The organism is Streptomyces ziwulingensis, assembly GCF_039542605.1.
Taxonomy (GTDB): Bacteria; Actinomycetota; Actinomycetes; order Streptomycetales; family Streptomycetaceae; genus Streptomyces; species Streptomyces ziwulingensis.
This window is the reverse complement of the sequence record NZ_BAABIG010000017.1, coordinates 57,672-173,014: the sequence shown is the minus strand read 5'-3', so window position 1 is coordinate 173,014 and position 115,343 is coordinate 57,672. Positions and strand designations below refer to the sequence as shown.

81 protein-coding genes and 7 pseudogenes (2 of these 88 cut by a window edge) are annotated in these 115,343 nt (G+C 74.1%); 38 read left to right on the top strand and 50 right to left on the bottom strand.

Annotation, left to right across the window (positions count from 1 at the left end):
• Positions 1-760 carry the 5' portion of a DNA-binding protein NsdB gene (locus tag ABEB00_RS08405; protein WP_345618405.1) on the bottom strand. 725 nt of this gene lie to the left of the window's left edge, so 760 of the gene's 1,485 nt are visible here — the first part of the coding sequence; it begins with the start codon at positions 758-760; its stop codon lies beyond the left edge, outside the window.
• Between the two features lie 268 nt (positions 761-1,028).
• On the opposite strand from ABEB00_RS08405, the gene ABEB00_RS08400 reads away from it, so the two are divergent.
• A complete protein-coding gene (locus ABEB00_RS08400; RefSeq protein WP_345618404.1) occupies positions 1,029-2,171 on the top strand; it encodes an aminoglycoside phosphotransferase family protein in 1,143 nt (380 codons plus the stop codon).
• Positions 2,172-2,412: 241 nt separating this feature from the next.
• Complete coding sequence (locus tag ABEB00_RS08395; protein ID WP_425586458.1) at positions 2,413-4,479, top strand: N-acetylmuramoyl-L-alanine amidase; 2,067 nt, start codon at positions 2,413-2,415, stop codon at positions 4,477-4,479.
• Here the strand turns inward: ABEB00_RS08395 and ABEB00_RS08390 are convergent.
• Both ABEB00_RS08390 and ABEB00_RS08385 read right to left on the bottom strand, forming a co-directional pair.
• A complete protein-coding gene (locus ABEB00_RS08390; RefSeq protein ID WP_345618403.1) occupies positions 4,418-4,915 on the bottom strand; it encodes a hypothetical protein in 498 nt (165 codons plus the stop codon). The two genes, ABEB00_RS08395 and ABEB00_RS08390, sit on opposite strands and share 62 nt — an antisense overlap.
• 165 nt (positions 4,916-5,080) lie before the next feature.
• Positions 5,081-5,323: a DUF397 domain-containing protein gene (locus tag ABEB00_RS08385; protein WP_345618402.1), complete on the bottom strand. Its 243-nt coding sequence runs from the start codon at positions 5,321-5,323 to the stop codon at positions 5,081-5,083.
• A gap of 234 nt (positions 5,324-5,557) precedes the next feature.
• Here ABEB00_RS08385 and ABEB00_RS08380 point away from each other — a divergent pair, with 234 nt between their 5' ends.
• Positions 5,558-7,342 carry a serine hydrolase domain-containing protein gene (locus ABEB00_RS08380; RefSeq protein ID WP_345618401.1) on the top strand — a complete coding sequence of 595 codons (1,785 nt, stop codon included), beginning with the start codon at positions 5,558-5,560 and terminating at the stop codon, positions 7,340-7,342.
• 25 nt (positions 7,343-7,367) lie between these two features.
• Here the strand turns inward: ABEB00_RS08380 and ABEB00_RS08375 are convergent, their stop codons facing one another.
• The 3 genes from ABEB00_RS08375 to ABEB00_RS08365 form a co-directional block, all read right to left on the bottom strand.
• Positions 7,368-8,942: a phytoene desaturase family protein gene (locus ABEB00_RS08375; RefSeq protein WP_345618400.1), complete on the bottom strand. Its 1,575-nt coding sequence runs from the start codon at positions 8,940-8,942 to the stop codon at positions 7,368-7,370.
• A gap of 63 nt (positions 8,943-9,005) precedes the next feature.
• Positions 9,006-9,941, bottom strand: coding sequence for an oxygenase MpaB family protein (locus ABEB00_RS08370; protein WP_345618399.1), 936 nt, complete (start codon positions 9,939-9,941; stop codon positions 9,006-9,008).
• A 72-nt stretch (positions 9,942-10,013) separates the two neighbouring features.
• On the bottom strand, positions 10,014-10,388 hold the full coding sequence (locus ABEB00_RS08365) for a four-helix bundle copper-binding protein (RefSeq protein ID WP_345618397.1): 375 nt from the start codon (positions 10,386-10,388) through the stop codon (positions 10,014-10,016).
• 186 nt (positions 10,389-10,574) lie between these two features.
• Between ABEB00_RS08365 and ABEB00_RS08360 the strand changes: the two genes are divergently transcribed.
• Both ABEB00_RS08360 and ABEB00_RS36050 read left to right on the top strand, forming a co-directional pair.
• Complete coding sequence (locus tag ABEB00_RS08360; protein ID WP_345618396.1) at positions 10,575-10,931, top strand: DUF6479 family protein; 357 nt, start codon at positions 10,575-10,577, stop codon at positions 10,929-10,931.
• Positions 10,932-11,218: 287 nt separating this feature from the next.
• Complete coding sequence (locus ABEB00_RS36050) at positions 11,219-11,767, top strand: EF-hand domain-containing protein (RefSeq protein ID WP_425586457.1); 549 nt, start codon at positions 11,219-11,221, stop codon at positions 11,765-11,767.
• A 78-nt stretch (positions 11,768-11,845) separates the two neighbouring features.
• On the opposite strand, the gene ABEB00_RS08340 is transcribed toward ABEB00_RS36050, so the two are convergent.
• Complete coding sequence (locus ABEB00_RS08340) at positions 11,846-12,616, bottom strand: IclR family transcriptional regulator (RefSeq protein WP_345618395.1); 771 nt, start codon at positions 12,614-12,616, stop codon at positions 11,846-11,848.
• A 224-nt stretch (positions 12,617-12,840) separates the two neighbouring features.
• Here ABEB00_RS08340 and ABEB00_RS08335 point away from each other — a divergent pair, with 224 nt between their 5' ends.
• From ABEB00_RS08335 to ABEB00_RS08320, 4 genes are all read left to right on the top strand, one after another.
• Positions 12,841-13,842 (top strand): 4-hydroxy-3-methylbut-2-enyl diphosphate reductase, encoded by a 1,002-nt coding sequence (locus tag ABEB00_RS08335; RefSeq protein ID WP_345618394.1) that lies wholly within the window; start codon positions 12,841-12,843, stop codon positions 13,840-13,842.
• A gap of 20 nt (positions 13,843-13,862) precedes the next feature.
• On the top strand, positions 13,863-15,677 hold the full coding sequence (locus tag ABEB00_RS08330; protein ID WP_345618392.1) for a 1-deoxy-D-xylulose-5-phosphate synthase: 1,815 nt from the start codon (positions 13,863-13,865) through the stop codon (positions 15,675-15,677).
• Positions 15,674-16,825, top strand: coding sequence for a flavodoxin-dependent (E)-4-hydroxy-3-methylbut-2-enyl-diphosphate synthase (gene ispG / locus ABEB00_RS08325; RefSeq protein WP_345618390.1), 1,152 nt, complete (start codon positions 15,674-15,676; stop codon positions 16,823-16,825). The genes ABEB00_RS08330 and ispG overlap by 4 nt, the downstream gene beginning before the upstream one ends.
• A gap of 310 nt (positions 16,826-17,135) precedes the next feature.
• Positions 17,136-17,792 carry a helix-turn-helix transcriptional regulator gene (locus tag ABEB00_RS08320; protein ID WP_345618389.1) on the top strand — a complete coding sequence of 219 codons (657 nt, stop codon included), beginning with the start codon at positions 17,136-17,138 and terminating at the stop codon, positions 17,790-17,792.
• Here ABEB00_RS08320 and ABEB00_RS08315 read toward each other — a convergent pair.
• From ABEB00_RS08315 to ABEB00_RS08265, 11 genes are all read right to left on the bottom strand, one after another.
• A complete protein-coding gene (locus ABEB00_RS08315; RefSeq protein ID WP_345618388.1) occupies positions 17,785-18,558 on the bottom strand; it encodes a transmembrane-type terpene cyclase in 774 nt (257 codons plus the stop codon). The genes ABEB00_RS08320 and ABEB00_RS08315 overlap by 8 nt on opposite strands.
• 92 nt (positions 18,559-18,650) lie before the next feature.
• Positions 18,651-19,844: an acyl-CoA dehydrogenase family protein gene (locus tag ABEB00_RS08310; RefSeq protein WP_345618387.1), complete on the bottom strand. Its 1,194-nt coding sequence runs from the start codon at positions 19,842-19,844 to the stop codon at positions 18,651-18,653.
• Positions 19,845-19,846: 2 nt separating this feature from the next.
• Positions 19,847-20,236 (bottom strand): limonene-1,2-epoxide hydrolase family protein, encoded by a 390-nt coding sequence (locus ABEB00_RS08305; RefSeq protein WP_345618385.1) that lies wholly within the window; start codon positions 20,234-20,236, stop codon positions 19,847-19,849.
• Positions 20,237-20,238: 2 nt separating this feature from the next.
• Positions 20,239-22,029: an FAD-dependent monooxygenase gene (locus ABEB00_RS08300; protein ID WP_345618383.1), complete on the bottom strand. Its 1,791-nt coding sequence runs from the start codon at positions 22,027-22,029 to the stop codon at positions 20,239-20,241.
• Between the two features lie 42 nt (positions 22,030-22,071).
• A complete protein-coding gene (locus ABEB00_RS08295) occupies positions 22,072-22,287 on the bottom strand; it encodes a ferredoxin (RefSeq protein WP_345618382.1) in 216 nt (71 codons plus the stop codon).
• A 23-nt stretch (positions 22,288-22,310) separates the two neighbouring features.
• Positions 22,311-23,507, bottom strand: a complete 1,197-nt coding sequence (locus ABEB00_RS08290) for a cytochrome P450 (protein WP_345618381.1) — start codon at positions 23,505-23,507, stop codon at positions 22,311-22,313.
• Between the two features lie 35 nt (positions 23,508-23,542).
• The gene (locus ABEB00_RS08285) at positions 23,543-24,997 is read right to left on the bottom strand and encodes an MFS transporter (protein WP_345618380.1); all 1,455 of its coding nucleotides are present in this window, start codon (positions 24,995-24,997) and stop codon (positions 23,543-23,545) included.
• A complete protein-coding gene (locus tag ABEB00_RS08280; RefSeq protein WP_345618379.1) occupies positions 24,998-26,023 on the bottom strand; it encodes a polyprenyl synthetase family protein in 1,026 nt (341 codons plus the stop codon). It lies immediately after the preceding gene.
• 127 nt (positions 26,024-26,150) lie between these two features.
• On the bottom strand, positions 26,151-28,223 hold the full coding sequence (locus tag ABEB00_RS08275; protein ID WP_345618378.1) for a tryptophan 2,3-dioxygenase family protein: 2,073 nt from the start codon (positions 28,221-28,223) through the stop codon (positions 26,151-26,153).
• Between the two features lie 28 nt (positions 28,224-28,251).
• Positions 28,252-29,241 carry a polyprenyl synthetase family protein gene (locus ABEB00_RS08270; RefSeq protein WP_345618377.1) on the bottom strand — a complete coding sequence of 330 codons (990 nt, stop codon included), beginning with the start codon at positions 29,239-29,241 and terminating at the stop codon, positions 28,252-28,254.
• 114 nt (positions 29,242-29,355) lie between these two features.
• Entirely contained in the window at positions 29,356-32,079 is a 2,724-nt protein-coding gene (locus tag ABEB00_RS08265) for a LuxR C-terminal-related transcriptional regulator (protein WP_345618376.1), read from the bottom strand.
• A 172-nt stretch (positions 32,080-32,251) separates the two neighbouring features.
• Here ABEB00_RS08265 and ABEB00_RS08260 point away from each other — a divergent pair, with 172 nt between their 5' ends.
• Positions 32,252-35,023 (top strand): AAA family ATPase, encoded by a 2,772-nt coding sequence (locus ABEB00_RS08260; protein WP_345618374.1) that lies wholly within the window; start codon positions 32,252-32,254, stop codon positions 35,021-35,023.
• Here ABEB00_RS08260 and ABEB00_RS08255 read toward each other — a convergent pair.
• From ABEB00_RS08255 to ABEB00_RS08230, 6 genes are all read right to left on the bottom strand, one after another.
• Entirely contained in the window at positions 34,953-35,594 is a 642-nt protein-coding gene (locus ABEB00_RS08255) for a pyridoxamine 5'-phosphate oxidase family protein (RefSeq protein ID WP_345618373.1), read from the bottom strand. The genes ABEB00_RS08260 and ABEB00_RS08255 overlap by 71 nt on opposite strands.
• A 62-nt stretch (positions 35,595-35,656) precedes the next feature.
• Complete coding sequence (locus tag ABEB00_RS08250; protein WP_345618372.1) at positions 35,657-36,547, bottom strand: NAD(P)-dependent oxidoreductase; 891 nt, start codon at positions 36,545-36,547, stop codon at positions 35,657-35,659.
• A 1-nt stretch (position 36,548) separates the two neighbouring features.
• Positions 36,549-37,547, bottom strand: coding sequence for a diiron oxygenase (locus ABEB00_RS08245; protein ID WP_345618371.1), 999 nt, complete (start codon positions 37,545-37,547; stop codon positions 36,549-36,551).
• Positions 37,544-38,824, bottom strand: a complete 1,281-nt coding sequence (ectB, locus tag ABEB00_RS08240; RefSeq protein WP_345618370.1) for a diaminobutyrate--2-oxoglutarate transaminase — start codon at positions 38,822-38,824, stop codon at positions 37,544-37,546. The genes ABEB00_RS08245 and ectB overlap by 4 nt, the downstream gene beginning before the upstream one ends.
• On the bottom strand, positions 38,821-39,789 hold the full coding sequence (locus ABEB00_RS08235) for a 3-methyl-2-oxobutanoate hydroxymethyltransferase (RefSeq protein WP_345618369.1): 969 nt from the start codon (positions 39,787-39,789) through the stop codon (positions 38,821-38,823). Before ABEB00_RS08235 ends, ectB begins: the two co-directional genes overlap by 4 nt.
• A complete protein-coding gene (locus ABEB00_RS08230) occupies positions 39,786-40,949 on the bottom strand; it encodes a pyridoxal phosphate-dependent aminotransferase (protein ID WP_345618368.1) in 1,164 nt (387 codons plus the stop codon). The genes ABEB00_RS08235 and ABEB00_RS08230 overlap by 4 nt, the downstream gene beginning before the upstream one ends.
• Positions 40,950-41,474: 525 nt before the next feature.
• Here ABEB00_RS08230 and ABEB00_RS08225 point away from each other — a divergent pair.
• From ABEB00_RS08225 to ABEB00_RS08205, 5 genes and pseudogenes are all read left to right on the top strand, one after another.
• Complete coding sequence (locus tag ABEB00_RS08225) at positions 41,475-42,509, top strand: ketopantoate reductase family protein (RefSeq protein WP_345618367.1); 1,035 nt, start codon at positions 41,475-41,477, stop codon at positions 42,507-42,509.
• A 162-nt stretch (positions 42,510-42,671) separates the two neighbouring features.
• Positions 42,672-42,773: pseudogene (locus ABEB00_RS08220) on the top strand (dihydrofolate reductase family protein); the annotation flags it as partial.
• 207 nt (positions 42,774-42,980) lie between these two features.
• On the top strand, positions 42,981-43,973 hold the full coding sequence (gene dhaK / locus ABEB00_RS08215; protein ID WP_345618366.1) for a dihydroxyacetone kinase subunit DhaK: 993 nt from the start codon (positions 42,981-42,983) through the stop codon (positions 43,971-43,973).
• 49 nt (positions 43,974-44,022) lie between these two features.
• Positions 44,023-44,622 (top strand): dihydroxyacetone kinase subunit DhaL, encoded by a 600-nt coding sequence (gene dhaL / locus ABEB00_RS08210; protein ID WP_345618365.1) that lies wholly within the window; start codon positions 44,023-44,025, stop codon positions 44,620-44,622.
• Positions 44,615-45,025 carry a PTS-dependent dihydroxyacetone kinase phosphotransferase subunit DhaM gene (locus ABEB00_RS08205; RefSeq protein ID WP_345618364.1) on the top strand — a complete coding sequence of 137 codons (411 nt, stop codon included), beginning with the start codon at positions 44,615-44,617 and terminating at the stop codon, positions 45,023-45,025. The genes dhaL and ABEB00_RS08205 overlap by 8 nt, the downstream gene beginning before the upstream one ends.
• Positions 45,026-45,222: 197 nt before the next feature.
• On the opposite strand, the gene ABEB00_RS08200 is transcribed toward ABEB00_RS08205, so the two are convergent.
• Positions 45,223-45,867 carry a TetR/AcrR family transcriptional regulator gene (locus ABEB00_RS08200; RefSeq protein ID WP_345618362.1) on the bottom strand — a complete coding sequence of 215 codons (645 nt, stop codon included), beginning with the start codon at positions 45,865-45,867 and terminating at the stop codon, positions 45,223-45,225.
• Positions 45,868-46,015: 148 nt separating this feature from the next.
• Between ABEB00_RS08200 and ABEB00_RS08195 the strand changes: the two genes are divergently transcribed.
• The gene (locus tag ABEB00_RS08195; RefSeq protein ID WP_345618361.1) at positions 46,016-46,768 is read left to right on the top strand and encodes an SDR family NAD(P)-dependent oxidoreductase; all 753 of its coding nucleotides are present in this window, start codon (positions 46,016-46,018) and stop codon (positions 46,766-46,768) included.
• Between the two features lie 7 nt (positions 46,769-46,775).
• On the opposite strand, the gene ABEB00_RS08190 is transcribed toward ABEB00_RS08195, so the two are convergent.
• Positions 46,776-47,582, bottom strand: coding sequence for a glycoside hydrolase family 75 protein (locus ABEB00_RS08190; protein WP_345618512.1), 807 nt, complete (start codon positions 47,580-47,582; stop codon positions 46,776-46,778).
• Between the two features lie 386 nt (positions 47,583-47,968).
• Here ABEB00_RS08190 and ABEB00_RS08185 point away from each other — a divergent pair, with 386 nt between their 5' ends.
• The 3 genes from ABEB00_RS08185 to ABEB00_RS08175 all read left to right on the top strand — a co-directional run bounded on the left by ABEB00_RS08185 (position 47,969) and on the right by ABEB00_RS08175 (position 51,578).
• Positions 47,969-48,952 carry a fibronectin type III domain-containing protein gene (locus ABEB00_RS08185; RefSeq protein WP_345618360.1) on the top strand — a complete coding sequence of 328 codons (984 nt, stop codon included), beginning with the start codon at positions 47,969-47,971 and terminating at the stop codon, positions 48,950-48,952.
• 37 nt (positions 48,953-48,989) lie between these two features.
• Positions 48,990-49,250, top strand: a complete 261-nt coding sequence (locus tag ABEB00_RS08180; protein WP_345618358.1) for a hypothetical protein — start codon at positions 48,990-48,992, stop codon at positions 49,248-49,250.
• Positions 49,251-49,718: 468 nt separating this feature from the next.
• The gene (locus tag ABEB00_RS08175) at positions 49,719-51,578 is read left to right on the top strand and encodes a DUF2207 domain-containing protein (RefSeq protein ID WP_345618357.1); all 1,860 of its coding nucleotides are present in this window, start codon (positions 49,719-49,721) and stop codon (positions 51,576-51,578) included.
• A gap of 109 nt (positions 51,579-51,687) precedes the next feature.
• On the opposite strand, the pseudogene ABEB00_RS08170 reads toward ABEB00_RS08175, so the two are convergent.
• Positions 51,688-51,895 (bottom strand): annotated as a pseudogene (locus ABEB00_RS08170) (transposase); the annotation flags it as partial.
• 342 nt (positions 51,896-52,237) lie between these two features.
• On the opposite strand from ABEB00_RS08170, the gene ABEB00_RS08165 reads away from it, so the two are divergent.
• The gene (locus ABEB00_RS08165) at positions 52,238-52,735 is read left to right on the top strand and encodes a hypothetical protein (protein WP_345618355.1); all 498 of its coding nucleotides are present in this window, start codon (positions 52,238-52,240) and stop codon (positions 52,733-52,735) included.
• A 254-nt stretch (positions 52,736-52,989) separates the two neighbouring features.
• On the opposite strand, the gene ABEB00_RS08160 is transcribed toward ABEB00_RS08165, so the two are convergent.
• On the bottom strand, positions 52,990-53,172 hold the full coding sequence (locus ABEB00_RS08160) for a hypothetical protein (RefSeq protein WP_345618354.1): 183 nt from the start codon (positions 53,170-53,172) through the stop codon (positions 52,990-52,992).
• A gap of 345 nt (positions 53,173-53,517) precedes the next feature.
• Here ABEB00_RS08160 and ABEB00_RS08155 point away from each other — a divergent pair, with 345 nt between their 5' ends.
• Positions 53,518-53,985 (top strand): alpha/beta hydrolase fold domain-containing protein, encoded by a 468-nt coding sequence (locus ABEB00_RS08155; protein ID WP_345618511.1) that lies wholly within the window; start codon positions 53,518-53,520, stop codon positions 53,983-53,985.
• A gap of 96 nt (positions 53,986-54,081) precedes the next feature.
• Positions 54,082-54,906, top strand: coding sequence for an alpha/beta fold hydrolase (locus tag ABEB00_RS08150; RefSeq protein WP_345618353.1), 825 nt, complete (start codon positions 54,082-54,084; stop codon positions 54,904-54,906).
• Positions 54,907-54,941: 35 nt separating this feature from the next.
• Here ABEB00_RS08150 and ABEB00_RS08145 read toward each other — a convergent pair.
• Positions 54,942-55,078: pseudogene (locus ABEB00_RS08145) on the bottom strand (IS5/IS1182 family transposase); the annotation flags it as partial.
• Between the two features lie 229 nt (positions 55,079-55,307).
• On the opposite strand from ABEB00_RS08145, the pseudogene ABEB00_RS36045 reads away from it, so the two are divergent.
• The 4 genes and pseudogenes from ABEB00_RS36045 to ABEB00_RS08125 form a co-directional block, all read left to right on the top strand.
• A pseudogene (locus tag ABEB00_RS36045) lies at positions 55,308-55,610 on the top strand (hypothetical protein); the annotation flags it as partial.
• Positions 55,570-55,857 carry a hypothetical protein gene (locus tag ABEB00_RS08135; protein ID WP_345618352.1) on the top strand — a complete coding sequence of 96 codons (288 nt, stop codon included), beginning with the start codon at positions 55,570-55,572 and terminating at the stop codon, positions 55,855-55,857. The pseudogene ABEB00_RS36045 and the gene ABEB00_RS08135, both read left to right, overlap by 41 nt.
• Before the next feature lie 94 nt (positions 55,858-55,951).
• Positions 55,952-56,686, top strand: coding sequence for a D-Ala-D-Ala carboxypeptidase family metallohydrolase (locus ABEB00_RS08130; protein WP_345618350.1), 735 nt, complete (start codon positions 55,952-55,954; stop codon positions 56,684-56,686).
• 436 nt (positions 56,687-57,122) lie between these two features.
• Entirely contained in the window at positions 57,123-57,677 is a 555-nt protein-coding gene (locus ABEB00_RS08125; RefSeq protein ID WP_345618349.1) for a hypothetical protein, read from the top strand.
• Positions 57,678-57,700: 23 nt separating this feature from the next.
• Here the strand turns inward: ABEB00_RS08125 and ABEB00_RS08120 are convergent, their stop codons facing one another.
• The 4 genes from ABEB00_RS08120 to ABEB00_RS08105 all read right to left on the bottom strand — a co-directional run bounded on the left by ABEB00_RS08120 (position 57,701) and on the right by ABEB00_RS08105 (position 61,894).
• A complete protein-coding gene (locus tag ABEB00_RS08120) occupies positions 57,701-58,261 on the bottom strand; it encodes a PadR family transcriptional regulator (RefSeq protein WP_345618347.1) in 561 nt (186 codons plus the stop codon).
• 28 nt (positions 58,262-58,289) lie between these two features.
• Entirely contained in the window at positions 58,290-60,305 is a 2,016-nt protein-coding gene (locus ABEB00_RS08115) for an FAD-dependent oxidoreductase (protein ID WP_345618345.1), read from the bottom strand.
• A 134-nt stretch (positions 60,306-60,439) separates the two neighbouring features.
• Positions 60,440-60,811: a hypothetical protein gene (locus ABEB00_RS08110; RefSeq protein ID WP_345618343.1), complete on the bottom strand. Its 372-nt coding sequence runs from the start codon at positions 60,809-60,811 to the stop codon at positions 60,440-60,442.
• Between the two features lie 198 nt (positions 60,812-61,009).
• Positions 61,010-61,894: a hypothetical protein gene (locus ABEB00_RS08105; RefSeq protein WP_345618510.1), complete on the bottom strand. Its 885-nt coding sequence runs from the start codon at positions 61,892-61,894 to the stop codon at positions 61,010-61,012.
• 390 nt (positions 61,895-62,284) lie between these two features.
• On the opposite strand from ABEB00_RS08105, the gene ABEB00_RS08100 reads away from it, so the two are divergent.
• Complete coding sequence (locus ABEB00_RS08100; RefSeq protein WP_345618342.1) at positions 62,285-64,360, top strand: SpoIIE family protein phosphatase; 2,076 nt, start codon at positions 62,285-62,287, stop codon at positions 64,358-64,360.
• 12 nt (positions 64,361-64,372) lie between these two features.
• On the opposite strand, the gene ABEB00_RS08095 is transcribed toward ABEB00_RS08100, so the two are convergent.
• Complete coding sequence (locus ABEB00_RS08095) at positions 64,373-65,197, bottom strand: putative protein N(5)-glutamine methyltransferase (protein WP_345618340.1); 825 nt, start codon at positions 65,195-65,197, stop codon at positions 64,373-64,375.
• 302 nt (positions 65,198-65,499) lie between these two features.
• Between ABEB00_RS08095 and ABEB00_RS08090 the strand changes: the two are divergent.
• From ABEB00_RS08090 to ABEB00_RS08075, 4 genes and pseudogenes are all read left to right on the top strand, one after another.
• A pseudogene (locus ABEB00_RS08090) lies at positions 65,500-65,721 on the top strand (MarR family transcriptional regulator); the annotation flags it as partial.
• Between the two features lie 107 nt (positions 65,722-65,828).
• Positions 65,829-66,434, top strand: a complete 606-nt coding sequence (locus ABEB00_RS08085; protein ID WP_345618509.1) for a sulfite oxidase-like oxidoreductase — start codon at positions 65,829-65,831, stop codon at positions 66,432-66,434.
• A 37-nt stretch (positions 66,435-66,471) separates the two neighbouring features.
• On the top strand, positions 66,472-67,224 hold the full coding sequence (locus ABEB00_RS08080) for a ferredoxin reductase (RefSeq protein ID WP_345618508.1): 753 nt from the start codon (positions 66,472-66,474) through the stop codon (positions 67,222-67,224).
• 559 nt (positions 67,225-67,783) lie between these two features.
• On the top strand, positions 67,784-68,752 hold the full coding sequence (locus tag ABEB00_RS08075; RefSeq protein WP_345618339.1) for an acetylxylan esterase: 969 nt from the start codon (positions 67,784-67,786) through the stop codon (positions 68,750-68,752).
• Here the strand turns inward: ABEB00_RS08075 and ABEB00_RS08070 are convergent.
• Positions 68,736-69,506, bottom strand: a complete 771-nt coding sequence (locus ABEB00_RS08070; RefSeq protein WP_345618338.1) for a class I SAM-dependent methyltransferase — start codon at positions 69,504-69,506, stop codon at positions 68,736-68,738. The genes ABEB00_RS08075 and ABEB00_RS08070 overlap by 17 nt on opposite strands.
• 480 nt (positions 69,507-69,986) lie before the next feature.
• Between ABEB00_RS08070 and rho the strand changes: the two genes are divergently transcribed.
• Complete coding sequence (gene rho / locus ABEB00_RS08065) at positions 69,987-71,126, top strand: transcription termination factor Rho (protein WP_345618337.1); 1,140 nt, start codon at positions 69,987-69,989, stop codon at positions 71,124-71,126.
• A gap of 143 nt (positions 71,127-71,269) precedes the next feature.
• Positions 71,270-72,154, top strand: a pseudogene (locus ABEB00_RS08060) (D-alanyl-D-alanine carboxypeptidase family protein); the annotation flags it as partial.
• A 35-nt stretch (positions 72,155-72,189) separates the two neighbouring features.
• On the opposite strand, the gene ABEB00_RS08055 reads toward ABEB00_RS08060, so the two are convergent.
• Positions 72,190-73,557, bottom strand: coding sequence for a glycosyltransferase 87 family protein (locus tag ABEB00_RS08055; protein ID WP_345618336.1), 1,368 nt, complete (start codon positions 73,555-73,557; stop codon positions 72,190-72,192).
• Positions 73,554-74,948 (bottom strand): polyprenol phosphomannose-dependent alpha 1,6 mannosyltransferase MptB, encoded by a 1,395-nt coding sequence (gene mptB / locus ABEB00_RS08050; RefSeq protein ID WP_345618507.1) that lies wholly within the window; start codon positions 74,946-74,948, stop codon positions 73,554-73,556. The genes ABEB00_RS08055 and mptB overlap by 4 nt, the downstream gene beginning before the upstream one ends.
• Before the next feature lie 224 nt (positions 74,949-75,172).
• Between mptB and ABEB00_RS08045 the strand changes: the two genes are divergently transcribed.
• Positions 75,173-76,246 (top strand): fatty acid desaturase family protein, encoded by a 1,074-nt coding sequence (locus tag ABEB00_RS08045; RefSeq protein WP_345618335.1) that lies wholly within the window; start codon positions 75,173-75,175, stop codon positions 76,244-76,246.
• Between the two features lie 101 nt (positions 76,247-76,347).
• Here the strand turns inward: ABEB00_RS08045 and crcB are convergent, their stop codons facing one another.
• The 3 genes from crcB to ABEB00_RS08030 all read right to left on the bottom strand — a co-directional run bounded on the left by crcB (position 76,348) and on the right by ABEB00_RS08030 (position 77,686).
• Positions 76,348-76,722, bottom strand: a complete 375-nt coding sequence (gene crcB / locus ABEB00_RS08040; protein WP_345618334.1) for a fluoride efflux transporter CrcB — start codon at positions 76,720-76,722, stop codon at positions 76,348-76,350.
• Positions 76,719-77,177, bottom strand: a complete 459-nt coding sequence (locus tag ABEB00_RS08035) for a fluoride efflux transporter FluC (protein ID WP_345618333.1) — start codon at positions 77,175-77,177, stop codon at positions 76,719-76,721. Before ABEB00_RS08035 ends, crcB begins: the two co-directional genes overlap by 4 nt.
• Positions 77,178-77,395: 218 nt before the next feature.
• On the bottom strand, positions 77,396-77,686 hold the full coding sequence (locus ABEB00_RS08030; protein WP_345618332.1) for an ArsR family transcriptional regulator: 291 nt from the start codon (positions 77,684-77,686) through the stop codon (positions 77,396-77,398).
• 171 nt (positions 77,687-77,857) lie between these two features.
• Between ABEB00_RS08030 and ABEB00_RS08025 the strand changes: the two genes are divergently transcribed.
• Positions 77,858-78,262: a MarR family winged helix-turn-helix transcriptional regulator gene (locus tag ABEB00_RS08025; RefSeq protein ID WP_345618330.1), complete on the top strand. Its 405-nt coding sequence runs from the start codon at positions 77,858-77,860 to the stop codon at positions 78,260-78,262.
• A gap of 7 nt (positions 78,263-78,269) precedes the next feature.
• On the opposite strand, the gene ABEB00_RS08020 is transcribed toward ABEB00_RS08025, so the two are convergent.
• Positions 78,270-78,671: an SseB family protein gene (locus tag ABEB00_RS08020; protein WP_345618329.1), complete on the bottom strand. Its 402-nt coding sequence runs from the start codon at positions 78,669-78,671 to the stop codon at positions 78,270-78,272.
• A 246-nt stretch (positions 78,672-78,917) separates the two neighbouring features.
• Between ABEB00_RS08020 and ABEB00_RS08015 the strand changes: the two genes are divergently transcribed.
• From ABEB00_RS08015 to ABEB00_RS08005, 3 genes are all read left to right on the top strand, one after another.
• Positions 78,918-80,681, top strand: coding sequence for a glycoside hydrolase family 35 protein (locus tag ABEB00_RS08015; protein WP_345618328.1), 1,764 nt, complete (start codon positions 78,918-78,920; stop codon positions 80,679-80,681).
• 211 nt (positions 80,682-80,892) lie between these two features.
• Entirely contained in the window at positions 80,893-81,963 is a 1,071-nt protein-coding gene (locus tag ABEB00_RS08010; RefSeq protein ID WP_345618327.1) for a LacI family DNA-binding transcriptional regulator, read from the top strand.
• A gap of 228 nt (positions 81,964-82,191) precedes the next feature.
• Positions 82,192-83,637, top strand: coding sequence for a glyceraldehyde-3-phosphate dehydrogenase (locus ABEB00_RS08005; RefSeq protein ID WP_345618326.1), 1,446 nt, complete (start codon positions 82,192-82,194; stop codon positions 83,635-83,637).
• 52 nt (positions 83,638-83,689) lie between these two features.
• Here ABEB00_RS08005 and ABEB00_RS08000 read toward each other — a convergent pair whose 3' ends face one another.
• The 9 genes and pseudogenes from ABEB00_RS08000 to ABEB00_RS07960 form a co-directional block, all read right to left on the bottom strand.
• The gene (locus ABEB00_RS08000) at positions 83,690-87,466 is read right to left on the bottom strand and encodes a S8 family serine peptidase (protein WP_345618325.1); all 3,777 of its coding nucleotides are present in this window, start codon (positions 87,464-87,466) and stop codon (positions 83,690-83,692) included.
• A 308-nt stretch (positions 87,467-87,774) separates the two neighbouring features.
• The gene (locus tag ABEB00_RS07995; RefSeq protein ID WP_345618324.1) at positions 87,775-88,149 is read right to left on the bottom strand and encodes a hypothetical protein; all 375 of its coding nucleotides are present in this window, start codon (positions 88,147-88,149) and stop codon (positions 87,775-87,777) included.
• Between the two features lie 204 nt (positions 88,150-88,353).
• A complete protein-coding gene (locus tag ABEB00_RS07990) occupies positions 88,354-90,030 on the bottom strand; it encodes a cellulase family glycosylhydrolase (RefSeq protein ID WP_425586456.1) in 1,677 nt (558 codons plus the stop codon).
• A 132-nt stretch (positions 90,031-90,162) separates the two neighbouring features.
• On the bottom strand, positions 90,163-90,720 hold the full coding sequence (locus ABEB00_RS07985) for a GNAT family N-acetyltransferase (RefSeq protein ID WP_345618505.1): 558 nt from the start codon (positions 90,718-90,720) through the stop codon (positions 90,163-90,165).
• Positions 90,721-90,777: 57 nt separating this feature from the next.
• Positions 90,778-91,569, bottom strand: a pseudogene (locus tag ABEB00_RS07980) (DMT family transporter); the annotation flags it as partial.
• Between the two features lie 165 nt (positions 91,570-91,734).
• Positions 91,735-92,247, bottom strand: a complete 513-nt coding sequence (locus tag ABEB00_RS07975; RefSeq protein WP_345618321.1) for a GNAT family N-acetyltransferase — start codon at positions 92,245-92,247, stop codon at positions 91,735-91,737.
• A gap of 139 nt (positions 92,248-92,386) precedes the next feature.
• On the bottom strand, positions 92,387-92,590 hold the full coding sequence (locus ABEB00_RS07970; RefSeq protein ID WP_345618320.1) for an MbtH family protein: 204 nt from the start codon (positions 92,588-92,590) through the stop codon (positions 92,387-92,389).
• 113 nt (positions 92,591-92,703) lie between these two features.
• Positions 92,704-112,629 carry a non-ribosomal peptide synthase/polyketide synthase gene (locus tag ABEB00_RS07965; RefSeq protein WP_345618319.1) on the bottom strand — a complete coding sequence of 6,642 codons (19,926 nt, stop codon included), beginning with the start codon at positions 112,627-112,629 and terminating at the stop codon, positions 92,704-92,706.
• Positions 112,630-112,642: 13 nt separating this feature from the next.
• Positions 112,643-115,343: the final stretch of a non-ribosomal peptide synthetase gene (locus tag ABEB00_RS07960; protein ID WP_345618318.1), read on the bottom strand. The gene runs 16,016 nt beyond the window's last position; the window shows 2,701 of its 18,717 coding nt (coding positions 16,017-18,717); its start codon lies beyond the right edge, outside the window; the stop codon is at positions 112,643-112,645.

Genomic DNA, 115,343 nt, shown 5'->3' with positions numbered 1-115,343 from the left:
CGATGTCGTGCGACATCCAGCCCGCGAGAACGGCGAGGTTGGCGGCGACGCCCCACAGGCGCCGCTGAGGATGAGGAGGATGGCGGTAGGCGAGCATCCCGCCCACCTCGTTGAGCTGGCCGACCACCGCCTTGCGCTGGAGCCCGCCGCCGCGGGCGGCGTCCCAGACCCGGAACACCTTGACCGACTGCTCCAGTCCGTCGAGTTCCTGCGATCCGACCGGGGCGGCCTCGTAACGGTCGTGTCCGGCGGGATCGGCGGTGTGCAGGGGACGGTCGAGGTCGGGTGCGTCGGCAGCCAGGGCCGGGTCGGTGTGCAGCCAGTCGTGCATGGCGTTGCTGAGGGCTGATCCCGCGGCGAGCGCGGCGCCCGCGCCCACCAAGCCGCGTCGGTTGAGCATGAGGTCCATTCCCGTGAATTCGGTGAGGACCGCGGCGGTCCGGTCGGGCGCCCACGGCACTTTGCCGGGATGTTCCTCGCTCCCGGCACCCTGCCGGCGCCCGTCGCGCACCAGACCGAGGTCCTCCATGGTCACGACACGGCCGAGACGCTCGGTGAACAGAGCCGCCAGCACCCGCGGCACCGGATCGCGCGGGATCTCTCCCCGGTCGATCCACCGCCGCACCCGCGAGGTGTCGGTCGCCAACTGGAGGTGGCCCATGGCCGCCGCCTGCCGGTTGACCCTTCTCGCCAGCTCGCCCTTGGACCAGCCGGCCAGGCCGAACAGGTCCGCAAGGCGGGTGTTGGGTTGTCCGCTCACGTCAAGCCCCCAGGTTCTCGGCTGAGTTGACAGTAGCTCCGGCCGAGTTGCCCGGCGACTATTCGCCAGGGTTCGCCAGGGTGCGCCAGATGGTCTGCCACGGCCGAGCGGGTGTCAGGTAGGAATGCGCCACCCCGACCCGGTCGCCCCCGGGGACCACTCCCCAGGGTGCCTCCGGCGGCGGCCGGTCGGACGGCGCCACCGCCTCACGGGATCCGTCCCGGGCGGGCACAGGCACAGCAGGCACACGAAGGGATCTGTCTCGCCCATGTACGCAGCATCGTCCTCCGTGTCCGCCCCTCTCCGGTCGCCGCACACCCGCACCGCGGGCAGCGGCCCCTACCTCGCCCCCGCGCGACCCGCGGCCCCCGCGCTCGGGGCCGGCAGGGCGCGGCGGCCGGCCGGGCCGGGCACCCAGCCGCTCAGCGGAAGAATCGACCTGTCCGGCCCCCAGGGCACCCAGTTGCGTACGGCGATCGCCTCCGTGCACCGGATCTGCCCGGAGTTCTCGCCGGTGCAGGTACTGCGCCGCAGCGGACGGTCCGTACTGCTGGTCGGCACCACCGGGCGCAGTACGGCGGTGGCCAAGTGCCTCCTGGACCACTCCCCCGCCTGGGCCGAGCGCAGCAGGCACGAGATAATCGCCTACCGCTCGTTCGTCCGGCACCGCCCGCCCGTGCGGGTGCCGAGGCTGATCGCGGCCGATCCGGACCACTGCACGCTCGTGATCGAGCGGATGCCGGGGCGGGTGGCGGCCGTGCAGCGCCACCCCTCGGAGAGCCCGTCGCGCGCGGACATCAGGGCGGCACTCGGCGCGATCTGCCGGCTGAACTCCTGGCGGCCGCCCGCGGGCACCTTCGACACCCCGCTGGACTACGCGGCCCGCGTCTCCCGCTACCACGAGCTGGGTCTGCTCACCGACCGGGACCTCGGTGACCTGCAGAAACTGCTGCACGGTATCGCCCACACGGCCGGCCGGCAGGGCCTGGGACAGTTCTGCCACGGCGACGCCCTGCTGTCGAACATCCTGATGTCGCCGACCGGACCCGTACTGGTGGACTGGGAGCACGCGGGCTGGTACCTGCCGGGTTACGACCTGGCGACCCTGTGGTCGGTGCTCGGCAACGACGTCCCGGCCCGCCGCCAGATCAGCCAGATCGCCCAGTCGGGGGGCCCCGCCTCGCGGGATGCGTTCCTGGTGAATCTGATGCTCGTACTGACCCGGGAGATCCGCGCCTACGAGACGTTCGTGCAGCGTTCGATGCACGACACGGCCCCGGCGGCGGCGCCGGGAGCGGCCCCTCCCGGCGCCGCGCCGTCCGGCGAGGAACAGCGGCTGCTGCTACGACGGCTGCACGACGACTGCCAGATGGCCCGCCGGGCCGTACGCGCGGCGGTCGGTACGCGCTGACGTCGCTCTTCTCCGGCCTCGGTTCGCGCCGAGGAGGACGGAAGGTCCGCGGCGTGCCCGGCCGGGCACGCCGCGGACCTTCCGCGCGCGCGTCTCTCCTCGCTGACGGCTGACGCTCCTCGCTGACGTGGGACATCACCTTTACGTAGGCATGATTGACGGATCGTCGGACCGGCGGGTACCCATGACGGACGCCCGGCCCGCACGCCCCGCCCACGCACCAGCGTCACAGGAGGCTGTCTTGCGAGGATCCACCACCGGTCCCACGCCCCTGCGAGGGGGCGTCCGGCAGGGCGTCCCCGGGAGCGGACGGCCACGCACCGCGGCCGGCGCCGTGGCCGCGGCGGCGCTGCTGCTGCCGCTGCTGGGCGCCGCGCCGTCCACCGCCCGTCCGTCCGAGGCCGCACCCGCGCCGGACCGCCTCCAGACGGCGTTCGCCGCCGCCGCGACCGAGTACCGGGTGCCGCGGAGCGTGCTGCTGGGCGTCTCCTACCTGCAGTCCCGCTGGGACGCGCACGGCGGCGCGCCGAGCGTGACCGGCGGGTACGGGCCGATGCACCTGACCGACGCGCGCACCGCCCTGGCCCGGGCCGCCTCCTCGCACCACGCGGGCACCGAGGACCCGCGCGGCGACGGCTCCCGGCCCGCGCCGCGTCCGGAGCCGGCCCCGGTGGACACCGCCGCGCTGCCGGACCGGCTGTCCACCCTGGGGCGGGCGGCGGAGCTGACCGGGCTGAGCGCCGACGCGCTGCGCACCGATCCGGCCGCCAACGTGGCCGGCGGCGCCGCGCTCCTCGCCGACGCCCAGCGGGGCCTGGGCGCGCCGCTGAGCGGCGACCCCGCCGACTGGTACGGGGCGGTGGCCCGGTTCTCCGGCGCGGACGACACCGCGACGGCCGCGGCGTACGCCGACGACGTGTACGCGGTGATCAGGAGCGGCGAGCGGCGCACCACGGACGCCGGGCAGCGGGTCGCGCTCGCCGCCCGGCCCGGAGTGGTTCCCGAGACCGCGCGGCTGGCCGCAGCGGGGCTGCGGGCCGGGTCGGCGGCCGGTACCGAGTGTCCGCGCACGGTGTCCTGCGAGTGGATACCGGCGCCCTACGAGGAGTTCGGGGAGGGTGACTACGGCAACCACGACCTGGGCGACCGGCCCGCCTCGCAGCGCATCCGGTACATCGTCGTGCACGACACCGAGGGCACCTGGGACGGCGTCCTGAACCTGGTGCGGGACCCCGCCTACGTCTCCTGGAACTACACGCTGCGCTCCACCGACGGCCACATAGCCCAGCATGTGAAGGCCGAGGACGTGGCCTGGCACGCGGGCAACTGGTACGTGAACGCGGGCTCGGTCGGCCTGGAGCACGAGGGCTTCCTCGCCGAGCCGGACGCCTGGTACACGGAGGCGATGTACCGGTCGTCGGCGCGGCTGGTGAAGTACCTCTCGAAGAAGTACGGCGTACCGCTGGACCGGCAGCACATCCTGGGCCACGACAACGTGCCGGGCCCGACCGCCGCCACCGTTCCCGGCATGCACACCGACCCCGGCCCGTACTGGGACTGGGCGCACTACTTCGCACTGCTGGGCAGGCCGTTCACGCCCTCGGCCGGGAAGGGGGCCGCGGTGGTCACCATCCGGCCCGGCTACGCGGCCAACCGGCCGGTGTTCACCGGCTGCGCGGCGGCCGGCGAGTCCTGCGCGGCGCACGGTTCCAGCGCGGTACGGCTCTACGCGGACCACAGCGAGGACGCGCCGCTGATCAAGGACGTCGGCCTGGGCACGACGCCGACCACGGGCGTGAACGACCTCTCCTCACGGGTCTCCACCGGCCAGCGCTACGCGGTGGCGGACCGGTGGGGCGAGTGGACGGCGATCTGGTACCTGGGGCAGAAGGCGTGGCTGCGCAACCCGCCGCGGCGGCCCGCGGCGGTGCCCGCGAAGGGGCTGACGGTGACCCCGAAGGAGGGGCTGGAGAGCGTCCCGGTGTACGGGCGGGCCTATCCGGAGGCGGCGGCCTACCCGGCCGGGGTGCCCGTCCAGCCGGTCTCCGCGCTGCCGTACCGCCTGCCCGCCGGCCAGCGGTACGTCGTCGGTGAGAAGGTGCGCGGCGAGTACTACTCGGCGGTGACCTACGACGTCGCGTCCCACCGGGTGGTGCGGGGCGAGGACGCGTACTACGAGATCCAGTACGGGCACCGGGTGGCGTTCGTGCGCGCCGCCGACGTGGACGTCGTGCGCCGACCTGCGGTCAGCTCTGCTGGAAGAGTTCCGCCGGAAGCGGCTTCAGCAGGGCGTACAGGTCGTCGGTGATGGGGCGGTCCCAGGCGGCGATGGTCACCAGGACCTGGTCGCTGCGGTCGAACTGGACGCAGGAGATGCGGCTCTCGGAGAGTTTGAGGCGGCGCACGATGAGGAGGTTGTCGCCCTGCATCACCGGCACGTCCTCGCTGCCGACGACGGTGATCTCCTCGTCGTTCTCCAGGGCCAGCAGGAGCTGGGCGACCTCGAAGGGGACCTGTCCCTCGGGGATCTCCCGGGCCGGGGAGCCCTCCGGCAGATTGCCGATGATCATCGCGGGGCCCCGGCCGCCGAACAGGTCGTAGCGCAGGAACACGCCCTGGCAGGTGCCGTCCGGGGCGGGCAGCAGGCCGGCGCCCAGATTGCCGGGCCAGTCGCCCGGGTCCATGGCCAGGACGTCGAATTCGGGCCCGGCGGGGGTGGCGCTGCGGCGGCGGAGGAACGACATGCCGCCCATGGTACGTGGCCGCGGGCCCCGAACGGTGTACGGGCGGCCCCACCGCGACCGGGTCCGCCGCGTGCGGCAGGGCGGCCCGGGTGACCGGGCCCCCAGCACCCGGGCGGGTGCCGGCAGCCGCCGACGGCGACCGGAGGGCACCGGACGGGGCGGCGGTCAGGTGAGGTCGAACTCGCCTTCCCGCGCGCCCGACACGAACGCGCCCCACTCGTCGGGGGTGAAGATCAGGGAGGGGCTCTCCGGGCTGGCGCTGTTGCGCATGGCGATGAAGCCTTCGACGAAGGCGATCTGGACATCCCCCAGACCACGGCTGCTGGACTGCCAGTGCGCGGTGCTGAGGTCCAGCTCGGGCTTGTCCCAGCCCCTGAGCGGGCGCTGGTGGGTGGTGGTCTCTGCCACGTCCGTGCTCCTCCCGGTTCGTCGTCCGCGGGTCAGCCTATCGACCGGTCGGGAGCGCCAACAGGCCGCGCGGAAAGTCTTGTTCGGGTGGTCGGGTCCGGCCGGGACGCTTCCCGTCCGGCCCGTTCTGCGACAGTTCGCGAGCGGCTCGTGTCATGGCGCTGACACGCGCGTACGCCCGCTGTTACGCTCGGCCGCCCTTTCCCGGTGGCCCTGATCAGGGAGGCACTCGCGATGACGGAACGAAGGGCGCGGACGGCCGGCGGGCTCACCCGCCGGCAGGTGGGGGCGGGTGTCCTGGCGCTGGGCGGCGGCACGGCGCTCGGCCCGCTCGTGGCCGGGCCCGCCGCGGCCGGCCCGGACCGGAGCCGACGGCCGACGCTGCGGTACGGCTCCGCCGAGCGGGCCGGGCTGCTCCCCGAGCACCTGCGCGGGCTCGTCACCGACGCGGAGGCGTTCCTCGGCCCCTCCCCCACGCACCCCTGGTACGCGGGCGCGGTGCTGCTCGCCGGGCGCGGCGGCACGGTGGCGCTGCACGAGCCGATCGGGACGGCGGTGCGCTACCGGGCGTACGACGAGAAGACCGGCACCGGCGTCGAGTTCCCGGCCGCCGAGCAGCTCCCGATGACCAGGGACACGGTGTTCGACCTGGCGTCGGTGTCCAAGCTGTTCACGTCGATCCTGGCCGTGCAGCGGATCGAGCGGGGCGCGCTGGAGCCGGCGGCGCCGGTCGCCGCGTACCTGCCGGAGTTCGGCCGGGCCGGCAAGGAGAAGGTGACCGTCCGGCAGCTCCTGACCCACACCTCGGGTTTCCGGGCCTGGATCCCGTTGTACACGGAGCCCACGCGGGAGGACATGGTCCGGCGGGTGTTCGACGAAACCCTCGCCGATCCGCCCGGCACCGCCTACCGCTACTCCGACCTGAACCTGATCGCACTCCAGTCGGTCCTGGAACGGATCACCGGCCGGACCCTGGACGTCCTGCTGCGCGAGGACATCACCGGGCCGCTCGGGCTCTCCCGCACCCGCTACAACCCGCCCGCCTCCTGGAAACCGTCGATCGCGGCCACGGAGGACGCCCGGCCCCCGTGGTCGGGCCTGGACCGGGGGCTGGTGTGGGGCGAGGTGCACGACGAGAACGCCTTCGCGCTCGGCGGTGTGGCGGGGCACGCGGGGGTGTTCTCCCGCGCGTGGGACCTCGCGGTCCTGGGCCGCACGCTGCTGAACGGCGGTTCCTACGGCCGGGCGCGCATTCTGCGGCCGGAGTCGGTGGAGCTGATGTTCACCGACTTCAACACGGCCTTCCCCGGCGACGAGCACGGCCTCGGGTTCGAGCTGTACCAGCACTGGTACATGGGGGCGATGGCCACGCCCCGCACGGCCGGGCACACCGGCTTCACGGGCACCTCGCTGGTGCTGGACCTGACGACCGACTCGTTCCTGGTGGTGCTGGGCAACTCCGTGCACCCGGTGCGCGACTGGCGGTCCGGGTCGGCTCCCCGGGTGGCGGCCGGCGACCGGCTGGCCCGGGCCGTGCCGGTCCGCCCGGCGGGCCCGGGCCCCGCCTGGTTCTCCGGCACGGCGAGCGCCACGACGGCGACGCTCACCCTGCCCGCGCTGGACACCGCCGCGGGCGGCGGGCGGTTGCGCTGCGCGCTGTGGTGGGACACCGAGCCCCGCTCGGACGTCCTCGTGCTGGAGGCGAGCGAGGACGGCGGTGTCTCCTGGCGGCCGGTCCCGTTCACCACCTCGCGCCGGGGCGCGGCCGTACGGGAGCACCCGGACGGCTCGGCCACCGGCTGGTCCGGCCGCCGCTGGCACCGCCTCACGGCCCGCCTCCCGGCCGCCCGGAGCGTCACGGCGCGCTGGCGGTACACGACCGACCGGCTGTACGTCGGACGCGGAGTGTACGTCGACGCGCTGCGCGCCGAGTCGGCCGGCGGCGTCCTGTTCGACGAGGCCCGCCCCGCGGACGCGGCCCGCGTCGAGGCGGCGGGGTGGACGCGGTCGGCCGACTGAGCGGGCGCCGCGTCCCGTGAATGTCTCAGCGGCCGGCGTCGGTCGCCTCCAGTACGGCCATGGCCGCGTTGTGGCCCGGTACCCCGCTGACCCCTCCGCCGCGGACCGCGCCCGCCCCGCACAGCAGCACGTTGGGGTGCGCGGTCTCCACGCCCCAGCGGCCGGTGCCGTCCTGGGCGTGCGGCCAGGACAGCTCGCGGTGGAAGATGTGGCCGCCGGGCAGCGCGAGATCGCGTTCCAGGTCCAGCGGCGTCTTCGCCTCCAGGCACGGGCGTCCGTCGGCGTCGGTGGCCAGGCAGTCGGCGAGCGGCTCGGCCAGGTGGGCGTCGAGCTGGGCCAGGGTCGCCTTGAGCAGCTCCTCGCGCACGGTGTCGTGGTCGTGGGCGAAGAGGCGGGCGGGGGTGTGCAGGCCGAACAGGGTGAGGGTGTGGTGGCCGCGTCCGGCGAGCGCGGGGCCGAGCGGGGAGGGGTCGGTGAGCGAGTGGCAGTAGACCTCCGAGGGCGGGGCGGCGGGTGCCCGGCCGGCCGCCGCGCTCGCGTGGGCCGCGGCCAACTGCTCGTAGCCCTCCGCGATGTGGAAGGTGCCGGCGAACGCCTCCCTCGGGTCGGCTTCCGGGTCGCGCAGCGCCGGCAGCCGTGTCAGCAGCATGTTCACCTTGAGCTGGGCGCCTTCGGCGGGCGGGGGCGGCGGGGCGCCCAGCAGTGCGGCCAGGGCGTGCGGGGAGGCGCCGACCAGGACGTGACGCGCGGCGACGGCGCCCTCGCCGTCGGCCGTGCGGTAGGCGACCTCGGCGGACCGCCCGTCGGTGTCGACGCGCACGGCCTCGTGCCCGGTGGCGAGCACGGCGCCCGCCGCCCGGGCGGCGGCGGCCAGCGCGTCGGTGAGGGCTCCCATGCCGCCGACCGGCACGTCCCAGGCGCCGGTGCCGCCGCCGATGACGTGGTAGAGGAAGCAGCGGTTCTGGACGAGGGAGGTGTCGTGGGCGTCGGCGAAGGTGCCGATCAGGGCGTCGGTGAGGACCACTCCGCGCACCAGGTCGTCCGCGAACCGCTCCTCGATCGCGGCCCCGATCGGCTCCTCGAACAGGGCCCGCCACGCCTCCTCGTCGCCGATGCGGCGGCGCAGCTCGGCGCGGGTGGGCAGGGGTTCGGTGAGGGTGGGGAAGACCTGCCGGGCGAGGCGTCCGGTCATGCCGTAGAAGCGCTGCCAGGCCGCGTACTCGCGCGGGGAGCCGGTGACCGTTGCGAACGACTCCCGGGTCCGCCGCTCCCCGCCGCCGACGAGGAGCCCGGTGGGGCGGCCGTCCCGTTCCGCGGGGGTGTACGAGGAGACGGTACGGGTGCGGACCCGGAAGTCGAGGCCCAGATCCCGGACGATCTTCGCGGGCAGGAGGCTGACCAGGTAGGAGTAGCGCGACAGCCGGGCGTCGACGCCCGTGAAGGGACGCGTGGAGACGGCCGCGCCCCCGGTGTGTCCGAGCCGCTCCAGGACCAGCACCGAGCGTCCGGCGCGGGCCAGGTAGGCGGCGGCGACCAGGCCGTTGTGGCCGCCGCCGACGACGACGGCGTCGTAGGCGCGGGCCGGCGGGGCGAGAGGCATGGCTCTTGGTAGCACGCGGAGGTGCGCCCCGCCAGGGGCGGCCCGTTCGGTGTGCGGGGCCTGTCAGCCGAGCCTGTGCGGTGCCGGGCGGGTGTCCGGGCCCAGCCGGGCCATGGCGCGGACGATGTGCCGGGGCGGCAGCTTCCAGCGCCAGCCGGCGGGGACCGCGCGCAGCACGTTGCCGGTGAGACGCAGGTTGCGGGTGACGGTTCCCGGGTCGGGGGCGGGCCTGCCGTACAGGTCGTGGGCGTACGGCGGCAGGGAGCCGTACGCCAGGTCCGCGACCTGCCGCCACAGCAGGCGGCGGGCCGGGGTGAGCAGCGGGTGGACCGGCGGGCGGCGCAGGAAGTCGTCCACCTCCCGTGCCTCCGGTCCGCCGGCCAGCTCGGGCCGTACGCCCTCGAAGTAGACGGCCAGTGCCGCCCGGTCGGCCGGGACGGATCGCGGGTCGAGGCCGACCAGGCGGGCGCTGTGCCGGTGTTCGGCGAGGTAGCGGTCGGCGTGCGGGTCGGTCAGCGGGAAGCCGGAGCGGCGCAGGACGTGCAGGTAGGAGCCGACCTCGGCGCAGTGCACCCACAGCAGCAGGGCGGGCTCGTCGACGCGGTAGCGCTCTCCCGTCTCCGGGTCGGTCGCCCCGAGCAGGCGGTGGATCTTGCGGACGCGGGCGCCGGCCCGTTCGGCGTCGTCGGTGGTGCCGTACGTCGTCGTGCCGACGAAGTCGGCGGTGCGCAGCAGCCGCCCCCACGCGTCGCGCCGGAAGTCGCTGTTCTGCAGGACGCCGCGTACGGCCCGGGGGTGCAGGGCCTGGAGGTAGAGGGCGCGGATACCGGCGATCCACATCATCGGGTCGCCGTGCGCCTGCCAGGTCACGGACCGGGGGCCGAACAGCCCCGGGTCACCCGCTGCCGCGGGTCCGGCCGTCCGGCGCGCCGTGTCACCCGCGCGGTCGGTGTTCCCGCCGGTGATCGTGCCCGTCTCGGGCGGGGGAAAGGCAGTCATGGCGGGAGGCTAGCGCCGGGTCCGCCGCGAGCCCAGGGGCGGTGGCCTCGATCGGCCGGGGGCGGGCGGGGGTCAGCGCAGGGTGGCGAGGAACTCTCCGCAGGCGCGGGCGCACGCCCGGCACGTCTCGGCGCTGTCCTCGGCGCCCGGTTGCTGGTCGAAGATGTGCGCGCTCTCCAGGCAGACCTGGCGGCACCACTCCAACTGGGTGCGTATCACGCCCTCGTCCACCTGGTTCTGCTCGGACAGCACCCGGCAGGTGGCGTCGCAGACCTCCGCGCACATGATCCCCTTGCGCCGCACGAGTTCCTGGTTCTCGGTCCCGTCCGGGTCCACGAGGCTCGCCCGCAGCGCGCACGCCCTGGCGCAGTCGGTACACGCCTGTGCGCAAGCGAAGCGGTCCTCGAGGAACTGGAACAGCTCCTGCTGTGAAGTCGTGGTAGTCACCTCGCGCGGGTTGCCACTGCCGTACGCGCCAAACCCGGACGGCCCGGTGTTCCCAAGGCATCCGGCCGGGTTCCGGGTCCGCCGCCGGGCACCCGGCCGGCCCGGGGCGGGGCGGACCGTTCGCGGACGCGATCCATCCGGTCGGGTAGAGGGGTTGACAACCGGCTTCGGGGGTACCTGCGTGCCATGACGAACGCATGGATGGACATGGCCGCGAGCGGCGGAGCCATGAGCCTCGGGCTGGTCGTCGCGGCTTTCGTGGTCGTGGCGCTGCTGATCGGTGCCTTCGCGGTCGGCATCCGCGTCAAGCGCCGGGAGTCGCCGCCGCCGCGTCCCGAGGAGCAGCCGCACCTTCCCGAGGGGGGTCCGGTCGGCGAGATCCAGGAGAACCGGACGCCGCAGGAGATGCCCCGGAGCGAGGAGCGGCTGCTGCCGCACGAGCTGGGACAGCAGGGCAGCCGCTCCGCGCCGGACCAGGAGCGGCCCCGCTGGGACGAGGGCAGCAGCGGCTCGTTCGGCGGGGGCGGCGGCGGCCGCCACTGACCCGCGTCGACACGACGCCTCCACCAGAGACCGACCGGCCCGAGAAGAGGGGCCCGCGCCCAGGCGCGGGCCCCTCTTCTCGCGTACTCCCCCACACCGGCGCCGCCGATCCGACCGGCGAGCAGTCGGCAGGGGAACAGGAAATCGACGCTTCACCCATTGGGATGAGGTCGGCGAGTGCGCGGGGTGCGCGCGGGGCGCGGTGCCGATGCTGAAGGGCAGGGATGTTCGGTTGACCCGGTGTAGGGGCGGGGGCCTACCGCCGGTGTCGGTGATGGGGAGGGCAAGTGTCGGACGACGAGGTCCGGATGCGGCTGGAGCGGCATTTCGACGGCCTGGATCGCAATCGCAGCGGTTACATGGAATGGGAGGACTGGAGACTGTACGTCAACAGGGTGACGGGCCGGTTCCCGCGGGCCGGAGCCGACCGCAACGACCACCTCTCCCTGCACGCGCGCAGGGCCTGGGAGTGGATCCGCGACCAGGCGGACGCGGACGGCGACGGCCGGGTGTCCCGCGAGGAGTTCGTGGCCGCGTTCGGCCGGCTGTCCGACGGTGACACCGCCGCAAGGCTGTGGTCGACCCTCATCGATCCGGCGTCCCACGCCGTCTGGGCCGTGGTGGACCAGGACGGCGACGGCCGGATCGACGAGCGGGAGTTCGCCGACTACCTCGAACTGGTGGTGGACCTGTCCGACATGGACGTCGCGGCCGCCTTCCGCCGGGGCGACCAGGACGGGGACGGCTACCTCAACCGGGCGGAGTGGCGCGGCCTGATGAGGGACTACTACATGGCATCCGCCGGGGAGGACACGTCGACGACCGGGCCGACGTGACCTGAGACGGACGGTTCCGGCCCCTCCTCCGGGACCCGTCCCGGCGCTCCCGGCCCGACCGGCGGCCCCGGCACCGCCTCACACGGCGACGAGATCCTGTTCGATCGCGTCCACCGTGTCCAGCAGGACCCGCGCGACGCTGCGCAGATCCCGGTTCATGACCGTGTCGCCCACCACGATCGCGGCCATCGGGCCGGCCCGGCCCAGGCGGACCGGGGCGGCCAGTTCGACCAGTTCGGGAATGTGCTCGCTTCTCGCGTAGGACAGGCCGGTCCGCCGGATCCGTTCGAACTCGCGGCGCATCGCGTCCGCTCTGGCCGACACCACGCGCGAGCCGGGCACCGTGGTGGCGACCAGGTCGGCCGGGTTCCGCCGGGCCATCGCGAGCAGCAGCCTGCCCGCCGCCGAGCGGTGTGCCGGCACCGGCTGCCGCAGCGCCATCGCCAGGCGGACGTGTTCCTGGCCGTAGAGCGTGCCGACGTGCTGGACCTTGGTGCCCGACAGCGTGCCGAGGCTGACGATCCTGTTGGTCAACTGGAACAGTTCGATCAGGAAGGGGGTGACCGGATAGTTGAGCCACTGCGCCGACGCGGGACCGCTGGTGGCCGCCAGCCGCAGCAGGTAGGTGCCGAGTTCGTAGGACTTCGACTCCTTCCGTACGGCGAGGCCGTTGTCGGTGAGCACCCGCATCAGGCGGTGCAGCGTGGACTTGGGGAGGTCCACCAGGCGGGACAGTTCCGACAGGGTCAGTGGCCGCGCCGCCTCGGCCAGGACCTCCAGGACGGCGAGCGTTTTGCGCAGCGGGCCTCCGGCGGCTCCGGGCGTCAGGGGATCTCGCTCGTCGTCCACGCGGAACTCCCGTCGCTGAGGCGCATCCAACTGATCCATGCCTACCGGCGCGCGCCCGGCGAACTCAAGATCGACCGGGCTTGTTGTCCCGTGGGGCCTCGGCATCAGGCCCTTTTGACAGCCGCGGTCCGCGGCCGGCGGCCCGGACGCTGTTTCCCCGGTCCGTTCCGGAAAGTGGAAACGGGCGTTGAGGGCGAGACCTCGTCGTCCCTAGTCTCCCTGGCGTGGCTAATGTGAGCTCGGATGAGTACGGGGACAGCGGCGTGACCCGCCGCGTCCTGCTGGCTGGTCCTCGATCCTTCTGCGCGGGTGTCGAGCGGGCCATCGAGATCGTCGAGCGGGCGCTGGAATCGCGCGGCGCCCCTGTCTACGTCCGCAAGCAGATCGTGCACAACGTCACCGTCGTGGACGACCTCGCGGCGCGTGGCGCGGTGTTCGTCGGCGAACTGGACGAGGTGCCCGACCACTCGACGGTGGTGTTCTCCGCGCACGGGGTCTCGCCCGCGGTGCGCGAGGAGGCGGCCCGGCGCGGTCTCGACGTGATCGACGGAACCTGTCCCCTGGTCGCCAAGGTGCACGCCGAGGCGCGTCGTTTCGCCGCCCGGGGTGACACCGTCGTCCTGGTCGGACACGCGGGGCACGAGGAGGTCGAGGGCACCCTCGGTGAGGCACCTGAGTCCATGGTGCTGGTCCAGACGGCCGACGAGGTACGCGGACTGTCGGAGGCCGACGGACGGAACGTGTCGTACCTCACCCAGACCACGCTGGCCGTGGACGAGACCGCGGAGGTCGTCGGGGCGCTGAGAGAGAGATTCCCGCTGCTCCAGGAGCCGCCGTCGGACGACATCTGCTACGCCACCACCAACCGGCAGGCCGCGCTCAAGGCGATCGTCGCGGAGTCGGACCTCGTCCTGGTCGTCGGCTCGGAGAATTCCTCCAACTCGGTCCGCCTCGTCGAGATGGCGCGCCGCGAGGACACCCGAGCCGAGCTGATCGACCGGGCCGCCGACATTCGGCCGGAATGGCTCGAAGGGGTGCGCACGGTAGGGCTCACGGCCGGCGCCTCGGCCCCGCCCGCCCTGGTGACCGAGGTCGTGACCTGGTTGAACGCCCTCGGTCCGGTCAGCGTCGAAGAACGCGAGATCGCCCGCGAGAACATACATTTCGACCTTCCCTCGGCAGTGCGTGGCGACACGCGGCGGTCGGCGGACGGCCGTCCGAGCTGAGCGAGGAGAGACGGAGAGACGTGTCATTCTCTGTGCTCGGCCGTATCACCGGCCCCGAGGACCTCAAGAGTCTGCGTCCGGAACACCTACCCACACTGGCCGATGAGATCAGGGAGTTCCTGGTCGAGAAGGTATGCGCGGCCGGCGGACATCTCGGCCCGAACCTCGGCGTGGTGGAACTGACCATCGCGCTGCACCGGGTGTTCGACTCACCCACGGACCGGCTGGTGTTCGACACCGGCCACCAGTCCTACGTCCACAAGATGCTCACCGGCCGGCAGGCCGGCTTCGACTCACTGCGCGTGGCCGGGGGCCTGTCCGGCTATCCGCTCCGCGAGGAGTCCGAGCACGATCTCGTGGAGAACTCGCACGCCTCCACGGCGCTGTCCTACGCGGACGGTCTGGCCAAGGCCCAGCGGCTGCTCGGTGAGGACCACCGGCGCGTGGTCGCGGTCATCGGGGACGGCGCGCTGACCGGCGGCATGGCCTGGGAAGCCCTGAACAACCTCGGCCGCGGCGCCGGCCCGGTGGTGGTCGTCCTCAACGACAACGGCCGCTCCTACGACCCCACGATCGGCGGGCTGGCCGAGCATCTGACCGCCCTGCGGGCCGGCACGCACCGAGGCCCCAACCTCTTCGAGACCGTCGGCTTGACCTATCTCGGTCCGGTGGACGGGCACGACATCGCCGCGGTCGAGCAGGCGTGCCGCCGGGCGACGGAACTGGACGGCCCGGTCGTGGTGCACTGCGTCACCGAGAAGGGCCGCGGTTACCCCCACGCCGAGAACGACGAGAACGACCGCATGCACGGCATCGGCGTCATCGATGCCGCCACCGGCCGGTCGCCGGGCGGCTCGGCGCCCTCGTGGACCGGCACGTTCGCCGGGGAGATGGAGCGGATCGGCGCGGCACGGCCCGACGTCGTGGCGCTGACCGCCGCGATGCTGCGGCCGGTCGGTCTGCACCGGTTCGCCCAGCGCTTCCCGGACCGGGTCTTCGACCTCGGCATCGCCGAGCAGCACGCGGTCACCAGCGCCGCGGGGCTCGCCATGGGCGGTCTGCACCCGGTGGTCTGCCTGTACGCCACGTTCCTCAACCGGGCCGTGGACCAGATCATGATGGACGTGGCCCTGCACGAACTGCCGGTGACCTTCGTCCTGGACCGTGCGGGCGTCACCGGCCCCGACGGCCCCAGCCACCACGGCATGTGGGATCTGGCCCTGCTCGGTACGGTGCCGGGCATGCGGGTCGCCTCGCCGCGCGACCCGGTCCAGCTCGCGGAACTGCTGGACGAGGCGCTGGACACGCGGAGCGGCCCCACGGCGCTGCGCTTCCCCAAGGGCGGTGCGGGCGTGGAGATTCCCGCGCTGAGCCGGATGGAGGGCGTGGACATCCTGCACCGCACCCGGTCCCGGCCGCTGGACGTCCTGCTCGTCAGCGCCGGGGTGCTCGCCGGCACCGCGCTGCGCGCGGCGGAGCTGCTCGCCGACGAGGGCGTCGGGGTCACGGTGGTCGACCCGCGCTGGGTGCTGCCGGTCAATCCCGTCCTGGTCCATCTGGCCGCCCGGCACCGGCTGACGCTGTCCGTCGAGGACGGGGTGCGCACCGGAGGGGTGGGCGCGGCCCTCGCCCAGGCCTGCGCCGACGCCCGGGTGCCTGCCCCGGTGCACGCCCTGGGGCTGCCCCGCGAGTTCCTCGGCCACGGCGAACGACCGGACATCCTCGCCGAACACGGTCTCACCCCGCGGTCCGTCGCCGACACCGCGCTCGCCCTGCACCACGCCGCGGCGACATCCCACACACCCGCACCTCGTCGGGAGAGGACACCACGGTGACCCAGGTAGCGCTCGGTATGCCCGCTTCGCCGCCGCCCACGCTCGCCGACCGGCGCAGAACCCGCCAGTTGCGGGTCGGGCCGGTCGGGGTGGGCAGCGACCACCCCGTCTCGGTGCAGTCGATGACCACGACCCTCACGGCCGACGTCAACGCCACCTTGCAGCAGATCGCCGAACTCACCGCCGCCGGCTGCGACATCGTCCGCGTCGCCTGCCCGAGCGCGGACGACGCCGAGGCGCTGCCCGCGATCGCCCGGAAGTCGAAGATCCCGGTCATCGCCGACATCCACTTCCAGCCCAAGTACGTGTTCGCGGCCATCGAGGCCGGCTGCGCCGCGGTGCGGGTCAATCCCGGCAACATCAAGAAGTTCGACGACAAGGTGGGCGAGATCGCCCGCGCGGCCAAGGACCACGGCACCCCGATCCGGATCGGGGTGAACGCCGGGTCGCTGGACGCGCGTCTGATGCGCAAGTACGGCAAGGCCACCCCGGAGGCACTGGCCGAGTCCGCGCTGTGGGAGGCGTCGCTCTTCGCGGAGCACGACTTCCACGATCTGAAGATCTCGGTCAAGCACAACGACCCCGTGGTCATGATCCGCGCCTACGAGATCCTGGCCGAGAGGTGCGACTACCCGCTGCACCTGGGCGTCACCGAGGCCGGACCGGCCTTCCAGGGCACCGTCAAGTCCGCCGTGGCCTTCGGGGCGCTGCTGCGCCAGGGCATCGGTGACACCATCCGGGTCTCCCTGTCGGCGCCGCCGGTGGAGGAGGTCAAGGTCGGTACCCAGATCCTCCAGTCGCTCAACCTGCGGCCCCGGAAGCTGGAGATCGTCTCCTGCCCCTCGTGCGGCCGGGCGCAGGTGGACGTCTACAAGCTCGCCGAGGAGGTCACCGCCGGCCTGGAGGGCATGGAGGTGCCCCTGCGGGTCGCCGTGATGGGGTGTGTGGTCAACGGTCCCGGCGAGGCGCGCGAGGCCGACCTCGGCGTGGCGTCCGGCAACGGCAAGGGCCAGATCTTCGTCAGGGGCGAGGTCGTCAAGACCGTTCCCGAGCACCGCATCGTGGAGACCCTGATCGAGGAGGCCATGAACCTGGCCGAGACGATGGAACGGGACGCCACGGGCTCCGTCACGGTCGTCACCGGCTGAATGAGGGATTCCCCCTGGAGGAACGGAAACAGGTAGCTCACCCGACTCCCCGAAGTGGACCACAGTAAGGTCATTCACGTCGCCTTTCCGACTGACAATGACCATATCGGGCCACATTCGGGGAGTTTTGACGTGATCACGGTGTATGGATCCACGCTGAGCGCACCCCGGACGCCGACTTCGCGACGGGGAACGGAGATTCGGCAGCGACGGAGCTGTCGCCGGCGCACCTCCCCCGGCGGCCCGCGCGCCCGGCCCGGTGGCCGAGCGACCCCCACCTCGTCATCCATTCCGGTCCTGGAGGCTTGCCATGATCGCCCACACCAGAACTGCCGAAACCGCGATACGTCCGGTGAGGACACTGGTCCGGGCGCCGGATCCGCTGACGCATTCGGCGGTCAGCGGTCAGCTCGGCGCCGTGCCGAACATAGAAGTCGTCACGGCGGACCACCCCGGTCCGGCGGACGTGGCGGTGGTCGTCACCGAGCGCATGACGGTGGAAGTGACCTCGCTGCTGCGCAGGTTCAAGAACTCGCTGCGGGTACCCGTGGTGCTCATCCCCTCGGAGATCGACCGCGCGGACCTGCTGACCGCGGTGGAGTGCAACGTGGTCGCGGTACTGCCGCGGGTCGCCGCCACCAGCAGCCGCATCGAGGAGGCGGTGCTGACCGCCGCGGCCGGCGGCGGCGTGCTCCCCGCGAAGCTGCTGGGTGAACTGCTGCGCCAGTTCGAGCGGATGCAGCGCGAGGTCCTCTCACCGCACGGCCTGCACACCTCCGGGCTGACCCCCCGGGAGATCGATGTGCTGCGGCTGATGTCGGAGGGCCTGGACACCGCCGAGATAGCCGTCCGCATGTGCCTGTCGGAACGGGCGGTCAAACGGGTCGTGTTCGGGGTCACCCAGCGCCTGAACCTCCGCAACCGGCCGCACGCGGTGGCCTACGCCTTACGCAGTGGCGTCATCTGACCGGGGGGCCGACACCCGCGTGCGACGCCGGCCCGGTCCCCGAACCCGCGGCGGAGGACTCTGCCGGCGCCCCGGTGCCGGCCGGCGGCGCGCGGAAGGCCCATGGCGGCCGTCCCTCCCGGCGCATCGCCCGGTGCAGCAGCACCACGTAGGCGAGGTCCAGAGCCACGTAGGTCGGCACCAGCACGTGCAGCAGGTGGTGGGAGGGATAGACGACGAAGGCGGTCAGTCCGGCGAAGAGGGACCCGACGGTCTTCGCGACGGCGATGTACATCGACTGTCCCGTACTGGACCCGCGCCGCCTGAGCAGGTAGATGAACGAGGCGCTCAGCGGGACCTGGATGATCATCCCGGTGTACATGCCGTCACGGTCGTGGAACTCGTTCGCGCCGACCATGACCACCACCGACGCCCACACCAGCACACCGGCGAGCGACCACCGGAAGACCTTCGCCGACAGAGCGGGGTGATCGCGCGGCCCGTAGCGCATCGCCTGGTACAGCAGGACCACGTTGAAGACGACCCAGAGGAAGTTGATCTGCCGCTGGGTCGGTGTCTGTTCCAGCAGGAAGGTCAGGCTGAACTCCCAGGCGATGTTGACCGCCACCAGGTAGGCGGGTATCCCCACCCGCCGGTCCCGGGACGCCTGCCTGATCGCCAGGACGTACGTCACCATCCAGGCCACCGCGGTCGGCCCGGCGACCGCCGCGAAGAGTCCGTCCGGAACGTCGGCCGCCCCCACCGTGACCGGTGGGACGTCCGACATCGGGAAAAGGAAGGGGGGCAGCCAGACCATGGAGATTCCTCGTGGGTCGGGGCGGAACGGACAGGGCGGGACGGACGGGGCGGGACGACGGGTCAGAGGCTGGGCACGATGGGCTCCAGGCCGAAGAACGACCCGCCGTACAGTTCGTGACCGACGTGGACGTTGAGCATCGCGTGGCGGGCCGCGGTGTTGGCGTCCCGCCAGTACCGCTGCAACGGGTTGGACTCGGCGAAGGACGCCGCGCCGTGCGCCCACAGCAACTCGTCGAGCGCGGTGGTCACCAGGCCGACCGCCTGTCCGACATCGCCCCGGATGCGCAGGAGTTCGGCGTCCGGCAGCGAGACGGCTGCCTGGGCGGCCTCGTCGAGCGCGGTCGCGGCCCGGTTCACATGCAGTTCGGCGGCGTCGATGGACAGGGCCGTCCTGCCGAGCGAGGACACGAAGGTCCGGGAATCCGGCTGGCGGGTGTACTTGGTGGGCGCGATGCCCCGGTGCGGAGCCTTCTCCACGACGAAGGCGCGGGCCGCCTGGCCGGCGCCGAGCACCACGGAGGCGCAGACCACCGCCATGGCCGCGATCGCCGCCGTGCGGAACAGCGGCGGCAGGCCGGTGTCGGTGGCGTTCTCCCGTCCGCGCTGCACCTCGGCGGGGATCACCCGGTGCCCGGGGACGAAGGCGTCCCGGAGCGTGACGGTGTGGCTGCCGGTGGCCCGCATGCCGACGGTGTGCCAGGTGTCCTCGACCGTCAGGTCCGCGACGGGCACCAGCACGGAGAGCCCGCCGACCGGCTCCCCGTCGGCGCCCAGTTCCCGGGCGACCAGGATCGCCCAGTCGTCGTGCAGGATGCCGGTGCCGTACGGCCAGGTGCCCGAGAGCAGATAACCGCCCTCGGTACGTACCGCGGTACCCGAGGCCGCGAAGATCGACGCCAGTTTGACGCCGGGGTCGTCCCCGAACACCTCGTCCCGCGCCGCCTGCGAGAACTTCGCGGCGAGCAGGTTGGAGCCGTTGATGTTGTTGACCACCCACGAGGTGGACGGACAGTAGTGGGAGAGGGCCTTGGCGACCTCGCTCATGGTGCGGACGTCGGCCTCCAGACCGCCGTAGGCTCTCGCGGTCCAGATCATGCCCAGTTGCGACTGGTCGACGGCCCGGACCGTGGCGTCGGGCAGCCGCCGCTCCCGCTCCCCCTCGGCGACACCGTCCGCGAAGACCGGCCCGAACTTGTGGACCCGGTCCACCAGTTCGGTCCGCAGGTCCGTCAGGTCCGTTCGGCTGTTCGTCATGGTCACCATTCCGGACTCTCGGTGATGAGGTGGGTGAAGTCGAAGTAGTCCCGCCAGGCGCTGATCCGGCCGGCCCGCAGTTCGAAGGCCCCCATCACCTTCAGGTTCAGGGCGATGGGGGTGCCGTCGACGCGGAGCATGTTCTCCATCCGCTCGGCCAGGACGACGTCCCCGGCCGTGGCCAGGTGCCGGAACCTCACCTCCAGCCGCGCGAAGTCGGGCGGCATCAGCCGCAGGATCTCCGCCTTGCCCCGGCACACCGGGGAGCCGGGGTTCTCCCACACGCAGTCGTCGGTCAGGTAGCCGTCCACGGCCGCGCGGACATCGGCCGGAGCCGGCCCCATCGCGGTCAGGAAGTCGTGGACGAGACGCTCGGCGTCGGTGGCAGGCATGGTCAGCTCCCGCTGTTCGTCGCGCCGGACCGGCCGAGGACCTGGTCGAACACCGCGCCGAGTTCCTGGTCGGGCCGCCGGCTGCCGCGGACACTGCGCCAGGCGACGTGCTGGTCCGGCCGCACCAGCACGGCACCGTCGTCCTCGATGCCCCGCACCGCGGCCCAGGCGCCCTCGGTGTCCCGGTGGCCCACCGCGTCGGGCTCGGCGCCGATGGGCACCACGGTGAGCGCCACCCCGTGGCTGTCCGCGACCTTCTTGGCGGCGGCCGCCCAGCCCTCGCCCAGCGGCCCGGTGAGCAGCGTGAAGCCGCCGTCGCCACCGACCAGGTCGTGGGTGGAGTCCCGGGTGTCGCCGTGCCGCAGCCAGACGTGCGGGAGCCGGTGCCCCGGCCGGGTCGTCGGACGGTAGACCGCGCCCATCGGGTCCCTGGGCGGCGGCGGGGTGCCGTCCGGGAGCACCGCGCCGGCCTCGTAGTGGTGACCCAGTTCGATGTCGTGCGCCTGGTACTCGATGCGCTGAGTGCCGAACACCTCCCGCACCACCGACCGCCGGGTCTCGCCCATCGGGGTGTCGGCCAGCAGTTCGCGGATGGCGGCCTCGGTGGCGGCCGGCTTGCCGTGCGCCATCCCGAGGGCCGCGAACAGGGTGCCGTAGTTGAGCAGGCAGCCCATCGCCCAGCCCACGTTCCGGCGGGCGACGGGCAGCCGCTCCGCCTCGTAGGAGTCGAGCAGCGCGTCGCCGGCCCGGCCGTCGAGCACGGCCCCGAGTTTCCAGGCGAGGTTGTGCACGTCCTGGATCGCCGTGTTGAGGCCGCCGCCGGCGGCGGGTGGCTGCCGGTGCGCGGCGTCACCGGCGAGGAAGACCCGGCCGGACCTGAGCGAGCGGGCCACGACGGCCTCCGGCCGGTACTCGCTCACATGGTGGATCCGTACCCCGAGGTCCGCCGGCAGTTTCAGCAGGGCCCGCACCCGGCCCGTGATCGCCTCCGCGTCGAGGTCACCCGCGACCGTGCCGGGCGGGACCCGGAAGTGCAGTGCCCATTCCTCGGACGCCGCGCCCCAGCCCGGCCCGGACGCGACGAGCACCGACACCTCGCCGTCCAGGCCGAAGACGTGGGTCATCAGCACCGAGTCGCTCCACCAGCGGGAGAGGTCCGCGCTGAAGTGGACCGAGATGATGGTGAACCCGCCGCCGGCGCCGTCCATCGGGATGCCGAGCGAAGCGCCGACGCTCCGGCCGCCGTCGGCGCCCAGCAGGTACCGGGCCCGGACGGTGCCCACCTCACCGGTGACCCGGTCGGTCACCCGCGCCCGGACCCCGTCCCCGTCCTGGGTGAACTCCTCCATCTGATGGTGGAACAGCAGGCTGGACGGGGCCCGTCGCTCCGCGTGCCCGCGCAGCAGCGGTTCGAGCCGGTGCTGCGGGAGGTTGGTCGAGGGTCCCGTGCTGTCGGCGGCGTAGGGTCCGGCGGTGCCACCGCCGCCGAAGGCGTCCATCCGGTGCAGTTCCCGCCCGTCCGCGGGGCCGTCACCGCCCAGGGAGGTGCGCCAGACCACCTCGCTCATGTTCGCAAGCGGGCAACTGATCCGGTAGACGTCGTCGGCGACGCCGTGCTGCCGGAAGATCTCCATGGTGCGCTGGTTCAGGTAGTGCGCCCTGGGCAGCACCGACGTGGACTCGCGGCGCTCCACCACCAGGTGGCGCACCCCCACGTCGGACAGGAAGACCGACGCGGCGAGTCCACAGCCACCACCGCCGACCACGAGAACGGGCACTTCTGCGTCAAACATCGCTCTTCCCTCGAACTGCGGACGAATTACTGGCCGAGTGGGTCACTCGTCGTGGGCCGACGTGTTCTCGTGCAGGACGATGACCGCGGCCGGGCACCGCGAGGCCGCCTCCCGCACCTGCGCGTGCTCGTGTGCCGGCGGCATCGCGTCGAGCAGCGTCACACGGCCGTCGACGTCGTTCTGGTCGAAGACGGCCGGCGCGTACAGCGCGCAGTTCCCGACGGCCCGGCATCTGCTGTCGTCGACCTCGACCTTCATGGTCGTCTCCCTCCCGCCGCGGCTCACCAGGTGACCGGCAGCGCGTTCACACCGAAGACCAGCGCGTTGGTGCGGTACTCCAGCTCGTCGTGCGGGACCGCCGAGCGCAGCGTGGGGAACCGGGTGAGCAGGGCGGGCACGGCGACCCTCAGCTCCATGCGCGCCAGTTGCTGGCCCAGGCACTGGTGCGGGCCGAAGCCGAAGGTGAGGTGGCGCTGCGGGGGCCGGCGCACGTCCAGGCTGTCGAGGTCCTTGAAGTCCCCGGCGTCCCCGGCGGTCCCGTCGGTCGCGCCGGGGTCCCGGTTGGCGGCCAGCACGGACGCCACGACGTGCTCGCCCTCCTTGATCTCCTGGTCGCGCACGCAGATGGTCCCGGCCGCCTGCCGCGGCAGGATGGTGGCCGGGGCGGTGTACCGCAGCAGCTCCTCGACGGCGCTGTCGGTCACGGAGGGGTCGTCGCGCACCGCCGCGAGCTGCTCGGGGTGCTGGAGCAGCAGCGCGACGCTCGCCGACAGGGTGTTGGCGATCGTCTCGTGCCCGGCGATGAGCAGCATGTTGCCGATACCGGCCAGTTCCTCGTCACTCAACTGGTCGCCGAAGTCGCGCACCACGCGGCCCAGTACGTTGTCGCCCGGGTTCTCCCGGTGCTGCGCCACGAGTCCGGCCATGTAGGCCATCATCTCGGCTGCCTTCTCCATCTGGACCTCACGGCTCTGGCCGAAGTCCAGTGCGAGAGCGGTACGGCGCTGGAACCCCTCGCGGTCGCTGTAGGGCACCCCCAGCAGTTCGCAGATGACGAGCGTCGGGATCGGGGTGCTGAAAACCTGCACCAGGTCCGCGCCCGGACCGGCCTCCTCCAGCGCGTCCAGCGCGGAACCGACCACGGTCTCGATGCTCGGCCGCAGTTCGCGCGCCCGCTTGGTGGTGAACGACGCGGTCAGCATGCGCCGCAGCCGGGTGTGTTCGGGGCCGTCGTAGCTCAGCAGGTTGCCCGGCTGGTACGGCATGGAGCCGCCCATGCGCAGCCGGTCGTCCGCGAGCACGTTCTTGACGTCCTCGTACCGGGTGACGACCACCGCGTCGAACTCGCCCAGCATCGGGCTGGGCACCTTGACGCGGCTCAGCTCGTCGTCCTTCTGGGCGTCGTACAGCTCGGCGACGGGGGCGAACGGGCACCGGGCGGCCCGCTGGCCGATGGGGATGGTGAGGGGCTCGGTCACGGAGACGGCCTTTCTGGTGGTGGGGAGGTGGACATTCAGGGATGGGAACGCGGCGCCGTGCCCGGCCGGCCGGGGATCGCGGCGCCGGTCGCCAGGGCGAACGCCGCGCCGGCCATGCCGACCACCGCGACGAGCACGAACGCGTCGTGCGACGGGACGGACGTCGTGCCGGGCGACCGGCTCAGCCCGGCGAACACCGCCCCGACCACGGCGCCGGACAGTGCGGTGCCGAGGGACCGCATGAGTGTGTTGAACCCGTTGGCGACCCCGGTCTCGGCGGGCGGGACGGCCGCCATGATCAGCGCCGGGATCGCGCCGTAGGCGAAGCCGACGCCGCCCTGGGTCACCACGGTGCCGATCACCAGCATCGGCACCGAGTCCATCCGGGTCAGGCAGGCCGCGTACCCCAGGCCGATCAGCACGGTGCCCAGCAGCAGCGAGAACTTCGGGCCGCGCGCCGCGGACAGCCGGGCACCCACCGCGGAGGCGCCCATCATCGCCAGTCCGGCCGGCAGCATCAGCAGACCGGCCTGGACCATGGAGCGGCCCAGTCCGTAGCCCGTGCGGGTGGGCAACTGCAGCAACTGGGGAACCATCAGGAGCTGGGCGTACAGGGCGAAGCCGACCACGACGGAGGTGATGTTCACCAGCAGCACCGGCCGCCGCGCCGTGGTGCGGAGGTCGATCAGCGGAGCGGTCACCCGGCGTTCCCAGCCGCCCCACAGCACCAGTACCACCACGGAGGCCGCCGCCAGGCCCACGGTGGGAGCGCTGAGCCAGCCCCACTCGCCTCCGTAGGAGATCGCCACCAGCAGCGCGGTGAGGCCGGTGGTCAGGCCGGCCGTGCCGACGCCGTCGAAGCGCCCGGTGGCCCGGGCCGGAGGCGCCGGGACCAGCCGGACCACCAGCACACCGATCAGCGCCGTCAGCGCGCCGGTCGCCCAGAAGAGCAGGTGCCAGTCGGCCGCCTGGGCCACCACCGCGGCCAGCGGCAGCCCCGCCGCGGCGCCGGCCCCGAGGACGGAGGAGGTGAGGGCGATCGCCGAGCCGAGCCGCCGCTCGGACAGCACGTCGCGCAGCAGGCTGATACCGAGTGGTACGAGCCCCGTACCGACGCCCTGGAGGGCGCGCCCGACGACCATCGGGGCCAGGGAGTCGGCCACCGCGCACAGCAGCGAGCCCAGCGTGAGAGCGCCGAGCACGCTCAGCATCAGCCGCCGCTTGCCGTAGAGATCGCCCAGCCGGCCGACGACGGGACTGGTCACGGCGCCGCCCAGCAGCGTCGCCGTGACGACCCACGAGGTGCCCGCCGCACCGGTGTGCAGCAGTTCGGGCAGCTCCCCCAGCAGCGGCACCACCATGGTCTGTGCCATCGCGGCGACCCCCGCGGCCAGGGCGACCACCGCGACGGCCCGGCGTTCGGCGGCGGGGGTGAGCGGCCGCACCCCCGCACGGGCGGCGTCCGACAGGCCGGCGCGTGGCTCCCGCATCTACAACCGCCTGCCCACGACGAAGCCGGCGACCTCCTGGAACTCGCCGCGCACGTCGTCCGGGATGTCGACGGCGGACAGGCACTCCTTCGCCGCGATGATCTGACGGTCCGCCTCGCCGCGCGCCCAGTCCCGTCCGCCCGCCCGTTCCACCAGTTCGGTGACGCGTCGGACGTCGGCTTCGGTCAACGGCTCCGGGCGCAGGTACAGGGCGTGCAGCTCGTCCGTCCCGGGTGCGTCGAGCGCCGCCACCACGGGCAGGGACTTCTTACGGACCCGCAGGTCGGCCCCCACCTGTTTGCCGGTCTGGTCCGGGTCGCCCCAGATGCCCAGCAGGTCGTCGACGAGCTGGAAGGCGAGCCCGACGTGTTCGCCGAAGGCACCGAGCCGCTCGACCAGGTGCCGTTCGGCGCCGAGCAGGTCGGCGCCGAGCGCGCAGGCGCTGCCGAGCAGGGCGCCGGTCTTGTCACCGGCCATCCGCACGCACTCGGCGAGGGTCACGTCCTCGCGTCGTTCGAACTCGGCGTCGGCGGCCTGGCCGTCGATCATCCGCTGGGTCGCGGTCATCAGCGCCAGGGTGGCGGAACGGGCGCCCGCGCACTCCGCGCTCATCAGTACCGACGTCGCCGCGGTGACCAGGGCGTCGCCGGCCAGGATGGCGCTCGGTACGCCGAAGACGGTCCAAGCGGTCGCCCGGCCCCGCCGGGTCTCGTCGCCGTCCATGATGTCGTCGTGCAGCAGCGAGAAGTTGTGCACCAGTTCCACGGCCACCGCGGCGGGCAGGCCGGCCGCGGCCTCGGCGCCGGCCGCCCGGGCCGACAGCAGCGCCAGGGTGGGCCGGACCATCTTGCCGCCCCAGGTGCCGGTGGGGCGGCCCTCGGCGTCCGCCCAGCCGAAGTGGTAGCGGGCGATACCGCTCATCTCCGGACCGAGGTGCAGGTCGACGGCGTCGCGCAGGGCGGGTTCGAGCAAGGTGCGGCCGGTGTCGAGAACGGCGGTCAGGCTTCGGATCGGCACCGTCGTCATGAGGACCACCGGCTGTCCGCACGGCGGAGGGGGAACCGGGGCCCGGTTCGCGACCGGCCCCGTCCGGGGCGGTCCGGGAGCACGCTGGCCTGTCGCATGGTGCACCTTCGCTGTCGGCTCGTGAGGGTCACGGAGTGGGTAGGTCGGCTGAGGTCGGTCCCGGCGGGCGCCGCAGGGCCCGGCGCAGCACCTCGGAGGAGGTGACGAGCGTGCGGGGCGGAGCCAGCAGGAAGAGGACGTCGCGGTTGGCGCCGCACACGACCGGGTCGTGGGGCACGTGGGCGCGCACCCGGTCGAGGTACCGGTTGAGCAGGTGGGCGACCGGCCCGGACCGTACCGCGTTGCCCGTGACGCCCGGCATCGGGCTGTCGGCGCCGGTCGCGACCTCCCACGCCGAGCGGGCGGAGCGCAGTACCGCCCGTTGCAGGGCGTGGGCCGAGGAGGCGCGGTCCCCGGCCAGTGTCCTTCCGAGCGCGACCGCGTTCATGGCGGCCACGGACAGGCCCTGGCCGTAGACGGGATTGAGCGCGCACAGCGCGTCCCCGACGACGAGCAGCCCGGTGTGGCCCGGTCCCAGACGGTCGTAGCGGCGGCGCCGGTTGGAGGTGTGCCGGTACCCCACCGGCCGGCCGACCGGACGCGCCGAGCTGAGCCACTTGTGCGGGGCGGAGTGCGGCAGCCGGCCGGCGAAGTCGACGAAGTCCTCGGTGCCGCCCGGCGGCGCCTGGTCGCGCGGCCCGGACAGGGTGACCATCCAGCGGTCGTCCTCGGCGGGCAGGATGATCGCGCCGAGCAACTGGCCGGCGTCCGGCACGATGTAGAAGCCGCTGAGGTCCTCGGGCGGGTCGTCGGCCTCGAAGACGCAGGTGGCGTACGCCCGGCCGGTCTCCACGAGTTCCTCGGCGGGTGCCGGGGCGCCGAGCGCGGCCAGCCAGTCTGGGGTGCGGCTGGCGCGGCCGGTGGCGTCCACCACGAGGTCGGCCTCGATCTCCCGCCGGGTGCCGTGGTCGCCGCCCCGGTCCCGGACCGCGACGCCGGTGATGTGTCCGGGCCGGCCGAGCAGGCCGGTCACCTCGACACCTGTGCGGACGTGGACGCGGGAGCCGTCCAGGACCCGTCGGCGGATGTGGTGTTCCAGCAGCGGGCGGGACGGGGTCAGGATGGGCCTGGACGGGTTGCGGCGGGAGATCCACTGCCCCGCCTGCCACACGCCGAGGTCCCCGGGCACCGCCAGCCGCGGCGCCCCCGAGTCCGCCAGCGCGGGCAGCAGACCGGGCAGCAGTTCTTCCAGGGCGTTCATGCCGCTGGTGAGCAGGACGTGGGTGTGGCGTGACTGCGGCACCCCGGCGCGGGGCCCCGGGGCGTCCTCGTACCGGTCGCGTTCGAGTACCGTCACCCGTTCCGCGTGGCCGGCCAGGACGTGTGCGGTCAGCAGTCCCGCGACGCTGCCGCCGAGCACGACCACATGCCCCAGTCCGGACCGTCCGGACCGGCCGGCCGGTGCGGGCTGGCCGGCCGGTGTGGGCTGGCCAGCCGGTGTGGGCTGGCCGGCCGGTGCGGGCGATCCGGCCGGTGCGGGCGGCGGCCGGCTGCCGGTGCTGTCCTCGGGCGCCCGGCCGGTGTCCGCCGGTCCGTCCGCGCCGGTGCCGTCCAGCCGGGCGGCCAGAAAGCGCGCCCCGGAGGTCTCGGCCGAACCCGGCTGGTCACCGAGCATGTGGCTGACCAGTTCCAGGTGGGTGCGGCGCCAGCGCCGTACGGCCTCGTCCAGTCCGGTCAGCCCCCGGGGGTCGCCCGAGGCGCCGTCCGCACCGTCGCGCCGCGTCAGCTTGCGGACCAGGGCGAACAGTTCGTGGAACTGCTCGGACTGCAATCCGCTGGCCGTGCCGAACCGGTCCCGGAAGAGCATGAACTCCTCCCGCCGCAGCGTGTGGCGCAGCAGCGTCAACTGTCCTTCCAGGGAGCCCACCAGCCGCGTCGCCCGTGCCACGCGCTGGGCGTGGCAGTGCCGCTCGCACCGGCCGGCGTCGATGTGCCGCAGGTCGACCAGAACCTGGCTGAGCAGGGTCTCGGACGCCTGGTGCACGACGATGAAGAGCCGTTCGCTGTCGCTGAGGTCCTGCTGTTCGACCGGTGTCAGCGGGCGCTGCAGGGTGAGCAGTTGGTCGAGGTGCAGATATGTCGCATAGTTCGGGGAGGCCATGGGCCCAGCTCCTCGGATTCGGTCCGCGCTATACCAGGCGCCCCGGCACGGTGAGATCGGCCAGGGCGTCCCTGTGGACACTGGGCGGGAGGATCTCCAGCGCCGCCGCGGCCGTCTCCACGTAACGGTGCGACACCTCGCGCGCCGCCGCCACGCCGTCGTGGTCGTGGACCAGTCGCGCCATGGCCTCGTAGCGCTCCGCGACCGGTACGGCCGTGTCGGCGAGCAGTCGCTCGATGCGCCGGCGCTGCGCCACGGGGGCCCGCTCGTGGGCGAGCAGCACGGGCAGGGTGGGGCGGCCGTTGCGGACGTCGGAGACGTTCGGCTTGCCCGCCCGGGTGCCGTCGTAGGCCATGAGGTCGTCCCGGATCTGGTAGGCGATGCCGAGCCGGTCGCTGTAGTGGCTGAGCGCCCGCAGGACCTCGGCGTCCGCGCCGCCGAGCGTGGCACCGACGCCGCAGGCCATCCACAGGAGGGCGCCGCTCTTGTCCGCGATCATGCCGAGGTAGTCGTCCACGGAGCACACCTCACGGCTCATCCGGATCTCCCGGATGGCCGCGTCCCCGATGCGCAGGCCCGCTCTGGAGAGCACCACCAGCGCTTGCGCCACGCGTTCCGCGGACGCGCCGGCCTCCTGGCACTCGGCGAGGGCGGCGAAGCCGTGGAAGAACAGCCCGTCCCCGCCGACGATCGCCGTCGGCTGCCCGTACACGGTGTGGGCGGCGGGCTTGCTGCGCCGCTCCCCGTCGTCGTCGATGATGTCGTCGTGCATCATCGCTCCGACCTGCACACACTCCACGGCCACCGCGGCGGGCAGGACAGTCGCTATGTCACCTCCCACCGCGAGACTGGAGTGGGTCACCAGCCAGGGACCCATCATCTTCCCGAAGGGGACCAGTCCGTAGCGGACAATTTCGTCGAGGCCCGAGACGTCGTCCGGCCACCTGCCCTCGACCTCGGCCCCCACAATCGCTGCCAGTTCGCGATCGGCGACCTGAGGCACATCGATGTCGGTCATGCTCAAGACGTTAGGCACCCCGTACCTGGCTGTCGTCACCGCTGATCCGTATGGGCCCGAGTGGGACCGCACATTGGCATCTTCGGCCCGGGTGCGGCCCGGCCGCGGCGGCGCTCAGACCGTGGTGCGCGGGAGCCGGCCGCTCAGGCTGGCCGCGGCCAGCGCGACCCGTGAACGGTAGCCGGTGCGGGCGAACAAGCGGGTCAGGTAGTTTTCCACGGTCTTCTCGCTGAGCTGCAGGCGCAGCGCGATCTGCCGGTTGGTCAGGCCCTCGCCGATCAGCTCGATGATCCGCTGCTCGGTGACGGCCAGGGCGTCCCGCCGGCCGCGGGCGCGCGGGGCGGGGACGCCGCGTTCCCGGGTCACCACCCGGACGCGTTCGAGGAGCGCCGACGCACCGCACCGCGTGGCCAGGGTGTGGGCCTCGCGCAGCCAGGGCCGCGGGTCCTCCGCGAACCGGGCGACGGCCAGGCAGGACTCCAGCAGTACGGGCAGATCTCCCCGCTCGCGCGTCAGGTCGGTGGCCGACCGGGCGTACCGCAGGTCCCGGCGTACCAGGCCGCGCGCCAGCAGCAGGCTCTCCCGTACGTCCGCGCGGTCCTCCCGGGGCAGCAGTTCGATCTCCGCCAGCAGTTCCGCGGCGCCCTCGTGGTCGTCGCTCAGCACCGCGATCCGCACCGCCCGGGCCAGCAGGGAGCTAAGACCCGCGTGCAGCCCGGCCCGGCGCAGCCGCGGTCCGGCCAGCAGCGCCACCCGCACCGCCTCGGCGTCGTCCCCCGCCCGGGCGGCCAGGCCGACGCGCACCCAGGTCCGCATCACGGCGAGCCGGCGGGCCGGCGTCGCGGCGGCCAGCCACTGGGCGGCCTGCCCGAACTCGCCGCGGGCGGCGCACATGTCCGCGGCGAACAGGCGGGCCGCGTGGTGCGCCAGGGTGTCCTCGGCACCGGAGAGTTCCAGTTCCCGGACCGCGGACATGGCCTGGGTCCAGGTGGCGCCGGCGTAGCCCCGCACCACCCGGTGGTAGGCGCCGAGCACACCGGCCTCCGGCACCCGGTAGTCGGCGCCGATCACCAGCCGGGCCACGTCGGCCATGTCGGCGACCGAGGCGGCCTGGTGCAACCGGTCCAGTTCCGGGGAGGGCGCGGTGCCGCCCGTGCCTCGCCAGGCCCGCTCGCAGGCGTCGACGTCACCGCAGAGCGCGGCGCTGAGCAGGTCGGTGCGCCCGGCCTCGGCCCCGGCCCGCACCGCGGCCGGGCGCACCGGCCGGCACGCGCCGGGAGACAGGCGCCGGCCGAACCACCACTCCGAGAAGGCGAGGGGCCCGCGGCCCGGGAAGGGCGCGTCCAGCAGCGACCGGACGGCACGTTCGGCGGGCAGCTCGCCGGTGTGCAGGGCGAGGAGGACGGCGGCGAGCCGGATCTCCGGGAGGGAACTCTCCGCACAGCCGTGCTCCGCGTACCGGGTCAGCGCCTCGCGCAGCAGCTCGTAGCGGCCTGTCCGGACGACCAGGAGGAGCAGTCTGCACAGCGTGCGGGCGTGTTCGGGTCCCCTCGGCGGCAGGCGGCGCAGTGCGGCCGAGTACCACAGGGCGGCGCGCTCCGGCTCCTCCTGTTCGGCGGCGGCGCTCAGCGCGAGCAGCCGGCCGACCGTGTCGTCGTCGAGCGTCACGGCCGCTCCGCCGCGCGCGATGTGGTCGGCGAGCGCCACGGGGTCGGCCCCGCCGTTCCGGCGTTGCCGGGTCAGCAGCCGTTCGGCGATCGACGCGTGCAGCGCGGTGCCGTGGCGGTGGCCGAAGCGGCCGGCCGCGGTGGCCGCCAGGGCGGGGCACCGGCAGGAGATCCGGCCGGTCGGGGCGGCCGTCAGCACCCCGGACTCGATCAGCAGGTCGAGCAGCCGGCCGCAGTCGGCGGGGTCGGCCCCGAACATCTCGGCGAGCAGTGGCAGGTCGTCCACGTCGAGGCCGTTCAGGACCGCGACCGCCCCCAGGAGCCGCACCGCGGGATCGCCGAGGGCGGCCGCGCGGCGCAGCAGGGGGTGGTCGGCGGGCAGCGCCACCGGCTCGTCCGGGGCGCGCAGGCAGAGCCTGCCGCGGACCGCGATGAGCCGGCCGCCTCTGCGCAACTCGTCCAGGGTGCCCAGGACGGTGCCCGGGTTGCCGAGCAGCGGTCCCAGCGCCTTGCGCAGAGCGGTCGGCACCGCCTCGTCCAGGCGTGCTCCCACCGCGCGGCGGACCAGGGACTCCGCGATGTCGTCGGCCAGCGGACCGATCGTCATCATCCGGTCGGCGTCGGTCAGCAGCTCGGCGAGTCCCGCGTCGCGCTCGGCGCCCTCCTCGCAGGTGGCCACGACCAGGCAGCCGGAGCGGCGGGCCGCGCTCAGCAGCGGGGCGGGCTCGGCCACCGCGTGCACGTCGTCGGCGAGGACCGCGACGCGTTCCCGCCGGCCGATGGTGTCGAACAGGCCGCCCAGCGCGGCGACCAGGGACGGTGTCCATCCGCCGCGGTCCGGGGCGCCCGTCTCCCGCAGTTGCGCCACCGTGCTGAGCGCCTCGGTCAGCCCGGTCTCCTGCAACTGCTCGAACCGCTCGCGCACGGTGCGCACCAGCGCGGCGACGGCGAACGTGTCGCCGTCGCGCTCCGGACCGGCGCCCAGCCGCAGCGGCAGCACCCGCACCCCGTCCGCGGCCAGCAGCCTGCCCACCGCGTCCAGCAGCGTGGTCCGGCCGATACCGGCCGGTCCCCTGAGGACGATCAGGCGTCCGCCGTCGGGCGCCAGCGCTGTGCGCAGTGCCGTCAGTTCACGATCCCTGCCCCGCACTGCGGCACGCGCTCGGGCCACGGCCCGCCTCCCCTTGTGACGCCTCGCGCGGCCGCGGCCGACGGGACCGCCGTACCCGGTCACCGCGTTCAACTTGCGTCGCTACAGGCTTTGTTCACCCAATTCAGCACCGGCCGCCAATCATATACTTGTCAACGGCCTGTGAGCCGGACGCGATGGGCATACTGGAAGCGTGATCGACAATTGGCGCGAGGCGCCCGGCGCGGACCGGTCGGCGCAGGCGCCGTTCGGCCGTGACGCCGTCGTGGCGCACGTCGTCGACCTGGCCGTCTCGTCGGACTCGGCACCGCTCGTCCTGGTCACCGGTCCGATCGGCATGGGGCGCAGCTCGTTGCTGAGCGCCGTCCGCGACGAGCTGGCCGCGCGGGGCTTCACTCCGCTGTCGCTGCGGGTGGCGCGCAACGAGCGGGACCGCCCCTACTCCCTGGTCTCCCGGCTCTCCGCCGAACTCGCCGTCCTGCACCGGGGCGGCGAGGCCAGGCGTACGGCGAAGGCCGCGGCGCCGCTCGCGGAGGCCGGCCGGCAGCTCGCCGCCGAACTCCGGTCGGCCCTCACCGCGGGCGACAAGCTGACGGTGCTCATCGACGACGCGCACTGGACCGACCCCGGTTCCCGGGCCGTGCTGCTGTCGCTGGTCCGCACGCTGGCGGGGGGCCCGGTCACGATCGTCTGCACGGTGCGCCCCTCGTCGGCCGACCCGGCGGGCGACCGGGTCGCGCTGGAGCAGTTGCGGGCCGCCTCGCTCGCCGAGGTGGTGCCGCTGCGTCCGCTGCGCGAGCGGGAGGTCGGCGCGCTGATCGCCTGGCGGCTGCAGGCCCGGCCGACGGCGGCGCTGCTCGCCTATCTGCAACGCGAGTGCCGCGGCCGGCCCGCCGCCGTACTGGCCGCCCTGGCGGGGCACCAGCGCACCGGAGGGCTGTACGTCTTCGACCGGCACGTCTATCTCACGTCGCCGGACCGGCCTCCGGAGCTGCCCGTCGACCTGCCGCCGATCGAGTACCTGCGCCGGCTGGGCGGTCTGGTCTGGCCGGTGGCCAAGGCGGCGGCGGTACTCCTCCCGCTGGGCGGCGCGGCGGCCGGGCTGATCGCCGAAGCGGTGAACCGGGGCGAGGAGGAGGTCCGCGGCGCGCTGTCGGAGCTGTGCACGGAGGGTGTGCTCCGGCAGGGACCGGAGGAGGGCCACTGGCGGTTCCGGCTGCCGCTGCTCACCTCCGCCCTGACCGGCTGTCTCGGCCCCTACGAGCGGCGCCGGCTCGCCCAACTGGCGGTCACCGCGATCTGGGCGGGCCAAGCGGGTGCGGACGACCGGTACCTGGCCGAGCAACTGGTCGTCGCGGGGCGGTTCGTGGACACCCAGCGGGCCGCCGGGGAACTGCTCGCCCGGGGCACCGCCGCCATGCTGGACGACGGATACTCCGCGGAGCGCTGGCTGCGCGCCGCCGTCGAACTGATCACCGAGCCGCGGCAACGCGCTCGGGCCCTGATCGCGCACGCCGCCACCTGCTGTGTCCACCTGCGGTTCACCGAGGCCGTCGACAGCGCCCGGAGAGTACTGTCCGAGCACGGCCGGCGGGTCGGCTCCGAGGCCCTGTTCGAGACGGGGATGATCTACGTCGTCGCACTGGCCGGGACCCTGGACACGGCGGCGCTCGCCGAGTTCTGCGACGGCGGCTGGCGCTCGTTGCCGGGCGGGGAGCCGCACCGGGTCCTGATCCGGTGTGTCGCGCTGTGCCATCTGGACCGGTGGCGGGAGGCGGACGAACACCTGGCGTCCCAACGGCACGTCTGGCAGCGGGACAACGATGTCGTCGCCGCGTTGGGTCTGCTGATCGGCGAGTGTGTCGGAGCGTTCCTGGGCCGGACCGGGCCGTTCGACCGGGCCGTCGCCGATCCGCCGGGGTGGCCCCTGTGGGCGTCGGGGACGCAGTACCGCTTCGAGCGGCTGTGGCAGTTGGTCCGGACGCTGATGGCCTTCGGCGAGCTGGACCGCGCGGACCGGCTGCTGACGGCTTACGAGCTGCCCTCCACCTACCGGACGGTGCCCGACCAGGTGGTGGCCGACAGTCAGAGCGGCCGCTGGGACCGCGCACTCGATCTGGCCCGGATGGGCCTGGCCACCGGCCTGTCCATCGGCTACGTGCCCAGCCACACCCTGGTGTCCCGGGAGACGAGCGTGATACTCGGTGCGCGCGGCCGGCTCACCGAGGCCCGCTCGGTGATCGAACGGGCGCGTTCCGTGCAACCGGTGATGCTGCACCTGCTGGCCGTGCCGGAATCCCTGCTGGACGAGGCCCTGGGCGATGTCGAACGCGCCCGCCGGGTCCTCGCCGAGGGCCTGGCCCAGGCCGCCGAACGCGGTCTGGTGGTCGGTACGGACGTGCTGTGGCTGCGCACGGCCGAGCTGGAACTGGCCCGCGGCGACCTGTCCGCGGCCCAGCGGTGCGTGGCCGAGACGCGCGGCACCGCCGAGCTGATCGGCACCGGCCGGGCCCGTGTGTGTCATCTGCTCGCCACCGCGATGGTGCACCGGGACCGCGCCGCGGCGGCGGAGGCGGTCCGGCTCGCCCGGCGGCGCGCCCAGCCGCTGGAGCTGGCCACCACGATGGCCATGGCGGTCCGCCACGACGTGGCCGGCGCCGAACTGCTGCCCGAGGCGTACGCGCTCTACGGCGACCTGGACGCGCTGCTGCGCAGGGCACAGCTTCGCAACCTGATGCGCGAACGCGGCGTCGCCGTGCCGCACCGGGGCGTCGTCATCGCGGAGAACGAGCGGCTGCTGGCCACCTTGGTGACCGAGGGCCTGACCAACCGCGAGCTGGCCGCCGTGCTGGGCGGCAGCGAGAAGAGCGTGGAGAGCCGGCTGGGCCGGCTCTTCAAACGTACCGGTTACCGTTCCCGGGTCGAGCTGGCCTCGGCGATGCTGACGGACGAGTATCACCCCTGAACTCACCCTGGTGGACTCCGTTCTGCCGCGGCCGGGCGGGCAGGCCGTCGATGCTCCGGGAGTTCTTCTGCCGCATGTACGCCTCCAGCTCGGCCTGGCTCTTGCGCTGCCCCCATCTGTCCTGGAGGTCGCGTTCGCGCACCAGGGTCATCTCCGGGACGGTGAACCCGCAGGAGTCCGCGATGCGCCGGAGGGCGACGACCACGATGGAGCGGGGGATGGGGTGGCTGCCGAACCGTCTGCTGAGCGTCTCCCACTCGGGCGAGTCCGGGAAGACGGACCGGCCTTCGCCGTACAGCCGCAGGGTCTTGGGGCGGGGTCCGAAGGAGCAGAACATCAGGGTGATCCGCCCGTTCTCCCTCAGGTGGGCGATGGTCTCGGCGCCGGAGCCGATGAGATCCAGGTAGGCCACCGTGGTGTCGTCGAGCACGGCGAGGGTGTCCATGCCGCCCTTGGGCGACACGTTGACCCGGCCGTCGCCGGCGAGCGGGGCGGTGCCCACGAAGAAGACCGGGGCCTGTTCGATGAGAGTGCGCAGCGGGGGTGTCAGTTTCTCGTAGACCTTGCCCATGTGCGGGTCGCCTTTCTTGTGGCCGCCCGGTGTTCCCCGTGGGGCGGCGGTGGAGATGCGCCTCAGGTGGCCGATGCCCGCAGCTCCCGTCCGGCGACCTCCTCCAGCCAGCGGACGATCTCGACGTTGTCGGCCTCGGCGGGGAGTCCGGTCCGGGCCTGCTCCCACAGTTTCCGGCAGGCGGTGCCGAAGGCGGCGGGGCCGCCCGCCTCGGCCTGCAGCGCGGTGGCGATCCGGATGTCCTTGAGCATCAGCCCGAGCGCGAAGCCCGAGTCGAAGGTGCCGGGCAGGACGTGGTCGGGGAGTTTCGTCTGCGAGGCGTGGTTGCGTCCCGTCGAGGTGTTGATCACGTCGAGCATGACGGCGGGCTCCAGGCCGAAGGCCCGCCCGGTGAGCATGACTTCGGCGGCCGCGGCCAGATTCACCGCGGCGAGCAGGTTGTTGAGGGCCTTGAGGGCGTGGCCGGCGCCGGGCGGGCCGACCCGGTGGACCCGGCCGAGCGCGCCGAGCACCGGTTCGGCCCGGTCCAGGGCGCCGGCGTCGCCCGCGGCCATCAGGGTGAGTCCGCCGTCGCGGGCGGTGGCGGGGCTGCCCGACACGGGTGCGTCCACCACGTCGACGCCGAAGCGGGCCGCCGCGCGTCCCAGGTCGAGGGTGTCGGCGGGGGCGGACGAACCGGTGTCGATGATCAGCGCTCCGGGTGGCAGGTGCGGCAGCAGGGCATCGGCCACCTGCCGTACGGCGGCCCCGTCGGGCAGCATGGTGACGAGCACCGGCGCGAGCAGGTCCTTGACGTCGAAGGCGCCCTCGACACCCCGGTACCGTCCCGCGCTCCGTACGGCGTCCGCCTCGGTGTCGAAGGCCCGCACCTCGAAGCCGCGGTCCGCGAGACGACGGCACATGCCGCTGCCCATGGCTCCGAGTCCGGCGAATCCCACCCGTGTCTCCGTCATGTCACCGCGCCCCGAAGTCGAAGTCGACGAGGTCCTCGAGTTCCATCTCCCGCACGATGCGCCGGATTCCGGAGAAGTCGCGCACCAGCAGCGCGGTGTCGGCCCGCGCCCGGACGTCCGCGACGATCTCCTCGGCGTGCGCGATGCCGGCGTGGTGGAGGATGCCCGGCCACACCTCGAAGTCCTGGGCGACGAAGGCGTGCAGGGCCCGGGGCAGCGCGTCGACGAAGGCTCTGCGCTGCTCATCGGTCAGGTGGACGTACAGCTCCTTGGCGACCTCGACCATGACGGAGGAGTGCGCGGACTCGTCCCTGGCGTGCAGTCGGGGCACGAGTGCGTGCAACGGCTGGATGGTCTCGTCGCGTGCGAGCAGTTCCAGGTAGGCGTTGACGCTGATCTCGGAGACCGTCGTCCAGACCAGCTTGAGCAGGTCGCGCTCCCATTTCTCCTGGACGTCCGCCTCGGCTTCGAGGAGCCTGCGGTAGGTGACGGTGTGGGGGTAGTGCGGCTCACCGGCCACCTGCCGTACCTCGCGGGTGCGCCGCATGGCGACCATGTGCATGTAGGTGTGCCAGGTCTCGTCCACATGGGCCTGCTGGACGGACCGTCTCAGGTCGGGGTGGTCGGCGCCCGGAAAGACACCGTGCATGATCATCGCGAAGGTGGGGTTGGCCACGTACTCCTCGGCCGCGATGACGCGTTCGTTGTAGACCAGCCAGGCCAGGGTGTTCACGCGTCGGCGCTGTTCGGGGCCGGCCGCGAGGAACAGCGGGTGCTCGGCGAAGGGCAGCAGCCGCTCCGGGTAGTCCGGGAGCGCCTCGTCGTACTCCTCGGGCTGCGCGATCCGGTCGAGGTCGGTGCGGATCGTGGCGCGCCGGGGCCAGGAGTCGGCGAGCCGGCGCAGGACGCTCTCGTCGAGGTGGCCGCGGTCGCCGTCGTCGTCGCGTGGGACGTCGGGTCCGGGTCCGTGGTCGTGGGTGTCCTTGCGGGGGTCGGTCACGGGCCGTCTCCTCGGGCTGCGGTGGCGATCGCGTCGTCGAGAACCGCGACGGCCCGGCGGAGTTCGTCCTCGTCCATGGCCAGGGGCGGCATGATCTTCAGGACCTGGCCGCGGGCGCCCGAGGTCTCCACGAGGAGTCGTCTCGCGAACGCGGCCCGGGACACCTTCTCGGCCAGGCCCTCGTCGGTGAAGGCGAGGCCGCGGATCATCCCGCGGCCTCGTACGGCACACCCGGTGCGGGCGTGGGTGCGTGCCAGCTCGTCGAGGAGGCCGCCGAGAACGGTGGCGTTGTCCCGCAGGCGGGTGGTGAACGCGGGGTCCGCCCAGTGGTCCAGGGCGGCGGTGGCGGCGACGAAGGCGAGGTTGTTGCCGCGGAAGGTACCGCTGTGCTCGCCGGGACCGAGCTGGTCGAGTTCGGGCCGGATCAGGACGAGCGCCATGGGCAGTCCGAGGCCGCTGATGGACTTGGCGAGACAGACCAGGTCGGGCACGATGCCCGCTTCCTCGAAGCTGAAGAAGGTGCCGGTGCGCCCGCAGCCCGTCTGGATGTCGTCGACGATGAGCAGGATGCCGCGGGCCGCGGCGAGGTCGGCGAGGCCGCGCAGCCACCGGGGGCTCGCCGCGGCCAGTCCGCCTTCGCCCTGCACGGTCTCGACGACGAAGGCGGCCGGCAGGTCGACGCCGCTGCCCGGGTCGTCGAGGAACCGGGCGAGGTGGTCGAGGGTGTCGGCTCCCTCGCCGGTGAAGCCCTCGTACGGCATCCGTGTGACGTGGCTGAGCGGGACTCCCGCGGCGCCTCGTTTGAAGGCGGTGGCGGAGGCGGCCAGGGCACCGAGCGAGAGGCCGTGGAAGCCGCCGGTGAAGGCGACGATGTCGGTGCGGCCGGTGACCCGGCGGGCGGTCTTGAACGCGGCCTCCACGGCGTTGGCACCGGTGGGGCCCGTGAACTGGATCCGGTACTCCAGCCCGCGGGGCGCGAGCACCACCTCGCGGAACCGTCGCAGGAACTCGGCCTTGGCGCTGGTGTGCAGGTCCAGGCCCTGCACGATGCCGTCGTCGAGGAGGTAGTCGACGACGGCGGCCTTGATCGCGGCGGGGTTGTGGCCGTAGTTGAGGGAGCCCGCGCCGGCGAGGAGGTCCACGTGGACGCGGCCCTGTTCGTCCCACATGTGGTGGCCCGACGCCTTGGTGAAGACGGTGGGGAAGCGGCGGCAGTACGTGCGGACGGCGGATTCGAGTTCGTCGAAGACGGTGGGGGCGATCCCGGTGAGGGTCATGGCGTGATCCAGGGGTCGGTTTCGGCGATCCGCACGCAGTCGCGGTGGGCGAGCGCGGTGCGCGGAGAGAGCGGGAACCAGCCGGCGAGGGTGAGCCTGATGAGTTCGCGCATGCGCTCGGCGATGAGTTCCGGGGTGTAGGCGACGGAGACGTCCGAGACGTCGATGCAGGGCGTGGGCGGGAAGTACCGGCCGGCTCCGGCGCGGCGCACCACGGCGTCCCAGAGGTTGAGGCTCTGCCCGCCCCAGCGTGCCCGGCCGCTGAACACCGAGTAGACCGGCAGGCCCTCGGGATGCGGACGGCTCAGCGCCTGGTTGACCGGCTCGCTCACCATCTCGACGACCAGGGCGCAGGCTCCCGCGTCGCGCGCTCTGCGGGCCAGCGCGAACAGGTCCGCCGCGGCGTCGACGCCGTCGCCGTAGCGGGCCAGCGCGGTGCACTGCGGGGTGTAGCCCAGGTGCGCCACGGTCGGATGCCCGTCGGCCGCGACGGCCTCGACGCACCGCATGCCTCCCTCGTCGGCCACCTCGACCTTGACCGCGTCCGCGCCGGCGGCGGCGAAGCGGGCGGCGGCGGCGACCGCGGCGTCGGCGTCCCGCGTCGCGCCGTCGGGCAGGTCGGCGAGCAGGAAGGGCCGGCGGGCCGGCGGGAACTCCTTGTCCAGCGGTCCGCGGACCTCGGCGACCAGACCGACGAGGGTGTCCAGGGCATGTTCCTGTTCGGCCCGGCCGGTCATGACCGTGGTGGAGCGGCCGAGGTGGGTCATGAAGTAGGAGTCGCCGACCATCACGCTTTCGACGGGGCTGTCCACGAGGTCCGGTGTGCGCAGGGCCTGGGCCAGCCCCTCCACCTCGAACCCCCGGTAGGCGTTGATCTTGATTCCGAGCTGGGCCGGGGACGCGTAGCGCCGCAGGTAGGGCGCGAGTGTGCCCCCGGCGGCCTGTGCGATCGCTTCGGCGCTCATCGTTGCCCTCCAGTGGTGATCTTGTTGATGCGGTGGACCGCGTCGAGCACGGCCGGTGGCGGCGCGGCGGTGTAGCAGATCCGCGCCCATCCGCCGCAGTGCTCGCCGAAGACCTGGCCGGGTGCCAGGCCGACGCCCTCCTCGGCGCACCGGCGGACGAACTCCCCGCCGTCGCCCAGGGCACGCAGGTCGAGGAAGGTGTACAGGCCGCCGTCGGCGCGGGTGTGCGGGATCTCCAGCGCCTCGTCGGTCAGTCGCCAGGCGTCCGCCGCGAGGGCGCGGCGGGCGGCGAGTTCCTCCGGGGGTGTGCGCAGCGCCTCGAACGCGGCGAACTGCGCTGCCGTGGACACCGCGTAGAGGCTGTGCAGCGACCATTTGGTCAGTACCTCGGCGCAGCCGGGCGGAGAGATCAGGTGGCCGACCCGGGCCCCGGGCATCGCGTACGTCTTGCTGCACGAGTGGAGGGAGAAGGTGTACGCGGCCGCCCGTCCGACGGTCGCGGGATCAACGAACCCGTCGGACGAGAAGTCGTAGTTCTCGTAGGCGTTGTCCGCGATCAGCCACAGGTCGTGGCGTTCCGCGAGCCCGGCGAGCCCGGCGATCACGTCCTCGCTCAGCCGGTGTCCGGTCGGGTTGTTCGGGCTGTTGAAGTAGACGGCGCGGGTGCGCGGTCCGATGGCGTCCTCGACGACGGCGACGGCGTCGAAGTCCGGGTCGCCGGAGAGTTCCAGGAAGACCGGGACCTCGCGGGGCACGCCGCCGGCGGTACGCACCAGGCCGGCGGCGAAGAGCCACTGCGGGGAGAGGAGCAGCACGTCGTCGCCGGGCCGCAGGATCGCGTGCAGGATCACCGAGAGGGCGTGGGTGGCACCGCCGGTGACAAGGACCTGTTCGACGTCGACGGCGGTGCCCCGGCGTGCGGTCGCCGCGTCCGCGAGGCGGCGGCGCAGCGCGGGGACGCCGGCGGGCGGTGCGTGTTCGTGCGCCGCGATCCCGAATTCGGCGCGTTCCCACGTCCGGGGTGCGGCGCACGGGGGGAACACGGTCTTGCCCTGATGGAGGGCGACCGGTGAGTCGTGTCCGTGACTTCGCAGGAGTTGTTCGACCGTGGTGAGGGGTGAGGGGGGAATCTCGGTGAGGGTCCGAGCGAAGGAAGGCATGGCTGGGGGCTCCTGGTGGGCGACCGTGGCGGCCGGCCGCCTCGGCTGGGGCAGGGGCGGGGCGAGCGGTGGCCGTGACCGGCCTCAGAACCGGATGGCCGGAGCCGACCGGGCCGGCCCGTTCCACCGGCTCTCCGGTGAGGGCGGTCGAACGATCTCGTCGCACCGGCCCTCCTCCAGACCCTGCGGTCGCGCTCCGTACATGATCCGTCATCGACGGTAACGGAGACCCGGGAGTGTCACCACCGCGAGGGACGCGGACGCCACGTCCGCCGCGTCAGCACGCGCCGCACGCAATACAGTCGGAGCCGAACGGGCCGCATCTGCCGGAGCCGAACGGGGCAGCATCTGGTCGGCAGGAGGGGCGGCGCGCCGTGTCGGGTCGGCAGCGGGAGCGACGCGTGGGTGAGCGGGACCGGCCACGCGGATCACGGATCACGGATCACGGATCACGGATCACGGATCACGGATCACCGACGGCATGCCGGCGGGGTCCGGCCCGCCGCCGAAGGAGTGAGGAACACGATGCGTTACATCGTCATCGGAGCCGGGGCCATCGGAGGCTCGATCGGCGGACGGCTCTTCGAGAACGGCCACGATGTCGTCCTGGTGGCCCGCGGCGCCCATCTCCAGGCGCTGCGCGCGGACGGGCTGAGGTTCACCACCCCCGAGGGCACCCGGCATCTGTCCGTGCCGCTGGCCGACGGTCCGGACGCCGTCGGCCTGCGCCCCGACGACGTCCTCGTGCTGGCCGTGAAGACCCAGCACAGCGCGGCGGCGCTGGAGGCGTGGACCGGACGCCCCGTCGCCGACGGCAGCACGGCGGGCGCGTCGCTGCCGGTGCTCTGCGCACAGAACGGCGTCGAGAACGAGCGGCAGGCACTGCGCCGTTTCCGCCGGGTCCACGGCGTGTGCGTGGTGCTGCCCGCCGCCTTCCTGCGACCGGGCGCGGTCACCGCGAAGTGCGGCCCCTACACAGGAACGCTGATCCTCGGCCCGTACCCTTCGCCGCTCCCCCTCGGCGGCGGCGTCCCCGCCGGGGAGGACGAGTTGCTCCGCCGGATCGCCGCGGACCTGGAGGACTCGAAGTTCCTGGCGCCGGTCGTACCCGATGTGATGCGCTGGAAGTACGGCAAGCTCCTGAGCAACCTGATCCAGACCGTGGAAGCCCTCTGCGGTCCGGTGCACGACGACACCGCCGTCACCGCCCTGGTCGAACGCGCCGGGGCCGAGGGAGTCGCGGTGCTGCGAGCGGCCGGGATCGACCACGCCGACCCCACCGAAATGGCCCAGCTACGCCAGGGCAAGGTGGAACCGCAGCCGGTCCCGGACGGGGAATGGTCACTGGGCTCGGCCTGGCAGAGCCTGACCCGGCGCACCGGCTCGGTCGAAGCGGACTACATCAACGGCGAGATCGTCCTCCTGGGCCGCCTGCACGGCGTACCCACACCCGTCAACGAGACCTTGCTGCGCGCGGTCCACTCGTGCGCCGAGAACCGCCGGCCCCCCGGCGGCTCCTCCGCTTCCGGACTCCTCGAACTGGCCGGCCACCTGCCGTGAGGTGGGCGTGTCCCGTTGGTGACACCACTGCCGGCCGGCCGTGAGGCGCGGTGCTCGTCGCGCTGTCGCTCCGTACGCGGGTACTGGGCGGGCCCGGTCCGCTCCGAAGGAGGAGAGCCAGGCGCCCGCGGTCCGGAGCGGCCGTTCGGTCACGATCATCGGGCCGGACCGCGGCTCTGGGAGTCCCCCGATGAGCTGCTGGACCGGTTCCACCTGGAGGTCGTGCCCGGCCCGAGTGGTGTGCCGCACCACCTCTTCCGGTGAAGGTGACACGGGGGGTCACCGCGGTGCGGGCGGCGCGGGTACCGCTCGCGTGACCTTCGCGGCAGCAAGGCCGATACTGCCCTGTGGAAGCCGTTGCCCGCACGCCGAGGAGGGACGTGACACCGCCTGACGAGTCGTCACCGAAGTCGGTGCCGGGTCAGCGTCAGTACCGTCGGAGCCGCCGGCTGATCTTGCGAGGAGATACCCATGAGGATGCTCATCAACGTTGCCGAGACCGTCGTCGCGGACGCGCTGCGCGGGATGGCCGCCGCGCATCCCGAGCTGACGGTGGACGTCGAGAACCGGGTGGTCGTACGGCGGGACGCCCCCGTGGCCGGGAAGGTCGCCCTGGTGTCCGGCGGGGGCTCGGGGCACGAGCCGTTGCACGGGGGGTTCGTGGGGCCGGGGATGCTGTCGGCGGCCTGTCCGGGTGAGGTGTTCACCTCGCCCGTGCCGGACCAGATGGTGCGGGCGGCGGCCGCCGTGGACAGTGGGGCCGGGGTGCTGTTCGTGGTGAAGAACTACACCGGCGACGTCCTCAACTTCGACATGGCCGCCGAACTCGCCGAGGACGAGGGCATCCAGGTGGCCAAGGTGCTCATCGACGACGACGTGGCGGTGACCGACAGCCTCTACACGGCCGGGCGGCGCGGCACCGGGGCGACCCTGTTCGTGGAGAAGATCGCGGGCGCCGCGGCGGAGGAGGGGCAGCCGCTGGAACGGGTGGCGGCCCTCGCGAGTCGGATCAACGAGAACTCCCGCAGCTTCGGTGTCGCGCTGAGCGCCTGCACCACGCCCGCCAAGGGCAGCCCCACCTTCGACCTGCCCGCCGGTGAACTGGAACTGGGCATCGGCATCCACGGCGAACCCGGCCGCGAGCGGCGCGCCATGATGACCTCGGGCGAGATCGCCGAGGCCGCCGTCGACGCGATCCTGGCGGACTTCCAGCCCCGCAACCCCGTCCTGCTGCTGGTCAACGGCATGGGCGCGACGCCCCTGCTGGAGCTGTACGGCTTCCACGGCGAGGTGCAGCGGGTACTCGCGGCGCGGGGTGTCGCCGTCGCCCGCGTCCTCGTCGGCAACTACGTCACCTCCCTCGACATGGCAGGCGCCTCGGTGACCCTGTGCCAGGTCGACGAGGAGGTGCTGCGCCTGTGGGACGCGCCGGTGCGGACGCCGGGCCTGAGGTGGGGCATGTGAGGGCGTACGGGGAATGGAACACGAGGTACCTACCAGTCAAGGAGATCCCGTGCTCGACGCCGAATTCTTCCGCCGTTGGATGACCGCGGCCGCCGCGTCGGTCGACCGCGAGGCAGCACAGCTCACCGCCCTGGACTCGCCGATCGGCGACGCCGACCACGGCAGCAACCTCAAGCGCGGTTTCACGGCCGTGCGGGAGGTGCTGGAGAAGGAGGCGCCCGGCACGCCCGGAGCCGTACTGACGCTGGCCGGGCGACAGCTCATCTCCACCGTCGGCGGCGCCTCCGGGCCGCTGTACGGCACGCTGCTGCGCCGCACCGGCAAGGCGCTCGGGGACGGGCCCGAGGTGAGCGCGGAGCAGTTGGCCGAGGCGCTGCGCACCGGCGTGGAGGCGGTCCGGGCCCTCGGCGGAGCGGCACCCGGCGACAAGACCATGATCGACGCGCTGGTCCCCGCGGTGGACGCGCTCGGCGACTCGTTCGCCGCGGCCCGGTCCGCCGCACAGGCCGGTGCCGTCGCGACCGTGCCGTTGCGGGCCCGCAAGGGCCGGGCGAGCTATCTCGGTGAGCGGAGCATCGGCCATCAGGATCCCGGTGCCGCCTCGTCGGCGCTGCTGATCAGCGCCCTCGCGGAGGCCGCCGGTGAGTGACGACGGGCGGGTCGGGATCGTGCTGGTGTCGCACAGCGCGGAGGTGGCCGCGTCGGTGGCCGAGCTGACGAGAGCGCTGGCGGGCGGGGGCGCCGGCGTGCTCGTCGCGGCCGCGGGCGGTACCGCGGACGGTGGGTTCGGCACCAGTTCCGAACTGGTGGCGACGGCCGCGGCCGCCGTCGACCGGGGCGCGGGGGTCGCCGTCCTCACCGACCTCGGCAGCGCGGTGCTCACCGTGAAGGCACTGCTCGCGGAAGGGGACGAGCTGCCCCCGGACACGCGCCTCGTGGACGCCCCGTTCCTGGAGGGCGCGGTGGCGGCCGTCGTCACGGCGGCCACCGGCGCGGACCTCCCGACCGTGGAGGCTGCGGCCATGGAGGCGTACACCTATCGGAAGACCTGAGGCGAGGGGGTGGCCGGGACCGCCGGGGCTGTTGGGACTGTCTGGGCTGTCGGCTGCCGGGACCGCCGGACCGCCGCGCTTGCCGGGACCGCCGGGCTCGCCGCGTCCACCGACCGGGGCCTCGGGCTCGCGAGCGGCCCGTCGGGTGAGACCCGTGAGCTGAGACCCGTCAGGTGAGACCCGTCAGGTGAGACCCGTCAGGTGAGGCCCGTCATGGCGACGGTGAGGGCCGTGCGCAGGTTCGCCGCCAGTGCGGTCCTCGCCGCCTCGGGACCGGCGGGTGTGCCCGCGGTGTGCCAGGCGTGGTGTTCGACCGCCGCGCGCAGTGCCGCGTTGAACATCGCCGCCTGGATCGCCGGGCGCAGGTCGTCCGGGGGCAGCCCCGCGCGCTCGGCGAGGGCGCGGGCGAACGCGGGCTCGGCCTCGTCGTAGGTCTGGAGCCAGATCGCGCGCAGACCCGGTTCGGTGCGGGTCAGCCGCACCAGCGCGCCGACGCTCGCCTGTTCGAGGCCGGTGAGCGGACCGTCGTCCTCGGTGACCTCCCGTTCGAAGTCGAGGGCCTCGGCGAGGGACTGGCCGGGGTGCCAAGCGCGCAGCGCGGCGGCGATCAGTTCGACGCCGGCCGCGAGCAGCGGACGTACACAGCTCTCCTTGCTCGGGAAGTAGCGCCACACGGTCCGCGCCGAGACGCCGACCGCCCGGCCGATCTGTTCACCGGTGGTGGCCGCGACTCCTTGGGTGACGAAGAGGTCCACGGCGGCATGGGCGATCTCCAGCCGGATCTCCGCCTTGCGCTGCTCGCTCAGCGGCGGTCTCCCCGTCCGTCCGCGGCCTGCGGTCATGTGCGTGTTCCTCCCGAGCCGGTGATCGCCTGCCGGGATTCTCCCCCACCGGACCGCCCGCCGATTTTTTGTCGCTGGACGACATTAAGTCGTAAGGTGCAGACAGGCGGGGCTCGGTGCCCCGCGGGACGCGTAAAAGGAGCACCACATGGCCGGCGGACGCAGTGTGATCGTCACGGGGGCGGGTTCGGGTATCGGGCGCGCCACCGCCCTGGCCTTCGCGGCGCAGGGTGACCGCGTGGTCGTGGCGGACCTCGACGCCGAGGGCGCGGCGGCGGTCGTCGACGAGATCGAGGGGGCGGGCGGCACCGCGGTGGCCGTCGCCGGAGACCTGAGCGAGCAGGCGGTCGTCGACCGGGTGACGGCGACGGCGGTGGAGCGGTTCGGCGGGGTGGAGGTCCTGGTGAACAACGCCGGGATCATGGACCGGATGTCGGCGCTCGCGGACGTGAGCGACGCCGAGTGGGAGCGGGTGCTGCGGGTCAACCTGACCGCCCCGTTCCTGCTCACCCGCGCGGTGCTGCCGCACATGCTGGCGGCGGGCCGGGGCGCCATAGTGAACACCGCCTCCGAGGCCGGCCTGCGCGGCAGCGCCGCGGGGGCCGCGTACACCGCCTCCAAGCACGGCGTGGTGGGGCTGACGAAGAACCTCGCCGTGATGTACCGCAAGCAGGGCATCCGCGCCAACGCCATCTGCCCGGGCGGCACGGCGACCGCCATCTCGGTGGAGGCCGACCAGGCCGCGCACGGGCCGTCGACGCTCCGCCCGCACTTCGTGAACCTCGGGCGCGTCTCGCGGCCCGAGGAGCAGGCCGCGGCCATCGTGTTCCTCGCCTCGGACGCCGCGAGCAACATCAACGGCGCGATCCTGCCCGTCGACGACGGCTGGGCCGCCGTCTGACCGGTCGTCAGGAGGCGGTGGACGGGGCCGGGTCCGGTGCGGTGTCGACGAACTGCCGGGCCAGTCGTTCACCGGCCTCCCGGGCCGCCTGCCGGTCCTCGATCGGCTCGACGCGGCTGTCCTTGAAGACGAGGTACGTGACGCCGGAGGGCACTCCCCCGGCCCGCGGGTCGGGCCGGATGCCGAGTTCCTCCGCGAGGGCGTAGGAGCCCTCGCCGATGATGTCCCGGGGACCGATGTCGCCGACGACCGCGTACCGCACGCGGTCCTCGTGCACGACGGCCGCGACCGAACCGCCGCGCACCCCGTCCGCCCTGTGGTCCCACCGGTCGCTCGGGGCGGGGACGACGATGTACGGCAGCGTCTCGGCGTTCAGCGGGCGGCCGTCGGAGCCGGTGAAGGCGGTGGCGGCGGAGAAGGCCGGGTCGGTACGGCTGTTGCAGTGCGCGCCGGCCTGTCCGTCGCAGTCGACGTCCAGGTCGGCCTGCCAGAACACGGCGTCGGACGTCCCGCACACGGGGATGTCGGCCGGTGTCCCGGCGTCGCTGCGGTAGTGGCCCTTCGACACGGGGGCGCAGTCGCGGACCTTCGCCAGGAGTTCGGCGGCGCCGACGGCGCCGCCGCCCGCGCGCACGGGGGATGCCCCGGGTCCCGGCCCGGCGGACGGCCGGACCCTCGGATGGGAGTGGGCACCGGCGTGCGCGCTCGCCTGCGGCTGGGCCCGGCGGTCCGGCGGGGGCGGAGCGCCGGGGAGGGTCGTCGGGGCGAGCAGCGCGGCACTGGCCGCGACGAGCGTCAACGACTGGACACGCACCATGGGACCTCCTGAGAGACGCCGACGGGGGAGCTGACGGGTACTCAGGCCAATCTGGGGCCGGTCCGGCGGGGCGGCCACCGATGGGGGGCCAGAAGGTGCACGGGCGCCCCTGCGGGCGGCACGGGAAGCCGGGCGGCCCGGGCCCGTTCGGAGCCCGGGCGCCCTCACCGACGCGGGATCAGCGACGACAGCGGTCCGCGCCGTCGGCCGAACTTCCCTCTGAAAAGGGAGGGTTGGGCCGTCGTACGGTTCAGCATACGTAACGCGTCCGGGTGGTCGGGAACGGGCTCCCCGCACTCCCTCTTGAAGTGAGCACACCGGCGGCGTCATATTGGTCCGGACCATTAGCGTCCGCCGTTCGCCCCTTTCCGGGAGGCAGTGCCGTGCCAGCCGTCCTCGCTCCCGCCGTCCGCGCCCGTCCGCGCCGCGCCGCCCTGCTCTGCGCGGCGGTGGCCCTGGTCGCCTCCTGCGGCTGGGGCACCGGTGACCCGGGCGCCGAGGGTCCGCTGCCCGGCGCCCCGACGGGCGTCACCGCGGCGGCGGGGAGCGCGAGCACCGTGCACGTCATGTGGAACGCGATCGACGGGGCCGAGGGGTACGAGGTGTACCGCGGGCGTACCAAGGTGAGCGACGTGCCGGGCTCCACGCGCATGGTGGACGTGGTCCGGCTCGCGCCGTCGACCACGTACGCCTTCACCGTGCTCGCCCGGGACGCCGACGGACGCCGGGGGCCGCGCAGCCAGGAGGTCCGGGCGAGAACGCCCGCCGCCGCTGCGGCCGACCGCTCGGCGCCGACCCGCCCGTCGGACACCCGGGGCCGGCCCGCGGGCGGCCGTGCCGTCCAGTTGTCCTGGTCGGCGGCGCGCGACGACCGGGGCGTGGTGTCGTACGACATCCACCAGGGCGATACGAAGATCCACAGCGTGGGCGGGGGCCAGACGGCGGCCGTGGTCACCGGGTTGCGGCCCGGTACCCGCTACTCCTTCACGGTCCGCGCCCGGGACGCGGCCGGCAACGTCTCCCCGCCCGGCGCCGCCGTGCGGGTGACCACGCCGGGCACGGACGACGGCCGCGCCACCGCGCCCACCGGCCTGCGGGCCGGCACCCACCGCGCCGACGGGGCGTACCACATCGACCTGAGCTGGACGCCGCCGCGCACGGACGGGGTGGTGACCGAGTACCAGATCCAGCTCGACAGGCGGCCGGCCACCTCGCTCGTCTACGGCGGCGACGCGCCGCGCGGCCGGGCCGAGTACAGCTTCTACGCGGGTGAGAAGGCCGGTGTCACCCAGCGGGTACGGCTCCGGGCCAAGCTTCCCGACGGCACCTGGGGCGGCTTCTCCGCCGAGCGGACCGTGACGACGTGACGACGTGGTGAGGTGGTGTTCGCGGGCGGTGCGCCCAATGTCGCTGGAACCGCCGACGGGCGAGCGATTCGAGGCGGGCCGCACCTATCCCATCGCGTTCTCCAGCAGTGATGACGTCGCGGGCGTCTTCATCAACGTGTCCGCCTACGGCTGCGTCCGCACCGTCACCGGCGACCTGTCCTTCACCCGGCTGACACGGGACGACGACGGCGCCATCAAGGTATTCGCCGCCACCTTCACGCTGCGCTGCGACGGCACCGACCCCGCACTGCACGGCACCATCCACCACTACGCCTGACGCGCACGCCCCACGGCCGTCGCCGAGCCTGCGCCGGCGGCGGCCACGACATCGCCGAGGGGCGCGCTGGGGGAAGCCGACAAGTTCTGCACGTCATTGGATTCGGGGCGGGGACGTGCGGTGCCCGGACGGAATCGTTGTGCTGCACGAGGCAGGATCCCGGTCTCCCGAGTGATCGACGATGGGGCGGTCCCTTCAGCGAAGGGCCGCCCCACTGCGGTGCCCGGTGTCTGGGCAACGATGCCTTGGTAGCCCACCGCCTTTCCGACGCGAACCGAGCCGGGAGCCCTGAGCGCCACGCCGGCCGGGTGGAGCGGGCGGGGGCCGGCCGGGCACCGCCGGCCGCGTGGTTGCGACGCCAGACCCGGTGGCCTGCCCCGGTATAGGATCTTCGCGGAGGCTGGGGAGCCTTCCTGACGTGGGGGTACCGCCTTGAATACTGCGAAGGACAAGAGACCGTCGGCTGGAATGCGCCAGACCGCCAGACGCAGACGGGGCACCTGGGTCGCGATCTTCTTCGCAGTCCTGCTGCTCGGCGGTGTCGTCGCCCTCTTCCGAGGAAACGTGGAGCGCGTCAACACACTATGGGTGGGCGCCGAGATAGCCGCCGACGGCGGCATGCGCGTCACCGAGGTCATCGATTACGACTTCGGGGCGCCCCGCACCACCAGGCACGGCATTTACCGTGACCTGCCGGACCTGCCCTACAACGCGGACAGCGCCGAGGTGAGCGTCACCATGGACGGCGCCCGCACTCCATGGGAACTGGACGTCGGCGACCGTTACGAGAAGCCGGACGGGCAGCGGGAGATCGCCACCCGGATCAAAGTGGGGAATCCCGATGACTCCGTGACCGGCGTGCACCGCTACCGCATCCAGTACACGCTCAGTGACGTGGTGCAGAAGGGCAAGATCGCTTGGAACGCGGTGGGCACCGGATGGCAGGTCGACCGCTCCCATGTGCGGATCCACGTCGTGGCCCCCTACAACCTCACCGGTGCACGCTGCGTGCGAGGCACGGACGGCTCCGAGAATCTCTGCACCGCCCGCCCGGACGGGCCGGGCCGACTGGATATCACCCTCGACAGGCTCGAAGGTCACGAAGGCATCACTCTCTACGCCTCCGGCGGCCGGAAACTGAGTGGGGTGCCGCAGACGCTGCCCGCGCCGCCCTCCGGCGCCAAGGCCGTCGGCACGACGGTGCAAAGCCCACTGCGCGTGGCCCTGTTCGCGTCTTGTCTCACGGCACTGTGCGCCGCCGCGGCGGTCGGACTGCTGCGCCTGCTGGGCCGCGACCGCACCGCTCAAGAACGGCCCGGCGGCCCGCCCGGCCGGACACGACGCGGCTTCGCCCGCCGCTCCGCCGCCCCGCCCCTGTCGTCTGCGGTGCCCCCGGAGGGTCTGTCTCCGGCGCAGGGCGGAATCCTGCTCGCCGAACGCGTGGAGAGTCACCACCAGGTGGCCTGGCTCCTGAGCATGACGATCGAGGGGCGCATCACTGTTGGAGGGACGGCGCAGAATCCCGTCCTCCGGCGGCGCGAGACGGCCGACGCACCGGACGATCCGGCAGGCTCGGTGGACGCTTCGATCGCCCGCTCGGTCCTCGACACGATCTTCGCGGGGCGTGACTCGGTCACTCTGGGTCTGCGCGACACCCAGTTCAGGGCGGGCTGGCAGCTCCTGCGCCGCGAGCTGACGGTCTGGCGGGGAACCAGCGATCTGTGGGACGAGGCGGCCGCGAACCGTGCCCGCCTCGGACGCCCCGTCGGCATCGCCGCCACTGTGCTCGGGTTCGTCACGACGGCCGTCGGCACCTGGCTCGACGGTGGCCGGCACGCGTCCGGCCGGACCGTTCTCCTGTTGGGTCTGTTCGCCGTGGGCGTCGGGCTGGCGCTGTGGTTGCGCTCCTGGGAACTGCACATGCGCAGCCCTCGCGGCACCGATCTGCGACTGCGGACTCAGGCGTTCCAGCGCTACCTCGCCGACCCACCCGCCCTGTTCGGGGGTGAACCCCTGGACGCGGCACGCCTGGAGTTGTACACCGCGTGGGCGGTGGCACTGGATGCGGCACACGCGTGGGACAGGGCGGTGGCCGAATCGACGGCCGCACCCCAACACCGCTCAACCCTCACCTCTGGATTCTTCCCCGGCTTCGCCCTGGGCCTGATCACTGCCTCCGCGGCGTCCACCGTTCCGCCGCCCTCCTCCAGCAGCAACAGCAGCGGCGGCGGCGGGGGATTCGGCAGCGGCGGCGGCGGGGGATTCGGCAGCGGCAGCAGCGGAGATGTCGGCGGAGGCAGTGGCGGCGGAGGCGGCGGCTCCTGGTGACCACCTGATCCCGGCAAAGATGCGGCAGCCGGCCCGAGCGTGACCGGCTCGGGTTCATGCGGTGGCCACCTTCTGGATCCGGGCACATTGGGCGGAGCCCGGGCAACTGTTGGGAGGGCGACCGCCAGCGCGACGTCCAGGAGGACCTTGCCCGGATCGTGCACGGCACGCGGCTTCCGCCACGGCGACAGCGCCGCGGATATCGCCGCGTCAGAACCGATCTTACGGGCCGTCTCGACGAGCAGGACCGCCCCGGCCTGGGAGACGACTTGGCGGCCGTCTGCTTTCCTGACCGCCTGCCGGAAAGCCCGCTTCATGAAAGCGCGAGGTGAGGAAGTGGCGGGAAATGCCAGCCGAGTTCGGCGCCGGCCCACCGTGCACAACCGCTTCTGCAAGTGGCGCGACGCCGGGGGTTTCGAGGCCCGGCACCTCAACAGTGGTTCGGCCTGGTCAGATAGCGAAGTACTACTGGAGCGCTCACGCGTGCGAAAGTCACGCGCAAGATGAGGATTTGCGTCGTTCTTATGCAAAGGGCGTAGCGGCGCGCCCCAGGAGCTGCCAGACTGAGCCAGTGGGACCGAGGGAAAACCAAACGCACTATTCGCAAACCCGGCCTGATCTCACGAGAAGAGAAGCCCTTGATGCGTACTCGCCGAGCGGTGACGAAGATCGGGATGACGTTCTGTCTGACAGTGGCGACGAGTTTGTGGGCTGCCGGTGCCGCGGAAGCCGCCCCACCCGGTTCGGCCGGTCTGACCGCCTCCAACCAGCACTGCTCTGCGGTCCTGGACGGCAGCGCCCCGAGGTGCTTCGCCACCCTGGAGCAGGCCGACGAGTACGCCGGAGCCGCCTCCGTGTGGGTGGCGAGGTTCTACGACTGGGTCAACTACAATTCAGCGGGCGCGACTCACGACGTCTACGTCTCCCGCGACTGCACGGCCACCCTGGGCGACAAGGACTTCAGGTTCGCGTCCATGCCGAGCGGGTGGAACGACCGGGTCAGTTCGGTGTCGACCGAAACCGGCGCCCATTGCGACGTCTGGTTCTCGTCCAACATCAATTACCAAGGTGAGTGCGGGGACCAGTGGATCCACAAGCACTGGGACCTTACCCAGGTCGGTTGCTTTGACCGGGCGAGTTCGTTCGAGCTCAGCTGACACCCGCCCCCGCCTCGCCTCCCGCAGACGCACCATTCGCACGCATGGCATGATCCAAGATGCGGCGGACGAGTTCGCCGTGCGATGGCACGATTCGGGATACCGCACCCATCACGGGGGCGGATCCCGCAGATTGATAGCCGCCTTGAGCCGGTCGAGGCGTTCGTACAGTGCGCGGGCCGGCCGGGCCCGGTTCCGCACCCAATTCCGGCTTGTGCACGGCTGCGACAATCGGCCGTCGGCTTTCCGCAGGATCAGCTCGGCGAACAGCCGGCGGGCGTCGTCCTCAGGAAGCCGTCCGCTTGGGCGCGCACCTCGTCGGCGACCACCCGTGCCACTCCAGCGAGCAGCAGGCCGACCCGGGCGACGTCACCGGCCGGCACATCCAGCGGGGAGTGCCACGCCAGCGCCGAACGCACCACCTGCTCGGGCACCATGCGATCGGGCTGGAGTTCTGCCGCGTAGGGGGCCCTCCGGGTCGTACAGGACGTAACGGGTGCTGCTCATGAGGTGGCCGCCTTCTGGGGGTCGCGGACCAGGGCTCGCAGATGGTGGTTGAGTCGGTCAAGGCGGATCAGTGGCGGAGGGGTCTCGCGCGGTGGTCTGACCCAGTGCGCCACGGGGCTGCCGTGCTGGCCGGCGGACACCAAGAGCTGGAAGCCGTCGCCGAGAACGCGCACGCCGGGAAGGCCGGCGGCCGTGCGCCCTGTGCCCGGCGGCACCAGGACGTACAACTGGTATCGAGGTTCTCCACGCTTGCCTCCCTCCTTGTTCGCAGATGACTGGCTCCATTCCCGTCCGCCGATCGCGGCGCCTCCGACGTAGCCTCTCGCCGAGTAGCGCCCGTCGATGGCTGTGGCTGTCTTTCCGACCATGTTCACGGCCTGCATCGCCACGCCTGCCCCGCCGCCGGCTGTGCTGAGAATTACCGCCGGGCTCCCGAACATCCTTTCCCCGCAGCGGTGGGGGACGGGTGCACCGCTTTGCGCTGGCCGCACGAGCACGCCGGCGAGCTGGTTGTCGACCCGAGCCGGATCGGTGCGATGGGCGACAGCGCCGGAGGCGGACTGGCTTCACCAACGTCCCCGGCGACATGTCCAGAGGGTGGCAATGCCCCGGCGTTGGACCTGCGCCTCGACCCACACGCCACGGTCATCTTCGCGGAAGATCAGGGACCCCAGGGTTCCGTACTCGCCCTGAGTCAGCGACTCGGTGATACCGACGCGCACGTCGGGCTCGAACTGGCCTAGGCGTGTCCTACGGATCGTGGAGCGGAGCTGAGGGCGGCTGCTTCAGCCGCGGAAAATCGGTGGACTGGCCTGGATGGACTGTGCGACGTTCCTGGCATGCCGAGCGAGACAACCCTGTCAGAGTCCTTCGGAGCCACCGCGTCCTTGGAGTCCTTCGACGGCACCGCCATCAGCTATCGACAGCTCGGCTCGGGGCCACCGGTCGTCATGGTCCACGGCTCCGGCGGTGGACTGCACTCCTGGCAGCCGGTGGCCGAGCACCTCGCCGACCAGTTCGAGCTTTGGACACCCGCCCGCCGCGGGTATGCCCCGAGCGGGCCGGGCCGATCGCCGAAGCGCTTTGCCGACGAGGTGGGGGATCTCAAGGCACTGATCGCCAAGATCGGCAGTCCCGTGCACCTGGTCGGTATGTCCTATGGAGCCTCCGTCGCCCTGCACGCCACGGCAACTGGACTGCCGGTTCGCTCGCTGGTGCTGTGGGAGCCACCTCTGTACGCGGCCGGCGAAGAACTGGCACCCGTCCTGGACGAGTTCTCGGCGCTGACCGCGAACGGTGACCGGCGGCAGGCCGATCGGTTGCTGGCGGAGAAGGTGGCCCGCGTCCCGGCCGCGCTTCTGGACCTCATGGATGCGGGCGAGCCCGCCGATGACGAACCCGACGACGCGCCCGGCTGGCGCCGTGACCTCGAGTCGATGGCCGCCGACTCGATGGACGTGGAGCGCTGGTCCACGGTCAGCGTCCCGACACTGCTGATGCGGGGCGCCGACACCTGGCAGCCGATGCCAGCGACGCTCGACCGGCTCGCGACCGCGCTGCCCCACGTCACCTACACGAGGTTTCCCGGCCAGATGCACTTCGCGCCCTCGGTTGTCCCCGAAGCCGTGGCGGCGGAGATCGCTCGCTTCCTGCCGCGGTCCTGAAGCCGTCCAGGAACTGCGGGGCCAAGCCGGTCACGTCACGACCTGAGCCACAGGCGGATCGCGGCGACGGTGACGGTGCCGTGGAAGATGTGGACGCGCTTGTCGAATCTCGTGGCACGGCCCGGGAGGTCTTCAGCGCGTTGACCGTTCGCTCGACTTCGTTCCCGCGCTTGGACTGTCCGGGGTCGGCGCGTCTGGTTCCGTGCCGGGCGGGGCGGGCACCGCCGGGCTGGGAAGGCCGGCGAGGGGGGCGGGTGCGGAGGTCGGACGCTGCCAGGGCCGGCGGGGTGTCATCGGCCGGCTCCCTTGTCGTCGGCGGCTGCCGTCCCGTCCGTCGCGGCCCCGGCGCACGGGGCCGTTTCGCGCGGCGGCGTCGCGAGTGACCAGCGCCGCCGCACAACGCGGCAGATGCCGCGCTCGAACACATCGCCTCCGCCTGCGGGTTCGGCACCGTCGACACCCTGATGCGGGCCTTTCGTCGACGGCTCGCCACGACACCGACGGAGTACCGGTGCCGGTTCCGGACGGACGTCCGCCGAGGAGGGATCTCGGCTGAGGAGTCACGCGCACTCCGGTGCGGCGAGCGCGCAGGTGCGGCTTGCCCGACGCCGCCGGGGGTATGCGGTGTCCACTCTCCAGCGTTCCACAGCAGAGGAGTTCGACGTGGACGGACAGAGGGCAGCCGCCGACAGCAGCCTCGGTGACCTCGGAGGACCGGGCACCCGGCAACGGGGCCAACTGCGTACCAGGGCGGCCGACATCGCGTGGACGGCGCTGTGTGTCGTTCTGGCACTGTGGGCCGTGTGGAGCGCGGTGGGTGTGGTTCGGGGGGTGACGGCGTGGGCGTACTCCGTCGTGGCCTTCGTGCTGCTCGCCGCGGCGTCGGCCCTGCGGGTGGCGGCGGCCCGGCTCCCCCGTTGTGACGGACGGGACGTGAGGGTGCGCGGTTGACGCGCGTAGCCCACCGGCGCCACCCTGGGCAACGGCCGTCCGCGCGGCGGTATCGGCTTGTTCCACTTCCCAGGACGACGGTCGGGAGGCCGGGATGTTCTCACGTGTGGCACGCTTGCTCGTCTCATTTGTCATGGTCGCGACAGGCGTCACGCTGGGTGTGGGCGCGACCGCCGGCGCGGCCCACGCCGACGAGTGTTACTCCTGGGGACGCACCCTGTCCCAGGGTGCGTCCGGCGCTGACGTGACCCAGTTGCAGATCCGCGTCGCGGGCTGGGTGACCTCCGGCGAACGCCTCTCCTACGACGGCCGGTACGGCGCGCGGACGGCCGCGGCGGTCAAGAAGTTCCAGGCGTCGTACGGACTGCCCGCCGACGGCGTCGCCGGACCACAGACCTTCGCCAAGATCTACGCGCTCCAGGACGCGGACTGCACCCCGGTCCACTTCGGCTACGCGGAGCTGAACAAGTGCAACTCGGACTGGTCGGGCGGCGCGGTGCCGGCCGGCACCGCCAAGGCGAACGCCCTGAAGTCCATGTGGAAGCTGGAAGCGATGCGCCACGCGCTGGGGGACGTGCCGATCACGATCTCCAGCGGCTTCCGCTCCCACGCCTGCAACAACGCGGTCGGCGGATCGTCGACCAGCCGCCACCTCTACGGCGACGCCGCCGACCTCACCGGCTCGCCGAGCCTGTGCCGGCTGGCCCAGCAGGCCAGGACGCACGGTTTCTCGGAGATCCTCGGTCCGGGCTACCCCGACCACAACGACCACGCCCACGTCGCCTTCGACCCCTCGCCCTACTGGTCCGCGCCGACCTGCGGGATCTGAGCGGCACCCGGCTACGCCGGTCGGCCCCGGCCCCCTGCCACCGGTTCGGCGGCGTGGGCACAGACTCGGTGTGGGCGGCCGGCCGGGTGCGGACGGCGGTGTCAAGAACTGCCAGGTGCCCGGCCCGCCCACCGCGCCGGGCACCAGCCCGCCGACACCGCGCGACCGCACGCGCGGTCCGGCAGATCACCGTACCCACCGCGGCCTTCGACACGGGCTCCCGCCTCCGCCCGGTTCTCCCTGACGGCGTCGGCAACGGCGCAGCCGTGCGCGGCGGCGACCGCCGGCACCATCAGCCGTCCGCCACCCGGGCGGAGGCGCTCCGCATGCGCGGTGGGCCGCGGGGCTGTTGGCTGCCCGTGAGGCAGCACGGCCGCTTCCCGATTCGGCGGCGCCAGGGATGTACCGCCGACCGTGCCGCCGAAAGGGCCTCCACATGCGCATCCACCAGCCACTTCTCCGCTCCGGCACGCTCGTGGCAGCCGTCGCGCTGCCTCTCGCCCTGGCCCCCGGTCCGGCCTCGGCCGGCTCCGGGATCTCGGTGAGCACCTCCGGGTCCACGGTCTCGGTCGTCACCGGCGCCTGCGCCCAGGTCAACGGAAGTTGGGGCACCGCCTCGCTGCTCACCAGCGGCCAGGCGAACTTCGCCCAGGGCCGTCAGGTCGCGCTGTCCGGGACCGGCACGAGCCAGTCGGCCGCCTGGTCGAACATCAGCGGCGGTACCTACACGGTCATCGTCATGTGTGCGAACAACAGCACGGCCGGCTCCCAGACCGTCATCGTCTCCCCGGTCTCCTCGGCGTCGTCCGCCGCTCGGCCCGCCGTCTCCTCGTCGGCCTCGCCGTCCCGGGGTGTCATGGGCGGTGTCGGCGGGGCCGTCCAGGACTACGGCACGGCGACGCTGGTGGCGGGCGGCGCCCTGGTCGGCTGCGGCCTCATCGGGGCGGCCTGGTTCCTGCGCCGCCACCGCGCGAAGCCGTACCGGTTCTGAAGTCCGAGGGCGGCGGGGCGGCGTCAGCCCCGCCCGGGGCCGGACGGTCCGGGAAGGTCCGGGAGTTCGGTGAGCGCGTGTCGCAGCCAGCGCGTCCAGAAGGTCTCCAGGTCGATGCCGGCGCGCAGCACCAGATGCCGCAGCCGGTCCTCGGCGCCGTCCTTCTCCGGCGGGAAGTCGCGGCGCTCGATCTCCTCGTACTCGGCCAACTGCTCCTCGTGCAGCCTCAGATGGCGGCCGAGGTCGGCCCGCAGCCCTTCGGTGCCGACCACCGCCGCGGCCCGCAGCCGCAGCAGCATCGTGTCCCGCAGCGGCTTGGGGTCCTGTGCGGCGGCGGTCCAGCGGGCCAGTTCCGCACGGCCCGCGGGCAGCACCTCGTACGCCTTCTTCTGGCCGCGCGCGGGCTGCTCGGCGGGGAGCGCCCGGATCAGTCCCCCAGCCTCCAGTTTTCCCAGCTCGCGGTAGATCTGCTGGTGCGTCGCCGACCAGAAGTAACCGATCGACCTGTCGAACCGGCGGGTCAGCTCCAGGCCCGAGGACGGCTTCTCGAGCAGGGCGGTGAGGATCGCGTGCGGGAGTGACATGGGCTCATCCTAGGGACGGACCCCCTGGCTACAGGGCCGCCGCCAGTTCGGTGCCCTGCTTGATGGCGCGCTTGGCGTCGAGTTCGGCGGCCACGTCGGCGCCGCCGATCAGGTGGACGCCGCGGCCGGCGGCGGCCAGTTCGTCGTACAGTCCGCGGCGCGGGTCCTGGCCCGTGCACAGGACGACGGTGTCGACCTCCAGCACCCGGCTCACCCCGTCGACGGTGAGGTGCAGGCCCTCGTCGTCGATACGGTCGTAGCGCACCCCCGGGACCATGGTGACGCCGCGGTGCTTCAGCTCGGCGCGGTGGATCCAGCCGGTGGTCCGCCCCAGGCCGGCGCCGACCTTGGTGGGTTTGCGCTGGAGCAGGTGCACGGTGCGCGGCGGGGCCGGGCGTTCGGGGGCGGCGAGGCCGCCGGGGGCCCGGTACTCCATGTCGACGCCCCAGCGGCGGAAGTACGTCTCGGGGTCCTCGTGCGCCTTGTCGCCGCCGTCGGTGAGGTATTCGGCGACGTCGAAGCCGATGCCGCCGGCGCCGAGGACCGCGACGCGGTCGCCGACGGGGGCGGTGCCGCGCAGGACGTCCAGGTAGCCGACGACGCTCGGGTGGTCGGCGCCCGGGATGTCGGGGAGGCGTGGGGTGACGCCGGTGGCGACGACGACCTCGTCCCAGCCGTCCAGGTCGGCGGCGGTGACGGTGGTGCCGAGACGGACGTCCACCCGCTGCTCGGCGAGCCGGGTGCGGAAGTAGCGCAGGGTCTCGTCGAACTCCTGCTTGCCGGGGACCTGGCGGGCCACGTTCAACTGGCCGCCGATCTCGTTCGCCGCGTCGAACAGGGTGACGTCGTGGCCGCGTTCGGCGGCGCTCACCGCGCAGGCGAGACCGGCCGGTCCGGCGCCGACGACGGCGACGCGCCTGCGCCGCCGGGTCGGGGCGAGGACCAGTTCCGTCTCGTGGCAGGCGCGCGGGTTGACCAGGCAGGAGGTGATCCGCCCGCTGAAGGTGTGGTCCAGGCAGGCCTGGTTGCAGCCGATGCAGGTGTTGATGGCCTCGGGGCGGCCGGCCGCGGCCTTGGCGACGAAGTCGGGGTCGGCGAGCATCGGGCGGGCCATGGACACCATGTCGGCGGTGCCCTCGGCGAGCAGCCGCTCGGCCAGGTCGGGGGTGTTGATGCGGTTGGTGGTGACGAGCGGGACGGAGACCTCGCCCCTCAGCCGTTTCGTCACCCAGGTGTACGCGCCGCGCGGCACGGAGGTGGCGATGGTGGGGATGCGGGCCTCGTGCCAGCCGATGCCGGTGTTGATGAGGGTGGCCCCGGCGGCCTCGACGGCCTTGGCGAGGGTGACCACCTCGGCCAGGGTGGAGCCGCCGGGGACCAGGTCCAGCATGGACAGGCGGTAGACGAGGATGAAGTCGGTGCCGACCGCCTCGCGCACCCGGCGCACGATCTCGACGGGGAAGCGCGTGCGGTTCTCGTACGAGCCGCCCCAGCGGTCGGTGCGGTGGTTGGTCCGCGCCGCGATGAACTCGTTGATCAGATAGCCCTCGGAGCCCATGATCTCGACGCCGTCGTAGCCGGCGTCGCGGGCCAGGCGGGCGGTGCGGACATAGTCCTCGACGGTCCGCTCGATCTCGGCGTCGGTCAGTTCGCGGGGAACATGGGGACTGATCGGCGCCTGCAGCGGGCTCGGCGCGACCAGGTCCGGGTGGTAGGCGTAGCGGCCGAAGTGCAGGATCTGCAGGGCGATCCGGCCGCCCTCGCGGTGCACGGCGTCGGTGACGACCCGGTGGCGCTCGGCCTCCGCCGCGGTGGTGAGCTTGGCGCCGCCCTCGTAGGGACGGCCCTCGTCGTTGGGGGCGATGCCGCCGGTGACGATCAGACCCACTCCGCCGCGGGCGCGGGCGGCGTAGAACGCGGCCATCCGCTCGAAGCCGCGGTCGGCCTCCTCCAGGCCGACGTGCATGGAACCCATGAGGACCCGGTTGGGCAGGGTGGTGAAGCCCAGGTCGAGGGGGCTCAGCAGGTGGGGGTAGCGGCTCATCGGGCCCTCCGTGCGCGGTCTCGTGCCTCTGGTGCAGAGGACGCCACCACTGTTGTAGAGGACGGCCACCACCTTTTGCAACTAGTTGCATAAGGTGGTGTGGCACACATCGGCGCACCTCGGGCCCCCGCGGGTCAGTGGCTGCGCAGCCGTACGTGCAGTTCGCTCTCCTGATCTCCCGAGGCCGTGCTCAGGTCGTCCACGTCGAACAGCGAGTCCAGCGTCACGCGGAACTGTTCGACCGCCCAGTAGCCGCCCTGCACATCGGCCTCCACCGACGAGCGCAGCGGCGCGGGCGTGTGGTCGCCCGCGCGGGCATCGGCCACGTCGAAGGTGCCGAGCCATACGGTGGGGCGCACCGCGTGATGATCCCGCAGCACGTCCTCCTCGCACCGGTCGGAGGTGAAGGTCGCGCACAGGACGTCGAAGACGGTCCGGGCGTCCTCCTTGTCACATCCGCTCAGCTCCACCGAGACGGATTCCGGGTGCAGTCGCTCACCGTCCATGGTGATCGCTCCTCTCGGGCCGGTGTCGCGGCACCGCGGGCGCTCCGCGGAACCGCCCCCCTCACCAGAGAAGCACCACCCGGCACGGAGCACTACCGGCACGGCGGGCGCGGGCGCCGCCGTGCCGGTGGGACGGGTCGAGGTGCCGACCGGTGGGACGGGCCGAGGTGCCGACCGGTGGGACGGTAGGTGGCGCGCTCAGCCGCGGGTGAGGCGGTACGTCCTGCTGTCCGTCAGTACGCAGAAGCCCGGTGACACGACGATCACGCGCAGGGTGCCGGAGCGGCGGTCGTAGTCGACGCCCTCCGCCTCGAAGGTGCCCGAGCAGGCGCTGCGCAGCGGCAACTGCCGGAGGGCGGTCACCCGGCCGGTGACGTCTCCCGCGCCGGTCGGGGCGGCCGACAGGTCGACCTGGAGCAGCGGCTTGGTGAGGCCGAAGAGGGTGCCCGCCGGGTCGTCGGAGGAGCACAGCAGGCGGGTCGCGGTGACGAAGTCGCAGCCCTGGACGTCGCGCACCGGGCGGTCCAGGCGCACCGTGGCGACCTGCGGCAGGTTCGCCGAGGGCGAGGTGGCGGCGTTGACGCCCGGGGTCGGGAAGACCAGCAGCCGGTCCATCGTGCCCCACTCCCCCGACAGCATCCACTGGCCGTCCGGTGAGATCGCCACCCAGGAGTTGTTCAGCGCCTCGCCCGGGCTCAGCGCGTGCACGTACTCGGCCCAGCCGCCGCCGGGTGCCTGGGTCCGGAACATCTTCGCGGCCCCGTCGTCGCGCTGGTAGGGCTCGACGTAGTGGCCGTCGTAGGAGGCGTCGGGGTCGCCGACGTGGTTCCAGCCCCGGGTGCTGAGGCCGAGGGGGACGGTGCCGATGCCGGTGTAGCGGTTGGGGCTGCCGGCCGGGACCTCGACGGAGGCCAGCCCCTGGCTCTCGGTCAGCGGGTCGGCGCGGTCGGAGCCCACTACGGTCCAGGTGTCGGCGGCGGGCGCGGCCGTGGCGGGCGGGGCGGTGGCGAGGACGGTGGCGGCGGCGAGGGCCGCGAGCGCCGCGACGGCCGGGCGACAACGTTGCCGGGCTCGCTGCGACAGCGGACCGACGCGCCGGGACCGGAGACGGGCACGCGGCGGCAGGAGACGGGCGGACAAGGGCATGGGACGGCTCCTCGGTGGGGGAGGCACGGTCCGCCGCGGCTGCGCGCGGGGCGGACGCGTGAGGTCGGGCCGGAGGCGAACGGCGCACAGTCTGGCCGGTCCGGCGGGTCATGTACAGACCAATGCCGTCCCGTCGCCGGACCGACTCCCCCGCCGCCCCGCCTGTTCGCCGCCCGTTCCCGGACCGGCCCCCGGGCCGGATGCAGCCGCTCGGGACCGGCGACGGCTCGCTCGCGTGAATCAGCGCCGCGCACGGTAGAACGCGGCAGAAGAGGGGAGTCGGCAGCAGGAAGGTGTGCCGCGCGAGAGGCGAAGGCGGGCCGTGGGATGAGTGCAGCCGGATCTCCCCTGTTCCCGGGGGACGGACCCGCGCGCGGACCGGTGCGTCCGAGCGGCCTGCTCGACGTGCTCGGCATGGCCTCGATCGTGCTGGACGCCCGCGGCCGGATCGTGCTGTGGAGCCCCCGGGCGGAGGAGCTGTTCGGTTACTCGGCGCGGGAGGCGCTCGGACGGTACGCGGCCCGCGTCATGGTGGACGAGCACCACCTCGACCTGGTCGCCAAGCTCTTCGCCGACGTCATGGAGACCGGCCGGAGCTGGGCCGGGGCCTTCCCGATCCGCCGTAAGGACGGCCGTACGCGGCTGGTGGAGTTCCGCAACATGCGGCTCCTGGACGACCGGGGCGACGTCTACGCCCTCGGCCTGGCCGCCGACCGGTCGACCGTGCGCCGGCTGGAGCGGGACGTGGCGCTGTCGACGCGGGTGATCGAGCAGTCGCCGATCGGACAGGCGGTCCTGGACACCGACCTGCGGTACGTCTCCGTCAACCCGGCGCTGGAGCGGATCGACGGGCGGACGGCCGGCGAGCACTTCGGGCGGACCGTCCGCGAGGTACTGCCCCGGCTCGCCCCCGCCCTGGAGGACGCGGCGCGCGGGGTGCTGGAGACGGGCCGGCCCGTCCTCGACCTGCCCGCGACCGGCCGGACGCCCGCCGACCCCGGGGCGGAGCACGCCTGGTCGGTGTCGCTGCACCGGCTGGAGGACTCCCTGGAGACCGTGCTGGGCCTGGCCGTCTCGGTCGTGGATGTCACCGAGCAGTACCGGGCGGGCCTTGAGGCCGAGGCGGCGCGGCGGCGGCTGGCGGTCGTCGCCGACGCCTCGGCGCGCATCGGCACCACCCTGGAGCTGGACCGCACCGCGCGTGAGCTGGCCGACGTGGCCGTCCCCGAACTCGCCGACGTGGCGGCCGTGGACCTGCTGGAGGCGGTGGTGCAGGGGCGCCGCAGCTCCCTCGGCCCGGCCGAGCCCGCCGTGATCCGGGCGCTGGCCGTCGCGGCGCGGGCGGCCCCCGAGGCGCTGCGGGCCGCCGATCCTCCCGGGCAGGTCACCCGGTACGGGCCCGAGCGGCTGGTCACCGAGTGCGTGCGGACCGGGCGCCCGGTCATGGTCCGGCGCGTACGGGAGGCGGACCTGCCGCGCATCGCGCGGGACGCGCACGCCGTGGAGCTGCTGCGGCGCGCCGGTGTCCACTCGTATCTGGCGGTGCCGCTGATCGCGCGTGGCGAGGTGCTGGGCGCGCTGGACCTGAAGCGGACCGGCAACGCCCTGCCGTTCGGCGAGGACGACCTGCTGCTCGCCCGGGAGCTGGCCGGGCGGGCGGCGGTGCAGATCGACAACGCCCGCTGGTACCGGCACGCCCGGGACGCCGCCCTCACCCTCCAGCGCAGCCTGCTGCCGAGCCATCCGGCGGTCACCGGCGGTCTTGAGGTGGCCTCCCGCTACCAGCCGGCCGAGACCACCAGCGAGGTCGGCGGCGACTGGTTCGACGTGATCCCGCTGGCCGCGGAGAAGACCGCGCTGGTGGTGGGCGATGTGATGGGCAGCGGGATCGCGGCGGCCGCGTCCATGGGGCAACTGCGCACGGCGTCGAACACGCTGGCCGCGCTGGACCTCGACCCGGCGCTGCTGCTCGAACACCTGGACCGGACCACCGCCGGTCTCGACCAGGCCATCGCGACCTGCGTGTACGCCGTGCACGACCCGCACGCGCGGCAGTGCCGGATCGCCAACGCCGGGCACCTGCCGCCGGTGCGGGTGCGGCCCGGCCGGGCGCCGGAACTGCTCGACCTGCCCACCGGGGTGCCGCTGGGCGTGGGCGGCGTCTCCTTCTCCAGCACGACCGTGGAGCTGGCGCCGGGCGACCGGCTGATCCTCTACACCGACGGGCTGGTCGAGACGCGGCGGCAGTCGCTCGACGAGCGGCTCGCTATCCTCCTCAGCCTGCTCCAGGGGCCGGACCGGCCGCTGGAGGAGGTCTGCGACCTGCTGCTGCGCACACTGCACGAGCCGGAGAACGCCGACGACGTGGCCCTGCTGATCGCGCGGGCCACGTCCCCGGCGTGAGGCGTACCGGGGTCAGTCCCGTACGCCGACCACCACATGGGCGTACAGCTCCTCCGAGGCGGCGAGCCGGGCCCGCAGGCCGCCGCGGGCGAAGGCGTCCAGGGCGGCGGCGGCCTGCCGCTCGCCCGTCTCGACCAGGAGGCAGCCGCCGGGCGCGAGCCAGCCGGCCGCCTCGCCGGCGACCCGGCGCAGCACGTCGAGCCCGTCCGCGCCGCCGTCGAGGGCGAGCGGCGGTTCGTGGTCGCGGGCCTCGGGCGGCAGCAGGGCGACCTCACCGGAGGGGACGTACGGCACGTTGGCCGCGAGGATCTCCACCCGGCCGCGCAGCGCGCCCGGAAGGGCCTGGAAGAGGTCCCCCGCGTACACCCGGCCGCCGACGCCGGCGAGATTGCGGCGGGCGCACCGCACGGCGACGGGATCGAGGTCGGCGGCGTGCACCTCGGGCGCGGTCCCCGCGGCCCCGGACCCCGCCAGTGCCGTGGCCAGCGCGGCGCCCACCGCGCCGGAGCCGCAGCACAGGTCGACGACGACGGTGGCGTCCGGTGCCTGGGCGAGGGCCTCGGCCACGAGGAACTCGGTACGGCGGCGCGGGACGAAGACGCCCGGTTCCACGGTGATCCGCAGACCGCGGAACTCCGCCCAGCCCAGGACGAGTTCGAGGGGCAGACCGCCGGCCCGGCGGGCCACCAGGGCGGTGACGTCGGCGGGGGCCGGGGCGGTGGCGAGGATCAGCTCCGCCTCGTCCTCGGCGAAGACGCAGCCGGCGGCACGCAGCGCGGCCACGACCTGGTCGCGGGAGAGCGGGCCGGGGAGGGAGGGGGGCGGGGAGGAAGGCATGAGCAAGGAGAGCCTTTCGAGAACCGAAGGGCGCTCTCGCGGCTCACCCGCGGCGGGCGGTCCGCCTGCCGGGAGAAGAGAGCACCCGGGCCGACACAGCGGTGATGGGACTCACCTCCTCGATTCCCGGCCGGGACGGTCCGCGACCGACGGTCACCCTACCCCAGCGGCCCGGCCACGACGGGCCGCTGCTCCGGGCGGCGATCCGGCGGCGATCCGGCGGCGATCGGGCGGCAATCCGGGCGGCGATCCGGCCGAATCCCGCCAAGTTGTATTATGCAACCAAAAGTCTGGGAGGTTCCGTGACAGCAGCCGAGCCCGCGGACACCGCCCTGGAGACCGTGCACCGCGAGCTGACCGCCTTCGCCCGCCGCGCCCGCGCCCCGGCGGGCCGCACGCACCCCGAGCTGTCGCTGGTGCCGTACACCCTGCTCGGGCATCTGGAGGAGCGGGACGGGCGCCGGGCCACCGATCTGGCCGCCCACTACGCCCTGGACAAGTCCACGGTCAGCCGGGACGCCGCCACCGGCACCCCGGGCCCGCCGCTGAGCGCGGCCACGTACCGTTGACCGTGCACTTCACGACCCGGCACGACCCGGGCAGCCCCGGCCGCCCGAAAGGCACCCACCGCATGAACATCACCCGAGGTTTCACCGGGCGCTCCCGAGCCGCCCGCGCGGGCCTGCCGCCCGGCCAGTACGACGCCGGCGACGACTGGCCCGTACTGTCCGCCGAGGTCACCCCCGACCTCACGCCCGCCGACTGGTCCTTCCGCGTCGGCGGACTGGTCGCCGAGGACCGCTCCTGGTCCTGGGACGAGGCGCACCGGCTGCCCGAGTCGGCGTACGAGGGCGACATCCACTGCGTGACGGGCTGGTCGAAGTTCGGGGTGCGCTTCGCCGGGGTCGGTCTGGACGCGTTCCTGGAGGCGGCCGGCCCGCTGCCGTCCGCCACGCACGCGGTGACCTACGCGCACACCGGTTACACGGCCGGCCTGCCGCTCGCCGACCTGACCGGCGGACGGGCCTGGATCGTGTGGTCGTACGACGGCCGTCCGCTCGCCCCCGAGCACGGCGGCCCGGCGCGGCTGATCGTGCCGCACCTGTACTTCTGGAAGAGCGTGAAGTGGGTCGCGGGCCTGGAACTGGTCGACCACGAGGAGCCGGGTTTCTGGGAGCGCAACGGCTACCACGCCCGGGGCAACCCCTGGGAGGAACAGCGGTACTCCGGTGACTGAGACGACGGCGGCTGAGACGACGGCGGCGCAGACGACGGTGGCCGGTTTCACTCCCCCGACCCGCTTCGCCGTGCCGGGGCGCATCGCCGTGAACGAGCAGGTGGCGGCGCGGTGGCAGACGGCCACGTTGACGCAGATCCGCCGCGAGACGCCGCGCGCGGCCACGTTCCGCTTCGCGGTGCCGGGGTGGGCCGGTCATCTGCCCGGCCAGCACCTGCTGCTGCGGCTGACCGCCGAGGACGGCTATGTGGCGCAGCGCCACTACTCGCTGGCCTCCCCGCCCGACGACACCGGGCACGTCGAGCTGACCCTCGACCACGTCGTGGACGGTGAGGTCTCCGGCTGGTTCCACACCGTGGCCCGGCCGGGCGACCGGGTCGAGGTGCGCGGCCCGCTGAGCGGGTTCTTCGCCTGGCCGGGCGACCGGGCCGCGCTGCTCGTCGGCGCGGGCTCCGGCGTCGTTCCGCTGATGTCGATGGTGCGCCACCACCGGGCGCGGGCCCTGGCGGTACCGCTGCGGCTGGTGGTGTCCGCGCGCGGCCCCGAGGACCTGTTCTACGCGGGCGAGTACGGCGCGGAGACGACGCGGGTCTTCACCCGGAGCGCGCCGGACGGGGCGCCTGTCGGGCGGCTGGCCGCCGCACATCTGGCGCCGCTGCTGGCCGCGCCGCCGCCCGGCGGCTGGGAGGCGTACGTGTGCGGCTCGAACTCCTTCGCCGAGCACGCCTCACGGCTGCTGGTGGCGGCCGGACAGCCCGTGGACCGCATCCGCGTCGAACGCTTCGGCTGACCGCGCGCGGCGCCCTGCGGACACGTTCCGCCGGTGAGGTGAGCGAGGGCCCCCGCACGGGGTACCGGAACCGTGCGGGCGCTTGTGCGCCCCGGCGCGGGAACGGCGAGGAGGCCGGCATGCGAACCCGGGTGCACGGCCGGCGCCGGCGGCGCAATCCGCTGCGGCGCGGGTCGGACGTGGTCGAAGCCCGGACAGCGCTCGTCGTGGCAGCGCACCCTCACCCTCGGCGGGTGTGCCGCGGGCGGCGCCGCTCTCGTGGTCCTCACCGGGCACTGGGCCGTGCGCCGGGTGGTTCTCAGGCGCCGGATGGCGGAGTGGGACCGCGCCTGGGCGCGGATCGAGCCGCAGTGGACGCGTCGCGAAGTCTGACCGGCGCCGTCGCGCTGCCTGATCACTCACTCTCATTCGTCCTATCTCTCCTGGCTCCCCGTTCTCCGCATCGCGGTCCGCGAGGTAGCTGACACCCAAACTCTGGCGAGTCCTCCGATCATTCCCGTACGGTGTGATCGTCCGAGCGGCCGGCGTCGGCCGACTACCCCCGCAAAGGCGGTTCTCGATGGCCCTGTTCGACCTTCCGCTCGACGAACTCCGCGCGTATCGCAGCGCGTCCGCCGAGCCCGAGGACTTCGACGCCTTCTGGACCGAGACGCTCCGGGAGGCCCGCGGGCACGACCTGGACGCCCGGTTCGAGCCGGTCGAGACGGGGCTGGCCACGGTACGGGTGTTCGACGTGACCTTCGCGGGGTTCGGCGGCCACCCGGTGAAGGGCTGGCTGCTGCTGCCCGCGGACGCGGACGAACCGCTGCCGCTGATCGTCGAGTTCGTCGGCTACGGCGGCGGGCGCGGCCTGCCGCACGAGCACCTGCTGTGGGCGTCCACCGGCCGGGCGCACTTCGTGATGGACACCCGCGGACAGGGCAGCGGGTGGGGCGGCGGTGGCGCCACGGCCGACCCGGTCGGCGGCGCGCCCGCGTACCCGGGCTTCATGACCCGGGGTATCGACGCCCCGGAGAACTACTACTACCGCCGTGTCTTCACGGACGCGGTGCGTGCGGTGGAGGCGGCCCGCGCGCACCCGCTGACCGACCCGGCGCGCACGGTCGCCCTCGGCGGAAGCCAGGGCGGGGGCATCGCCCTCGCGGTCGGCGGCCTGGTGCCGGATCTGACGGCCGTCGCCCCCGACGTGCCCTTCCTGTGCGACTTCCCGCGCGCCACGACGCTCACCGACCGCCACCCCTACCGGGAGATCGGCGCGTATCTGAAGACGCACCGGGGCCGGTCCGCGGACGCCCTGCGGACCCTGTCCTACTTCGACGGCGTGCACTTCGCGGCCCGCGGCCGGGCCCCCGCCCTGTTCTCGGCGGCCCTGGAGGACCTGACCTGCCCGCCCTCCACGGTCTTCGCCGCCTTCAACGCCTGGGCGCACGGCGACAAGGACATCGAGGTGTACGAGTTCAACGACCACGAGGGCGGCGGCCCCTACCAGGAGGCCGCCAAGGTGCGCTGGCTCAGCTCCCGGCTCTGACCGCGGCGCCGGTGGCGGCACCGGCGGGCGCCGGTGCGCGCCGGGCCGTGACCAGCCGGGCGCGCGGGCTGCCGTCGGGCCGCCGGCCGAACTCCGCCAAGGGGTGCAGCGCGGTCCGGAATCCGGCCCGGGCCAGCTCCCGCCCCACCTGGCCGAGGCGGAACGTCCGGTAGTACATGACGAACGGCGGGCGCCACACGGCGTTGCGCGCCCGCATCGCCGCGTCGAAGCCGAGCAGCGCCCAGTACGGCCGGGAGCCCGGCGGGGGCGGTGCCGCGACCGGGAAGGCGAAGAGGCCGCCCGGCCGCAGCACGGAGTGCACCTGGGCGAAGAGTCCCGGCAGTTCCCGCGGGAGGAAGTGGCCGAACGCCCCGAAGCTCACCACGAGGTCGAAGGCCGGGGCGAACGGCAGGGCGCGGGCGTCCGCCCGGACCCAGGCCGGGGCGGCCCCGGCGGGCCGGGCGCGCTCCCGGGCGACGGTCAGCATGCCCTCGCTGAAGTCGACACCGGTGACGCGCCCCCGGCAGACCCGGGCCAGCACGTCGGTCCCCGCGCCGGTGCCGCAGCACAGGTCGAGTCCGGTCCCGAAGGGCCCGAGCGGCTCCAGCGCGGACGCGACGGCGTCGAGGACCCGGTCGGGCGTGCGGTACGGGGTGCGGTCGAACTTCGGGGCCAGCAGGTCGTACCCGCGCTCGACGGACGACATGGCCTGGACGGCGAGTTCGCGCAGCGTGGGACCTTCGGGGCTGAACATGCGACGAGCCTAGGGCGTGTTTCGAGGGGACCGGGGCGGGGACCCGGGCGGGGATCGTGACGGGGACCGGGGCAGGTATCGGGGCAGGGATCGTGACGGAGACCGGGGCGCCGACGGAATAGCCGGGGCGCCGCGCTCGTTGACCTGAACGGATGCGGGGAGTTGCCGCCACGGCCCGCTCAGGTGCCGTACGACCACCCGTCGCCCTGTCCGTCGTCACTCTCCGGTGGTACAGTGCGACAAGCACTCGCGGACGCCCGTTCCCGGGCCCCGGTGCCAGTTCTTCCCGAAGGTTCGCCGTCCGGCCCGTCTTCTCGACCGGCGCATCGGCTTTCCCACACCACCTCCCGAGCGGGTTCCTCCCGCGGTCGACGAGGTGCTGTTTCCCGCCGTCCCCGGGCGTGTCCTGTGACCGCCCCGCACGGCCCTCCCCCTCGCGCACGCCTCGTCGCCTGCCGTCCGTGAAAGGACCCCCCTCCCATGACCACCACCCTCGAACACCCTCCCGTGCGGCAGTCCCCGGCCGAGGCCGCCGCCGGCGTCCTCGACGTCGACGCGGGCGGCAAGGGCCACCTGCGCCCCACCGATCTGCACCCCACCCCGTCCGACCTCCAGCTCTCCGCCGCGCTGGTCCGCCGGTACGGCCTGCGCAAGGGCGACCTCGTCGAAGGGGTGCGCGGTCCGCAGCGCTCCCTGACCGACGTCGTCCGCGTCAACGGCCGCCTCCCGGACCGGGGACGGGACCGGCGGCGCTTCGCCGACCTGACACCGCTGCACCCGCACGAGCGGCTGCGGCTCGAACATCCGGCGGCGGGCCTGGCCGGGCGGGTGCTCGACCTGCTCGCCCCGGTCGGCAAGGGCCAGCGCGGCCTGCTCGTCGCCCCGCCGAAGACCGGCAAGACCGTGCTCCTCCAGCAGATCGCGGCCGCCGTCGCCGGGAACCACCCGGAGTGCCACCTGATGGTGGTACTGCTCGACGAGCGGCCCGAGGAGGTCACCGACATGCGGCGTTCGGTCAAGGGCGAGGTGTACGCCTCGACCTTCGACCGGACGCCCAGGCAGCACATCGCGCTGGCCGACTCCGTGATCGAGCGGGCCAAGCGGCTGGTCGAGGCCGGCCAGGACGTCGTGATCCTGCTCGACTCGCTCACCCGGCTGTGCCGGGCACACAACAACGCCGCGGGCCCCGGCGGCCGTACCCTCAGCGGCGGCGTCGACGCGGGCGCGCTGATCGGCCCGAAGCGGTTCTTCGGCGCCGCCCGGAAGCTGGAGGAGGGCGGTTCGCTGACCATCCTCGCCACCGCGCTGGTGGAGACCGGCTCCCGCGCCGACGACTTCTTCTTCGAGGAGCTGAAGGGCACCGGCAACATGGAGCTGCGGCTCAGCCGCGAGCCGGCCTCCCGGCGCCTCTTCCCGGCCGTCGACATCGACGCCTCCGGCACCCGGCGCGAGGAACTCCTGCTCACCCCGGCCGAGTCGCGGACCGTGCACGGTCTGCGGCGGGCCCTGCGCACCCGGGACGGGCACCCGGCCCTGGAGACGCTGCTGGAGCGCATGCGCGAGACGCCCGACAACGCCACCTTCCTGCGGCGGGTCCAGCCGACGCTGCCCACGGGCTGACGGGCCGCCACCTTTCCCCCCTCCCCCGCGGCGGGCCGGCGCCTCGCCGTCACGGCGGCGCCGGATGCGGCATCCGGGTGCTCGCGCCCGCGGCTCGGCCCGGGCAGCGTGGCGTCGGGCGGACACATTCCTACGTTTGCGGTATGACTATCGGATTCTCTTCCCGGCTGGTCGTGTCCGGATGCGGGCTCTGCGTGGCGGGGCTGCTGGCGCTCGCGCCCGCCGCCGCCGCGGTCCGTACCCGGCCGCCGGATCCCGGCCCGCCCGGCGGACCGCGGGCGACGGCACCGCAGCCCGGACTGCTGTACCACCCCGGCACCCAGGTCCGCGCCCGCCCCGGCGCCCCCGTGGTCCCCGAGATCTCCGCCCTGTCCTGGGTGGTGGCCGACGCCGGGAACGGGGACGTCCTCGCCGCGCACGACGCGCACCGCCCGCTGCCGCCCGCCAGCACCCTGAAGACCCTGTTCGCGCTCACCGTGCTGCCCGTCCTCCCCGGCGGTGTGCGGCACGAGGTGCGGCCGGAGGAACTGTGGGAGGTGGGGCCGGGCAGCAGCCTGGTCGGGGTCGCCGAGGGCCGCACGTACCGGGTCGCCGATCTGTGGAACGGGGTCTTCCTCAACTCCGGCAACGACGCCGTGCACGTCCTGGCCGCGCTCAGCGGCGGCTGGAGCGGCACCGCCGCCCGGATGCAGGCCAAGGCCCGTAGCCTCGGCGCCCACGACACGCAGGTGCGCTCGCCCGACGGCTACGACTCCCCGGGACAGGTGTCGTCCGCGTTCGACCTCGCCGTCTTCGGCCGGGCGGGGCTGCGCAACCCGGAATTCGCGCGGTACTGCGCCAGGATCGAGGCCCGCTTCCCGGGCGACGGGGGCACCTACGGCATCGTCAACACCAACCGGCTGCTGACCGGCTCGGACGGGGTCGCCGCCTACCCGGGGGTGATCGGCGTCAAGAACGGTTACACCAGCGGGGCCGGGCACACCCTGGTCGCCGCCGCCCGCCGCGACGGACGCACCCTGGTGGTGACCGTGATGAACCCTCAGGAGGGCGGTGGCTTCGCCGTCTACGAGGAAGCCCGCTCGCTGCTTGACTGGGGGTTCGAGTCGGCCGGGCGGGTGGCGCCGGTGGGGTCGCTGGACGCGCTGCGCCTCCCGGCCCGGCGGGGCCCGGAGGCGGTGCCCGCCGCGCCGGCCGCCGCGGCGGTCCCGGCCGGGGACGGGCCGGGCTGGACGGAGGCGGGGACCATCACCGCCGCCGCCGGGTTCGGCGCGGGTGTCGTCGCGGTGGTACTGCGGCGCAGGGCCGGCCGGGCGGAGGGCGGCTGACCGACCGGCAGGCCGAGGAGCAGGCCGAGGGTGATCCAGGCGTACGCGTTGGAGCCGAGGAAGCCGTCCACGCCCGAGGGGTCGTCGACCCACAGCCACACCACGCTGGTGCACAGCACCGCGTACAAGGCGCCCGCCACCCGCGGGTGCCCGGCGCGGACCAGGACGGCGAACGACGGCAGCAGCCACACCAGGTGGTGCACCCAGGTCACGGGGCTGACCAGGCACGCGGTCAGGCCCGTGAGAGCGAAGGCGGCCGCCGGGTCCCGGTCGGCGACCGCCCGGCGCGTCCGCCACGCCCACACCCCGAGCACCAGCAGCACCGCGACCGCCCACGCGGCCCGGCCGGGTTCCCCGAGCCGGGCGAGCACGCCCTGGAGGGACTGGTTGGAGACGTAGGCCAGGCGGCCGACGCGGGTCGTGTCCCACATCGCGTCGGTCCAGAAGAAGCGGGAGGCGCCCGGCGCCGCCCAGGCCGCGAGCGCGGTGGCGCCGGCGGCCACGGCCGTCGCCGTCGCGGCCGCGCGCCACCGCCGGGCGAGCAGCAGCAGCCCGATGAAGAGGGCGGGCGTCAGTTTGACCGCCGCCGCCACGCCGATGCCCACGCCGGCCCACTTGGCGCGCGCGGGCCGGCCGGCCAGCAGCCGGGCGTCGGCGAGGACGAGAGCCAGCAGCAGAAGGTTCACCTGGCCGAAACTGACGGTGTCGCGCAGCGGCTCGAACAGGGCCAGCGCACAGAGCGTCAGGGCCCGGCCGTACCAGCCGAACCGCCGCCCGGCCGGTGCCCGCAGCGCCCGCAGGATCACCACCAGGGCCGCCGCGTTCAGCAGCAGCGCGACGCCGATCGCGGTGCCCAGGCCGAGCAGGGCCATCGGCAGCATGGCGAGCGCGGCGAACGGCGGGTAGGTGAAGCCGTACACCGTGCCCGGTACGCGGTAGTCGTAGAGCTGTCCGCCCCGGTGGATCCAGTGGTCGACGGCCCCGTGGTAGACGCGCAGGTCGAACCAGTCGCGCAGGAGCGGCACGGTGGCGGTGAAGGCGGTCACGGCGGCCGCGAGGGCGAGGACCAGCAGCAGCCGGCCGCGGTCGGTGCCGGGCGGCCTCACGCGACGCTGCCCAGCGCCGGGGCGAGCCTGGCCTGGTGGGCCTGCCACAGCACGACCGCGGCAAGGGCGGCACCGCAGACCGCCAGGACGAGCTGGCCGAAGTCGGCGGGGCCGCCGCCGGGCAGGGTGGCCGGGGCGAGCACCGCGGCCACCGCCGCCGCGCGGCGGTGCACGGAGGCGCTGGGCGCGGCCGCGGCGATGAGGAAGAGCGCCCACAGCGCGTACCAGGGGCGGACCGCGGGACCGAGGGCGGCCACCGCCGCCAGGCTCAGGCCGGCCGCGTACACCGGGTGGGGACGCGGCCGCAGCCAGACGAGCAGCATGATGACGGCGGCACCGGTCAGGCCGAGCGCGTGCCAGGCCGGGACGGCCAGGGGCGCGAGGTCGCTGCCGAGACGGTCCAGGACGGCGGTGGTGGCGTTGCCGAGCAGGCTGGTGAGGGCCCAGTTCCCGGGCGATATCGGGGTGTTCAGGGCGGCGGTCCAGCCGTAGCCGGTGCCGGTCGCGGCCGTCGTGGCGACGGTCGTGGCCACCGCGGCCAGGGCGGTCGTCAGCACCGCCCGGGCCGGTGAGCGGCCCGCCCGGACCTGGAGGACGACGACCGCGGCGAGCCCCAGCACGGCGGGTGCCTTGACCAGGGCGGCGAGCGTGACCAGCACCGCGCCCGCCACCGGCCACCGGCCCGGCGCGGCGACCAGCCCGATGCCGAGCAGCCCGAGCATGACGGCGTCGTTGTGGGCGCCCGCCACCAGGTGCAGCAGGACCAGCGGGTTGAGCGCGCCGAGCCAGAGCGCGGCGGCCGGGTCGGCGCCGCTGTGCCGGGCGAGGCGGGGCAGTGCGACGGCCATCAGCGCCACTCCGGCCAGGGCGACGAGCCGCATCCCGATCAGCCCGGCGGGGAGGTCGCCCCGGGTGAGCGCGGACAGGGCGGCGGCCACGCCGAGGAAGACCGGGCCGTACGGGGCGCCGGTGTGCTGCCAGAGCGGGGCGACCTCGGCGGACAGCGGCCCGCCCAGGCCGGCCGGCCCGTGGGCGTACACGTCGATGCCCGCGTTCACCATGGCGCCCTGGGCGAGGTAGCTGTAGACGTCCCGGCTGAACAGGGGCGGGGCGAGCAGCAGTGGCGCCGACCAGAGGGCCAGGGTGGGCAGCAGGGCGCGGGGCGCCGGCGGCCGCGGGCCGCGGATCAGGCGGCCGAGGAGCGCCCAGGCCGCGATCAGCAGGACGACGCCGAAGTACACGCCGACCAGGCCGAGGGCGGCGCCCGCGGAGGCGGGGGCGAGCAGGTCCCGTACGGGCAGGGCGCCCGCCGTCTCACCGCCCGCCGCGAGACAGGCGGTGCCCGCCAGGCCGAGGACCTGGCAGCGGCGGAGGTCGACGGGGAAGGCCACGGACAGCACACGCGCAGCATGTCGGCACCGGATGGCCGGGAACCGACCTACCGCCCTCCTGGCGGGGGCGTGCGCATGGACGCCGTATGAGCGGAGCGCCCCGGCGCCCGCGGGGGCCGGCCGCACGGTGGGGCTAGCCGCACCTCGGGCCGGGGGCGGTCACCCGCTCCGCCCGGGGGGCAACGCCATTCCACGGTAGTGAACGCGTTCACATACTGGAGGGCATGGCTCACCCGACGGTATTGACCGAGACCGCGACCGTATCCACCGGCACCAGGACCACCCGCGAAGGGGAGCGGGGGCCGGGCAGTGACTTCGCCGAACTCGCCCGCCGCGTCAACGACGCCGGACTGCTGGGGCGGCGACCGCTGTACTACACCGTGCGTTTCGGTGCCGTGGGACTGGCGCTCGCGGGCGGTGTGGCGGCCTTCCTCACGCTGGGTGACAGTTGGGCCCAGCTCCTGGTGGCCGCCGGCCTCGCCGTGGTCTTCGGTCAGCTCGGGCTGGCCGCCCACGACCTCGCCCACCGCCAGGTGTTCTCCCGCCGGCGCCCCAGCGAGGCCGGCGGTCTGCTGACCGCCGACCTGCTGCTCGGCATGAGTTACGGCTGGTGGATGAACAAGCACACCCGCCACCACGCCAACCCCAACCACGAGGCCAAGGACCCGGACGTCTCGCCGGACCTCCTGGTGTGGTCCCGGCGCCAGGCGCGGCAGGCGGTGGGGATACCGCGTTTCATCGGCCGGCACCAGGCCGCGCTGTTCTTCCCGCTGCTGACGCTCGAAGGTCTCAACCTGAGCCTCAGCAGCTTCAAGGCGCTGCGCGGTCCCTCGGTGAAACGGCCGCTGGTGGAGGGGGCCCTGCTCGTCGCCCACTTCGCGCTGTACTTCGGCGGCCTGTTCACGGTCCTCTCCCCCGGCAAGGCGTTCGTCTTCCTCGCCGTGCACCAGGGGCTGTTCGGGCTCTACCTGGGCTCGGTCTTCGCGCCGAACCACAAGGGCATGCCGATGATCGAGGAGGGCACGCGGCTCGACTTCCTGCGGCGCCAGGTTCTCACCTCCCGCAACGTCCGGGGCGGTGCGTTCATCGACGCCTTCATGGGCGGCCTCAACTACCAGATCGAGCACCACCTCTTCCCCAGCATGCCGACACCCGCCCTCGCCGCGGCCCAGCGCCTCACCGAGCGGTACTGCGCCGAACTGGGCATCCCCTACCACCAGACCGGGCTGCTCGCCTCGCACGGTGAGGCGCTGCGGCACATGCGCCGGATCGGGGAGCCGCTCCGCGACGCCCGGTGAGACGGACGACGGCGCGCTTTCCGGTCGTTCGCGGGTGCGCTCCCGGTGGGCGCGGGTGCGCTCCCGGTGGGCGCGGGTGCGCTCCCGGTGGGCGCGGGTGGTCACGACCAGAGCGCCTCGCCCAGGGCCGCGCCCGCGAACGCCGCCGCGAGGGCCACCGCCACGCTCGCCACCACGTTGACGGCGGCCGACCGGCGGGCCCCCGTCTCCGCCAGGTGCAGTGTCTCCAGCGAGAAGGTCGAGTACGTCGTCAGCGCCCCGCACAGGCCGGTGCCGATCAGCAGTCCGAGACGGGAGCCCGCGGCGCCCGCGAGCGCGGCGCCGGTGAGCAGGCCGAGGACGAGGGAGCCGGCCACGTTCACCGTGAACGTGCCCCAGGGGAAGGCGGAGCCAGTCCGGGCCCGCACCGCGCGGTCGGTGAGGTAGCGCAGGGGGGCGCCCACCATGGCGCCGACGACGACCAGCAGCCAGTTCACGACGAGTGCCTCGCCTTCAGTGCCCGGCGGGTGACGGACGCGGCGAGCCAGACCGCGCCGAGCGCGGCGAGCGGGGTCGCGGCCAGGACGGCGAGGCCGGTGCCGGTGTGCCCGGTGGTGACGAGGCGCTCGATGTCGACGGCGTACGTCGAGAAGGTGGTGAAACCGCCGAGCACCCCGGTGCCGAAGAAGGGCCGCAGCAGGCGGCGGCCGGGCCACACCTGAGTGGCGAGGACGGTGAAGGCGCCCATCACGGCGCAGCCGGCGACGTTGACCCAGAAGATCGTCCAGGGGAACCCGCCGCTCTGCGCGGGCCACCACAGGGAGGCCGCGTACCGGGCGGCGGCGCCGGCCCCACCGCCGAGCGCGACGGCCGCGACGACCGGCGCCTCGGCGCGCCAGGTGAACCGTCGCCGGGCGGCGGGGTGCACGGCGGCGCCCTCGGGTGCGGTCATGTCGCGGGTCTCCTCCTCGCCTGCGTCGGGGTGCCCCCGGTTCGGCGAGCCGAGGACCGTCGGCGCCGGTGCCGCCGTCCGGTTACGGCGGCCCCGGCGTCGCGCCACGCGGCGCCTGGCTGCGGAGATCGCGGACGGTGGCCAGAGTAGCCCCGCCCGCGCACGCGTTCACGTCGGGGCGACGCCCGCGCCCACGGTGACGCCCCCGCGCTCCTCCGCTACCGCTGCCACCCCTTCTCGAACATGCGGGCGACTTCGGCGATGCGCATCTCGTCCCGCCGGTAGTACGTCCGCCGCCGGACCCGGTCGGCGCGGAGCAGACCGGCGGCCACGAGGAGGGCGAGATGGGTCTCGGCGACGCGGCGGGAGACGCCGAGCCGGGTGGCGACGGCGTGCGCGTCGACGCCCGGGGCGGGCCGGCGGCGCCGGGGCGGCGGGAAGTGCGCGGCCGGGTCCTTGAACCACTCCAGGATCTCCCGGCGCGTGTCCCCGACCGGATTCCTCAGCATCGCGTCCTCCCTCCGGCCGGCGCCCCCGCTGTCCCGCCCCCACTGTCCCGCAGCCACGGCGCCCCTGTCCGCCGTTGTACCGACCCGGGGCCGGGCGGAGGGCCGTGCGCGCTCCGCGTCGACGGCGCGCGCTCCGGCAACGTCCGATGGACGCGGTGTTACCGTGCGGGTATGGCAGGGAAGACGGCCGGTACGCCGCTCGACGAACGGTGGCGGCACATCCTGACGGTGCACGCGCGCACGATGTGCGGGATCGACCGGGCGCTGCACGCGTACGGTCTGGGCGCCAGCGACTTCGAGGCGCTGGACCTGCTCGCCACCGCCGCCCCCGCCCAGGGCGGCCACTGCCGGGTGCAGGACCTGGCCGGCCGGGTCCACCTCAGTCAGAGCGCCCTGTCCAGGCTGATCGCCCGGCTGGAGAAGGACGGCCTGGTGGAGCGTTCGGTCTGCGCGGAGGACCGGCGCGGGGTGTGGGTGACGCTCACCGAGGCGGGCCGCGCCCTGCACACCGAGACGCTGCCCGTGCAGCGGGCGGTACTGGCCCGGATGCTGGGCGACGACCGGCCGGAGGACTGACTCCGGCTCAGGGACGCGCCAGCAGCGTGCGGACGCCCTGCGAGGTGAGGGTGAGCCGGTGCTCGGAGCCGGCGTCGATGGAGAGCGAGAGGTCTTCGGCGGGCCACTGCGCGGCGAGGGCACCCAGCGGCACCAGACGGTAGCGGGAGACGGACGGCAGCAGGCCGGCCATCTCCCGCTCCGAGGTGAAGACGGGCACCACCTGCCCGCCGCCCGACTGTTCCAGTACCGGCAGGGCCAGCGTCTCCTCGCTCACGGCGTCCTCCTCGCCCGCGTCGTCGGGCACCGGCACGAGCACCTCACTGCCGGCCAGCGTGTCCAGTGCCACCGTGTCCTCGGTGTTCACGGAGAGCGAGTCGAGAGCCTGCCGGGCGGGTGTGGCGGTCGGGTCGTTCGCAGGTGTGTCCATGGCAAATCCCTGATAGCGGCGGTCGTGCGGCCCGCCCGAGGGCGCGATCGGCACGGGCGTGGTCCCGGCTCGCGTACCCGATGGCTCCGGGGGCAACCCTGTCCGGTCCCGGGGGTTGACCCGGGGACGGACCACGGCTGTGATGTTACCGGTAACATCACAGCCGTTCGCGGCACCGCCCAGCGAAGGCTCCGCCCCGCGAGGGCACCACCCCGCGAAGGCTCCGCCCAGCGAAGGGGAACCCCTGTGTCCGCCCTGACGACGACGTCCGACGGCTTCCTGCTGCACGGCGAGCCGTTCCGCATCCTCTCCGGCGCGCTGCACTACTTCCGGGTCCATCCGGAGCAGTGGGGCGACCGGCTGCGCAAGGCCCGGCTGATGGGCCTCAACACGGTCGAGACGTACGTCCCGTGGAACCTGCACCAGCCGGACCCGGGCGGTCCCCTCGTCCTCGACGGCATCCTCGATCTGCCCCGCTTCCTGCGGCTGGCCGGCGCGGAGGGGCTGCGGGTGCTGCTGCGGCCCGGGCCGTTCATCTGCGCCGAGTGGGACGGCGGCGGCCTGCCCGCGTGGCTCACCGCGGACCGGGAGATCCGGCCGCGCAGCGCCGATCCGCGCTTCACCGGCGCCGTCGACCGCTACCTCGACCTGCTCCTGCCCCCGCTGCTGCCGCACTTCGCCGCGGCGGGCGGGCCCGTCGTCGCCGTCCAGGTGGAGAACGAGTACGGGGCCTACGGCACCGACACCGCCTATCTGGAACACCTCGCCGGGGCGCTGCGGGCGCGCGGCGTCGAGGAGTTGCTGTTCACCTGCGACCAGACCGACCCGGCGCATCAGGCGGCCGGGAGCCTGCCGGGCGTGCTCGCCACCGCCACCTTCGGCAGCCGGGTCGAGGAGTCGCTGCGGCGGCTGCGCGCCCACCGGAGCGAAGGGCCGCTGATGTGCGCCGAGTTCTGGATCGGCTGGTTCGACCACTGGGGCGGTCCGCACCACGTGCGGGACGCGGCCGACGCCGCCGCCGACCTCGACCGGCTGCTGGCGGCCGGAGCCTCGGTCAACGTCTACATGTTCCACGGCGGCACCAACTTCGGCCTCACCAGCGGCGCCGACCACCATCACGCCTACACGCCCACGGTCACCTCGTACGACTACGACGCCCCGCTCACGGAGTGCGGCGACCCCGGTCCGAAGTACCACGCGTTCCGCGAGGTCATCGCCCGGCACGCGGGCGTACCCGACGAGCCCGTCCCAGGCCCCTCCCCCAAACTCGCGCCGGTGGAGGTGGAGTTGGACCGGCGGGCGCCGCTGCTGCCGTACGCCGCCGCCTCCGTGCCGCCGGTGCGCGGCGACGATCCGCTCCCGCTGCACGCCCTCGGGCAGGCGTCCGGCCTCGTCCTGTACCGCACCGCGGTGCCCGCCACCGGTGCGGGTCTGCTGCACTTCACGGGCGGGATCGGCGACCGCGCGCAGGTCTTCGTCGACGGCGGGCCGGCGGGCGTCCTGGAGCGGGAGCGGCACGAGGAGACGCTGCCGGTGCGGATCGCGCGGCCCGGCGCGGTACTGGAGGTCCTGGTCGAGAACATGGGCGGGGTCAACTACGGGCCGCACATCGGCGATCCCAAGGGGCTCCTCGGGCCGGTTGAGTTCGACGGCACGGTGCTGCGCGGCTGGGACTGCCACGCGCTGCCGGCGGCCGATCCGGGCGCGGTGCCGTTCGCCCCGGCCGACCCGGGCGCGAGCGCCGTACCCGCCTTCCACCGGGGCACGTTCGAGGTGGCGGCGCCCGCCGACGCGTTCCTGTCGCTGCCCGGCTGGTCCAAGGGCCTGGCCTGGGTCAACGGCTTCGCCCTCGGCCGCTACTGGAACCGGGGCCCGCAGCGCACGCTGTACGTCCCCGCCCCCGTGCTGCGGTCCGGCGCCAACGACCTCGTGCTGCTGGAGCTGCACGGCACGCGGGCCGCCCGCGCGCACCTCACCGACACGCCTGACCTCGGCCCGGTCAAGGTCTGAGGTCGGAGTCTGAGGTCTGAGGTCTGAGACCGGAGGTCCGAGGTCCAAGGTCCGAGGTCCGAGGTCCGAGGTCCGAGGTCCGAGGTCTGCGGCGCCGACGCGCGTCGGCTCACCTGCCCCGCCCCGCCCTGCCCGCCCGGCCTATGCTGTGCTCCTGCCGGGCGGGGCGGGTGAGCCGTGCCGCCGCGTCGACGCCGAGGACCCACCCGCCATGACCCCGAGCGCCCCCGACGGCCCCGCGCGGCGCAGCAGGCGCAGCTTCGCCGGGACGCGGCCGGTGATGGACGACGTGGCGCGCCGGGCCGGTGTCTCCAAGCAGACCGTCTCGCGGGTGCTCAACGACCATCCCGCCGTCCGGCCCGAGACCCGGGAGGCGGTGCGGGAGGCGATGCGGGTGCTCGGCTACCGGCCCAGCCGCAGCGCGCGGTCGCTGGCCAGCGGGCGGACGCGGATGCTCGGCGTCCTCTCCTTCGACGCCGCCCGGTACGGGCCCGCCGCGATGCTGACCGCGATCGACGCGGCGGCGCGGGACGCCGGTTATCTGGTGGGTTCCATCGCCCTGGACACGGCCGACCGGAACACCGTGGCCGAGGCAGTGCGGCGGCTGTCGGCGGAGGGGGCGGACGGGGTGATCGCCATCGCACCCCAGCGGTGGGTGGGCCGCGCCCTGGCGGACTCCGGTCCCGACCTGCCCCTGGTGGTGCTGGACGACGCCCCCGAGGACGGCGCCCCGCAGGTCACCGGTGATTCGCGCGACGGGGCCCGCCGAGCCACCGGCCACCTGCTGGCGCTCGGGCACCGCACGGTCTTCCACCTCGCCGGTCCGGCCGGCTGGACCTCCGCCGACCAGCGGCTGGCCGGCTGGCGGGCCACCCTGGAGGCGGCCGGCGCCGAGGTGCCCGAACCCCTCGTGGGCGACTGGAGCGCGGGCTCCGGGTACGAACTGGGCCGCCGGCTCGCGGGGCGGCCGGAGGTGACGGCGGTGTTCGCCGCCAACGACCAGATGGCGCTGGGCCTGCTGCACGCCCTGCACGAGGCGGGGCGGGCGGTGCCCGGCGACGTCAGCGTGGTGGGTTACGACGACATCCCGGAGGCGGCGTTCCTGCTGCCGCCGCTGACCACCGTGCGCACCGACTTCGCCGAGATCGGCACCCGTTCGCTACGGCTCCTGCTGCACCGGATCGACCGTGCCGCCGAGCCCCCGCGCTCGGCCCGTCCGGTGCCCGCGGAACTCGTCGTACGGCGAAGCAGCGGGCCGCCGCGAGTTTCGCGACTTCCCTAGGGCCGGTTTCGAAGTCCCGTCCCGAAGTCCCGTCCGCCCCCTCCCCTCCCCTCCCCTCCCCTCCCCTGCCCCGCCCCTGCCCCTGCCCCCGCCCCTGGTCCTTGCTCTCGGGGCGCGGCCGGGCCCGGTTCCGGCGGGCGCTCATTCGATCAAGGGTGCACCCACTTGATCGATCATCGTGACCGTGCGGTTAACATATGAGCGCCCCCTAGCTCGAAAGATGGAACCGTGACTGTCAACGACGACTCGTTCACCGACTGGAAGCACCGCGAGGAGATCGCGGAATCGATGATCCCGATGATCGGGAGGCTGCACCGGGAGCGGGACGTCACGGTCCTGCTGCACAGCCGATCCCTGGTGAACAAGTCGGTGGTCAGCATCCTGAAGACGCACCGCTTCGCCCGGCAGATCGCCGGCGCGGAGCTGTCCGTGACCGAGACGCTGCCCTTCCTCCGGGCGCTCACCGCGCTCGACCTCGGCCCGTCCCAGATCGACCTCGGCATGCTCGCCGCGACCTACCGGGACGACGACCGCGGGCTGTCGGTGGCGGAGTTCACCGCCGACGCCGTCGCGGGTGCCACGGGCACGGACAAGATCGAGCGCCGTGCACCGCGGGACGTCGTCCTCTACGGCTTCGGCCGCATCGGCCGCCTCCTGGCCCGGCTGCTCATCGAGAAGTCCGGTTCGGGCAACGGGCTGCGGCTGCGGGCCGTCGTCGTCCGCGACAGCGGGAGCGGCGACCTGGTCAAGCGCGCCTCGCTGCTGCGCCGCGACTCCATCCACGGCCAGTTCCAGGGCACCATCACCGTGGACGAGGCGAACAGCCGGATCATCGCCAACGGCAACGAGATCCAGGTGATCCACGCCGCCGATCCGACAACGGTGGACTACCCGGCGTACGGCATCAAGAACGCCATCCTCATCGACAACACGGGCCGGTGGCGCGACCGCGAGGGCCTCTCGAAGCACCTGCGCCCCGGCATCGACAAGGTCGTCCTGACCGCGCCCGGCAAGGGCGACGTCCCCAACATCGTGCACGGCGTCAACCACGACACCGTCAAGCCGGACGAACGCATCCTGTCCTGCGCCTCCTGCACCACCAACGCGATCGTCCCGCCGCTGAAGGCGATGGCCGACGAGTACGGCGTGGTGCGCGGGCACGTGGAGACGGTCCACTCGTTCACCAACGACCAGAACCTGCTGGACAATTACCACAGGTCCGACCGGCGTGGCCGCTCGGCGCCGCTCAACATGGTCCTCACCGAGACCGGTGCCGCCTCCGCCGTGGCCAAGGCGCTCCCCGGCCTGAAGGCGAAGATCACCGGCTCCTCGATCCGGGTGCCCGTGCCGGACGTCTCGATCGCGATCCTCAACCTCACACTGGCCCGCTCCACCACCCGCGAGGAGGTGCTGGACCACCTGCGTGAGGTGTCGCTGACCTCGCCGCTCAAGCGGCAGATCGACTTCATCACCGCGCCGGACGCGGTCTCCAGCGACTTCATCGGCTCGCGCCACGCCTCGATCGTCGACGCGGGCGCCACCAAGGTCGAGGGCGACAACGCCATCCTCTACCTCTGGTACGACAACGAGTTCGGCTACTCCTGCCAGGTGGTCCGGGTCGTGCAGCACGTCTCGGGCGTGGAGTACCCGACCTATCCGGCGCCCGCGGCCTGACCCCGGGCCGGCCGGCCCGGGGTCAGGTTCCGCGCGGTGCGGGTCGTGACGGTCAGCGGGCGATGCCGGCCGCCCGTACGACGGTCTGCGTGACGGTGTCGCCGCGGCTGTCCGAGGCGTGCACCCGCAGGGTGACGTACTTCGCCGCCTTCGGCGCCTTCAGTACGGTGCTGACCTTGCCGTTGCCCCGGCCGCTGACGCGGGCCGCGGTCCAGGTGGCGCCGTCGTCGTAGGACACCTCCACCTTGTCGGTGCGCAGGGCGGCGGCCGGGCCGCCCGCCAGGTGCAGCGGCGTGACGAGCAGGGTCGCGCCGGACGCGGCCCTGCCCTCGGCCGACGTGGGCAGGGCGTAGTCGAGCTGGACCAGCGGGAGCTGCTCGGTGGCGTCCGCCGCGCGGGGCGCGGACGAGGTGAACGTCCACTCGGTCCGGGTCGAGGTCGAGTACGGGAACTCGGCCGTGGCCTCCCGGGTGGCGGAGTGCACCAGCCGGTAGCCGCCCTTCTTGGCGGGCACGGTCGCCGTCACGTCGCCCGAGCCCTCGGCGAGCACGGTGTCGCCCCGGTACAGGACGCTCTTCTGGGTGGCCTGCTCGCTGCCGAAGGGCATGACGTTGGCGTGGTCGCCGCCGGAGTCGCCCCAGGCCGGGACGGTCACGTCGATCCGGTCACCGGTGCGGGTGGGCGGGGCGACGCCGCCGTTGATCCGGGGCCGGGCCACCGTGCCGAACCAGTTCGCGTCCGTGGTGGTGCCCGCCCGGTAGCGGACCGGTCCGGAAGTGCTGGACACCGCCTGGGACAGCTCGGCCTCCTCCGACCAGAAGAACGTGCTGTCGGTGCTCACGTAGTCGGTGCGGTGCGAGCCGGCCGTGCTCAGCCGGTTGCCGGTGACCTTGTACGTGGTCCAGGGGTGGATGTCGTAGCGGTTCTCGTACACCTCGCGGTTGTCGGGGTTGCGGTAGCCGGTCTCCACGCGGGCGAGCTGACCGGTCTTCGGCGCGTAGCTGAGCGTGGTGGGGATGCGGTCCTTCCATGTGCGGACGAGGTCGTACAGGTAGTCGGTGTCGGGGCGGGAGACGGCCCGCAGCGGCACCGAACCCGAACCGGCCGCGTCGACGCGGGCGATGAGCTGCTCGCCCTCGGTCCGGGAGAGCCCGGCCACCTCGATGGTGGAGCGGATGATGGCCTCGCGCAGCCGTCCGTCCAGGTCGTTGACGAACAGCAGCAGCTTCACACCCGCGGCCGTCGCGGCCCGGATCTGGTCGTCGGCGGTGTCCTCGTCCTCGCCGTCCCAGCGCACGACGGCGGCCTTGCCCGCGGCGTCGACGCCCTCGTAGTCCTCCGCCAGGCCCTCGCCGGGGTGGATCACGTCGAGGTCGTACTCGTCCTCGGGGAGCTTCGCCGACCCGGGCATGATCCACAGGTCGTCGAACTCCTGCCGGCCGGAGGTCACCGACAGCAGGGGTTCCTGGTTGCGCCAGCGGGCGGTCAGGTACTGCTCGCCGTCACGGGGTGCGGCGGCCGGGGCGGTCCAGATGCTGTCGAAGCCGTCGCCGATCTGGGTCAGGTCCGTGAGGGCGGAGCCGTCGCCGAACTCGCGGTGGTAGTCCAGGCGCTGGGCGAAGGTCTCGGTCTTCTTCGGCGTCACCGCGCTGATCTGCCGCAGCTTCCTGCCGTCCAGCACCAGGTCGGTGTCGCCGGTGATCTCCACCTGCGGCAGGACCAGGCGCGCGTATCCGGCCGAGGAGGCGCCGTGCGTGCCCTCCACCCGGAAGTCGGCGTAGACGGTGTACCGGCCGGGGGGCAGCAGTTCGTCCGACTCGCCGCCGCTGTAGAGGGCCATGCCCTCGTACTCGTCGCCCTTGCGGAAGAAGGTCAGGATGCCGTCGGTGGGTTCGCCCGAGCGGCCGGTGATCTTGGTGCGGACGTGGAAGAGCTGCTGCCGGGTGCTGACGCCGAGCAGCGTGCGGGTGCGGACGGTGCCGTCGGCGGACGCGGTCAGGCGGCCGGTCCAGCGGTTCAGCTCGCCCGCCTTGGCGAGGTCGGTGGTGACGGTGACGCTCGCGGTGCCGTGTGCGGGGACCTCCAGCCGGTCCTTCGAGACCGTGAAGACACCGGCGGGGGCGTCGGGCGCGTCGACGGCGAGGTCGACGGTGACGGCCTTGTCACCGGTGTTGGTCCAGGTCGCCGTGGAGTCGACGGTCCGCTCGGCCGCGCCGGGCGAGTGGATGCCGGCGTCCACCTTGCCGGTGGCGGTGAGGGCGGCCGTGGCCGCCCCGGCGGCATCCACCCGGCCGTTGCCGCCGTCGTCGGCGCTGATGCCGGGCGTCGCCTTCACCGTGCTGACCAGGGCGTCCTTGATGCGGCTGCCGGTCCAGTCGGGGTGCGCCGCGGCCACCAGCGCCGCCACGCCCGCCACATGGGGCGTCGCCATGGACGTACCGCTCAGGCTCTGGTAAGCACCGGATCCCTCGGCGGCGTACTGGGAGCGGGCGGCCAGGATGCCGACGCCGGGCGCGGTGATCTCGGGCTTGAGGGCGTCGTCGCCGTAGCGCGGGCCCCGGCTGGAGAAGTCGGCTATCGCGTCGGCGGAGTCGACGGCGCCGACGGTCAGGGCCGCGTCGGCGGTGCCGGGCGAGCGGACGGTCCGGGCCTCGGGGCCGTCGTTGCCGGCCGCGATGGTGAACAGCGCGCCGGTCTCCTCGCTCAGTTCGTCCACCGCGCGGGCGAGGACCGTCTCGCCGTCGGTGTACTCACCGCTGCCCAGGCTCATGCTGACGACCCGGGCGCCCACCTTGCGCGTGGCCCACTCCATGCCGGCCACGATCCAGGAGTCGTAGCCGACGCCCTCGTCGCTCAGCACCTTGCCGACGTGCAGGTCGACGCCGGGCGCGACGCCCTTCTCGGCGCCGTCGGAGGCGGCTCCGCTGCCGGCGATGGTGGAGGCGACGTGCGTGCCGTGGCCGTTGCGGTCGGTGACGCCCTCACCCGGCACGAAGCTGTCGCTGTCCGCGACGGCGTCCTTCAGGTCGGGGTGGCCGGGGTCGTAGCCGGTGTCGAGGACGGCCACGTCCACGCCGTCACCGGTGTTGCCGCCGGACCAGACCTCGGGGGCGCCGATCTGGGCGACCGAGTCGCTGAGCGTGGCCTCGGCCTTGCCGTCGAGCCACACCTCGGCGACGCCGCCCTTGAGGGCCGGGGCCGCATCCTGGTCACCGGCGCGGGCCCCGGTGCCGGTGAGGGCCGACCACAGCCCTTCGGAGTCCTCCCGGTCAGCGGCAAGCGCGACGCCGTTGACGCTGGTGAGCGGGTGCACGCCGGTGACGTCGCCCGGCAGCGCGTCGGCCCGTCGGCGCAGGGTGGCCGCGCCGGCCTCCTTGCCGCCGTAGGTGACGATCAGCGGCAGATGCGCGAGGTGCGCGTCGTCGTAGCCGTCCGCCAGCAGCCGGGTCACATTGAACAGCCGCTGGTCGAGGACGCCCGCGGCCAGGTACGAGCGGGCGGAGTCGGGATAGACGTAGGTGTCGCCGCCCACGGTCACGATCCGCGCGCCGCTCGCCTCACCGTCGGGTCCCCGGACGTCGAGGGTGTCGGGGCCGGTCGCGGCGGGGGTGACGGTCACCTTGTCACCGGTGAGCAGGGTGACGGACCGGGCGGCCCCGGCCGAGGTGACGGCCTTGCCCGGCTGGGAGTCGACAACGATGTCGGTCGGGGCGGCGGAGCCGGCCGACGGGGTCGCGGAGGCGGTCAGGTGCGGGGTCGCCGCGGTGACCAGGAGGGCGACGGCCGGCACGAGCAGGCGCCGTCGTCTTCGGGAGGGGTGCTGTGTCAACGGATTCCCTTGACTTGAGGGTCTGACCTGGATGGTCATACAGGCCGACGGGAATCTACGCGCTCGGAGTCGATCTTGGGAAGAGTCGATCGAGACGGTAGCGCGGCGTCAACATGGCGGACATGCGGTCGGGTTGGGCCGCCGGGTCCACCAGGGCCGCGCGGGTGGGCGAAGCGCCAGGACAGGCGGGATCGCATACGATCCGGCGACTCCGTACCGCTCGGGCGGAGAGCGGGAGACGGTGCGGAGAACGGGAAACGGCCCGCCGACACCGTCGACGGGCCTCCCGCGCGCGGCGGTCCACGCCCCTAGCAAGGGTTGCCGGCCTCCCGCCACTCCACCTTCGTGACGGACATCGGCTGGGTGAAGTAACTTCCCTGACCTCTGTTGACACATTCCGTGTACACGGGCCCCTGCCCGCCGTCCCGGACGATGGAGTACGTCATCGTGGCGTCCCGGGACGAGTTGTTGTAGAAGATGTGGCCGAGTGCGCTGCCGGACCACTCGTCCTCGGTGGCCAGCGACGGAGGCAGGTCGGTGTCGCCGTACCAGTACTCGGGCCACACGCAGAACTTGGCCTGCGGGCAGTTGCCGGGGGCCCACGCGGACGCGGTGGGAGCGGAGGCCATGACACCGAGGAAGGCCGCGGGTACGGCCGCGAGGGCAAGGGCTTTCAGACGCATGGGGGGATCCGTTTCCGAGACTTCGCCGCCACGCCGGCGACGCGGAGGTTGAAAGATCAATCGGCAGCGTAACGGGTTCGTGATGTTCTTGGACAGAGTCAACTCCTCCCCCGTGCGGCGCGGTTGCGGTCTCAGGTGCCTGCGCCGGCCCGGACGGTCCGGACCGGCGCAGGCACCTCTCCCGCCGGTCCGCGGGCGCCCGGTTCAGGAACCGGTCGTGCAGGCCGTGCCGTTGAGGGTGAACGCGGTCGGGGCGGGGTTGGAGGTGAGCTTCGTACCGGTGAAGCCGACCGTGACCGAGCCGCCCACCGGGATGGCCGAGGTGTACGACGCGGCGGTGACCGTCACCGAGGAGCCGTTCTGGGCCGGGGCGCCGCCCCACATGTTGCTGACGGTCTGACCGGCCGCGAAGGCGAAGCCCAGGGTCCAGCCGTCGACGGCGGCGGTACCGGTGTTGCGGAGGGTGATCTCGCCCTGGAAACCACCGGGCCACTCACCCGCGACCCGGTAGCCGACGGAGCAGCCCGCGCCGGGGGTGCCGGTGTCCTCCTCGGTGGTGACGGTGACGGTGGCCGACCGGGAGGAGCGGTTGCCGGCCGCGTCCTTGGCGTAGACCGCGAAGGTGTAGCGGGTGCCGGCGGTCAGGGACGGGACGGTCACCGTGGTGGTCGTGGCGGAGACGGCCGGGGTCTCCGCGGTGCCGTCGACGCGGACCACGTCGTACCCCGTGACACCGATGTCGTCCGTGGCGGCGGGCCAGGTCAGGGTGACCGAGGTGGGAGAGACACCGGACGCGGTCGGGGCGCCGGGGGCGGTCGGGGCCCGCGTGTCGGGGGCGGTGGTGCCGAAGACCGTGGCCTCGCGGGAGGTCTCGGCGATGCCGTCGGCGCCGTGGAAGACCCGCTCGCCCCAGGAGCTGAGCCGCGCCGGGTCGAAGTCGATCGCGAGGTCGAGGACCGGGTCGGTGTTACCGCTCCAGGACCAGGCCAGGTAGCCGAGGCCGAGCCGCTGGGCGGCGGCCATCATGGTGTTCTCGTCCGGGTCGCCCCACTGGTCGGCGGGGCCGCCGAACTCGCCGATCACGAGCGGGAGACCGGCGGTGACGAAGGCGTCGAGATAGTCGGTGATCTCCTGCGCCGTGTCGTAGACGCTGTACATGTGGATCGAGAAGAGCAGGTTGCCGGTGGGGTCGGCGTCGTAGACCTGCCGGGCGGTGGTGCGCATGACGTTCTGCCAGTCCTGGCCCCAGTTGGGCGCGTCCACCATGATCGTGTGTTCGAAGCCGGCCCCGCGCAGCTTCTGGATCGCGGCGGTCGTGGGAGCGGTCCAGCCGGCCGGGTCGGTGTTGCCCCAGGGCTCGTTGCCGATGTTGACGATGACGTAGTCCTCTTCGCCGGCCAGGACGTCCTTGAGGCTGATCCAGTAGTCGGCGGCGTGGTCGAGCGTGCCGGCGGCGGCGTCCTCACCGTAACCGGTGGTGTCGTGCACCTCCAGTACGCAGATCAGGCGGTTGGCCTTGCAGTCGGCGACGACGGCCGCGACGTCCTCGGGGCTGTTGCGGCTCCAGCGGTGGCCGTCGGAGAGGACGACACGCACGGTGTTGGCGCCGAGCGCCTTGATGTCGGCCAGCGACCGGGTCTCGCCCGGGTACCAGGTGTGGGCGTGGTTGACGCCGCGCATCACGAAGTCGTTGCCGTTGCCTTCGAGGAGGCGGCCGTCGCTGATGTGCAGTCCGGTCGCGGCGGCGCCGGGTGGCTCCGGGGCGTCGGCGGCCAGGGCGGGCGACGGGGACAGGGCGAGCAGTCCGAGGAGGGTGGCCAGGGTGGCCAGGGCCGCCAGGAGGGCGCGGGTCACTGCTGACGTGCTTCTTGTCGGTCTCACTGCGACTCCAGATGAGTGAGGCAAGGAAGCGGAGGGACGGGCTGACGTATGGGAGCGCTCCCACGTTAGCCAGTAGCGACAGGGACACGTCAAGAGTGGGGGCGAAAGCGGTTTCTCGGCGAGGACGCACCGTCACGCCGTGTCGTCACCTCGCCCAGCCACCGGGCCGGTGTCCGCGCTCGCTGCGGGCGGTACCGGCGCGGGCCAGGGGCGCGGCGGGCGGACCATGAACACGTCCACCGCGTCCTCCGATTCGAGGGCGAAGCCGTGCCGCTCGTACAGGCGCCGGGCCGGGCTGCCCCGCAGGACGTTCAGCCGGACCGGGAGGGCGTCGCGGTCGCACCGTGCCAGCAGCGTGCGCAGCACGGCCGAACCGATGCCGCCGCCCTGGAGGCGCGGGGCCACATAGAAGTGCTCCAGCAGGCGGATCTCGCCGGCCGGCCGCAGCGCCACGCAGCCGGCGAACGCGCCGTTCACCTCGATCACCCAGGTGTGCGCCGGAGTGAACCCGTCCCGCAGCCGCTGCCGCACCCGCTGCTCGTCGTACCGTCCGAGCCGCTCCAGATCGGCCCGCAGCACCACGGCCCGCAGCTCGGCCACGGCCTCGGCGTCTGCCGCCGAAGCCGGCCGGAACCGCCAGTGCGGCGCGGGGGCCCGGCGGCCCGTGGCGGTACGCGCGGGTGCGGTCAGGACGGCGAGGCAGCCCACGACCAGCGCGACGCCCGCCCAGCCGGCCGGGGCCAGGCGTTCGCCGACGACCAGGACGGCGAGCACGGCCGCGACCACGGGTTCGAGGAGGGAGAGGGTGGTCGCGGTGCTCGCCGGGACGCGCGCCAGACCCCAGCCGAACAGGACGTAACCGACGAACATCGGCACCAGGGCCAGGTAGGCGCCGACGGCCATGGCGGCCCGGGAGTCGAGGAGCGGGGCGCCGGTGACCGGCAGCACGGGCAGGAGCAGCAGACCGCCCAGGCCGAAGACGGCACCCATGGCGGCGGTGGAGGTGACGCCCCGGCTCATGAGGCGGTGGGCGGCCCAGGAGTACAGGGCGTAGGTGATCCCGGCGACCAGGCCCAGCGCCACGCCCAGCACGGTCGATGCCGCGGAGTGCGCTCCGGGACCGGAGTGCGGGCCGGCCCCGGAGCGCACTCCGGCCGCCTGCGCCGCGCAGAGCAGTACGGTGCCCGACAGGCCGAGTGCGGCACCGGCCGTCCAGCGCCGGGTGAGGCGGCGCCTGTCCACCACGCGCTCGATCACGGCCGAGGCGAGCGGCGCCGAACCGATCGACACCACGGTCCCGGCGGTGACACCGGCCAGGTGCATGGAGCTGTAGAACGCCATCGGATAGCCGCCCACCGCCAGGGCGCCGAGCAGCACCACACCACGCTGAGCGCGCAGTCGGGGCGCCTGCCGGGCGAGGCGGGGAACGGCGACGAGGGCCTGGAGGAGTCCGCCCAGGCCCATGGCGACGGCCCCGATGGCGAGCGGTCCCACGCCGGGGGCGAAGGTCGCGGCGGTACCCGTGGTGCCCCACAGCACCGACGCCACGAGCACGCACGCCGACCCCACGCCCACCGGACCGGCCGCGGGCACGGCGGGACGCGTCACCTTCGGTCCATCAGGTCGGCCTCGATACGGGTGGGCTGCTGAGCGGACGAGTCTACCCGGGCGGGCCCGCCGGGCCGGCGGCGCGTCCTGGTCCGGTCAGAGCGCCTGGACGGTGGAGATGACGACCATCCGGGTCACCGAACCGTCGTCGCCCACCACGTCGCGCACATGCCGGAAGCCCAGCCGCCGGCACATCGCGAGGCTCGCCGTGTTCTCGGCGCCGACCATGCCGTACGCCTCGGTCAGTCCGAGGCCGTCGGCGGCGTGGCGCAGCAGGCCGCGGACGATCTCGGTGCCCAGGCCCCGGCCCCAGTACTCGGGGGCGAGAGCGGTGACGAGTTCGTGTCCGTCGACGTTGCCGGTCTTCTTCACCTCCGCGTGGCCGATGTACGTCCCCTCCCACCACACGCCCCACACGTCGAACCGGCGGGTGGGGTAGACGTCGGTGAGGATGGCGCGGAACGCCGCGCGCAGCTCGGCCTCGGGCACCTGGTCCTGGCCCATCCAGCGGCACACCTCCGCGTCGCGGAGCAGGGCGACGAAGTGGTCCTCGTCCTCGGGTCGGTAGGGGGTGAACTCCAGCCGGTCGGTCTTCAGGGGAGGGGTCATCGTGGACTCCTGGGGTGGGGCGGTGGTGGCCGCGCGGCGCGGGCCGTGACGTGCGGACGTCGGCCGGGGCCGGCGCCTGGTGCCGGGGCGCGGGCGGCGTACCGCACCGCCCGCGCCCCGGCGTCCGGGACCCGGGCGCTCACGCCTCGGCGTTCTCCATCCGCTCGCGCAGGCTGCGCGGGCGCATGTCGGTCCAGACCTCGTCGACGTAGGCGGAGCACTCCTCCTCGGTGCCCTCCTTGCCGACGGGCTGCCAGCCCGCGGGCACCTCGACGTCGACCGGCCAGAGCGAGTACTGCTCCTCGTCGTTGCGCAGCACCTGGTAGCGGGTGTTCTCGTCCATGTCGTCCTCTCCCGTGGTGGGTGGGGTGGTCCGGCCCGCGGTCCGCGGGCCGGTGCTGCTGTCAAGGTGCCGGGGCACCGGGGCGGGCGGCGGTCTCGGGCTTTGCGGTGGGGTCACAGGCTCTGCCTGGCGTGCCGGGCGATGTGGCGCAGGGCCTGGGCGAACTCCTCGGCGACGCGCCGCACGCCCGCCGGGTCGTGGGTGCCGCCGCGCAGGTGCCAGGTGAAGGCGAGGCGTCCGCCGCGCACCGCGCCGACCACCTCCAGCGGGTGGGAGCCACCGTCCCGGGGGTCGTGGTCCTGGCCGAACGAGCCGTGCTCGGTGCGGATCAGGCCGTCTCCGGGGGCGGCGGGGCGGGCGTCCCACTGGCCGAGGTAGTTGAAGACCACCTGCCCGTGCGCGGCGGCGCCGAGCCGCTCGCGCACCTCGGGCGGTCCGAAGGTGCGCAGGGCGCCGAAGCCGAGCCCGTTCCCGGGCACGGCGCGAAGCTGGCGGCGGATCGATTTCACCAGGGTCCGCCAGTTCCGGTCCGGCCCGAGGTCGTCCGGTTCGTCCACCCGGAGGGCGACCGGGTGGACGCTGGTGAACCAGCCGACCGTACGGGAGAGGTCGACGCCGTCGAGGACGTCCTCGCGGCCGTGTCCTTCCAGGTCCAGGCGGATGCGGTGGTGTCCGGTCCAGCGGGCCAGGGCCAGGGCCAGCGCGGCCAGCAGGACGTCGTTGACACGGGTGCGGTAGGCGGTCGGCGCGGCGCGCAGCAGGGCCGCCGTGTCCTCCTCCTCCAGTTCCACGGTGAACGTGCCGGCCGGTGCCGTCTGCTGGCCGGACGCGGTGCCGGCCGGGAGCGGCTCGGCGGTCACGGCCTCCTCCCAGTAGGGCAGTTCGTGGTCCAGGCCGCCGGCCGCGACGTGTGCGGCGAGCCCGCGGGCCCAGTCCCGGAAGGAGGTGGTGCGCTCCCCGAGGGTGACGGGTTCGCCCCGCACGGCCTGCCGGTAGGCGGCCTCCAGGTCGTCGGCGAGGATGCGCCAGGACACGGCGTCCACGACCAGGTGGTGGGCGACGAGCAGCAGGAAGGCCGGCCGGCCGGCGTCGCCGGTGAAGAGCGCGGCCCGCAGCAGCGGCCCCCGGCCGAGGTCGAAGCCGGCGTGCAGGTCGTCGGCGGCCTGCTCCATCGCCGCGTCGGCCCGCTCGGGTGCCAGCCCTGTCAGGTCGTGCCGGACGAGGAGCCCTTCGCCGGTGTCCGGCGGCGGGTTGAACTGGTGCCAGCCGTCGGCGTCGTGGGTGAAGCGCATGCGCAGCGCGTCGTGGTGCTCTCTGAGGGCGTCCAGGGCGGTGCCCAGGGCCGACGGGTCGGGTTGGCCGTCGAGTTCCAGCAGCGCCGACTGGTTGAAGTGGGTGTGGTCGGCGCGCGGTGTGGTCAGGAACCACTCCTGGATCGGGGTGAGCGGCACCTCGCCGGCGGCCGGTCCCGCCCCGGTGTGCTCGGACGCGGTGCGTACGACGGAGGCCAGCGCGGCGACGGTCTGGTGGGTGAACAGGTCGCGGGTGGCCAGGTGCAGGCCCTCGCGCCGCAGCCGGGAGACCACCTGCATGCTCAGGATGGAGTCGCCGCCGAGGTGGAAGAAGTTGTCCTCCGCGCCGATGCCGTCGACGCCGAGGACGTCGGTCCAGATCCGGGCGATGCGGCGTTCGGTGTCGGTGCGGGGCGCGAGGTGCGCTCCGGTGGCGGTGTGCGCGGGGCCGGGTGCGGGCAGGGCGTGCCGGTCGGTCTTGCCGTTGGGGGTGAGCGGCAGCCGCTCCAGCGGCACGAACACCGCCGGGACCATGTGCGGGGGCAGCAGCCCGGCGAGGTGTTCGCGCAGCGCGGCGACCGGCAGGCTCGCGGGATCGTCCTCGGTGGGCACGACGTACGCCACCAGCCGTCCGGGGCCGCCGGACGGCGACGGGTTCGAGCCGTCGGTGCGTACGGTGACCACCGCGTCGCGCACCTGCGGGCTGCGGCGCAGCGCGCCCTCGATCTCGCCCGGCTCGATCCGGAAGCCGCGGAGTTTGATCTGGTCGTCGGCGCGGCCGGTGAAGCGCAGTTCGCCGTCGGCGCCCCAGCGGACCAGGTCGCCGGTGCGGTACATGCGCTCCCCCGGCGCGCCGAAGGGGTCGGCGAGGAACCGGCGGGCGGTCAGGGCCGGCCGGTGGAGGTAGCCGCGGGCCAGTCCCGGCCCGGCCACGTACAGCTCTCCGGTGACGCCGGGCGGAACGGGCCGCAGGGCGGCGTCGAGGACGTAGACGCGGGTGGCGCCGGCCGGGCGGCCGATGGGCGGGGCGCCCGCTCCCGGGCTCAGCGGGCCGGTCCAGGTGGCGACCACGGTGGCTTCGGTGGGCCCGTAGGAGTTGATCATCCGGCGGCCGGGGGCCCAGCGTTCCACGAGGTCGGGCGGGCAGGTCTCGGCGCCGACGATCAGGGTCCGCAGGTGCGGCAGGGCGCCGGCGGTCTCCGGTTCCACGGTGGCCAGTGCGGCCGGCGGGATGAGGGTGTGGCTGATCCGGCGCTCGGCGAGGACCTGGGCCAGCCGCTCGCCGACCAGCGGTCCTTCCTCGCCGGTGACCAGGGTGGCGCCACTGAGCAGGGAGACGCAGAGTTCGAGGACGGAGGCGTCGAAGCTGGGTGAGGCGAACTGCAGCACCCGGTCGCCGGGGCCCGCCGCGTACCGTTCGGCGGCGGCCGCGGCGAAGCCGGCCAGGCCGCGGTGGGTCACCGTGACGCCCTTGGGGGTGCCGCTGGACCCGGAGGTGTAGATGACGTACGCCGGGTGGTCGGGGGTGAGGGCGGCGGTGCGGTCGGCGTCGGTGGGCGCGGTGTCCGGGCCGCCGGCGTCCCGGACGGCCGCCGGATCGTCGAGGACCAGGCGGACGCCCGCGTCGCGCACCATGAACTCCCGCCGCCGCTCCGGGTAGTCCGGGTCGACGGGCAGGAAGGCGCCGCCGGCCTTGGCGACGGCGAGCTGCGCCACGACTGTCTCGGCGCCGCGGGGCAGGGCGAGGGCGACGGTCTCCTCGGGGCCGACCCCGCGGGCGATCAGCAGGTGGGCGAGCCGGTTGGCGGCACGGTCCAGTTCCCCGTACGACCACTGCCGGTCGCCGTCGGCCAGCGCCACGGCGTCGGGGGCGGCGGCCGCCCGCCGTTGGAACAGCTCGGGCAGGGTGGCGACGGGCACCGGCCGGGCCGGGCCGCGCCCCTGGTCGAGGAGGGACTTCAGCTCCTCGGCGGAGGCGAGCGGCAGGGCGCCCAGCGGGCGGTGCGGGTCGTCGGCGACGGCGGTGAGCAGGGTGGTGAGCTGGTCGGCCAGGCGGTCGGCGGTGGCCGGGTCGAACAGGTCGGTGTTGTAGGTGAGCAGGCCGTGCAGCGCGCCGGAGTCCGTCTCGGCGAACTCCAGGGTGAGGTCGAAGGCGGCGTGGTGGAGTTCGGACTCGATGTCGGAGACGGTCAGCTCGGGCAGGTCGAGGCCGGCCGCCGGGGTGTTCTGCAACACGACCATGACCTGGAACAGCGGGGTGCGGCTGGTGTCGCGCACCGGCTGCACCTCGTCCACCACCTGCTCGAACGGCACCTCCTGGTGGGCGAAGGCGTCCAGCACGGTGCGCCGGACGTCGTCGAGGAAGGCGGGGAAGGGCCGGTCGGCGTCGACCCGGGAGCGCAGGACGAGGGTGTTGACGAAGAAGCCGACGAGGTTCTGGATCTCGGCCTGGTCGCGGCCGGAGGTGACGGTGCCGACGGCGATGTCCCGGCCGCCGGACAGCCGGGCGAGGAAGGTCTGCGCGGCGGCGACGAGGGTGGTGAAGAGGGTGGCTCCCCGGTCCCGGCCGACCTGGGCGAGGCGGCGGGCGGTGCGCGGCGGCAGCGCCAGCCGGGCGGTCGCGCCGCTGCGGGTGCGTACCGCGGGGCGGGGCCGGTCGGTGGGCAGGTCGACCGGCTCGACGCCGGTCAGTTGCCGTTTCCAGTAGGCGAGTTGTTCTTCGCCCGCGCGGGCGGTGCGCTGCCAGTGGGCGTAGTCGGCGTACTGCACCGGCAGCGCCGGCAGCCGGTCGGGGGTGGCGTCGAGCGCGGCCCGGTACAGGTGGGCCAGGTCGCCGGTGAGGACGCCGGTGGACCAGCCGTCGGTGATGATGTGGTGCAGGGTGAGGGTCAGGACGTGCTCGTCGTCGGCCAGCCGGATCAGTCCGGCGCGCAGCAGCGGTCCCCGCCGCAGGTCGAACGGGCGGGCCCGGTCGGCGGCCAGCAGGTCGTCCAGCCGGGCGGCGCGGTCGGCCTCGGGGAGCCCGGACAGGTCCCGCTGCGCGAGGGGCACCTCGCCGGGTGAGTGGACGATCTGCACTCCGTGGCCGTCGACCGAGTCGAAGGTGGTGCGCAGCGACTCGTGCCGGGCCGCCAGGGCGCGCAGGGCGGCGCCGAGGGCCCCGGTGTCGAGCCGGCCGCGCAGCCGCAGCGACAGGGCGGTGACGTACTCGGTGCCGCCGGGCGCGAACTCCTCCAGGAACCACAGGCGTTGCTGGGCGTACGACATCGGCATCGCCGTGTCGCGGGTGACCGGCACGAGGGCGGGGCGGCGTTCGCCGGTGGGGCGGTCCTCGGTGAGCAGCGCGGCCAGCGCGGCCGGGGTCGGGTGGGTGAACACCGCGCGGGGTGAGACGTCGGTGCCGAACTCCTCGGCGAGGCGGGAGGCGAGCCGGATGCTGAGGATGGAGTCGCCGCCCAGCATGAAGAAGTCGTCCTCGGCGCCGGGCCGGTCGGTGCCGAGGACGTCCGCGAAGACGCGGACCGCGCGGTGCTCGGCCTCGGTGCGGGGCTCGGTGCGCGGGGCACGCGCCGCGGCGCCGTCGCGGTCCGGCGCCGGCAGGGCCGTCCGGTCCACCTTGCCGTTGGCGTTGAGGGGAAGGGCGGCCAGCGCGACGAAGGCGGCCGGGACCAGGTAGTCGGGCAGCGTGCGGCCGGCGAAGGCCCGCAGTCCGTCGGGGTCCTGGCCGGCCTCGCCGACGACGTAGGCCACCAGGCGCCGGGCGCCCGGCCGGTCCTCACGGGCCAGGACGGCCACGTCCGCGACGCCGGGGTGGGCGGCCAGGGCCGCCTCCACCTCGCCGGGTTCGACCCGGAAGCCGCGGAGTTTCACCTGGTCGTCGGCGCGGCCGAGGAACTCGACCGTGCCGTCGGGGTGCCGTCGGGCCAGGTCGCCGGTGCGGTACATCCGGGTGCCCGGCGGGCCGTAGGGGTCGGCGAGGAAGCCGCGGGCGCTCTCGCCGGGGCGGCCCAGGTAGCCGCGGGCCACGCCCTCGCCGGCCAGGAAGAGTTCGCCCGCGCAGCCGGGCGGGACGGGGCGCATCCGGGAGTCCAGGACGTGGACGCGCATGTCGTCCAGGGGCCGGCCGATGGGTACCGAGTCGGGTACCGCCGCCGCGTCCGTGAGGGGGTGGGAGGTGGCGAAGGTGGTGGTCTCGGTCGGGCCGTAGCCGTCCACGACCGTCAGGCCGGGGCAGGCGTCCAGCACCCGGCGCACGGCCGCCGCGGGGACCACGTCGCCGCCGGTCCACACCTGGCGCAGGCCGGTGAAGCAGTCCGGCGTGTCCTGGGCCAGCAGCCGGAACAGGCCGGCCGTCAGCCACAGCGCGGTCAGTCCGCCGTCGCCGCCCAGCCGGCGCAGCGTCGCCGCGTCCACCGTCTCCTCCCGGGCCACGACGACCTCGCCCCCGGTCAGCAGGGGTGCCCACACCTCGAAGGTGGCGGCGTCGAACGCGACCGGCGAGTGCAGCAGCACGCGGGCGCACACCCCGTCGGCGAAGCGGCTGTCGGTGGCGAGCGCGGCGATGTCGCGGTGGCGTACCGCCACGGCCTTCGGCACTCCGGTGGACCCGGAGGTGAACATGACGTAGGCCAGCCGGTCGGGGTCGGCCGGGGCGAAGTCCGTCGCGGCGGGCGGCAGGTGGCGGGCGGCGGCGACCCGGTCCGCGGTGAGCGAGGCGGTGACGCCCGCCTGCGCGAGCAGGGCGGCCCGGCGTTCCCCGGGGGCGCGGGTGTCGACCGGCAGGTAGGCGCCGCCCGCCTTGAGGACGGCGAGCTGGGCCACGACGAGTTCGGCGCGGCGGTCCATCAGCAGCGCCACCCGGTCCTCGGCGGCCAGGCCGTCGGCGAGCAGCGCGGCCGCCACGCGGTCGGACCAGCCGTCGAGTTCGCGGTAGGTCACCTCGCGGTCGCCGTCGCTCAGCGCGCGGGCGTCCGGGGTGCGCCGGGCCTGCTCGGCGAAGAGAGCGACCGGGCTGCGCGGCGGCTGTCGCCGGGCGGTGGTGTTCCAGCGTGCCAGCAGTTCCCGGTCGGCGGCGGTGAGCGGGTCGAGGTCGGTGACGCGGCCGTCGAGGCCGTCGGCGAGCCGGGTCAGCAGGGCGGCCAGGCGGGCGGCGGCGCGTTCGACGGTGGCGCGGTCGAAGAGGGCGGCGTCGTAGGCCAGGTCGAAGCCGAGCCGGTCGCTCAGGTGGGCGCGCAGGCAGAGCGGGAAGGTGGTGGCGTCGTCGGCGCGGACCTCCTCGACGGCGACCCCGGTCCTGGCGGTGGCCGACTCGTCGACCGGGTAGTTCTCGAACACGACCATGCTGTCGAAGAGGGCCCGGCCCGCCGGGACCTCGCTCAGCGCCTGGATGCGGGCGAGCGAGAGGAAGTCCACGTGCCGGGCGTCGCTCTGCCGTTCCTGGAGCTGCCGCAGCCAGGGCAGCACGTCACCGTCGGGAACGCGTACCCGGGTCGGCACGGTGTTGATGAACATGCCGATCATGGTGTCCACGCCGGGCAGTTCGGCGGGCCGGCCGGAGACGGTGGTGCCGAACACCACGTCCTCGCGTCCGCTGTGGCGGGCGAGCAGCAGCGCCCAGGCGGCCTGGACCACGGTGTTGACGGTCAGTCCGCCGCGCGCGGCCGTCTCCCGCAGCCTGCCCGAGACGTCCGGGTCCAGTTCGTGGTGGACGGCCGACTCGGAGCGGGCGCGGTGCGCCTCGGCGGGGGTGCGGTCGTAGGGCAGCGGGGTGGCCTCGCCGAAACCGGCCAGGAGGTCGCTCCAGTGCCGCTCGGCCGCCTGTTCGTCCTGCTCGCTCAGCCAGCGCAGGAAGTCCGCGAACGGCCGTCGCGGCGGTGGCGGGGCCGCGGGGCCGCCGGTGCGGGCCGCGTAGCGCTCGCAGACCTCGGTGAGGAGCTGCCCGGTGCTCCAGCCGTCGAGGATCAGGTGGTGGGAGGACCAGAGCAGGAGCACCTCGTCGCCGGGCAGGGCGGCCAGGGTGACGCGGGTGAGGGGCGCGGCGGTCAGCTCCATGCCCGCGGCGCGGTCCTCGGCGAGCAGCCGCTCGGTCGCCTCGGCCCGCCGGCCGGGGGTGAGCCCGCGCCAGTCCAGGTGGGTGACGGGCAGCTCCGCCCGGTGGTGCACGACCTGCACGGGGTGCGGCAGCCCCTGCCAGTGGACGCTGGTGCGCAGCGCCGGGGTGCGGTCGGCGACCTCCTGCCAGGCCCGGGCGAACGCCTCCGGGTCGGCCACTCCGGACAGCCGTACCGCCGTCCGGTCGAAGTAGGCGCCGGCCGTGTCGACCAGTCCGTGGAAGAGCATGCCGGACTGCAGGGGTGTGAGGGGCAGGACGTCCTCGACGTGCCGTCCGTCGCCCACCAGCGTGTCCAGCCGCTCCTGGGTGAGGCCGGCGAGCGGGAAGTCGGACGGGGTGCGGCCGCCCGCCTCCGGGTGGGCGCAGTGGGCGACCAGGTCGCGCAGGGCCGCGCACATCTCCTCGGCGAGCTGCCGCACGGTGGCCTCGTCGTACCCGGCGCCGGGGTAGGTCCAGCCCAGTTCGAGCCGGCCGTCCTGGACCACGCCGGTGATGTCCAGCGGGTAGGGGCGGGGTTCGTCCGGGTCGGTGTCGCGGCCGGCCGGCGGGAGCGCGGCGCGGTACAGGCCGGTGCCGTCGCCGCCGCCCGCCTCCCAGCGGCCGTGGTAGTTGAAGCCGACCCGCGGCTGCGGGGCGTCGGCGAGCGGGCTGCCGGGCAGCAGGTGGCGCAGGGCGCCGTGGCTCAGGCCGTGCAGCGGCACCGCCCGCAACTGTTCCTTGACCGACCGCAGGGTGTCGCGCCAGCCGGCGTCGGGCGCGACGGTCAGGGCGAGGGGGAACTCGGCGGTGAACCAGCCGACCGTCCGCGTCAGGTCCAGGTCGTCGAAGAGGTCCTCGCGGCCGTGTCCCTCCACCCCGACCAGGATCGTGTCGTGGCCGCACCAGCGGGCCAGGGTGCGGCCCAGGGCACTGAGGAGGACGTCGTTGACCTGGGTGCGGTAGACGTCGGGGACCCGGCGCAGCAGCGCCTCGGTCTCCTCGGCGGTGAGCCGCACGGTGACGGTGGCGGCGTCGCCGTGGGTGTCGGGGGCGGGCCGGGCGGCGGGCAGGTCGGCCGGGGCGGTGGCGGCGCGCGTCCAGTACGGCAGGTCGGCGTCGAGGGCGCCGGAGCGGGTGTGCTCCGCCAGCCGGGCCGCCCAGTGGCCGTAGGCGGTGCCGGCCGGGGGAAGTTCGACGGGGCGGCCGGCCGCCGCGGCGCGGTGGGCGGTCTCCAGGTCCGCGAGCAGGATGCGCCAGGAGACGCCGTCCACGACGAGGTGGTGCACGGTGATCAGCAGGTGCGGGGGCCGGTGCGCGCCCCGGTCGAAGAGCAGGACGCGTACCACCCGGCCCTCGGCCGGATCGAGCGAGAGCTGGGCCCGGTCCGCCGCGCGCTGTACCTCGTCCTCCAGCTCGGGCGTGTCCAGTCCGGCCACGTCGTGGTGGGTGAGGACGCCTTCCGGCGCCTCGGGCAGGACTTCCTGGTACCAGCCGTCGTCCGCACGGCCGAAGCGGGTGCGCAGGGCCGGGTGGTGGGCCACGAGGGCGTCGACGGCCCGGTGCAGCGCGGCGGGGTCGGTGCCGGGGGCCAGTTCCAGGCGCTGGGTCATGGTGAAGCGCAGCGCGTCGCCGGGGCGGCGGCCGTCGAGATACCAGTGCTGGATGGGGGTGAGCGGTGCCCGCGCGGGGGCGCTGTGCGCTCCGGCCGCCGGCTCCGGTGCCGCCTCCCGTACGCACAGGGCGAGTTCGGCGACGGTCTGGTGGCGGAAGACGTCCTTGGTGGTGAGGGCGAGGCCCGCCCGGCGGGCGCGGGAGACGATCTGGATGCTCAGGATCGAGTCGCCGCCGAGCACGAAGAAGTTGTCCCGCGCGCCGACCCGCTCCACGCCCAGGACCTCCGCCCACAGCGCCGCCAGTCGCGCTTCGGTGCCGGGGCGGGGCGCCACGTACGGGGTGGTGCTGTCCGGCTGGGCGGGCGGGGCGGGCAGGGCGCGGCGGTCGGTCTTGCCGCTGCTGGTGCGCGGGATGCGGGTCAGCGGCACGAAGGCGGCGGGCACCATGTGGTCCGGCAGGCTCCGGCGCAGGTGGACGCGGAGTTCGTCGGCGGGCGGGGTGCGGTCCCCGGCGGGCACCACATGGCCCACCAGCATGGTGCGGCCGGCGTGTTCGCGGGCGGTGACCACGGCGTCGGTGAGGTCCGGGTGGGTGAGCAGGGCGGCCTCCACCTCGCCGGGTTCGATGCGGAACCCGCGGATCTTGACCTGTTCGTCGGACCGGCCGAGGAACTCCAACTGCCCGCGCGCGTCCCAGCGGGCGCGGTCGCCGGTGCGGTACATCCGCTCCCCGGGCGCGCCGAACGGGTCGGCGAGGAAGCGGGCGGCGGTCAGGCCGGGGCGGTTCAGGTAGCCGCGGGCCACCTGGGCGCCGGCCAGGTACAGCTCGCCGGGGACGCCGGGCGGGACCGGCCGCAGGGTGCGGTCGAGGACGTGGGCGCGCAGGTTGCGGCCGGGGCGGCCGATGACGGGGCGCCCGGACCGGTCGGCGCAGCGGGTGTAGACGGAGTCGACGGTGGTCTCGGTGGGGCCGTACATGTTGTACGCGGTGACGCCGAGGTCTTCCCGGGCCGCGCTCAGGTCGCGCCAGGTGTCGGGGTCCAGGGCCTCGCCGCCCACCAGCAGCAGCCGCGGGTGGTGGCGGCCGGGGGCGAGGAGACCGGCGGCCGTGAGTTCGCGCAGGAAGGACGGGGTGACGTTGACGAAGTCCAGTCGCCGGTCGGCGACCTGGGCGCAGAACGCCTCCGGGTCGAGGCGGGTGTCCTCGTCGACGAGGTGCACCTCCTGGCCCAGGGCGAGCAGCAGCGGCCCCTCCCAGCTCGTGTCGAAGGAGAAGGAGGCGCTGAGCGCGGCCTTCAGCCGGGTGCCGTCGGACGTGTGCGGGGCGACGAGTCCTTCGCGGTGGTCGTGGCAGAGGTTGACCAGGTGGCGGTGTTCCACCGTGACGCCCTTGGGGCGGCCGGTGGAGCCGGAGGTGTAGACGAGGTAGGCGGCGTGACCCGGGTGGAGCGGGGCGAGCCGGTCGGCGTCGGTGAGGTCGTGGGCGGGGAGCCGGTCCCAGTCCACCTCGCGCAGCGCGTCGGCGGTCAGGACGGTGCGGGGCGCGGCGTCCGAGAGGAGGAACGCGGCCCGCTCCTCGGGCAGTTCGGGGTCGAGGCAGAGCAGGGTGCCGCCCGCCTTGAGCACGGCGAACAGCGCCACCAGCAGCTCGGAGGTGCGCGGCAGCCGGACGGCGACCACGCGCTCGGGGCCGACGCCGAGGGCGACGAGGTGGTGGGCGAGCCGGTTGGCGCGGGCGTCGAGGGCGGCGAAGTCGAGCGTGGCGTCCCGGGCGACCAGGGCGGTGGCGTGCGGGGTGCGTGCCGCCTGCGCCTCGAACAGGGCGGGGAAGGTGGTGTCCGGCACGGGCAGGTGGCCGCCCTGCCACTCCTGGGTGACCTGGCGGTGTTCGGCGGCCGTCAGCAGTGGCAGCGCGCCGGCGTCCCGCCGCGGGTCCTCGGCGGCGGCCTCCAGCAGCAGCCGCAGCCGTGCGGCGAGGCGTTCGGCGGTGTCCGCGTCGAACAGGGCGGTGTCGTACTCCAGGTAGCCGGTGACCCCGCCGTCGCTCTCCACGAAGTCGAAGGCGAGGTCGAAGGTGGCGTGCCGGACCGGCGGGGTGAGCGGCTCGACGTGCAGGCCGGGGAGGCCGGGCACCTCGGCGCCGAGGTTGTGCAGCGCCACCATCACCTGGAAGAGCGGGGTGCGGCTGGTGTCCCGTTCGGGCTGGAGGGCGTCCACCAGTTTCTCGAAGGGCACGTCCTGGTGGGCGAAGGCCGACAGGACGGTGTCGCGCACCCGCTCCAGCAGGGCGTGGAACGACAGTCCGGGCCCGACCCGGTTGCGCAGCACCAGGGTGTTGACGAACATGCCGACCACGTCGTGGAGTTCGGGCCGCTCCCGGCCGGCCGTGACGGTGCCGACGGTGACGTCCTCCTGTTCCGCCCAGCGGGAGAGGAGGAGCGTGCAGGCCGTCAGCAGCGTCATGTAGAGGGTGGCGTCGGCGTCGCGGCCCGTCTCGCGCAGCCGCCGGGTGAGCGCGGCGGGGAGGGCGAAGGTCACCAGCGCCCCCTCCCGGGCCCGGACGGCGGGGCGGGGCCGGTCGGTGGGCAGCTCCAGCGGGGCGACACCGTCCAGCGTGTCGCGCCAGTAACGGAGTTGTTCCTCCTCAAGGCCGGTGCGGGCGCGCTGCCAGGCGGCGAAGTCGACGTAGCGCACGGGGAGTCCGGGCAGTCGCGGGGGGCGCTCCTGCTGTGCCGCCGCGTACAGCTCGCCCAGGTCCCGGCCGAGGACGCCGACGGACCAGCCGTCGGTGGCGATGTGGTGGACGGCCAGGACGAGCACGTGCTCGTCGTCGGCCAGGCGGGCCAGCCGGGCCCGCAGCAGGGGCCCGGTGCCCAGGTCGAAGGGGGTGGCGGCCTCGCGTTCCAGCAGGGCGTCGAGCCGGTCGCCGGTGAGGTCGTCCAGCGGCAGTTCCACCGGGTGCGGCGGGCGTACGATCTGCCGGGCCCGGCCGTCCTGTTCGGCGAAGGTGGTGCGCAGGGCCTCGTGCCGGGCCACCAGGCCGTCCAGGGCGGTGCGCAGGGCGCCGGTGTCGAGGGTGCCGCGCAGCCGCAGCACCGACAGCGTCGTGTACTCGGTGGAGCCCGGCTCGAAGCGGTCGAGGAACCACAGCCTCGCCTGCGCGTACGACAGCGGCGGCGCGGTGTCCGGATCGGCGGCCGGGATGGTGTCGGCCGGTGTGCCGCCGCCGTCCGCCGGGGTGCCGAGTGCGGCGGCCAGGGCGGAGAGCGTCGGGTGGGTGAAGAGCAGCCGGGGGGAGAGGTCGGTGCCGAAGGCGGCGCGCAGCCGGGAGACGACGCGGACGGCGAGGATGGAGTCGCCGCCGAGGGCGAAGAAGTCGTCGTCGGCGCCGACCTCGTCGGTGGCGAGGACGTCCGTCCAGGCGGCGGCGACCGCGCGTTCGGCGGGGGTGCGCGGCGCGGTGCGGTCGGGTCCGGCGGCGAAGCCGTCCGGGCCGGGGGCGGGCAGCGCGCGCCGGTCGAGTTTGCCGTTGGCGGTCAGCGGCAGGGCGGTCAGCGGCACGTAGGCGGCGGGCACCATGTGTGCGGGCAGCAGCCGTTGCAGGTGGGCGCGGAGGTCCGCGGCCGACGGTGGCCGGGCGCCGCCGCGGCCGACGACGTGGGCGACCAGCCGCCGGGTCCCCGAACCGTCCTCGTGGACGCCGACGGCGGTGTCGCCGACGTCCGGGTGGCTGTGCAGGGCCGCCTCGATCTCCCCGGGTTCGATGCGGTAGCCGCGGATCTTCACCTGCTGGTCGGTGCGGCCCAGGTACTCCAGCGTGCCGTCGGCCCGGCGGCGGGCCCGGTCGCCGGTGCGGTACATCCGCTGCCCCGGCGCGCCGAACGGGTCGGCGAGGAAGCGGGTGGCGGTCAGACCGGGCCGGCCGAGGTAGCCGCGGGCCAGGCCCTCGCCCGCCACGTACATCTCGCCGACGGCTCCCGGCGGTACGGGGGCCAGGTCGCCGTCGAGGACGTGGACGCGCAGGTCGGGTATGCCGGTGCCGATGGAGCCGGCGCCGCCGGGGCGGGCCGCGGCGCGGTCCAGCGGCTGGTGGGTGACGTGCACGGTGGTCTCGGTGATGCCGTACATGTTGACCAGGCGCGGTGCGGTGTCGGGGTGGCGGGTCCACCAGTCGGCGAGGCGGCCGGTGTCCAGGGCCTCGCCGCCGAAGACCACCGTGCGCAGGGCGAGACGCGCGCTCACCTCGGGGTGTTCGGCGTCGGCGCGGGTCAGCGGGTAGAAGGCGGACGGGGTCTGGTTGAGGACGGTGACCCGCTCGTCGGCGAGCAGGCGCAGGAAGTCCTCCGGGGAGCGGGCGGTGTCGTCGGGGACGACGACGAGCCGGCCGCCGTGCAGCAGGGCGCCCCACAGTTCCCAGACGGAGAAGTCGAAGGCGTAGGAGTGGAAGAGGGTCCACACGTCGTGCTCGTCGAAGCCGAACCAGTGCCGGGTGCGGGTGAAGAGGCGGACCACGTTGGCGTGCGGGACGACCACGCCCTTGGGGCGGCCGGTGGAGCCCGAGGTGTAGATGGCGTAGGCGGGGGTCTCGGGCAGGGGGCGGCGGGCCGGGCCGGTGGCGGGGCGGCGGGCGAGGTCGGCGCGGACGTCCGGGTCGTCCAGCGCCAGCGGCGGCACGGCGGTGTCCGCGATGTCCGGGGCGGCCCCGGTGGTGGTCACCAGGGTCACCGGTGCCGCGTCGGCCAGCAGGCGGGCGACGCGTTCGGCGGGCAGCTTCGGGTCGATGGGCAGGTAGGCGGCGCCCGTCTTCAGTACGGCCAGGACCGCCACGACCAGGTCGGTGGAGCGGGGCAGGGCGAGCGCCACGAACCGCTCGGGTCCGGCGCCGGCCTCGGCCAGGCGGTGGGCGAGGCGGCCGGCCGCCGCGTCGAGGGCGGCGTAGTCGAGGCGGTCGGTGCCGCAGGTGACGGCGGTGGCGTCGGGCCGGCGGGCGGCCTGGGCCTCGAAGAGGTCGACCAGGGTCTGCCGGGGCCGGTCGGGTCCGGCGCCGGCCCCGGCGGCCGCGAGGCGGCGTTCCTCGGCGGTCGTCCAGGCCAGGGCGCGCAGGGGCCGGGCGGCGTCCTCGGCGATCTCCGTGAGCAGCAGCCGCAGCCGGTCGGCGAGGGACCGGACGGTGGCGGCGTCGAACAGCGCGGGGTCGTAGGCCAGGTCGAAGCCGAGCCGTTCGCCCTGGAAGGCGCGGAGCACGAGGGGGTAGTTGGTGGCGTCGCGGGAGGTGACGTCGACCAGTCGGATGCCGGTGCCGGCGGTGCGGGCCTCGTCGAAGGGGTAGTTCTCGAAGGCGACCATGCTGTGGAAGAGCGGGGTGCCGGAGGGTATGTCGCTCAGGCCGGTCAGCTCGGCGAGGGAGGCCGCCGCGTGCCGCCGTGACTCGGCCTGGGCGTCCTGGAGTTCACGGAGCCAGGCGGTGGCGGGCCGGTTCCCGTCGACCCGTACCCGGGTGGGCAGGGTGTTGATGAACATGCCGACCATCGACTCCACGCCGGGGAGTTCGTCGGGGCGGCCGGAGACGGTGGTGCCGAACACCACGTCCGGTTCGGCGCTGTACCGGGACAGCAGCAGCGCCCAGGCGCCCTGCACCACGGTGCTGACGGTCAGCCCGGCCTCCCGGGCGGTGCGGGTCAGGCGGGCGGTGACCGGGTCGGACAGCTCGGCGGTGTGGACGTCGGCCGACCGGGCCTCGTGGGTGCCGGTCAGGGGCCGGTCCACGGGCAGCGGGGTGGGGTCGGCGAAGCCGCCGAGTACCTCGCGCCAGTGCGCGCGGGTGGCCCCGGCGTCCTGTTCGGCGAGCCAGCGGACGTAGTCGGCGAAGGGCCTGCGCACCGGCGGCTTCGAGGCGCCGCCGGTGGTGAGTGCCGCGTACTCCTCGGACACCTCCGTCAGGACCTGGGCGAGGCTCCAGCCGTCCAGGATGAGGTGGTGGGAGGTCCACAGCAGGTGCAGGCGGGCGTCGGGCAGCCGGACGAGGGTGAGCCGCATCAGCGGCGCGGTGGCGAGGTCGATGCCGCGGGCGAGGTCCTCGGCGCGGAGCCGGTCGAACCGGTCGGCGCGCTCCGCGGGGTCCGCCGCCCGCCAGTCGAGCCGGGTGACGGGGACCCGGACGGCGCGGTGCACGACCTGGAGCGGCACCGGCACGTCCTGCCAGACCACCGAGGTCCGCAGCGCGGGTGTCCGGTCGGCCACCCGCTGCCAGGCCACGGCGAAGGCGTCCGGGTCGGCGACGCCGTCCAGGAGGAGGGCGGCCTGGTCCACGTACACGTCGTCGTCGCCGCCGACCAGGCGGTGGAAGAGCATGCCCTCCTGGAGCGGGGTCAGCGGGAGCAGGTCCGCCACCTCGCGGCCGTCGCCGGCCAGCCGGTCCACGGCGGCCTGGTCGAGGCGGGCGTGCGGGAAGTCGGAGGGGGTGCGGCCGCCGGCGTCCGGGCGGGCGCAGTGCTCGGTGATCGCGGTGAGCGCCGCGACCAGGTCGTCGGCCAGCTTCCGTACGGTGTCCGTGTCGTGCGCGCGGTCGCTGTGGTGCCAGGTGATCTCCAGCTCGCCGTCGGCGACCGCGGCGGAGATGTCGAGGAGGTGGTCGAGGGGCTCGTCGGCGGCCAGGTCCCGGCCGGGCACCTCGGCGGCCGGGGCGAAGTCCGCGCCGGCCCTCGCCTCCCACTGGCCGTGGTAGTTGAAGCACACCTGGGGCAGCGGCAGGTCCCGCAGGGCGCGGGCGGCCGGGTCGGGCGAGCCGAGGCGGGCCAGTGCCTCGTAGCCGAGGCCGCGCCGCGGCACGCCGCGCAGCTTCTCCTTCACGGCCTTCAGGGTGGCGCCCCAGTCGGGCGCGGAGGGCGGTCCGGCCGGGGTGAGGGTGACCGGGTACTGGGTGGTGAACCAGCCCACCGTGCGGGAGAGGTCCAGCCCGTCGTCCTCGCGTCCGTGGCCCTCCAGCGCGACAGTCACCCGTTCGGCGCCGGTCCAGTCGGCGAGGACCCGGCTCACCGCGCTGAGCAGCACGTCGTTGATCTGGGTGCGGTAGACGGCGGGGACCCGGCGCAGCAGTGCCTCGGTGGTGGCGCGGTCGACCCGGGTGCGGACGGTCCGTACCGTCCGGGCCAGCGGGGTCCCGGGGCGGTCCACCGGCAGCGGGGTGCGGGGCTCGGCGGCCTCGGCCGTCCAGTACGGCAGGTCCGCGTCCAGTTCACCGGCCCGCACCCGGTCGGTGAGGTGCGCGGCCCAGTCGGCGAACGGTGTCGCCACCGGCTCCAGCCGGACCGGCTCGCCGGCCGACGCCTGCCGGTAGGCCGACTCCAGGTCGGCGAGGAGGATGCGCCAGGAGACGCTGTCCACGGCCAGGTGGTGGGCGGTGAGGAAGAGCTGGGGGCGGGCACCGGGCGGGGGCAGGAACAGCGCGGCGCGCAGCAGGGCGCCCGTCCGCGGGTCCAGGGCGGCGCGGGCGGTGCCGGCCGCCTCGGCGCGGGCGGCCGGCGGGTCGGTGGCGGCGGCGAGGTCGTGCCGGGTGAGCAGTCCGGTGGCCGGGCCCTGCCCTGGGTGCTGCCGCCAGGTGGTGCCGGTGCGGGCGAACCGGGTGCGCAGCGCCGGGTGGTGGGCGGCCAGCGCCGCCACGGCCCGCTCCAGGGCGGGCTCGTCCACGTCGTGCGGCAGGTCGAGCAGCATCGACATGCTGAAGGCCCTGGGCGGGCCGTCCGGAGCGCTGTGCGTGGCGAAGTACCACTCCTGCACCGGGGTGAGCGGGGCGGGCCCGGCCGCGCGCGGCCGGCGGGGCGCCGGCAGGTCCGCGGTGCGCCGGGACGCGGCGGCGGCCAGGTCCGCGACGGTCTGGTGGCGGAAGACGTCCCGGGAGGTCAGGTTCAGTCCGGCCGCGCGGGCGCGGGAGACGGCCTGGATGCTGAGGATGGAGTCGCCGCCCAGTTCGAAGAAGTTGTCGGTGACGCCCACTCTCGTGACGCCGAGCACCTCGCTCCAGATGCCGGCCAGCGTCTCCTCCCCGGCCGTGCGGGGGGCGACGAACTCCCGCTCGCGCGGGGCCGCGTCGAAGTCGGGGGCGGGCAGCGCCCGGCGGTCCAGCTTGCCGCTGGTGGTCAGGGGCAGCGCGGCCAGCACGGTGAACGACGAGGGCACCATGTGGTCGGGCAGGACCCGCCGGCAGGCCGCCCGCACCTCCGCCGCGGCGGGCGGTTCGGCACCCGGGCCGGGTACGAGGTAGGCGGCGAGGCGGAGATGGCCGTGCGCGTCGGGGAGCGCGACGACCGCGGCGCCGGTGACGTCCGGCAGGTCGAGGAGGGCCGCCTCCACCTCGCCCGGCTCGATCCGGTGGCCGCGCACCTTCACCTGGTCGTCGGCGCGTCCGAGGTGGTCGAGGCGCCCGTCGGGGGTCCAGCGGGCCAGGTCGCCGGTGCGGTACATCCGCTCCCCCGGCGCGCCGAACGGGTCGGCGAGGAAACGCGCGGCGGTCAGTCCGGGCCGGCCGGTGTAGCCCCGGGCCACCTGCGGGCCCGCCAGGTACAGCTCGCCGCCGACGCCGGGCGGCACCGGCTGGAGACGGCCGTCGAGGACGTACGCCCGGACGTTGGGCAGCGGCCGGCCCACCAGCGGACGTCCGTCGCCCTCGACGCGGCAGGCGAGTGTGTCGACGGTGCACTCGGTGGGACCGTAGAAGTTGTACGCGGTGACGCCCGGCTGGGCGGCCAGTTCGCGCCAGAGGGCGGGGCCGAGGGGCTCGCCGCCGAGCATCAGCACGCGCGGGTGGTGGCGGGGGTCGGTGAGCAGTCCGGCGGGCAGCAACTGCCGCAGGTAGGACGGGGTGAGGTCGAGGAAGTCGACGCGGTGCTCGACGACGTACTCGACCAGGGCGGCGGCGTCCAGCCGGGTCGCCTCGTCGACCAGGTGCAGCGGGTGGCCGTCGGCCATCAGCAGCACGCCCTCCAGCGAGGTGTCGAAGGAGAACGACGCGGTCAGCGCCACCCGCAGCGGGCCGCCGCCCGCCTCGGCGACGAACCCCTCGCGGTGGCCGGCCAGCAGGTGGCTGAGCGACCGGTGCGACACGGCGACGCCCTTGGGGCGGCCGGTGGAACCGGAGGTGTGGATGACGTACGCCAGGTGGTCCGGGTCCGGCGGGGTGAGCCGGTCGGTGTCCCAGCGGGACGGGAGCGCCGGGAGGGACGGGAGGGAGTCGGGCAGCGCCCGCAGCACGGTCTCGTCGAGGACCAGGGCGGGGCGGGCGTCGTCGAGCAGGAAGCGGACGCGTTCCTCGGGCAGCGCGAGGTCAAGGGGGAGGTAGCCGGCGCCGGCCTTCCAGACGGCGAGGATCGCCACGATCAGGTCGGCGGTGCGCGGCAGGCGCAGCGCGACCAGCCGCTCGGGGCCGGCGCCCTTGGCGAGGAGGTGGCGGGCGAGCCGGTCGGCGCGGGCGTCGAGGGTGGCGTAGTCCAGGCGCTCGTCCCCGGCGACCAGGGCGGTGGCGTGCGGGGTGCGGGCCGCCTGCCGCGCGAACAGCTCCGGAAGGGTGGCGGCGGGGACGGCCAGCGCGGTGGCGTTCCACTCCTCGGTGATCCGCCCGGCCTCGTCCGGGGAGAGCAGGGGCAGTGTGCCGAGCGGCTGGTCGGGTGCGTTGGCCGCGCCCTCCAGGGTGCGCAGCAGTTGGCCGGCCAGCCGGCGGGCGGTGGCCGGGTCGAACAGGTCGGTGCGGTACTCCAGCAGGCCGCTCAGCCCGTCGCCGTCGGGGACGAACTCGATGCTCAGGTCGAAGGTGGCGGCCTGCCGGTCCACGGTGACCGGGGCGGCGGTCAGGCCGTGCGGGGCGACGGTCGCGGGTGGCGCCGGGTGCAGCAGGACCATCACGTCGAACAGGGGGTTGCGGCCGGCCTCGCGGGCCGTGCCGACGGCCTCCACCAGCCGCTCGAAGGGCGCGTCGCCGTGCGCGAAGGCGTCGCCCACGGTGGTCGCGGCGGCTTCGAGCAGGTCGCGGAAGGAGCCGGCCGGGTCGACGGGGGTGCGCAGGACGACGGTGTGGGCGAAGAAGCCGACGGTGCGTTCCAGGTCGGTGCGGGAACGCCCCGGGGTCAGGGAGCCGACGGTGATGTCGTCCTGCCCGGACCAGCGGGCCAGCAGCGCCTGGCAGGCGGCGGTCAGCGAGGTGAACAGGGTGGTGTGCCGCTCGGCCGCGAGGGCGCGGAGCCGGGTGGTGACGGCCGCGGGCACGGTGAAGGTGTGGACGGCCCCCGCCCCGGACTCCTCCCCGCTCCGGGGGCGGTCCAGCGGCAGCCGCGGCGCCGACACGCCCGCCAACTGCTTTTTCCAGTAGCTGAGCTGCCGCTCCAGCAACGGTCCGGTGAGCTGCTCCCGCTGCCAGGCGGCGAAGTCCGGGTACTGCGTCGCCACCGGCGGGAGTTCGGGTACGGAGCCCTGCGCCAGGGCGTCGTAGGCGGTCGTCAGCTCTTCCAGGACCACCCCCATCGACCAGCCGTCGGTCACGATGTGATGGGCCGTCAGCAGCAGGACGTGCGAGGTGTCCGACTCGCGCAGCAGCAGGGCGCGCAGGAGGGGGCCGGTGCGCAGGTCGAAGGGACGGTCGTACTCGGCGTGCAGGGCCGCCGCCAGGGCGTCCGGCGGGGTGTCGGCCACCGGCAGCGGCACCGGGGCCGCCGGGCGCACGGTCTGCGTCGGCCGCCCGTCGCTCTCGTCGAAGGTGGTGCGCAGCGCCTCGTGCCGTTCGGCCACGGTGTCCAGCGCGCGGGAGAGCGCGGTGCGGTCCAGCGGGCCGGTCAGGCGCAGCGCGACGGCGCTGTTGTAGCGGGCGTCGCCGGGGCGCAGCCGGTCCAGGAACCACAGCCGCTGCTGGGCGAAGGACAGGGGCAGCGGCCGGGTGCGGTCGGCGTGCGGGATGCCCTGCCGGGCGGCGGTGCCGGCCCGTCCGGCGAGCCGGCGGCGCAGCGCCTCCTGGAGGTCCTGGGAGAGGGCCTCGGCGCGGTTTCGCTTCGAAGACGTCATGGTCGTCCGGTCCTCAGCCTTCGTCGTGGTCGCTGTCGCCGCGTGCGGCGTCTTCGAGTTCGCTCAGCACCTGTTCCTCCACCAGGTCGGCCAGGGCGGCGACCGTGCGGTGGACCAGGACGTCGCGGGGTGTGAGGGTCACGCCGAAGGCGTCGTTGGCCCGGGAGGAGACGAGCAGGGCGCGCAGGGAGTCACCGCCGAGGGCGAACCAGTCGTCCTCGGCGCCGACGGCCGTGTGCAGGGCCTCCTCCCAGAGGGCGGCGAGGACCTCCTCGGTGGGGGTGCGGGGAGCGAGCTGCCCGGCGGCGGGTGCCGCATCCGGGGCGGGCGCGGGCAGGGCGGCCCGGTCGGTCTTGCCGTTCTCGGTGAGCGGGAAGCGCTCCAGCACCACGTAGGCCGAGGGCACCATGACACCGGGCAGGGTCGCGGCGGCCAGCGCCCGCAGTTCGGCGGCGTCGGGTGCGGCCGCGTCGGGTGCGCGCAGCAGGTGGGCGACGAGCCGCGGCAGCCCCGGCTCGTCCTCCCGGACGCTCACCACGGCGTCCAGCACGGCCGGGTGACGTTCGAGCGTCGCCTCGACCTCGCCCGCCTCGATGCGGTGGCCGCGCAGCTTGAGCTGGTGGTCGGTGCGGCCCAGGTAGTGCAGTTCGCCCCGGCTGTCGCGCCGTACCAGGTCGCCGGTGCGGTACATGCGGGTGCCGGGCGGGCCGAACGGGTCGGCGGTGAAGCGGCCGGCGGTGAGGCCGGGCCGGCGCAGGTAGCCGCGGGCCAGTGCCGGGCCGCTCAGCCAGAGTTCGCCGGCCACGCCGTCGGGGACCGGCCGCCGCCGGGCGTCCAGGACGTACGCCCCGGTGGCGGGCAGCGGGCGGCCGATGGGCGGGGCGGTGCCGTCCGGTTGAAGCGGATCGGACCAGGTGGCGACGACGGTGGCCTCGGTCGGTCCGTAGGAGTTGACCATGCGGTGGTGCGGGGCCCAGCGGGCCACCAGGTCGGCGCCGCAGGTGTCGGCGCCGACGATGAGGGTCTTCAGGTCGGGCAGGGTGCCGGGGGTGTCCGGCGGCAGGGTGGCGAGCGCGGCCGGCGGCACCAGGGTGTGGGTGACGCGCTCGGCGCGCAGCACGTCGGCGAGTTCGGCGCCGAGCAGCGGGCCCGGCCGGGGGACGACCAGGCGGGCGCCGTGCGGCAGGGACATGCACAGCTCCAGCACCGAGGCGTCGAAGCTGGGCGTGGCGAAGGCCAGCACCCGGTCACCCGGGGCCACTTGGTAGTGCGCGGCCTCGGCGGCGGCGAACGCCGCCAGGCCCCGGTGGGTGACCACCACGCCCTTGGGGGTGCCGGTGGAGCCCGAGGTGTAGATGACGTAGGCCGGGTCGTCCAGGTCCAGGGGGCGGGTGCGGTCGGCGTCGGTGGGCCGGTGGCCGGGGACCTCGTGGGCGGGCGCGGCGAGCAGGGCGGCCGTCCCGGTGGCGTCGAGGGTGACGGCGGGCGCCGCGTCGCGCAGCATCGTCGCCACCCGCTCGGCGGGGTGGTCGGGGTCGACCGGGAGGAACGCGGCGCCGGTCTTGGCCACCGCGAGCTGGGCGAGGACCATGTCCGCCGAGCGCGGCAGGACCAGGGCGACGAGGTCGCCGGGGCCCGCGCCGCGCGCGATGAGCCGGTGCGCCAGGCGGTTGGCGAGACTCTCCGCCTGCGCGAAGGACAGGGACAGGCCGGGTGCGGTCAGCGCCGGGGCGGTCGGTGAGCGGTCGGCCGCCGCCTCGACCAGGGCCGGCAGGGTGGCCGGGGGCACCGGGGCGAGCCGTGGCCGGGCGGGGCCGCGCAGCAGCCGGGCCCGCTCGTCGGGGGGCAGCGTGTCGAGCGCGTCCAGGCGGGTGCCGTCCGCCGAGGCGGCCAGGGAGCGCAGGGTGTGCAGCAGTTGCCCGGCCAGGGAGCGGGCGGTGGCCGCGTCGAAGTAGCGCGGGTCGTGGCCGAGTTCCACGCCGAGCCGTTCGCCGGGCGAGATCACCACGGTGAGCGGGTAGTTGGTCGCCTCCCGGGCGTCGAGGTCGCGCACCTGGACGCCGTGCGCGCCCGCGGTGGCGTCGCCGACCGGATAGTTCTCGAAGACCAGCAGGCTGTCGAAGAGCGGCGTGCCGGCGGGCAGTCCGCTCCACGCCTGGAGGTCGGTGAGGGGTATGTGGTCGTGACGGCGGTCCTCGGCCCGTGCCGTCTGCGTCTCGCGGAGCCAGGCGTCGGCCGCCGCGCCGCCGTCCACGGTGGTCCGTGCGGGCAGGGTGGTGATGAACAGGCCGGTGATGGTGTCGGCGCCGGGCAGGTCGGCGGGCCGTCCGGAGACGGTGGTGCCGAAGCACACCTCCCGCTCGCCGCTCCACCGGGAGAGCAGCAGCGCCCAGACGCCCTGCGCCACGGTGTTGAGGGTCAGCCGGTGGCGGCGGGCGAACTCCTCCAGCCGCTTGGTCTCCTCGGCGTCGAGCCACTGGGACAGCCAGGTTCCGGAGCGGGCCGTGGCGCCCCGGCCGGGCCTGCGGTCGTACGGCAGCGGGGTGGGGGCGGTGAGGCCGCCGAGGGTGTTCCGCCAGTGCTCCTCGGCGCGGGTGGTGTCCCGGCCGGCCAGCCAGGCCGCGTAGTCGGCGAACGGGCGGCGCTCCGGCAGCCGGGGGGTCTCGCCCCGGGCGAGCGCGGCGTGCGCGGCCATGACGTCCGCCAGTACGTGG

Excerpts from the sequence above, each read along its gene's own strand:
- ABEB00_RS08200 (WP_345618362.1), bottom strand. The coding sequence starts at position 45,867 with ATGACCGCAGGCCGCGGACGGACGGGGAGACCGCCGCTGAGCGAGCAG.
- ABEB00_RS08115 (WP_345618345.1), bottom strand. The coding sequence starts at position 60,305 with ATGAGCCGCTACCCCCACCTGCTGAGCCCCCTCGACCTGGGCTTCACC.
- ABEB00_RS08150 (WP_345618353.1), top strand. The coding sequence starts at position 54,082 with ATGCCGAGCGAGACAACCCTGTCAGAGTCCTTCGGAGCCACCGCGTCC.
- ABEB00_RS08285 (WP_345618380.1), bottom strand. The coding sequence starts at position 24,997 with ATGCGGGAGCCACGCGCCGGCCTGTCGGACGCCGCCCGTGCGGGGGTG.
- ABEB00_RS08275 (WP_345618378.1), bottom strand. The coding sequence starts at position 28,223 with ATGGCCTCCCCGAACTATGCGACATATCTGCACCTCGACCAACTGCTC.
- ABEB00_RS08255 (WP_345618373.1), bottom strand. The coding sequence starts at position 35,594 with ATGGGCAAGGTCTACGAGAAACTGACACCCCCGCTGCGCACTCTCATC.
- ABEB00_RS08045 (WP_345618335.1), top strand. The coding sequence starts at position 75,173 with ATGGCTCACCCGACGGTATTGACCGAGACCGCGACCGTATCCACCGGC.
- ABEB00_RS08075 (WP_345618339.1), top strand. The coding sequence starts at position 67,784 with ATGGCCCTGTTCGACCTTCCGCTCGACGAACTCCGCGCGTATCGCAGC.
- ABEB00_RS08020 (WP_345618329.1), bottom strand. The coding sequence starts at position 78,671 with ATGGACACACCTGCGAACGACCCGACCGCCACACCCGCCCGGCAGGCT.
- ABEB00_RS08120 (WP_345618347.1), bottom strand. The coding sequence starts at position 58,261 with ATGTCACTCCCGCACGCGATCCTCACCGCCCTGCTCGAGAAGCCGTCC.
- ABEB00_RS08375 (WP_345618400.1), bottom strand. The coding sequence starts at position 8,942 with ATGCCTCTCGCCCCGCCGGCCCGCGCCTACGACGCCGTCGTCGTCGGC.
- dhaK (WP_345618366.1), top strand. The coding sequence starts at position 42,981 with ATGAGGATGCTCATCAACGTTGCCGAGACCGTCGTCGCGGACGCGCTG.
- ABEB00_RS08305 (WP_345618385.1), bottom strand. The coding sequence starts at position 20,236 with ATGCCTGCCACCGACGCCGAGCGTCTCGTCCACGACTTCCTGACCGCG.
- ABEB00_RS08030 (WP_345618332.1), bottom strand. The coding sequence starts at position 77,686 with ATGCTGAGGAATCCGGTCGGGGACACGCGCCGGGAGATCCTGGAGTGG.
- ABEB00_RS07970 (WP_345618320.1), bottom strand. The coding sequence starts at position 92,590 with ATGGACGAGAACACCCGCTACCAGGTGCTGCGCAACGACGAGGAGCAG.
- ABEB00_RS08315 (WP_345618388.1), bottom strand. The coding sequence starts at position 18,558 with ATGTCGGACGTCCCACCGGTCACGGTGGGGGCGGCCGACGTTCCGGAC.
- ABEB00_RS08250 (WP_345618372.1), bottom strand. The coding sequence starts at position 36,547 with ATGACGGAGACACGGGTGGGATTCGCCGGACTCGGAGCCATGGGCAGC.
- ABEB00_RS07995 (WP_345618324.1), bottom strand. The coding sequence starts at position 88,149 with ATGCGTCTGAAAGCCCTTGCCCTCGCGGCCGTACCCGCGGCCTTCCTC.
- ABEB00_RS08035 (WP_345618333.1), bottom strand. The coding sequence starts at position 77,177 with ATGACCGCACCCGAGGGCGCCGCCGTGCACCCCGCCGCCCGGCGACGG.
- ABEB00_RS08235 (WP_345618369.1), bottom strand. The coding sequence starts at position 39,789 with ATGAGCGCCGAAGCGATCGCACAGGCCGCCGGGGGCACACTCGCGCCC.
- ABEB00_RS08010 (WP_345618327.1), top strand. The coding sequence starts at position 80,893 with ATGACCCCGAGCGCCCCCGACGGCCCCGCGCGGCGCAGCAGGCGCAGC.
- ABEB00_RS08095 (WP_345618340.1), bottom strand. The coding sequence starts at position 65,197 with ATGCCTTCCTCCCCGCCCCCCTCCCTCCCCGGCCCGCTCTCCCGCGAC.
- ABEB00_RS08070 (WP_345618338.1), bottom strand. The coding sequence starts at position 69,506 with ATGTTCAGCCCCGAAGGTCCCACGCTGCGCGAACTCGCCGTCCAGGCC.
- ABEB00_RS08175 (WP_345618357.1), top strand. The coding sequence starts at position 49,719 with ATGCGCCAGACCGCCAGACGCAGACGGGGCACCTGGGTCGCGATCTTC.
- ABEB00_RS08125 (WP_345618349.1), top strand. The coding sequence starts at position 57,123 with ATGCGCATCCACCAGCCACTTCTCCGCTCCGGCACGCTCGTGGCAGCC.
- ABEB00_RS08085 (WP_345618509.1), top strand. The coding sequence starts at position 65,829 with ATGAACATCACCCGAGGTTTCACCGGGCGCTCCCGAGCCGCCCGCGCG.
- ABEB00_RS08225 (WP_345618367.1), top strand. The coding sequence starts at position 41,475 with ATGCGTTACATCGTCATCGGAGCCGGGGCCATCGGAGGCTCGATCGGC.
- ABEB00_RS08370 (WP_345618399.1), bottom strand. The coding sequence starts at position 9,941 with ATGACTGCCTTTCCCCCGCCCGAGACGGGCACGATCACCGGCGGGAAC.
- rho (WP_345618337.1), top strand. The coding sequence starts at position 69,987 with ATGACCACCACCCTCGAACACCCTCCCGTGCGGCAGTCCCCGGCCGAG.
- ABEB00_RS08110 (WP_345618343.1), bottom strand. The coding sequence starts at position 60,811 with ATGGACGGTGAGCGACTGCACCCGGAATCCGTCTCGGTGGAGCTGAGC.
- ABEB00_RS07975 (WP_345618321.1), bottom strand. The coding sequence starts at position 92,247 with ATGACCCCTCCCCTGAAGACCGACCGGCTGGAGTTCACCCCCTACCGA.
- ABEB00_RS08230 (WP_345618368.1), bottom strand. The coding sequence starts at position 40,949 with ATGCCTTCCTTCGCTCGGACCCTCACCGAGATTCCCCCCTCACCCCTC.
- ABEB00_RS08025 (WP_345618330.1), top strand. The coding sequence starts at position 77,858 with ATGGCAGGGAAGACGGCCGGTACGCCGCTCGACGAACGGTGGCGGCAC.
- ABEB00_RS07965 (WP_345618319.1), bottom strand. The coding sequence starts at position 112,629 with ATGACGTCTTCGAAGCGAAACCGCGCCGAGGCCCTCTCCCAGGACCTC.
- ABEB00_RS08295 (WP_345618382.1), bottom strand. The coding sequence starts at position 22,287 with ATGAAGGTCGAGGTCGACGACAGCAGATGCCGGGCCGTCGGGAACTGC.
- ABEB00_RS08280 (WP_345618379.1), bottom strand. The coding sequence starts at position 26,023 with ATGACGACGGTGCCGATCCGAAGCCTGACCGCCGTTCTCGACACCGGC.
- ABEB00_RS08180 (WP_345618358.1), top strand. The coding sequence starts at position 48,990 with ATGTCGCTGGAACCGCCGACGGGCGAGCGATTCGAGGCGGGCCGCACC.
- ABEB00_RS08310 (WP_345618387.1), bottom strand. The coding sequence starts at position 19,844 with ATGACGAACAGCCGAACGGACCTGACGGACCTGCGGACCGAACTGGTG.
- ABEB00_RS08130 (WP_345618350.1), top strand. The coding sequence starts at position 55,952 with ATGTTCTCACGTGTGGCACGCTTGCTCGTCTCATTTGTCATGGTCGCG.
- ABEB00_RS08270 (WP_345618377.1), bottom strand. The coding sequence starts at position 29,241 with ATGACCGACATCGATGTGCCTCAGGTCGCCGATCGCGAACTGGCAGCG.
- ABEB00_RS08400 (WP_345618404.1), top strand. The coding sequence starts at position 1,029 with ATGTACGCAGCATCGTCCTCCGTGTCCGCCCCTCTCCGGTCGCCGCAC.
- ABEB00_RS08160 (WP_345618354.1), bottom strand. The coding sequence starts at position 53,172 with ATGGTGCCCGAGCAGGTGGTGCGTTCGGCGCTGGCGTGGCACTCCCCG.
- ABEB00_RS08320 (WP_345618389.1), top strand. The coding sequence starts at position 17,136 with ATGATCGCCCACACCAGAACTGCCGAAACCGCGATACGTCCGGTGAGG.
- ABEB00_RS08390 (WP_345618403.1), bottom strand. The coding sequence starts at position 4,915 with ATGTCGTTCCTCCGCCGCCGCAGCGCCACCCCCGCCGGGCCCGAATTC.
- ABEB00_RS08100 (WP_345618342.1), top strand. The coding sequence starts at position 62,285 with ATGAGTGCAGCCGGATCTCCCCTGTTCCCGGGGGACGGACCCGCGCGC.
- ABEB00_RS08360 (WP_345618396.1), top strand. The coding sequence starts at position 10,575 with ATGACGAACGCATGGATGGACATGGCCGCGAGCGGCGGAGCCATGAGC.
- ABEB00_RS08195 (WP_345618361.1), top strand. The coding sequence starts at position 46,016 with ATGGCCGGCGGACGCAGTGTGATCGTCACGGGGGCGGGTTCGGGTATC.
- ABEB00_RS08300 (WP_345618383.1), bottom strand. The coding sequence starts at position 22,029 with ATGTTTGACGCAGAAGTGCCCGTTCTCGTGGTCGGCGGTGGTGGCTGT.
- ABEB00_RS08380 (WP_345618401.1), top strand. The coding sequence starts at position 5,558 with ATGACGGAACGAAGGGCGCGGACGGCCGGCGGGCTCACCCGCCGGCAG.
- ectB (WP_345618370.1), bottom strand. The coding sequence starts at position 38,824 with ATGACCCTCACCGGGATCGCCCCCACCGTCTTCGACGAACTCGAATCC.